Consider the following 115,343-nt stretch of genomic DNA (forward strand, 5'->3'; position numbering starts at 1 on the left):
GAGCAAGCTAAGCAACAGGAGCAAGCTAAGCAACAAGAGCAAGCTAAGCAACAGGAACAAGCTAGGCAACAAGAGCAGCAACAACCGCAACCGCAGCAAGAGCAGCAACAACCGCAACAACCACAACAGCAGCAAGAGCAGCAACAACCACAACCGCAGCAAGAACCAGAGCCTCAACCTGAGAATGCACCACAGCAGGAAGAGCAAAATCCTACAGCAGCAAATATGCCCGGTGGGTTTTCTCAAAATGACATTCAATTAATGTCAAATGCTGTATATGGTGAAGCGAGGGGAGAACCTTACATTGGACAAGTAGCGATTGCGGCAGTCATTATAAACCGAGTAAATAGCCCAACCTTTCCAAACACTGTTTCAGGAGTTATTTATGAACCACGTGCTTTTACAGCAGTTGCAGATGGGCAAATTAACTTAACACCCAATGATACAGCGAAGAAGGCTGTATTAGATGCTATAAATGGTTTAGATCCAAGTGAAGATGCATTGTACTATTTTAATCCAGACACAGCGACTAGCTCTTGGATTTGGGGTCGACCGCAAATTAAAAAAATCGGAAAACATATTTTCTGTGATTGAGGTGATGAATAATGTTTCGTGGAATTGTCATAGCATTATTGACAATCGGCGTAGTAGGTTCGGCATATTGGGGTTATAAAGAGCATCAAGAAAAAGATGCTGTGTTAATTCAGGCCGAAAATAGCTATCAACGGGCCTTTCATGATTTAACATTTCGAGTAGATCAACTAAATGACAAAATTGGTGCCACATTAGCAATGAATTCAAAAAAATCATTATCACCTGCACTAGCTGACGTGTGGAGAATTACATCTCAAGCTCACTCAGATGTTGGGCAGCTACCCTTGTCTTTGCTCCCATTTAATAAGACAGAGGAATTCTTAGCTAATATTGGTGACTTTAGTTATCGAGCAGCCGTCCGTGATCTAGAGAAAGAGCCATTATCAGATGATGAGTACAAAACGCTTAAATCATTGTATAAGCAGTCTTCAGATATTCAAAAAGAACTGAGAAATGTGCAACATCTTGTAATTGAAAATAATTTACGTTGGATGGATGTTGAATTAGCACTTGCTTCAGGTCAGAAACAAGCAGATAACACCATCATCGATGGGTTTAAAACAGTTGAAGAAAATGTAGATGCTTTTTCTGAAACGGACTTTGGTCCTTCATTTACATCCATAAAAAACCGAAGCAAAGGCTTTGAAGATTTAGAAGGCAAAGAAATAACTGAGCAAGAAGCCAAAACGATCGCAAAAAAATTCGTACCTAAAAATGTAAATGAAATTAAAGTAACAAGTAGCGGTGAAGGATCTGACTATGAATTTTATAGCTTATCAATGCATGATAACAAAAGCAAAGCAGATATCAACATGGATATAACGAAAAAAGGTGGTTATCCAATCTTCTTTATTCAAAATCGCGATGTGAAGGAGAAGAAAATTGGTTTGAATGAAGCGTCAAATAATGCTTTGGCATTTTTAGAGCAACACAACTTTAAAGATCTAGAATTGTATGAAAGTGCACAGTATGACAACATAGGAGTATTTTCATATGTATCTGTGGAGCAAGGAGTTAGATTGTACCCAGATGCGATTCGTATCAAAGTCGCACTAGACGATGGAAAAGTAGTTGGATTTTCAGCGAGAGATTATTTAGCTGCTCATAAAAAGAGAGAATTACCTAAACCTAAAATTTCAAAAGAAGAAGCGAGAGGGATGTTAAGCCCAAGCTTAGAGGTTCAAGAAGACAGACTAGCAGTTATTGTCAATGAACTGGGTGAAGAGGTTCTCTGTTATGAATTTTTAGGAACGATAGAAAATGACACATACCGAATCTTTATCGATGCGGATAATGGCCTAGAAGAAAAAGTAGAAAAACTAAAAAATCCAGAACCACTTTATCAAGAAATCTAAAGTACTAGGAGGGAAGGGTCAAAATCCTTTTCTCTTTTTTTTATCTAAAATTAAAGAAGTGTATTTGTATCAGCTTTCGCTTTTGTTCCGCTCTTGCAAAACTCTTATAGATCGTGATTTAATAAATAGGAGAGTCGTTTAAGAGAGAGTGATTATGTGTTAAATATTGGGGATGTTTTATTATTAGAAACAAAAGATCTAACTAACGAAAAGTTAAAGTGTAAACTAGTGGAAAGAAAAGGAAATCAGTTATATATTGATTATCCTATTAATGAAAAAACAGGTCGAACTGCTTATTTAATGATGGGTACTGAGTTATATGTTTCTTTTGTCCGTAAAGATCAAAATGCTTTTAAATTTCAGTCTGAAGTTACAGGAAGATTAAAAGAAAATATACCGATGATTTCTCTGACATTTCCCGGTGATGATCAAGTTATTCGCATTCAACGACGAGAATATGTAAGGGTTGATACAAATATTGACATAGCAATCCATTCTTTAAACGACGAGTTCCAGCCTTTTACTGCGGTTACTTCTGATTTGAGTGCAGGTGGAACTGCCATTATTATTCCAAGGGAATCACCCTTGAATAATGGACAAGAAGTCAATGTTTGGTTTTCACTTCCTTTTCAAAATGGGAATATAGAACATTTGAACGTAAAGTCAAAAGTTATCCGTATATTACCAGGTGAACATCCTGGATATAATAAGTTGCCGCTACAGTTTCTAAATATTGAAGAGAAAGCACAGCAAACTGTTATAAGATTTTGTTTTGATCAACAAATCTTAATGAAGAGAAGAGGAGTCATTTTCGAATAAAGTGCGGTTTTTAAAGGTATAATAGTAAAAAATGCCGGAGTTGAAACTGTGAAAACGTTCGAACGAATATTAATTAAGTTAGTTGTTATTCAATTTATTTTACTTGTATGTTCACAAGTATTAATACAACAACCACAAATTCAGCCTTATATTTCTCGGGTTGTTCAATATGAAGGTGTAAATAAAATTACAATAACTGAATGGATTGAAACATTTAATAATTGAATGCTGGTTTAATCTGCACCCTGTTTATTAAGCTCTGTAAAAGTATTGTGCCTGAACCCATTCTAAAAGAGGGAATAAATAAAAGCCCTTCTTTAGAACAATTAATCATACTAATTTACTAGACTACTATATTCACTAGGAGGAACTATGAAACAACAAATATCCGTAGCGATTGACGGCCCTGCTGCCGCAGGAAAAAGCACAGTCGCTAAAATACTTGCAGAGTATTATTCATATATATATATTGACACCGGTGCAATGTATCGTGCTTTGACCTATGCAGTATTAACTAAGCAGGTTGACATTGAAAATGAGAGTGAAGTGGCAGAAGTTCTTTCTACAGTTGAAATTGACTTAATTCCTGCAGAACAAGGACAAATTGTATTGATGAATGAAGAAAACGTTACTGATGTAATTCGTATGAGTAAAGTTACGAATAATGTATCAATTGTAGCAAGGCACGCCTTGGTTCGCGAAGAAATGGTCAAACGTCAACGTGAGCTAGCTACTAGTGGTGGTGTTGTCATGGATGGAAGAGATATTGGTACACATGTTTTGCCACAGGCGGAATTAAAAGTATTCCTAAGAGCATCAGTAGATGAAAGAGCGAAAAGAAGGCATGATGAAAATTTATCAAAAGGGTATTTATCAGATTTTGAACAACTAAAACTTGAGATTGCAAATCGTGACAAATTAGATTCTGAACGTGAAATTGCCCCTCTTAGAAAAGCAAATGATGCAATTGAAATTGACACAACTTCTCTTTCAATTGAAGATGTTGTTGAAAAAATTAAACAATTGATTGAAGAAAGGCTTGATTAATATGTCATTATACTTTTTTGCAAGATCTCTCGTTTATGTAATCTTCAAACCGTTGTATAGAATCAAAATTACCGGTCTAGAGCACTTTCCTAAGGAAGGTGCGGTTTTACTCTGCTCAAATCACATTGATAATTTTGACCCTCCCGTCGTAGGGATAACTTCTCCCAGAAAAGTTCATTTCATGGCGAAGGCTGAGGCTTTCAAGCTTCCGATTTTAGGAAAGCTTCTTCCTGACTTAGGGGCATTCCCAGTTCGGCGAGGAATGAGCGACAGAGAAGCATTACGTGTTGGTTTAAAGATCTTGAAAGAGGGTAATGTGTTAGGATTATTCCCTGAAGGAACTAGAAGTCGAAATGGTGAATTGGGTCAAGGCTTATCAGGTGCTGGTTTTTTCGCTCTTCGTTCGGATGCGTTAATTGTTCCTTGTGCAATTATCGGACCATATAAAGCCTTTCGATCGCTAAAGGTTGTTTATGGAAAGCCAGTAAATATTGATGAATTAAGAGCTAGAAAAGCATCAGCAGACGAAACGACAGAATTAATTATGAAAGAAATTCAAAATCTTCTTGAAAAAAATCGTTAGTTGAAGACTTACTACTTGACAAAAAGTAGCATTTATTAGAAGTTTAATAAAAGAGATATTTTCATTTTATTCTAAATTGTTAGAGTATAGCTCCGAATAAAATGAAAGCTTACATATTTATCAAAAGTCGCGCAGGTTTTGACCAAGGAGGTAAATGGAATGGTAGAAGAGTTGAATGGAGTTTCTGTTGAATCGCCAGAAGTCGGTGACGTGGTAAAAGGGATCGTAATGAAAGTCGAAGAAAAACAAGTTATTGTTGAAATCGAAAATTGCAAGCAAAATGGAATAATCCCAATAAGTGAGCTTTCTAGTTTACATGTTGAAAAAGCATCTGACGCATTAAATGAAAAAGATTCTTTAAAACTAAAAGTATTAAAGGTTGAAGAAGAAGCAATCATTTTATCCAAAAAAGCAATTGATGCTGATAATGCTTGGGACAGTTTAGAAGAATCTTTTCAATCGAAAAAGGTATTTGAGGCAGAAGTTAAAGATGTTGTCAAAGGCGGTCTTGTTGTGGACTTAGGAGTTAGAGGGTTTATCCCGGCTTCGTTAGTAGAGTCCCACTATGTTGAAGATTTCTCTGATTACAAAGGAAAAATGCTATCACTCATGGTTGTGGAATTGGATCGTGAAAAAAACAGAGTGATTCTCTCACATCGAGCTGTTGTAGAAAAAGAACAAACGAATAAAAAGCAAGAGCTTCTTGAATCTATTAAGGTAGGATCAGTACTAGAAGGAACTGTCCAGCGCTTAACTGATTTTGGAGCATTTGTTGATATCGGTGGTATTGACGGACTTGTTCACATTTCCCAACTTTCTCACTCACACATAGGGAAACCATCAGATGTAGTTGAGGAAGGCCAAAAAGTAACTGTAAAAGTATTAGCTGTTGACCGTGACAATGAAAGAATTTCACTATCAGTTAAAGAAACGTTACCTGGACCATGGTCTAATATTAAAGAACAAGTGAAACCTGGTGATATTCTTGAAGGAACAGTGAAACGATTAGTGTCTTTCGGTGCATTCGTCGAAATTATTTCCGGAGTAGAAGGACTTGTCCATATTTCTCAAATTTCCAATAAGCACATTGGTACGCCACAAGAAGTATTAGACGAAGGTCAAACTGTAAAAGTAAAAGTTCTTGATGTTAATGAAGCTGAGCAACGAATTTCACTAAGTATTCGTGAATTAGAAGAAGCACCAAAAGGAAATGACCAGGATTTCAGGAATTACCAAGCAAAAGAAGAATCATCATCTGGCTTTCAATTAGGTGAAATGATCGGCGATCAATTAAAAAAACTTAGATAAAAACGGTGATAAAGGTGAACAACAGAGCACAACGAAAGATGGAGCATATTAAACATGCCCTTTCAACGGGTCAGCATCGATTAAATGGCTTTGACGATATTACATTTGTTCATCAAAGCCTGCCTAACCAATCTGTTGAAAACATTGAATTGACTACAAAAGTCGGCGAACTTACTTTAAGTTCGCCTCTTTTTATCAATGCAATGACTGGTGGGGGTGGGGAGCAGACACTGCGCATCAATGAGGCACTTTCAAGGGCTGCAGCTGAAACAAAGATAGGTTTAGCTGTTGGTTCACAAATGTCCGCAGTAAAAGACAAAAATGAACGCCCTTCTTATGAAATCGTAAGAAAAGTGAACAAAGATGGTATCCTGTTTGCAAACCTTGGTAGTGAAGCGACCGTGGAACAAGCAAAGCTAGCTGTAAATATGATTGAAGCCAATGCTCTGCAAATTCATTTAAACGTTGTTCAAGAACTAGTAATGCCAGAGGGTGACCGTGACTTTACAGGTGCCTTAAAACGAATTGAATCAATCGTTCAACATGTAGGCGTTCCAGTTATTGTAAAAGAAGTCGGATTTGGAATCAATATGGATACAGCGAAACTGTTACATGACATCGGTGTCTCATCAATAGATGCTGGTGGATTTGGTGGAACAAATTTTTCAAAAATAGAAAATAGTCGAAGACATCGAATGCTAAGCTATTTTGATCACTGGGGAATACCCACGGCTGTTTCTATTACAGAAATGAAGGCTACGTTACCACATGCAACCATCATCGGCTCAGGTGGTATTCAAAATGCCTTGGACATTGCTAAATCAATTTCTTTAGGTGCATCAGCGGTTGGAATGGCAGGCTACTTATTGAAAATATTAGTTGAAAAAGGTGCTGGACCATTAGTCGATGAAATAAATCTAATCCTAGATGACTTAAAAATGATTATGACCGCACTAGGCGCAAAAACGATTACTGATTTAAAGCAAACACCTCTTGTCTTATCAGGAAGTACCCATCACTGGCTTACGGAACGAGGTATTGATACAAAGCAATTTAGTCAAAGAAGAATTATTTCGAATTATAAATAATGTTTATTAAAGTGGCTTACTTTGAAGTTTTCTAAGTAAGCCACTTTTTTGTACCAGAATTTATATAATTCTTAGACACAGTAAGCGTTTCGCAAGTCCAGCTCCGACGCACAGGACGTGCTAGTGCAGGCATGGCGATTGACGTCGCTTTCTTGACTGCCTCGAGGTCATAAGTCAATTCTAAATTGAAGTCAAAGACCACCTTCTATTTAGAATCGCCTTATGCTTGTCGGAGGCCTGCAGGATGCAGGTCAGAAAGGCGTTGCAACAGGATATTGCGAACTTAGCCTTTCTTCCTCTACCAAGGCGCTTGCGCTCTTTTAAAAAGATAAGAAAGTATAAGTTTTTTGTACTTAGTTTTTGTGTCTAGCGCAAGGCGCCATCGGCTCTATGGTCTAAGCCAATCCGTCCAGAAGGTTAAAGAACAACCTTCCAGCCGGCTCGTCTTATGCTTGTCGCCGATAAGCGGGCGCCTTGCGCTTTTCTTAATCTACTTTTCATTTCGATTTCTTGCTGTTTCCGTTCCCTCAAGCGTAGTACCGCCTGGGTAATTAATTGATTGATCGCGATCTGATTCAACGCGTTTACTTTCTCTTAGCTTCTTTTCTTGACGATCTTTTCCCATCTTCTTCAAAACCTCCATCTGACTATTCGATATACGATTCCGATATCACATTGTTTAAGAGTTTCTAAAAAAATTACAACGTGTACTTTCATTTTTTGTTACTTTCCATTAAATATTCGTGCTATTTTTCCTGTTCTTCGATTAAACACGAGTGGAAATAGACATAATGGGAATGGTAGGAGGGTGGATTGTGGAAGGTATTTTATATTATTGGTTAATGTGGGCTGCTTGGATTATCGCGACTTTCTTATTAAAGAAAAGTGTAATGAGGTTTTCCTGTTCGCTTTTTATATTAACAAATATATTAGTAAGCGGACTGTTTGTTGTTGTTGCTCATTTTAATATTTCAATCTCTTATTTTCTCTTTCTAATGTGCGGGTTTTTCCTTGCAGTTTATAAAAATAACTATACGTTTGGTATCTTTATCACATCAATTGCACTTACATTTGCTTATGCTGGTATTCTTCTAATACGATTATATGATCCTGTATGGTTCATTATAGATAGTGTCTGGATAATGAGCTTCGTTATCGGAGCTCTCTCGATATACCTTGGCCAGACAGTGACCGCACAATTTTCTTACTATTTAATTGCGATCTGTCAAGGAGAGTTTCTATATTGGTTCGTTCTTGGACAATTTCATCAGCATTTAATCATAGGATCCACCGAGTTTTTAGATATTACGGTTGTAGGGTGTGCCTTTATTTTTATTTGGAATGCCTATAGTCATGTTGTTGTGATGCTTGAGAACAATCTACAAAAGCCAATAAAGGAGAAACAAGGCTAAAATGAATGAATTCACATATCCGGTATTATTTGGAGTCATTATGGGCGTTATAACGAGGTTGTATATGCTGAGAACAGATTACCGGCAATATCCAACCTATTTGCATGGGAAGATTATCCATATTGCACTTGGCGTAATTGCCGCAGGTCTTGGAACAATTGCTGTCCCTGCAATTATGGAAGAAGAATTTACTGCCATCACATTCCTTACTTTAGCTGCTTCTCAATTTCGTGACGTTCGAAACATGGAGAGAAACACACTGACCGAGTTAGACGGCTATGAATTAGTTCCAAGAGGTAGTACATATATTGAGGGAATTGCGATCGCATTTGAAAGTCGTAATTATCTAGTAATTTTTACTTCGTTATTAACAACCTTTGCCTTTCTAGTTTTTAATTTCTGGGCAGCTTTAATTGTCGGGATTGGTTGTATATTTATATCTAAAATGTTAATGGCAGGTAGCAGATTAAAGAATATTGCGGATATTGAATTTGTAAAACCTCATTTTGAGGGCCCAGGTCTGTATGTAGGCAATATCTACATTATGAATATTGGTCTTCCTGCTAAACAAGAACTAATCTTGAAATACGGAATGGGCTTTATTTTGACACCTAAAAACATTAATGCGAAAGCAACAATCGCGAACTTAGGTCAAAGGCAGGCGATCTTACATGATGTATCAACTGCACTTGGGGTCGTGCGTGACACAGGAGAACCGTCTTTAGTACCACTGGCCAAGCGTGATTTAAATGATGGAAGGCTAGGTGTTTTCGTTCTTCCGCAAGATCATGATATTGATAAGGCAATTCAAGTTGTTGGAGAAGTACCAACACTTGAAAATGCCATCCGCATGCCAAGTGAGGCAAAAGCAAACCGGCGAGGTGGGGGAAAATGAGTGCATTAGAAAAATATATTCTAGCGATCATCACCACGAATCCATCAAAAGCGTCAGGCAGTACAGCTATCTTTAACTGTCAAACAAAGGATGAAATGGACTTCGTGGCGACGAATCTAGAAGCGATCTTAGATGGAATTGCCCACGGAATTGGTGATGATCTTTACATTATTGTCAAACACTGAGTTGAGGTTTTGTGAAATGTTTGCTAATATATAAAAGTTAAGGCCCTTCTCAATTTAAAGAAGGGTTTCTTTTATGAATTATAAATTCTATGCGTTGTCTATAATAAACTTAAACGTCTTTTAATTAAAATATTAGCCAAGAAGTTTACATAGAGAAACAGGAAGGATGTTTTATATGGCAAAACCGGTTGTAGCAATAGTAGGTCGCCCAAATGTTGGGAAATCAACGATATTTAATCGAATTGTTGGGGAGAGAGTTTCCATTGTTGAAGATACCCCAGGTGTGACAAGAGATCGTATTTATAGCTCAGGAGAATGGTTGAATTATCAGTTTAACTTAATTGATACAGGTGGAATTGATATCGGAGACGAGCCTTTTCTTTCACAAATTCGTCAACAAGCTGAAATCGCAATTGATGAAGCTGATGTGATTATTTTTCTTACAAATGGACGTGAAGGTGTAACCTCGGCTGATGAAGAGGTTGCCAAAATATTATATCGTTCGAATAAGCCAATTGTTGTGGCAGTAAATAAAGTTGACAACCCGGATATGCGTCCAAGCATCTATGACTTTTATGCACTTGGATTTGGGGAACCTTTTCCGATTTCAGGAGCTCACGGTTTAGGATTAGGGGATTTACTAGATGAGGTTGCTAAACATTTTAAAAACGTTGGTTCTGATGATTATGATGAAGGAACTGTATTATTCTCATTAATTGGTAGACCTAATGTTGGAAAATCTTCAATGGTAAACGCCATTTTAGGTGAAGACCGAGTAATCGTAAGTGACATAGCTGGAACAACACGTGATGCAATCGATACTGTTTATAAATATGAAGGTCGAGAATTTGTTATTATCGACACAGCAGGAATGCGTAAAAAAGGCAAGGTTTATGAATCAACAGAAAAATACAGTGTATTACGTGCATTAAAAGCGATCGACCGCTCAAATGTCGTTCTTGTCGTGATTGATGGTGAAGAAGGAATCATTGAACAGGACATGAAAATTGCTGGGTATGCACATGATGCAGGTAGAGCAATCGTTATTGTCGTAAATAAATGGGATATGGTTGAAAAAGATGAGCGCACGATGAAGGAATTCGAGCAAAACATCCGTGATCATTTTAAGTTTTTAGACTACGCTCCAATTGTTTTTCTATCAGCAAAAACAAAAAAACGAATTCATACGTTAATGCCTAAAATTTTATTAGCAAGTGAAAATCATACGCGAAGAGTTGAAACAAGTGTATTAAACGACGTCGTTATGGATGCTGTTGCCATGAATCCAACGCCAACACATAAAGGGAAACGTCTGAAAATTTATTACACAACACAAGTGGCAATCAAACCACCAACATTTGTTGTGTTTGTTAACGAACCAGAATTAATGCACTTCTCGTATGAACGATTCTTGGAAAACCGAGTAAGAGCAGCATTTGAATTTGAAGGATCACCAATTAAAATTTTCCCAAGAGCTAGAAAGTAATACTGTTAAGTTGAGTTAATTAGAGGTTAACACCTGCACTAGTTACAGGCGTTTATACTCGTGTATTTTTATAGAAAAGGGTGTGAAGTGATGGAAAAGATCGCTGTGTTAGGAGCAGGAAGTTGGGGAACAGCATTAGCAATTGTACTAGCTGATAATGGTCATCAAGTAAGACTGTGGGGACATCGTCCGGAACAAATCACTGAAATTAACCATTCACATACTAATGAAAAGTATCTACCTGGAATTGAGCTGCCTACAAATATTATCGGTTACTCAAGCATTGAAGAAAGTTTAGAGGGTACTAATACCATTGTACTCGCTGTTCCTACAAAAGCTATTCGAGAGGTTCTTAATCAAGTCTCAGCAAAGCTCAAACATTCTATAACCATTGTACATGTTAGTAAGGGGATTGAGCCTGATTCACTGTTGAGAATTTCAGAAATTATTGAATTAGAGATGCCCGGACATATGCTTGAAGCTGTAGTTGTCCTATCTGGTCCTAGTCATGCTGAAGAAGTAAGCAGGAGGCATATAACGACAGTGACAGCTTCCTCATTAAACATGGAGAAAGCTGAATATATTCAAGATTTGTTTATTAACCAACATTTTCGTGTTTACACAAACCCTGATGTAATTGGCGTTGAAATTGGTGGTGCTTTAAAGAATATCATTGCACTTGCTGCAGGTATTTCTGACGGGCTTGGCTATGGGGATAATGCTAAGGCAGCCCTTATCACTCGAGGGTTAGCGGAAATTGCACGGTTGGGAAGTAAAATAGGTGGAAATCCACTAACATTCTCTGGTTTAACAGGCATTGGTGATTTAATTGTTACCTGTACAAGTATTCATTCTCGAAACTGGAGAGCAGGGAATTTGCTTGGCAAAGGTCACAAACTAGAAGAAGTACTGGAAAACATGGGAATGGTTGTGGAAGGAGTTCGAACAACGAAAGCTGCACAACAGTTGTCAGAAAAGTACGGGGTAAAAATGCCGATTACAGAGGCTTTGTATCAAGTGTTATTTAACGGACAAAGTCCAAAAGATGCTGTGGATTCCTTGATGACTCGTGGAAAGACACATGAAATGGAAGATCTTGTTAATATAATGGATAATCGCTCCTTTTAACTAAGAAGAAATGTGACCAATTTAGAATCAATGCATAGAATATCTTGAGTTTACGAATTAAAAAAGATCCTAAAAAAGGTATGAAGGCTTGTTGCATACCGCGGATGAATTAGATGTCATGAAAATGAGTCCTCCTATACCCATTTCAGCTATACTCACTATTGCGACTTGTAAACTTTATAGCTTATCTTAGGCATTAGAGGATGCAAAACCATTCAAATCCGCATAAAATGCATCGTAGTAAAATAAGAGTTGCTCTTTTCGCATAGGTAGAAAATTAGTCGTTTTCCCCGCTGAAGTAAAGTGTGCCCCCTCTTTACTTCAGTTTTTTTTATCGTTTTTTCAATAAATTATGACAATCTTAAGTCAACTTTGGACAAGCTCTTAGAAGTGTATTATAATCTACCTTGGAATGAGGAGGAGTTAGAATGAATATAGCTCTTATGAAGATGTGGATTGCATTAGCATCAATGGGCTTTATGTTTATTGCCATTATTTTTATTTACTTAAGTCGATTTAAATTAAAGGGTTTCTTAAAAGTGATTTTTAGTGTTCTTGCCTATTTTTTTATGATTCTAGCGGGCATTATTATCCTTTTTGTTGTGTTTAGTGGCCCTGTCAGTGAATAAACTACTATTGCAGATTAAAGGAAGTTTTCAATTGTGAAAATAATTAAGCTTGTACCACTTATGTTATTCTGTATGATACTAACAGGCTGTTTATATCCAGATGAGCGTTTAGGGCAGAATGCAGTCCCCTACGATGATCAAATTGTATCTGTTCAAAATGCTGTAGAACAATTTCAGAAAGAAACAGGTGGGCTGTTACCTATTAAGACAAGAGACATGTCAACCTCACTTTATCAAAAATACCCAATTGATTTTAACAAATTAGCACCAAGGTTTATGGCTGAACCACCAGGTACTTCATATGAAAATGGTGGAATCTATCTCTATGTATTAGTGGATGTAGAAGAAAATCCCACTGTAAAACTCATTGACTTAAGAATTTCAGAAAAAATTAGAGACTTAAATATGCGCTTAAATGTGTATCGTCAATCAAATGGGTATCCACCATTTAAAGATGTATTAACAAATGAACTTTATACACTAGATTATAAAAAGCTTGGCTATAAAGAAGCGCCAAGTGTTGAAAGTCCATATTCAGGTGAGTATCTGCCATTTGTTATTGATAAAAATGGTGAGATTTATGTAGATTATCGAATAGATTTATACAAGGCCTTACAAACAAAGGAGCATTCCTTTAAAACTGGCGATGATATTCGAAATCTATTGATTGAAGATACATATTTTGTCCCTGCGTATTCTGTGCCATATACGATCGATGATAAAAATGAACCTGTATTTCTGAACGAACAATCTTGATTACTTTATATCTAAATCCAACTATTTTTTATATTTATGTCATGAACCCTTCTTTGGAGAATAAACTCTAAAAGAAGGGTTTTCTTTTTTCGCTAATAGAGACCTAAATAACAAAGAAATCAGCGATAATGGAAAAAATTTTATCACCCTAGTCATAAATAATTAGGACAACATCATAAACTTATAATGTCCTATTAAGAAGACGGATAAGATTTATCCCAATATTGTATGATCGGGAGGGGATCACTTGGAAAAAGTAGATATTTTCAAGGATATCGCTGAACGAACGGGTGGCGATATATACCTTGGTGTAGTTGGTGCAGTAAGAACAGGGAAATCTACCTTTATAAAGAAATTTATGGAGTTAGTCGTACTACCTAACATTGACAACGAATCAGACAAAGCTCGCGCCCAGGATGAGCTTCCGCAAAGTGCTGCTGGAAGAACAATCATGACGACTGAGCCGAAGTTTGTTCCGAATCAAGCGGTTTCTATTCACGTTGATGAGGGCCTTGAAGTTAATATTAGATTAGTAGACTGCGTAGGTTACACTGTTCCTGGTGCAAAAGGATATGAGGATGAAAATGGTCCTCGTATGATTAACACTCCTTGGTATGAAGAGCCAATACCGTTCCATGAAGCGGCAGAAATTGGTACACGCAAGGTTATTCAAGAACATTCAACAATCGGATGTGTGATTACAACAGATGGATCAATTGGTGAAATACCAAGAAGAGACTACGTAGAAGCAGAAGAAAGAGTCATCGAAGAATTAAAAGAAGTCGGCAAGCCTTTCATTATGATTATTAACACGGTTCAGCCTCATCACCCTGATACAGAAAAGCTTCGTCAACAGTTAAATAAGAAGTATGATATCCCCGTATTAGCAATGAGTGTTGAAAGTATGAGAGAGTCAGACGTTATGAATGTTCTAAGAGAATCCCTTTATGAATTCCCAGTTTTAGAAGTGAATGTAAACCTACCTAGCTGGGTAATGGTGCTTCGTGAAAACCACTGGCTACGTGAAAGCTATCAAGAGGCAGTAAAAGATACTGTGAAGGATATCAAGAGACTACGTGATGTTGATCGTGTAGTGGGTCAGTTTAGTGAATATGATTTCATTAATCGCGCTAGTCTGGCTGGAATTGAAATGGGGCAAGGAATCGCTGAGATTGATCTCTATGCACCAGATGATCTTTATGATCAAATTCTTAAAGAAGTCGTTGGTGTAGAAATTCGCGGAAAAGACCATTTACTACAACTGATGCAGGATTTTGCTTATGCGAAAGCAGAATATGATCAAGTAGCTGACGCACTAAAAATGGTGAAACAAACAGGATACGGCATTGCAGCACCGGCCCTTGCCGACATGAGTTTAGATGAACCAGAAATTATCCGACAAGGATCAAGATTTGGTGTTCGTCTAAAAGCAGTAGCACCATCTATTCATATGATTAAAGTAGATGTAGAATCAGAATTTGCTCCAATCATTGGAACTGAAAAGCAATCTGAAGAGTTAGTTCGATACTTAATGCAGGACTTTGAAGATAATCCCTTGTCCATTTGGAATTCCGATATTTTTGGTCGCAGCTTAAGCTCGATTGTTCGTGAAGGAATTCAAGCTAAGCTTTCACTAATGCCTGAAAATGCAAGATATAAACTTAAAGAAACCCTAGAAAGAATAATTAACGAAGGCTCTGGTGGCTTAATCGCGATCATCCTGTAGGACTAAGACCTCTTAAAAAGGGGTCTTTTTTTTCGTTTAGGAAATTCAAACTGTGGATAACATTTCTGCATCCAGCTCCAGCGCCTAGCCCCGACGCACAGGACGTGCTAGTGCAGTCATGGCGATTGACGTCGCGTTTTTGACTGCCTCGAGGTCATAAGTCAAGCCGTCCAGAAGGTTAAAGAACAACCTTCAGCCGGCTCGTCTTATGCTTGTCGCCGATAAGCGGGCGCCTTGCGCTTTTCTTAACATATAAGAAAGTATAAAATTTGATACTAAGTCTGCGTTTCTGAATCCAGCTCCAGCGCCTAGCCCCTCGAGGTCATAAGTCAATTCTAAATTGAAGCCAAAGAACGCCTTCTATTTAGAATCGCCTTTTGCTTGTCGGGGCTGACCAAGGCGCTTGCGCTTTTGTTCTTAAAAGGATGGTATGAAGAAAAGAACTGCCATGCTTAATAAAAGGTTGTCGGTTTATTTAGTTTGGTTAATAGGTTATATTGGAAAAATTATTCTTTACAGTGTTTTTCCTTTATATTAAAGTTATGAGGAAAGTAAACTTATTTTAAGATAACATCTCTAAAAAATGATTCACTTCCCTAATTTCAGGTACATACGTTCTTAAAAAGGTCGGAATCACTTGATATTATTGAGTTTATTACAATAATGTCACTTGATTACCTATACTAGTTATGTTAATCTACTAACAGTATTTCTTTTCTTTAGTTGGTCGATTATACCTAAAAAACCAATTTTCATGAGGAAAATCATTGAAAAGTGTAGAAATATCGTTTAAGATAATCGTGTTGATAGGTAGATCCATCATGTATAGAAATGATACAATCTGTGAAGAAATGAAATACGAAGTAAAGGTGATAGTTTCGTGAATTAAGGATATCTTCTTCTTCCCCTAGTGAACTATAACTATCATACTAAAAAAATGCTGATAAGCATCCCATTTTGGGAGGAGGTGAAAGGCATGAATAAAACAGAACTAATTAACGCAGTAGCAGAAGCAAGTGAATTATCAAAAAAAGACGCAACGAAAGCTGTTGATGCTGTTTTCGATACACTTTTAGATGCACTTAAAAACGGTGATAAAGTACAACTGATTGGTTTTGGTAACTTCGAAGTACGTGAGCGTGCGGCTCGTAAAGGTCGTAACCCACAAACTGGAGAAGAAATCGAAATCTCAGCTAGCAAAGTGCCTGCATTCAAACCAGGTAAAGCTCTTAAAGACGCTGTAGCAGGCAAATAATGTGCTTTTAATCGTGTATGAAAATCTGATTACATACACAACTATTTCTTCACAGATAGCCCCTTTTAAAGGGGCTTTTCATTTGACTACTAACTGAATCATTTCCTGAAGGCTGCAATGTTTCATTCCTCTATTCAATAACACCCTTTATTTTGCTTTTTTTCTGTGAAGTTATGCTAGAATCTGAATCAAATGAACGTTCAGATCAGGAGGACACGAAAATGGGTCAAGTGAACTTTAAGCAAATTGAAGAAGCGGTAAGACTTATACTTGAAGCGATTGGCGAAGATCCAAATCGTGAAGGGCTCTTAGATACTCCAAAGCGTGTTGCGAAAATGTATGGAGAAGTTTTCTCAGGTTTAAACGAAGATCCTAGTGAACATTTTAAAACCGTTTTTGGCGAAGATCATGAAGAGCTTGTACTTGTTAAAGATATCCCGTTTTATTCAATGTGTGAGCATCATTTAGTCCCGTTTTATGGAAAAGCACATGTAGCTTATATTCCTAAAGGTGGAAAAGTAACAGGTTTAAGTAAATTAGCTCGCGCAGTTGAAGCAGTTGCAAAAAGACCGCAGCTTCAAGAGAGAATTACTTCAACAATTGCCGACAGTGTAAATGAGTCATTAGATCCACACGGAGTAATGGTCGTTTTAGAGGCTGAACATATGTGTATGACCATGAGAGGTATAAAAAAGCCTGGCTCACAAACGGTCACATCTGCTGTTAGAGGTGTTTTCAGAAGTGACAAGGCCGCACGCTCGGAAGTTTTATCCCTGATAAAATAAGTTACTAACATTTTACTATTATGTATAAAGAGTAGGTGAATTCTATGAATCCAAAAAATGATTTTGTTGTTATTAAAGCAATTGAGGATGGTGTTAATGTAATCGGGCTAACGCGTGGCACGGATACCCGTTTTCATCATTCAGAAAAACTTGATAAAGGCGAAGTTATGATTGCTCAATTTACAGAACATACATCGGCTATTAAAATCCGTGGTAAAGCACTAATACAGTCAAGTTTTGGTGAGGTTGAAAGTGATTCTCGTAAGTAAGCAGGGACCCCTGCTTTTATTTGCGTTTTAAACCATTTTGCATGTATTAACGTATACATAATGATATGATATAATTGTATCTATCGTTTTTTTTTTTATTATTTATCATTTATCATTGCTAGCTTATCGAAAACACATATACATATAGAATATTGTGAAAATGGGGACAAGGGTGATACTTTTGCAGGACATCTATGTTAATTTAGCTAAACTGAGAACAGCATTAGAAAAGAAGCTTACACACCCTTTTTTGGCTAAGCATTTACCAGTGCCAAAAATCGATGAAGATAAGTTATTGCTCTTTTACGCAATTTTTGACGAAGTAAATCTTTCGAATGAAATGAAGGAGAATTACATATTGACGGCTATGCTTGTTCAAGTCGCCCTTGATACCCATGATGAGGTTACAACATCTGCACATCTTAATCAAGATCAATTTGTACAAAGACAGCTAACCGTTTTAGCAGGGGACTATTATAGTGGCCTTTATTATTCATTGTTATCAGAAATGAAAGACATTAAGATGGTTCGAACATTAGCTATGGCAATAAAAGAAATTAATGAACATAAAATTCGTTTGTATAATGATCCCGAATTTCACTCCAAAATATCCCTTGAAAGCATGCTAATTATAGAGACAGCTCTATTTCAGAAAGTCTCGGAGCACATGGAAGTAGATTCTTGGAGAAAGCTAGCTACTAAATTTCTATCGTTTAAACGTTTATCTAATGAAACGGTACGTGATGAAACTAATTTAGCTACTAAGTCTCATAAGGGTTCGATTGTTTTAGCAACTACCTATGTAAAGGACGTTGCAAACAAATACTTTGAAGAAACGGTCTCATTAATAGAAAACAGTTTTTTTAAATCTCCACCGATGAAAAACTTTTTACTAAAGAGGTTGCATTCCATCCGTTTTAACGAAAATATACAGTATAATAAAACAGTGGAAGAGGGTTTATAAAATGCAGCAATCCAAGGAAGAAAGAGTTCATGGAGTTTTTGAGAAGATTTCTAAAAACTATGACAAGATGAATTCAGTTATTAGCTTTCAAAGACATATTGCATGGCGTAAAGAAACAATGCGTCGGATGAATGTGCAACCTGGGCAAGCTGCTTTAGACGTATGTTGCGGAACAGCTGATTGGACGATAGCATTATCAGAAGCTGTTGGTTCTGGGGGCAAGGCAATCGGGCTAGACTTCAGCCAAAACATGTTATCGATTGGACAGGAAAAAGTTAAATCACTTGGCTTAGCTAATATTGAGCTTATTCATGGTAATGCAATGAAGCTTCCTTTTGAAGACAATTCATTTGATTTTGTTACAATTGGATTTGGATTAAGAAATGTGCCAGACTATATACAAGTCTTGAAGGAAATGAACAGAGTTGTTAAACCTGGAGGCAAAGTTGTTTGTCTTGAAACCTCTCAACCAACTCTACCTGTTTTTAAACAGTTTTATTTTATGTATTTTCGTTATGTTATGCCTGTTTTCGGGAAGGTTTTTGCGAAAAGTTATCAAGAATATTCATGGTTACAAGAGTCTGCACGAGACTTCCCGGGAATGAAACAGCTAGCTCAAATGTTTGAAGATGCCGGGTTTGTGAGTGTTGAGGTAAAGCCTTTTACTGGTGGAGTGGCGGCCATGCATTTAGGTGTTAAACCTGAAGGGAATTAACTTAGTTGATGGTGTCTCCCTTGCTGGTGTGTAACTTAAAACGAGGGAGCTTATGTACATAAATTCAAGGTCTTGGATCTTGTAAATTAAACGATAACATAAGTATTAAGGTGAATCGGATGAAATTTAAAACGTTGTATACTTTTTTAAAAAATGATCTTGACTTAATCGAACAAGAACTCGAAAAAACTGTGATGTCCGATTATTCCATGCTTAGTGATGCAGGACTTCATCTTCTCCAGGCGGGCGGAAAGCGTATTCGTCCTGTTTTTGTTTTGTTATCTGCAATGTTTGGAACCTATGATATTCAAAGGATTAAACATGTTGCTGTATCACTTGAAATGATTCATATGGCTTCTCTTGTGCACGATGATGTAATCGATGATGCTGACTTGCGAAGAGGGAAACCTACTATTAAAGCGAAATGGGACAACCGTATTGCAATGTATACAGGTGATTACTTACTCGCTTGTTCTTTAGAGGCAATGACAAAGATTGAGAATCCTTTGGCTCACAGGCTTCTATCGAAAACAATTGTGGATGTTTGTTTAGGAGAAATTGAACAAATTAAAGATAAATATCATGTTGATCAATCTTTACGAACCTATTTGAAAAGAATTAAACGTAAGACGGCTATATTGATTGCTGCCAGTTGTCAATTAGGAGCAATTGCAGCAGGTGCACCAGAACAAATTCATCGAAAGCTCTATTGGTATGGATATTTTGTTGGAATGTCTTTTCAAATCACAGACGACATTCTAGATTTTACAGCAACAGAAGAAGAGCTAGGTAAACCAGTAGGTAGTGATTTGCTACAAGGAAATATCACACTTCCTGTATTATTTGCACTAGAGGACCCTATGTTTAGAATTGAGTTGGAGAAAATTTCAAGTGATACAACCTTTGAAGAAATAAATCCTCTTATTGAGCGAATTCTTCAAAGTGATGTCATTGAAAAATCTATAAAAGTAAGTGATCAATATTTACAAAAAGCATTCAGCATTTTAGAAGAGTTGCCAAGTGGGCGATCAAGATCTACGTTGTACAGTGTGACGAAGTATATTGGTAAAAGAAAATTTTAGAAATAATAATGTTTTTCTCCATCCCAATGATTGCTAAAAAGTCAAAATAATGATAAGATTTCGATGGGAATGAAAACCCATACATAATTCAGTGGGGTGGAGAAATAATATGGAAAAAACGTTTTTAATGGTAAAGCCTGATGGAGTTCAACGTCAATTGATTGGGGAAATTGTTTCTAAATTCGAAAGTAAGGGCTTACAATTGGTTGGTTCAAAATTAATGTCAATTTCAACCGATCTTGCCAAGCAACATTACGGAGAACATAAAGAAAGACCTTTCTTCGGAGAATTAGTAGATTTCATCACATCAGGTCCAGTATTTGCAATGGTATGGCAAGGTGAAAATGTTATTGAAGTAACCCGCCAAATGATGGGTAAAACGAACCCTAAAGAAGCACTTCCAGGAACAATTCGTGGAGACTTTGGTGTAACTGTAGGAAAAAATATTATTCATGGTTCAGATTCACTTGAAAGCGCAGAAAGAGAGATCGGGCTGTTTTTCAAAGAGGAAGAACTAGTTACTTACGAGAAACTTATCAATAATTGGATTTACTAAAAAACTAGCCTAGTGCTAGTTTTTTTGCTTGTGGCAAAAAGTTGGGACTATAGGAGTTTAGTGGGGGTGCTTTTGCTTAGTTTTTCTGGAGTGGTTTTTTGTGTGTCAAGACCGTTGTGCTTTAGAATAGTTGAAAGCTTGTGATCTATTATTTTTTAGTTCAGTGTTCGATTTTGTTCATTCTGTCTAATTCAAAAAAAGCCAAAAAAGTCTTTTTTGGCTTTTTTGAATTAGACTACCTGTCAGCTATGATGAACAGGCGAGTGAAACGGTCGTTTTACTCGGAATGAGCAAAAATCATTTGGGTCTACATAAGAACTAGTTCTGAAAGTCAAGAGTGCTAATTCCGAGTGGTTTTGGACACTTTTTATTTTATAGTGTAGTTAAGAAAACATTTAAATACTTTTCCCAATCTATTTTATAAAAAGTTGAGCAATTCTAACTATTTTTGAGCTATACTAAATAATATTGTTGTTGGAATTGAATTGGGAGAGTTGAGTATGTTGGATGGGGATTATGAACTATTTATAAAGAAAATAAAGAAAAAAACAGGCATTGATTTGTCACAGTATAAGGAAGCCCAAATGAAAAGAAGGCTAACTTCTTTGTATGAGAAACGAGGCTTTGAGAACTTTCAAGAGTTCTTTCAAGGTTTAAACAATCAACCAGAATTGTTTTATGAGTTTTTAGATCGAATGACGATAAACGTTTCTGAATTTTATCGAAACGGGAAAAGGTGGAAAATACTAGAAGAGACTATTCTGCCCAAGTTGCTCGAGAAAAATAAACGCTTGAAAATATGGAGTGCTGCTTGTTCTACTGGTGAAGAACCCTATACATTAGCGATGATTTTGTCTAAATTTGCTCCACTTTCAACGTTTCAAATTCATGCAACGGACATAGACGATAATGTGATTGCTAGAGCTAAACTGGGGATGTATCCAGAGCGCTCTCTTCAAGAAGTACCCAAGGATATAAAGGAGAAGTATTTTACGAAAGAGGGTACATTCTATCATATTAGCCGTGATATTATAAAATCTGTTCAATTTAAAAAACACAATTTATTAGCCGAGCCATTTGAAACTAACTATGACTTAATTGTCTGTCGCAATGTGCTGATTTATTTTACAGAAGATGCAAAAGAAATACTCTATACCAAATTTAGTGATGCTCTAAGAAAAGAAGGCGTATTCTTTGTAGGAAGTACCGAACAAATTTTCAATGCCGTACGCTTTAATTTTTCTTCACTTGACACTTTTTTTATGAAAAGAAGTAAAGCTGCTACTCATTGTTATAATAGTGTGATATATTACATAAAAGCGTTAGTGCGTTGAAGGGGGAGAGTGGAATGAGGTATTTAACAGCAGGAGAGTCTCACGGTCCTCAATTAACTGCAATTATTGAGGGAGTTCCGTCTGGGTTACCGATTACAGCTGAAACGATCAATAACGATTTGGGCAGAAGACAAAAAGGCTATGGCCGTGGCAGAAGAATGCAAATAGAGAAAGATCAGGTTCAAATCCTCGGTGGTGTTAGACACGGGAAATCATTAGGGTCGCCAATCTCCCTTGTTGTTGAAAATAGAGATTGGAAGCACTGGACTAAAATAATGGGCGCAGAAGAAATCTCTCTTGAAGATGAGCAAGAGGTTAAACGACAAATTTCAAGACCTAGACCAGGGCACGCGGACTTAAATGGCGCAATTAAATACGGTCACCGCGACATGAGAAATGTGTTGGAGCGATCTTCTGCTAGGGAAACGACTGTTCGAGTTGCTGTAGGCGCTGTTGCGAAGAGTTTACTCTCTGAGTTAGGTATTAAGGTAGTTGGGCACGTTATTGAAATTGGTGGGATACGTTCAGAGAATACGAACTACAACGACATTGATCATTTACTACAAGTTTCTGAGGCATCACCGGTGCGTTGTTTTGACAAATGTGTAGAAATGAAAATGATCGAAGCAATTGATTCAGCAAAGGAAAACGGTGATTCAATCGGAGGAATTGTTGAAGTTGTTGTTGAGGGTATGCCAGCAGGTGTTGGTAGTTATGTTCATTATGATCGCAAGCTAGATAGCAAAATAGCTGCTGCGATTGTTAGCATTAATGCTTTTAAGGGTGTAGAGTTTGGAATTGGCTTTGAAGCCGGTCGCAAGCTTGGAAGTGAAGTGCATGATGAAATTCTTTGGTCTAAAGAGCAAGGTTATACAAGAAAAACGAATCGACTAGGTGGGTTTGAAGGTGGTATGACGACTGGTATGCCACTGATCATTCGAGGAGTAATGAAGCCGATCCCTACCTTATATAAACCACTTCAAAGTGTTGATATTGAAACAAAGGAACCATTTTCTGCAAGTATTGAACGCTCTGATAGCTGCGCTGTTCCTGCTGCAAGTATTGTTGCAGAAAGTGTGGTAGCTTGGGAAATAGCTAACGCACTTGTTGAGCAGTTTGGTGTAGATAGAATGGACTTAATTAAAGAAAATGTAGAAAAAATGAGAGCTTACACGAGGGAGTTTTAATGGAGCAAGTGTTTATTAAAACAAGCACTGATCCATACACAGTTTTTGTTGGGAAGAATAATTTACACCAATTACAGGTATTACTCAAAGAAATATCACCTTCAAATGTATTGGTTATTACAGATACAAATGTTAATGAACTTTATGGAGATTCGCTTGTGAATTTGCTTGGTGAGAGCTTTGTTACTCATAAATATGTAATACAAAGCGGTGAGGCTGCCAAGTCATTTGAAACGTTTTATGAAGTTCAAACCTTTGCACTCGGGCATCAATTAGATCGTAAATCTGTAATTGTAGCCTTTGGTGGTGGGGTTGTAGGTGATTTAGCCGGCTTTGTTGCTGCAACCTATATGAGAGGGATCGACTATATCCAGGTTCCAACGACTTTGTTAGCACATGACAGTGCAGTCGGAGGGAAGGTTGCAATTAACCATCCTGAAGGAAAGAATATGATTGGAGCCTTTTTTCAACCAAAAGGGGTTGTCTACGATATAAGTCTGTTATCTACTCTTCCTGCGAATGAGTTACGATCCGGTTTTGCTGAAGTGGTTAAGCATGCACTTATTAAAGACGAAGAATTTTTGCACATTTTAATAAATGAAATTCAAGCACTCGAGAACCTAAATGAAGATCAGCTACAACTTATGGTTCTTAAAGGGATAAGAATTAAAGCCGACGTGGTATCGACGGATGAAAAAGAACTTGGAATTCGCGCTATTTTAAATTTTGGACACACATTGGGTCATGCAATTGAAGCAGAGTCTGGGTACGGAAAGCTCTCACATGGAGACAGTGTTGCGATAGGTATGCTTTTTGCTACGTGGCTAAGTCAAAAACATCTGAAGGCTAATGTCCCTTACGAAGTTCTTCAGCAATGGTTTTCAAAATTAGGCTTTCCAACAGACATTCCACCTACACTTTCCACAGATGCTCTTGTGAAAAGAATGCAAAAAGACAAAAAATCTCATGCTAATCAAATCCAGATGATTCTCTTAAAAAACATTGCGAATACTACCTCGGAAGTTTTTACAAAGGAACAAATGTATTCACTTATCGAAAAATGGAGAGGGGGGCCTGCAAAATGATTCGTGGTATTAGAGGAGCTACGACAGTTCATGAGGACGATGGAGCACCCATTCTCCAAGAAACAGAAAAACTTTTGCGTGAAATGATCACAAAAAATCAGGTGAACGCTGAAGCTGTCACGTCAATTCTTATTTCTGTTACACAGGATATTAAGAGCGAGTTCCCTGCAAAAGCCTTACGTAAGATTGATGGATGGAATTATGTACCTATTATGTGTATGCAAGAAATCCCGGTACCAGATAGCTTAGAAAAGTGCATTCGTGTATTAATGACTGTTAATACTGAAAGAGAACAAAAAGAGATTCATCATGTTTATTTAGAAAACGCGGTTCAGCTCCGTCCAGATTTATCTATCAACCAGAAGTGAAAATTGGGTCAAGATGTTCCTTGACAAGAAAAGCCAATCTATATTACGATTGTAGACAAGAATTTAGTTAGAATTAAAGTTAGAGTTTAGTTGAGTCTAGGGTAGCTGAGAATGAGTGAGTTTAGCTGAGGTGTTATATTACTTACGGCATAAGTCTACCCAAAAACGTTATTTCGTTTTTGGGTTTTATTTTTTTAATCCGATTTACCTAAAGTTAGTCTTATTTAGGTGTATGTTCTTAGGATTAGATAGATAAATAAAGAGTTTTATGCTGAAATTCTTCTTGTTTTAACCTCCTAAATGCTCGTTCTCCAATTCAATTGGAGGAGTGAGTTAATGAACATTTCATCGTTTGCCTCGTTTGCTGAAGACAGCAAGCATTATCAAACCATCCCGATTATAAAAAAATACTTTGTTGATACCTTTACACCGATTGAGCTTTTTCAGCTTTTTAAAGAAGAAGCAGTTTATCTACTTGAAAGCAAGGACGAGGAGTCGAATTGGTCTCGATATTCCTTTATCGGTCTTAACCCCTTTTTATTTATTGAAGAAAAAAATGGCGAGTACTTAATTTTAAATGAACAGAGACAGGTAATTGCTAAGTCTACTTCTTTAACTGGAATTTTCGGAAAAATGCAAACTTATTTATCAATTAAACTACCTGATTTGCAAATTCCTTTCGTTGGCGGTGCTGTTGGATTTATCGGGTATGATACTGTTTCAATTTTAGAAAAGGTCGAGAAACATCCAAATACTGATTTAGGTCAGCAAAACTGCTTGTTTTTTGTTTGTGAAACGGTTATTGCTTTTGACCACGAAGATAAACAGCTCTATTTTATTCATTATGAACGAGTTAAAGAAAACGAACATGAATCAAACCTCAAAGCCATTTATCATTATGCAGAAGCAAAGCTAAATAAATATTATACGATGTTAAATCAAAAGGAACAGACTGATTCTTTGTTGCTTCCGATTGTCGGCGTTCATGAAGTTAATTATGAAGCGATTCAATCAAACTACCAAAAAGATAAATTTCTAGAGGATGTTGAAAAGGTTAAAGAGTACATTCGATCGGGTGATGTTTTTCAAACAGTTCTCTCACAACGATTCGAAATCCCAATTACGTCTGATGGTTTTTCATTGTATCGGATCTTAAGAATTGTTAATCCATCACCTTATATGTTCTACATTCGATATCATGAAACAGAACTAGTCGGAAGCTCGCCTGAACGGTTAATTCATATACAAGATAAGTCGCTCGAAATTCACCCAATTGCAGGGACAAGAAGACGTGGTCGATCAGAAGAAGAAGATGAGGCACTCGCTGCCGAGTTACTAAATGATGAAAAAGAGAAAGCCGAACATTATATGCTCGTTGATTTAGCTAGAAATGACTTAGGAAGAGTAGCTGAATATGGCACAGTCAAAACTCCGGTGTTAATGGAACTTGGTAAGTTTTCACATGTGATGCACCTAATTTCAAAGGTAACTGCCAGGTTACAAGAAACGATCCATCCAATAGATGCTCTACTCGCTTCATTTCCAGCTGGGACGGTATCAGGTGCACCAAAAATTCGAGCCATGCAAATTATTAACGAGTTAGAACCGACAGCACGCGGGTGTTATGCAGGCTGTGTAGCGTACGTTGGCTTTGATGGAAATGTCGATTCGTGCATTACAATTCGAACGATCACCGTAAAAAATAATGTAGCCTATGTGCAGGCTGGTGCGGGAATAGTTGCTGACTCTGTCCCAGAGCTTGAGTGGAAGGAAACCTGCAATAAAGCAAGTGCTCTATTAAAATCCATTCAGATAGCTGAAGAGATTTTTGGGAAGGAGGGGACAAATCATGAAAGAACTGCTAGCAAAATGCATTGAAGGAGAAACATTATCTGAATCACAAGCAGAATATGTAATGAATCAAATTATGACCGGTCACTCGACACCTAGCCAAATTGCCAGTCTAGTATCCATCCTGCGCTTAAGAGGTGAAACGGTTGAGGAGTTAGTCGGTTTTGCTAAATCTATGAAGTCTCACATGACATCGATTGACTATGATCATGAGGTTGTTGATACATGTGGAACAGGTGGAGATGCAGCTTCTACATTTAATATATCAACTGCTGCTGCCATAGTTGTTTCATCACTTGGAGTGAAGGTGGCGAAGCATGGTAATCGTGCAATTTCATCAAAAAGTGGAAGTGCAGATGTTCTCGAAAAGCTTGGAATCTCAATTCAAACCACAAGAGAAGACGCTAAAAACAGCTTAACAAATTATCATATGAGTTTTTTGTTTGCACCACTGTTTCATTCTTCTATGAAGCATGCTGTTACACCTAGAAAGGAAATTGGATTTCGCACCGTTTTTAATTTACTAGGTCCCTTATCCAATCCAGCGAATGCGAAGCGACAGGTGATCGGTGTTTTTTCAACGGTTTACGCCGAAAAAATGGCATATGCTTTAGCGCAGTTAGGATCTAAACACGTGATGCTCGTGACTGGAAGAGATGGATTGGATGAATTATCGATAACGGGTGAGACAGATGTTGTCGAGTTGAAAGATGGCAATCTAAAAAAATACGTGGTACGTCCTGAAGATATTGGATTAGAAACAGGGAATTTAGCCGATATCCAAGTAGCAAATGCTACAGAAAGTGCAGACCTAATAAAAGCAATATTTATGAACAAAGCACCACAAAGTGCAAAAGATATTGTGGCTATAAATGCAGGTGCAGCCCTTTATGTGGCAGGACATGCAGAATCATTAAAAGATGGCACACTGCTAGCATTAAAAGCGATTGAAAACGGCACAGTCTATCAGCAATTAATGAATCTAAAAGAATTAAGGGAGGAGAACTATGCTTAAGCGAATTCTGGAAACAAAAAGACAAGAGATACAAACAATGATTCTACCAGAGGACAAAGGATTAGAGCAACGGTCTTTTTACGAAGCTCTAAAGACGCCAAATCGTTCCCTTGGATTAATTGCTGAAGTAAAAAAGGCCTCCCCTTCGAAAGGTGTAATAAAGGAGAATTTCAATCCTAAAAACATTTCAATTGCATACGAAAAGGGTTTAGCCGACTGTTTATCAGTATTAACAGATGAAACGTACTTTCAAGGAAAAAAGGAATACCTGACGTTGATAAAAGAAACGATCAATCTGCCAATTTTGAGAAAAGACTTTATTATCGATAGCATTCAAATTGAAGAATCAAAACGAATTGGTGCAGATGCGATTCTCCTAATTGCTGAAGCAATGGAACCGAGCTTGTTAAGAGAACTTTATGAGCATGCTACAGAACTAGGATTAGATGCTCTCGTGGAAGTACACAGTGTACCTATTTTAGAAAAGGTTTTAAGGGAGTTTACTCCTAAACTCCTAGGTGTGAATAATCGGAATTTGAGTACGTTTGAAACAAATATTCATCAGCTGAAAGATTTTAGGAAAATTGTACCTGAAAACACGTTACTCGTAAGTGAAAGTGGCATTTATACTGTAGAAGATTTACAGATTGTTAGAGAATATGGTGCGCATGCCATTTTAGTTGGTGAGTCTTTAATGAGAAAAGAAAATCAACAACTAGCGATTGAAGAGCTATTTGGGGAGAACATCCATGTCTAGTCCAGAACTGAAGTATTGTGGAATTCATTCTCTAAACGATTTAAAGCTAACGTCATCAGCAAATGCAACCTACCTTGGTTTTATTTTTGCTCCTAGTAGAAGAAAAGTTGATCCATCCGAGGTTAGCAGTTGGTTAAAGGATGTAGCAGATCACTCTAAAAAACTTGTTGGGGTTTTTGTAAATCCTTCGATAAGCGAGAATGAAGAAGTGTTGGGAGCTCTCAAACTAGATGTCATTCAATTACACGGAGAAGAGACGGTTGAAGAGATCAAGTCAGTTCGAGAACACTTTCACATTCCGATCTGGAAGGCGTTGCATCACACCCCTAAAACAACTTTGCTAATGGAAAAATTTCATAATGTTGTAGATGGCTTTGTGATTGATTCACGAGTTGGAGGGCAAAGAGGCGGGACCGGTGTGACGTTTGATTGGAGTCACATACCTGTTTATTTAAAATTGGCGAAGAAATATCAGAAGAAATGCTTCATAGCCGGAGGGATTACCCCTGAAAATGTTCAACACCTATTAAGCTATGAAGTAACGGGGATTGACCTATCGAGTGGAATAGAAGAAAAAAATAGCAAAAGCTTACCCAAAATTCAACAATTAGAGGAAAGGTTGATGAATCATGTACACATATCCAGATGAAAACGGACGCTTTGGCGATTTTGGAGGAAAATTTGTTCCAGAAACACTCATGCAACCGTTAGCTGAGATTGAAGAAGCATTTAAGAGTGCTAAGCAGGATCGTTCTTTTATTGAAGAATACGAGTTTTTATTAAAAGAGTTTTCTGGAAGACCGACAACCCTTACGTTTGCAGGAAACTTATCGAAAAAATTCGGTGCGAAAATCTATCTTAAGCGAGAAGATTTAAATCATACAGGAGCACATAAAATTAACAATGCAATTGGTCAAGCACTGCTTGCAAAAAGAATCGGAAAGTCCAAGATCATTGCAGAAACCGGAGCAGGTCAGCATGGCGTTGCAGCTGCGACGGTAGCAGCGAAGTTTGGTTTGGAATGTAAAGTTTTTATGGGTGAAGAAGACGTAGAAAGACAGCAACTAAACGTGTTTAGAATGCAGCTTCTTGGAGCAGAAGTGATTCCAGTCTCAAGTGGTAATAAAACGTTAAAAGATGCGACAAATGAAGCAATTCGTTATTGGGTCCAACATTGTGAAGACCATTTTTACATGATTGGATCGGTCGTAGGTCCACATCCGTATCCATATATAGTCAGAGAGTTTCAAAGAATGATTGGTGACGAGGCAAAAAAGCAGTTCCAAGAAAGGGAGCAAAGCTTACCTGATAAGATAATTGCATGTGTAGGTGGCGGAAGCAATGCCATTGGAATGTTTTCTGCTTTTATTGATGAAGATGTGCAATTAATTGGCGTGGAAGCAGCTGGAATGGGTGTTGAAACAAACCTTCATGCAGCGACAATTACAAAAGGAAGAAAAGGAGTTATACATGGCTCGTTAACCTATCTATTGCAAGATGAGTTCGGACAAATCACAGAGCCATATTCCATCTCAGCGGGTCTTGATTACCCAGGTGTAGGCCCAGAGCATGCGCATTTAGCGGATAGTGGACGCGTTAAGTATGAAAGTGTTACAGATCAAGAAGCACTAGAGGCATTAGAATTGCTTGCCAAAGAGGAAGGGATATTAGCAGCAATTGAGTCAGCACATGCACTAGCCAGTACATTTAAGCATGCACAACAGATGAATGAAAATGAAAGCATTCTTGTTTGTTTGTCAGGTAGAGGAGATAAAGATGTTCATACGTTAATGAGCCATTATGCAGGAGGTGCAACGAATGAAAACAAATTACCAGAACTTATCAACAAATAAATTATTTGTACCTTTCATTACAGCGGGTGACCCACATCCTGATGTGACAATTGAATTAGCACTAGCACTCCAAGAAGCAGGAGCTACGGCAATTGAATTAGGAATTCCGTACTCAGATCCATTGGCGGATGGGCCTGTCATTCAAGAAGCGTCAAAGCGAGCTCTGCAAAATGGCATGAACATTATCAAGGCAATGGAGCTTGTGCCGTTCATGAGGCAAAAAGGATTAAAGATTCCAATTATTCTATTTACGTATTATAATCCTGTGTTACAATTAGGAGAAGATTCCTTTTTCGCTTTAGTGCGTAAAAATACAATCGATGGACTCCTTATTCCTGACTTGCCATTTGAAGAAAGTGAAGAAATTCGAAAAAAATGTAAGGAGAATGGAGTTACTTATATTTCACTAGTAGCACCAACTTCATCAAAAAGAATCCAAAGAATTGCAGAACAAGCAGAAGGTTTTATTTATTGTGTTTCTTCCCTCGGTGTCACAGGTGTGAGAAAACAATTTGACAAATCCATTGTTTCGTTTATTAATGAAGTGAATACATACAGCAACGTCCCAGTTGTTGTTGGATTTGGAATATCATCAAGAGAACAAGTTGAAGAAATGACAAACATTTGTGACGGCGTCGTCGTTGGCAGTGCCCTTATTAGAGAAATTGAACGATTGCAGAAACCTTTGCTTGAAGAAAGTACCCGTGAGGACGCACTTCGAGAATTTAAGGAATATGCAACTTCATTATTTTCCTACACATAATTAAAAGAGGTGCTTTTCTTTGCAGATTAAAAATCAACTTTTAGACTTAAAACCCTATCAACCAGGAAAACCAATTGAAGAAGTAAAAAAAGAATATAAGCTGACGAAAATCGTCAAGCTAGCTTCAAATGAAAATCCTTATGGCAGTTCACCTTTAGTAAAGCTTGCCATTCAACAAGAGCTAGAACAGCTTGCACTTTATCCCGATGGATACAGCGCTACGCTCCGTGACAAGCTTGCCAAACATTTAAATGTAGCAGAAAATGAATTGATTATTGGAAACGGGTCAGATGAAATTATTCAAATAATTTGTCGCGCTTTACTAAATAATCAAAGTAATACGGTTATGGCTACACCTACCTTCTCACAATATCGTCATAATGCTGTTATTGAAGGTGCTGAAATTCGTGAAGTTCCTTTAATTAATGGAAATCATGATTTAATAGGAATGTTGCATCAAATTGATGAAAACACAAAAATCGTTTGGGTATGTTCACCAAACAATCCTACCGGGACTTATGTTGACAGGAACTCATTGTTAAGATTTTTAGAAAAAGTACCAACTAGTGTATTAGTAGTTGTAGATGAAGCTTATTATGAATACGTAACAGCAGAGGATTTTCCACAAACCATTTCACTTATAAATAACTATCCTAATTTAATGATTTTACGTACCTTCTCAAAAGCATATGGGCTTGCATCATTACGGGTGGGATTTGGAATTGGTAACGCTGAATTCATAAAAAATATTGAGCCTGCTCGAGCACCGTTTAATACAAATCGGTTTGCACAAGCTGCGGCCGTCGCTGCGATTGAAGATCAGGATTTTATTGAAAAGTGCTTACAACTTAACATAAAAGGATTGCAACAGTTTTATCACTTTTGTGAAGAATGTAAACTTTCCTATTATCCTTCAGAAGCCAACTTTATTTTAATAGATTTTAAACGTGACTCCGATGAAGTCTTTCAAGCTTTATTAGAAAAAGGGTATATCGTTCGTTCTGGAAATGCCTTAGGGTTTCCGACACATTTACGAATCACAATCGGTACTGAACAACAAAATCAAGAGATCATTGAACGATTAAAAGAGTTTATCCATTAAATGTAGAGAGGTGATTTACCAAAAAATCACCTCTTTGTTTTAGCCTGTTACATATAGAGCACCTATAAAAGGATGATAGCAATGGTGAAAAAAATCTACATAATAGGACTGGGGTTAATTGGTGGATCCATCGCATTATCAATTAAACAGAATGACCCAACGATAGACATCCTAGGGTTTGACATAAATCATGACCAAGCAGCTATGGCTAAAAAGATTGGTGCGATTGATGATGTATCACAAACACTATTCCCTAATCTAGAAAATATTGATGTTATATTCATTTCAACTCCGGTTGAACAAACACTGAAAATTATTAGTCAATTAAATGAAGTACGCTTAAAAAAAGGAGTTATTGTAACAGATGTCGGAAGTACGAAGGGGAAAATTGTCGAGTACGCCGAAAAACACTTAAACCACTCAATTGTTTTTGTTGGTGGACACCCGATGGCTGGTTCCCATAAATCTGGTATTCTGGCTGCGAAATCTCATTTATTTGAGAATGCATTTTATATTCTAACAGCGTCGAAGCTAGCAACATCAGAGCATGTTCACACAATCATCCAAGTGCTAAAAGGTACAAAAGCAAATTTTATTGAAATGACACCTAGTGAGCATGATCAAATAACAGGAGTTATTAGTCATTTTCCACATATTGTAGCGGCAAGCCTTGTGTTTCAGGCTGAAAAATATGAAGAACAATTTCCGCTCGTTAAGCGACTCGCTGCCGGTGGCTTTCGTGACATTACCCGAATTGCTTCAAGTAGTCCAGCGATGTGGAGAGATATATTGCTTCATAATAAACAGCCACTATTACAACTGTTTGAAGAATGGATTTCAGAAATGAATCGAGTTAAGCAATTTGTGGCCGATGAAGAAGCGGAAGAGTTATTTACCTATTTTAATCATGCAAAATCTTATCGTGATGGATTACCTGAAAAACAAAAGGGAGCAATCCCGGCTTTTTATGATTTGTTCGTAGATGTTCCTGATTACCCAGGGGTTATTTCCGAAGTTACAGGTTATTTGGCAATGGAAGAGATTTCATTAACAAATATCCGGATCATTGAGACAAGAGAAGAAATTTATGGTGTTTTAAGGCTTGGTTTTCAGACGGAGCAGGACCGAGAAAATGCGATTCAATGTATTGGTAAATACTCAAATTATGAAACATTTATCATTTAATTTAAAATCCCAGTTGCAAAGGTGGTAGAATATGAGCGCAAGCAAGCTTTTACATAGAGTAAATCGGTTAAAAGGTGAACTAAATATACCAGGTGACAAGTCCATTTCTCATCGTGCAGTCATGTTTGGATCAATTGCAGAAGGTGTAACTGAAATTGAACATTTCTTAATGGGCGCTGATTGCTTAAGTACGGTGTCTTGCTTTCAAAAAATGGGTGTTAAAATAGAGGTTACTGATGAAAAAGTAATTGTGCATGGGAAGGGCTATCAAGGATTAAAAGAACCACAGGAAATTTTAGATGTGGGGAACTCTGGTACAACTACTAGACTTATGCTTGGAATATTAGCAGGTACACCTTTTCATTCCTGTGTAATAGGTGATGAGTCAATTGCAAAACGACCAATGTCTAGGGTGACCAATCCTCTAAGAAGAATGGGGGCGCACATCGAAGGTAGGGAAGACGGAAATTTCACCCCTCTTGCGATACGCGGTGGTCATTTGAAAGCAATCGAATATACCTCACCTGTAGCGAGTGCCCAGGTGAAATCTGCTATTTTATTAGCAGGATTGCAATCAAATAGTGAACTTACAACTGTAATAGAGCCTCATAAGTCAAGAGATCACACGGAACGAATGTTACGAGCCTTTGGTGTAGAAGTTAACGAGGATGAAACCACTGCGTCTATTCGCGGAGGTCAAACATTGGTTGGAACATCAATCTTTGTGCCTGGTGATATTTCTTCAGCTGCCTTTTTCCTTGTAGCAGGCGCGATTGTCCCTAATAGTCAAATTACTTTGAATAAAGTTGGTGTGAACCCAACGCGAACAGGGATTATTGAAGTTTTAAATAGAATGGGTGCAAACATTTCAATTAACGAACAACCAGGGAATGCATTCGAGCCTATCGCTCAAATCAAAGTTGAAACTTCAAGATTAAAAGGAATAACAATAGAAGGAGATCTTATTCCAAAATTAATTGATGAAATTCCTGTTATCGCCTTATTAGCAACACAAGCTGAAGGGGACACAATCATTAAAGATGCTCATGAATTAAAAGTAAAAGAAACCAATCGGATTGACACAGTTGTTACCGAGCTAAAAAAGCTAGGAGCGATTATTGAACCAACCGATGATGGTATGATCATAAAAGGAAAAACACCATTAAAAGGTGGAGTAGCTGTTTCGAGTCATGGAGATCACCGAATCGGAATGATGCTAGGAGTTGCCTCATGTATAACGGAAGAACCGATCGATCTTCAAGATGCAGAAGCAATTTCAGTTTCGTACCCAAATTTCTTTTCAGATCTTAACTCCTTATCAAAAAACGTCTGATTTTTTCAGACGTTTTTTTAGTAATAGATCATAATACCCCCGTTTCTTTCATAGCTTGTCTTATGCCTAATGTTTTTATGGAGGGGGAGAGCATGTCATATATTATCGATCGTACCAATGTGTTAAAGCAAAGTGGATTCGAAAAAACTTCGTTGTTAATTAAGGAAAATCGTATTGAGTTTATCCAACCTTCGATGGAAAGATTTAAATTTATGAAAATGGATATGAGTTCTTATTTACTATCACCAGGTTTTGTAATGATTGATTTCTCTTTAAACTCTTCATTTAATTTTTCAACATTTAAAGGCTATATGATTGAAAAATTAATGAGCAAAGGCTGCACAACCGTTATAACAGTAGTCCCAGTTGATGATGAGAAAGAGTTAAGCAGTAAACTTAAAAAACGAAGGCAATTGATGATTAATTCTTCAATCGATTATTATTTAGGTGTGAGAATTCCTCTTAAAGCATTAACCCCATCATTGATTAGAGCCTGTAAGCGTCAAAAGATCTCATTAATTTTCGTCGAGTATGATAATGAGTTGGAATTATCAACTCTCGCATGGGGGTGGATTCGAGATGCAATGTTTTCTACACCGGTAACTCTCGCTCCCATTTGGTCAGGCCGGGACGCTAGCCTTTATCGAAAAGGCAAACAAAATGTAATCTGGAAAAAAATAATGAATAGTAATAAAATTTCAGCCATATTAGACACTTTAAAAGAGCATCAGCCCATTCAAAAAGAAAAATTAATGAAAATTGGGATATACCCTGAAAAGGGAGAAATTCGCATTGGAGGACAGGTTGATTATAACGTATACGATTATCAACAAATATGCTCCAAAGTTGAACAAAAGCCATTTGTCGATTATGATAATCATATCCCAATGATTACAGTTCACAAAGGTGAACTAATAAAAGTGCAGTCTACCTTCCATTTTAAACCAGGATTTGGTCATGAATGTCTCGTACCAATATCAGGACGATTTATTTCTGAACCAGACAGTCATTCCAAAGCATTTTAATAGTAAATGAATATAAAAAAACAGAGTTCTAAGTAAGAAAGGGACCAATATGTTGAATGAAGTAATGAATGAAGCGATAACTCTAGTAAATAACGGAGAAACAGAAAAGGGTCTTGATTTACTTGGACAAATTCAGCCAACTTTACATGACGAAGAAAAATACATGCTTGCGGATCACTATTTTGGGTGGGGCATGGTTGATAAAGCTGAAGAAATCATAGAAGAACTCCATTTTCTTTATCCAGAAGAAACACATATTAGCTTATTCTTAGCAGAGATCTATTTAGATCTTGATAAAGAAGAAGAGGCCATTACCCTTTTAAATACAGTAGAGCCTTTTGACGAGGACTACCCACAAGCACTTTTATTATTAGCAGATCTTTACCAAATGCAAGGTTTACCTGAGGTTAGTGAGCAAAAACTCAAAGAAGCCAAAATCTTGTTGCCTGAGGAATCAATTATCGATTTTGCGCTTGGTGAACTCTATTTTCACCAAGCAAAGTATCAAAAAGCCATTACATTCTTCGAATCAGTGATGAAAAATCGCTCTACTGTTTCTGGAATACACATTGGTCAAAGGTTAGCGGAGTGTTTGAGTGTAACAGGATCATTTGAGGAAGCAATGACCTATTACCAGCAAGCAGTTGATGAACAAACAGATCTAAACACATTATTTGGCTATGGCGTCACAGCATATCAAGGTGGCTTTTATGTAACAGCCATAAAACAACTAACTGATTTAAAAGATCTTGATCCACATTTTACCTCACTTTATTTGTATTTGGCAAAATCTTACGAGCAAGAAGGATTGCTTAAAGAAAGTCTTGATACAGTTAGAGAAGGTATTAAGGTAGATGAGTTTAATAAAGAGTTATATCTTTATGGAGGCAAAACAGCCATTAAAAACGGCTTAAAAGATGAAGCAGAGCAGTTTTTAAGAGAGTCTGTCGCACTTGACCCGGGGCATGTAGAGGCAGCTCTTACATTAACAAACTTATTTTTACAAGAGGAAAGATACGATGATGTAATCGATGTTATTTCGGAAATAATGAAGTATGGTGAGGAAGACCCAGGCTTTCATTGGAATTTAGCACGAGCTTATCATCAAAAAGAACAATATACACAGGCATTAAACCATTATCAACTTGCATATAATTTCTTCAAGGATGGGCGAGACTTCTTAGAAGAGTATGGATACTTCCTAATGGAAGACGGTCAAAGAAAAGATGCGAAGGAAGTTTTTGAAAGACTGAACACATTAGACCCATCAAATGTCGAAATCAGTGAGATTTTGCTGCAATTAGAAGATGAGTTTTAAATAGAAAGAGAAGGATTTTAACTTTTTAATGTAGAATTTAAAGAGTATGAATTTACGTACACTTTTTCTTAAAGTTTCTATTTTCTGATACGAATAAAAAGCAGAGGAGGGAAAGGTATGGCGGCGGCCCCTGTTTCTGTCCACGAAAAGAAAGACTTTATTAGGTGGTTTTTAAACCATTATCAGTTAAAGAGAAGAGAATGCGTTTGGATTTTAAATTATTTAATGAGTCATGATTCACTTATGGAAAAAGTGCACTTTGTGGAGCAAGCGCAATATTGTCCAAGGGGAATTATTATGTCCACTCATTGTGTTGAAGAAGTGCCTTTCCGATTTTATAAAGAAAATATCATGACTACAGATGCCGAAAAATCATTTCACGACATTCGTTTAAACAAAGATGAAGAATTATTTATCCAACTCAACTTTAGATCAGCCTATCAATCACCTCAATATGCAGCTGTCTTGGAATCTAATCCCTTCATGCCTAAACATTTAAACGCAAATGAAAAAGATCGGGTCATAGTAGAAAAGATTCTAGAACACTCCATTCAGTCGTACCAAAAAGAAAAAATATTAAAGCTTATCGACGAAGCACTAGACCGCCAAGATAAAGAATCATTTCAACTGTTAACTAACCAATTAAATAGCTTGAAATGCGAACAAAGTACCTAAAGCTTTCATTACAAACAACAAAAACGATTGTGGGTAAATAGCCATAGTCGTTTTTTTGTCGTTTAAATTTCTTAGTGTAGCAATGTACTGCTTCTATTGAAGAAAGATGATGAGGCTTAATAATTATGAGAATTGATAACTCAACATAAGCTACACTCTTTTGTAATCTCTACGCCTAAAAATTTAACAAACAACCAAATTTCTTTTATAATAAAACGAGTCCTAAAAGGTAAAGGGAGTGTTTTTTTTGAAGTGGACAACAAGTGATGTGGATCTTTATACACAGTCTAAGGAATATGTAGATACAGCAGTAGTGCCCCTCGTGCCGATTGTTGTTGATAGTAGTCTAAAACAAGTTGTGTCAAAGGGTGAGTTTGTTACATTGTTAGCAAATGAATTAGAAAGGCAACTAAAAGGTAGAATATATTTACTTCCATCTCTTTCCTACTTGGCCAAGTCAGAGGCGCTTTTTAGTGAATTACAAGAATGGAAACAAGAATTACTAACGCAGTTTAAGCATGTCCTTTTCATTACGAGTGATGAGAAGCTGAGGGAGTTAGATGGAGATCTAAAAGGAAATATTATATGGCTGCCAACAGTTCCACTAGAACATATGGACGATCACCTGAAGAAGAAGCTTTTACAAGATCATGTGGAACAAATATTGAACATTTTATTACAATCTTGGAACAAATCATAAAAACCCTTTCATTTCACTTAAACTAACCCAGGATTTTATTGACCTTGTTTAAAGATTGATATATCATGAATATGTCCTAGTTTTATATATCATTTCCGTCTGTCCAAAAGGACAGAAGTTTAAGATAGAGGGGGGAAAATGATGAGCGAGAAAAAACATCGGGTTTCTAGACGTCAATTCTTAAACTACACGCTTACAGGTGTAGGCGGTTTCATGGCAGCAGGTATGATGATGCCAATGGTTCGCTTCGCACTTGACCCTGTGCTTCGCCCTGCAGAAGAGCAAGATTTAGTGCAGGTTGTTAAAGTTGAAGAGATCACGAATGAACCACAACGTTTTGACTTTAAAATCAAACAAGTTGATGCTTGGTATGAATCCGAAGAAACAAGATCAGCTTGGGTTTACAAAGATGGCGAAAAGATAGTTGCTTTGTCACCTATCTGTAAACATTTAGGTTGTACGGTTAACTGGAACAGTGATCCTGCAAACCCTAATAAATTCTTCTGTCCGTGTCACTATGGTTTATATGAGAAGAATGGGAAAAACGTACCTGGAACACCTCCTTTAGCTCCGCTTGACGTATATGATCATGCAGTTAAAGACAGTTATTTATTCTTAGGTAAAGCAAAACCACGAAAGGAGGCGTAATACGTGTTAAATAAAATTTATGACTGGGTTGACGAACGGTTAGATATTACGCCGATGTGGCGAGATATTGCTGACCATGAAGTTCCTGAACACGTAAACCCTGCACACCACTTTTCTGCCTTTGTTTATTGCTTTGGTGGATTAACATTTTTCGTAACAGTTATTCAAGTTCTATCAGGAATGTTTTTAACAATGTATTATGTTCCTGATATAAAAAATGCTTGGGAGTCTGTGTACTACTTGCAAAACGAAGTAGCATTCGGACAAATTGTTCGAGGAATGCATCATTGGGGAGCAAGCCTAGTTATCGTAATGTTGTTCCTACATACGTTACGCGTTTTCTTCCAGGGTGCGTACAAAAAACCACGTGAGTTAAACTGGATTGTTGGAGTACTTATTTTCTTCGTAATGCTTGGTCTGGGTTTCACTGGTTATTTATTACCTTGGGATATGAAAGCATTATTTGCAACAAAAGTAGGTTTACAAATTGCTGAAGCTACACCATTGATTGGTACTCAAGTGAAAACGTTGCTTGCTGGTCATCCAGAGATCGTCGGTGCACAGACTCTTACTCGTTTCTTTGCAATCCACGTCTTCTTCTTACCTGCTGCATTGTTTGGATTAATGGCAGCTCACTTTATTATGATTCGTAAACAAGGTATTTCAGGACCTCTATAAGAGTCATAAGTAGTATTCTTGCACTACATTTATAGTTAATATGGATATCGGAAACCACCTTACAAAGGAGGGGAAATCATGCATCGCGGAAAAGGTATGAAATTTGTTGGTGACTCTCGTGTTCCTGCAGAGAGAAAGCCAAACATTCCGAAAGATTATTCGGAGTTTCCTGGTAAAACAGAAGCATTCTGGCCAAACTTCTTATTAAAAGAATGGTTAGTAGGGGCAGTATTCCTAATTGGATACTTATGTTTGACTGTCGCTCATCCATCGCCGCTAGAGCGTGTCGCTGACCCTACTGATACTGGATATATTCCACTACCAGACTGGTACTTCTTGTTTTTATACCAATTATTAAAATACACATATGCAGCCGGTCCTTACACGGTGATTGGTGCATTTATTATGCCAGGTCTAGCATTTGGTGCTCTTTTATTAGCTCCATTTTTAGATCGTGGACCAGAACGTCGTCCAGCGAAACGTCCTGTTGCTGTTGGAATGATGTTACTAGGTGTTGCAGCGACAATTTTCCTAACTTGGGAATCCGTTGTTTCTCATGACTGGGAAGCAGCTGCAGAACAAGGGAAAATTCAAGTTGAAGCAGAAATTGATACAGAATCTGATGCTTATAAAGTCTATCAAGAGCAAGGATGTATTTCTTGTCATGGTGATACTTTAGCAGGTGGAGCAGCTGGTCCATCTTTAGTTGATACTGGACTAAAGCCCGAGGATATTGCTAAAATTGCTAAAGAAGGTCAAGGAAACATGCCAGCAGGCGTATTTAAAGGTACAGATGAAGAGCTTAAAGCTCTTTCAGAATTCATTTCAACAACGACTGCAAAATAAAAAGCTGACTGCTGTCAGCTTTTTTTTTCGACCTTTGCTCATACTCTTATTCCAACAATTAGCAAGGCGTCATAATATTGATAATAAATAAATATAGATTCGAGCTGAGATATGATGAAATGGATACTCTACATATTAGGAAATCGTGCTTTGTTAACAATTCTTTTTCTTGCAAATCTTTTCGGAACAATATACGGTTACATATGGTATTTGCCTCAGCTGCGTGATACTCCTCCCCATTTTTTAATTTTTATACCTGATAGTCCTACTGCAAGTCTGTTTTTTACAATTGCAATTGGTGCATTACTTTTCAGAAAAAACCTACCAATTATTGAAGCGCTCGCAATCGTGACATTGTTTAAATATGGGGTGTGGGCGGTTGTCATGAATTTACTTGTTTTAAATGTAAATGGTCATTTACCTTGGCAAGGATATATGCTAATTGCATCCCATTCGGCAATGGCCATTCAAGGCATACTATATGCTCCGTATTTCCGTTTCAAAGCATGGCATTTAATTGTTGCAGCTGTATGGACGCTACATAACGATGTGATTGACTATGTATTTGATATGATGCCGAGATATAGCTCATTAATGAATAGTATTGAACAAATAGGTTATTTTACATTCTGGTTAAGCATGTTGTCTCTATTTCTAGGTTATTATTTTGTTGTTAGAAAAAACGCCACTAAATTATCATACCCTGACGAAAGACTTAGCTGAAATTTACTAAGTCTTTTTTATGTATAAATTGGTCTAACCTTGTCCAACTCTTCATAAATTTTAATAGACGTTTTAGGAGGGACAAGAATAAAAAAAGGAATTCTTGCAGTAATTACAATACTGTTTTTATTTACAGCTATTCCACTAGTTGTTGCAGAAGAAACATATGACTGGAAATCGCTCAACAATATTTCAGATACGGCTTTACAATTAGCAAAACAAGAAAGATTTAGTGAGGCTGCACAGTTACTAAACTATTTCGCGACGGAATTTGAGCAAATACCTCTTGATAGAGAGGCGCTATCACTTGATCATTTAAGGACAATTACCTCAACACATCAACGCGCACTAGAAGTACTCGGTAACGATGGGCTTTCAACTGATGAGAAGGTTCGCACACTTACTCAATTCCGATTAGTGGTTGATGCGATGGTGTCTGAACATCAACCTTTATGGGGCTCATTGGAAACGTCAATCATGGCAACATTTTCACAATTAAAAAGTAATCTTGCAAGTGGAAATCAGCAATCTTTCAACAATGAATGGAATCGTTTTTTGACTCTATATGATATGATTTATCCTAGTATTCAAGTTGATTCAGATTCTACTCATGTGAAGAGAATTGATGCACACATTTCGGTTGTCGAAGACAGTTTTTTTGAGCAAGTATCTGAAACGACAAAGGTTAAGCAATTAACACTAATGGAAGAAGAATTAAGGGATTTGTTTGATCGAGTAAAAGAGGATGATGCAGATCCATCACTATTGTGGGTGATGATTTCAACGGGAAGCGTTATTTTTTTATCACTTAGTTACGCTGGATGGAGATTATATAGAGGTGAAAAAGAAAAAGAAATTCAAAGAGATAGAGAGAAGTGAAAAACGCCTTTTGGGCGTTTTTAACGTTCAATCGGTTTTTTATTTGCATCTAGAGTAAAACCTTCACCTAGTACATCATGAACGTCACTAACAGCTACAAACGCATGTGGATCAACCGCTGTGATGACGTTTTTTAAGCGGACAATTTCATTTTTCGCAACCACACAATACAATACATTTCGTTCTTGCTTTGTGAAGGATCCTTGTCCTTTTAAAATCGTTACTCCACGGTCCATGTCCTGCATAATTTTAGCTGAAATTTGTTCATTATGCTCAGAGATGATGGTTGCACCCTTTGCAGCATAAGCACCTTCTTGCATGAAATCGATCACTTTTGCTCCTACAAAGACGGCAACAAGCGTATACATCGCTTCTCGATAGTCTAAGTAAAAAATAAGTGAAAGAGTAATTACACCTAAGTCAAATAGAAACATTGTTTTTCCCATACTCCAGCCAAATTTGCGCTGTGAGAGACGAGCGATGATATCAACCCCACCCGTTGTCCCACCATAACGAAAGATAATTCCAAGACCAACCCCGATAAATACACCAGCAAAAAGTGCAGCTAATGTTAAATCTTCATAAAGTGGAATATTAATTTGATAGCGCTGAAAAATCCATAAAAATAAGGAAAGACTAAAAGTTCCGATTATGGTATAAAGAAAAGAAGTTCGTCCTAAAATACGCCACCCAATAAAGAACAATGGAATATTTAAAATTAAGTTTGAGATGGCAGGGTCGAAATCAAATAAAAAGTATAATAGCAGTGTAATTCCAGTAAAACCACCCTCGGCTAAATTATTTTGCATATTAAAGTGGACAAGTCCAAACGCAAATATGGCTGAGCCAAGAAGAATAAATAATGTGTTTTTAAGTTTTAAACCACTAAGCAAACAAACACCTCCCAAGAATAGCATAGCGTAAATAGTATAGATGAAGAAAAAAAAGTAAGCAAATTTTGTTTGATTTCATACTGTAATATTTGTCAAACACCAATCAATTAGCTAACATTAATAAGAATAGATAAAGAGGGTGTTAAAATGGAAGGTAAATCAATGAAAGAACTACAAATAGAAGTAGATACGTACATAGGACAATTTAAAGAAGGTTATTTCAGTCCACTTGCAATGCTTGCTAGGTTGACAGAAGAAGTGGGTGAACTTGCAAGAGAAATTAATCACTATCATGGAGAAAAGCAGAAAAAGGCTACGGAAACAGATAAAGAAATAGAAGAGGAGCTAGGCGATGTTCTATTTGTGTTACTCTGTCTAGCTAACTCATTAGAAATAGACTTAGAAAAATCTCATGAAATAGTCATGAGTAAATTTAAAACAAGAGATCGTGATCGTTGGACGAAAATTGAGGAATAGAGGGGAATTCAAATGAATAAAATTAAAATTGTCATATCAGGACCTAGAGGGAGAATGGGGCGCGAAGCTGTAAAGTTAGTTGAAGAAACAGAGGAATACGAGCTTGTCGCAGTTGTTGATCATAAATATGAGGGAATGCTTTTAAACGAGTTAGATGGCTTTAACGCCAGTGTTCCTATTTATACAGATATTGAAAAATGCTTTTTTGAGAAAAGTCCAGATGTGTTAATTGACCTAACTACTCCAGAAATCGGAAAATTACATACAAAATTAGCACTTAAAAATGGAGTAAGACCTGTTGTAGGAACAACTGGCTTTTCACAAGCAGATTTACAAGAGATTGAAAGACTGACTGATGAAAAAGGAATTGGCGCAATTATCGCACCGAATTTTGCATTAGGAGCCATCCTAATGATGAAATTTTCAAAAATGGCAGCTACTTATTTTCAGGACGTGGAAATCATTGAGTTGCATCATGATCAAAAGCTGGATGCGCCATCTGGTACTGGTTTAAAAACAGCAGAATTAATTGCAAGTGTTCGCGATGAGAAACAACAAGGACACCCGGAGGAAAAAGAAACCTTATCTGGGGCCCGTGGAGCAAATTACCAGGGAATTCATGTTCACAGTGTGCGCTTACCAGGATTGATTGCACACCAAGAAGTATTATTTGGCGGTGATGGGCAAACGTTAACCATTCGTCATGATTCATACAACAGAGCTTCGTTTATGTCAGGTGTAAAGCTGGCCGTTGATTCTGTTATGAAATTAAATGTTTTAGTGTACGGCTTAGAAAATATTTTGGAGTAAAGGAGAATGGTTAATGAATATTGCATTAATTGCCCATGATAACAAAAAAAATGATCTGGTTCAATTTGTCACAGCATATAAAAGCACACTCGAAGATCATACTCTTTTTGCTACTGGAACAACAGGGTTACGAATTCAAGAAGCAACAAAATTAAACATTCATCGTTTTCAATCAGGACCGCTTGGTGGGGATCAACAGATTGGGGCAATGATTGCTGAAAATCAAATGGATATGATTATTTTCTTTAGAGATCCATTAACCGCACAACCACATGAACCTGATGTCACAGCCCTTGTACGGCTATGTGATGTTTATGCGATACCGCTCGCAACGAACATGGGAACAGCAGAAATTTTAATTCATGGATTAGAACGTGGTGATTTAAAATGGAGAACGATCATTCATGAAAAACAAGGCAAAGAAAATGGCGAGTAGTCAACTGGATATTTTAGCATTTGGTGCCCACCCAGATGATGTTGAGATCGGCATGGGTGGAACACTTGCTAAATATAGTCAAGAAGGCTACATGGTGGGTATATGTGACCTAACTAAAGCAGAACTGTCCTCAAATGGTACGGTATCCCTACGTCAACAAGAAGCTAAAGCAGCAGGCGAAATATTAGGCATCTCTATTCGTATTCAATTGACTTTACCTGACAGGGGACTTTATTTACTTGATGAATACATTCGTAAGCTGGTAACTGTGATAAGAAAGCAAAAACCTCAGATTGTTTTTGCTCCGTTTAACGAAGATCGTCATCCGGATCATGCTAATTGCGCAAAGCTAGTCGAAGAAGCAGTGTTTTCTGCGGCTGTAAAAAACTATATCGATGAGGAAAATCAACCTGCACATAGAATTAAGTCACTACACTTTTATATGATAAATGGGTTCCATAAACCTGATTTTGTACTAGATATTTCAGAAACCATGTCATTGAAACTAAATAGCTTAAAAGCATATTCAAGTCAATTTGAGACTTTTTTAGATACGGTTGAAACCCCTTTAACAAATGGGTATATTGAAACAATTGTTAGTAGGGAAAGACTTTTTGGTATAGATGCTGGGGTTACATACGCGGAAGGGTTTAGAACGAAAAAACCGATTCTATTAACAAAGGATTTAATAGGTGAACAGAATGAAAAAGCTTAAAATAGGGATAACTTGCTATCCTTCTGTCGGTGGTTCGGGAGTCATTGCGACGGAGCTTGGAAAACTACTTGCTGAAAAGGGACATGAAATTCACTTTATCACATCAAGCTTGCCTTTTCGACTAAATAAAGTGTATTGCAATATTACCTTTCATGAAGTTGAAGTGAATCAGTACTCTGTATTCAAATATCCTCCTTATGATTTGGCACTGGCTAGCAAAATGGCCGAAGTAGCAAAACGAGAAGAACTAGATTTATTACATGTTCATTATGCGATTCCCCATGCAATTTGTGCCTACTTAGCAAAGCAAATGGTAGGAGGGGATTTGAAGATTGTCACTACGCTGCATGGAACTGATATTACTGTCCTCGGCTATGATCAATCCCTGTCTGAAATGATTCGCTTTGGAATAGAGTCCTCAGATAAAGTTACCGCTGTTTCGAATTCTCTCGTCCGGCAAACCTATGATTTACTTAGTCCTAATAAAGAAATCGACACAGTATATAATTTTATTGACGAACGGATCTATTACAAAAAAGAGACTAGCTCCTTAAAAAGAGAATACGGAATACAAGAAGATGAAAAAATCTTAATACATGTATCAAATTTTAGAAAAGTGAAGCGTGTTGAAGATGTAATCTATTCTTTTCACCAAATACAAAAACAAATTCCTGTAAAGCTGTTACTTGTTGGTGACGGACCTGAAATGACGGCAGTTTCAAGACTAGTAAAACAATTAGGGTTAAATAATCATGTTCTTTTTCTCGGAAAGCAGGATAACATCGAGGAATTGTATTCAATTAGCGACCTGAAACTACTACTATCTGAAAAGGAAAGCTTCGGGCTCGTCCTTTTAGAGGCAATGGCATGTGGAGTTCCATGTATTGGAACAAATACTGGCGGAATTCCGGAAGTTATTGAAGATGGGAAAAATGGATATTTATGTGAGGTAGGCGATATTGAATCAATATCTGCAAAGGGAATTGAAATTCTATCAAACCATGAACTGCATAAAACAATGTCGGAAAATGCCATCCTAACAGCGAAACAGACCTTCCATTCGGAGAAAATTGTTTCACAATATGAAGCCTTGTATTACGATTTACTAAAATAAGGAGCCATGCAAATGGAAACTCTTTTCCGAGAAGCAAAGCCCATTCTAGAAAAACTGCATGAAGCTGGATATCAAGCTTATTTTGTTGGAGGTGCTGTAAGAGATCTCCTATTAAATCGAGAAATTGGTGATCTGGACATTGCAACGTCTGCTAAACCTGCAATCATTCAGCAGCTTTTTGAAAAAACGATTGATGTAGGAGCAGAACATGGAACCATTATCGTACTGCATAATAAACGATCATACGAAGTGACAACCTTCCGTACTGAATCCGCTTATGAAGACTTTAGAAGACCTAGCCAAGTAACATTTATTAGCTCATTAAAGGAAGATTTACGCCGCCGTGATTTTACGATCAACTCAATGGCAATGGATATCGACGGAAATCTTTATGACTATTTTGACGGACAGCAACATTTGAACGATAGAATGATCCAAACAGTTGGAAAAGCATCGGAACGATTTTCAGAGGATGCATTACGAATGTTAAGAGCGATTCGATTTGTGAGTCAGCTTCAATTCTCACTGAATGGAGACACTAAAACCGCCATTATTCAAAATGTATCTTTATTAAAGAACATTTCAACCGAAAGAAAGACCGTTGAATTTGAGAAAATGCTTTCTGGTGTCCATCATCAGAAAGCATTGCAAATCATGATTGACACAAGAGTCTACGTTTATCTTCCAGGTCTTGACTCTAAAAGAACTCAATTACTGAGATTTAGTCAATATAATCTTTCTATGTTAAAAAGTAGAGAAGAGCAGTGGACAATGTTTGTTCATCATATGGAGATTGAGTCAATCGATTTATTTTTAAAAGAGTGGAAGCTGCCATCTAAACTTATTCAATCTGTCGTTAAAAATGTGGCTCTCTTACATAACTTGAGACATACTGACTGGACAAGCTTAACACTTTATCAGGCAGGGTTAATTACCGCAATGCAAGTGGAAAGAGTGCGGTTAACACTAAGCTTAAGAACAGATAATAACGATCAGCTGATGGGGTTAGAAACCTTGTACAACAATTTACCTATAAAGGCACGTGATCAGCTCGCTGTATCAGGAAATGATATTGTTAAAGTTATCAATCAAAAACCAGGTCCATGGATTTCAAAGGTTTTAGCAATTCTTGAGAAGAAGGTCATTGATGGTGAGCTCGAAAATGAAAAGCAAGCAATGAAGGAGTGGCTTTTGACGTGCAAACAGGACTTCGATCCAAATTATTAGATGCTTTTTCAAAAGCGGAAGGTGAGTACCTTTCTGGTCAAAAAATAAGCGAATATCTAGGATGTTCCAGGACGGCTGTCTGGAAACACATTGAAGAACTACGTAAAGAAGGCTATGAATTGGACGCAGTTCGAAGAATAGGCTATCGGATTACTAAAAAGCCAGATAAAATTAGCAGCAACGAAATTCAGTTAGGTTTAACTACTTCTTTTATGGGAAGACATATTCATTTTGAAGAAGAAGTCACGTCAACTCAAAAAATTGCTCATAATTTGGCAAGTGAAGGTGCCGAGGAAGGAACAATTGTTGTGAGTGAACAACAATCCAGTGGGAGAGGAAGACTTTCAAGAGTTTGGTACTCCCCAAAGCACACTGGAATTTGGATGAGCTTAATTCTTCGTCCTCAAATTCCGCTTAGTCAGACACCACAGCTTACACTTTTAGCTGCTGTTGCGATCGTTCAAGCGATTGAAGAAGTGACCACACTAAAGCCTGATATTAAATGGCCTAATGACATATTAGTTAATGGGAAAAAGCTAGTCGGTATATTAACAGAACTCCAAGCCGAAGCGGATCGCGTACACTCTGTCATTATTGGTATGGGAATAAATGTGAATCATGATCAAGATCACTTTCCAACAGATCTACAAGATATAGCTACTTCAATTGCAATTGAAGCTGGTGAGAAAGCTGATCGCGCTGAGTTGATTCAGCAAATTCTACTTAAATTTGAAGTGTTATATAACCTATATCTATCAAAAGGGTTTAAGCCGATCAAATTACTCTGGGAGAGCTATGCGATTAGTTTAAATAAAACGGTAGTGGCAAGAACTCTCCATGGATCATTAACAGGTAAAGCAATCGGAATTAATGAAGACGGCGTTTTATTACTAGAAACAGAATCGGGCAACATTGAAAAAATTTATTCTGCAGATATTGAAGTAAAATCGTGACTTTTCCTAAAATTGTTCGCTCTTTAATAAAAAATAGAAGCATAACAGCTGGTTAATTAGCAATAATTTATGGAAATTTTTTATTTTATTTGATATACTTCGATTGGGTAGTATCAAAGTGAACTACACCTTCAGTCAGTTACGTTTACAGTTTTTTAATAGAATAATCATAAAATTAATTCTGCCTTGATCCAAAAAAAGGACTAGGACAGAGGGATGAAAACCGATTAATGATGTCATTTACAATCCTTCTTTCTGTGTCGTAAAGAAGGATTTTTCATGTTCTTTTACGATCATTATCACTGATTTCTTCGGTTATCTCATCTCCTCTACCAATTAGGAGGGGAAAAAATGAAAACAAGATTAGATTTTATGAAAATGAAGAAAAACAATGAGCCTATAGTAATGTTAACCGCTTACGATTACCCGACAGCTAAGCTTGCTGAACGTGCTGATGTTGATATGATCTTAGTTGGAGACTCTTTAGGTATGGTCGTGTTAGGATATGATTCGACAATTCCTGTAACGATCGAAGATATGATTCATCACACGAAAGCCGTGAAGCGTGGTGCGAAAAATACATTTGTTGTCACTGATATGCCATTCATGTCTTATCATATTTCAAAGTCTTTAAGCTTACAAAATGCTGCACGACTGATGCAAGAAGCAGGTGCTGATGCAGTAAAGGTTGAAGGTGCTAATGAAGTAACCGAATTAATTGAAGCGCTTACAAATGGTGGTATCCCAGTTGTTGCTCATTTAGGATTAACTCCACAATCAGTAGGTGTGTTAGGTGGTTATAAAGTACAAGGAAAAGATGTAGAATCAGCAAAAAGGCTACTTGCAGATGCACATGCCTGTCAAAAAGCAGGTGCAATCGCACTAGTATTAGAATGTGTTCCTAGACAACTTTCTGAAGAACTTACGAATCAATTAGATATACCTACGATCGGAATTGGTGCAGGTGTTAGCACAGATGGTCAGGTGTTAGTTTTTCACGATATAGTTGGTTATGGTGTTGACCGTGTACCTAAATTTGTTAAGCAATATGTAAACGTTAGTGAAACAATTGAAGGGGCAATCCAACAATATGTTAGTGAAGTGAAATTTCGTTCTTTTCCTGAAGAAAGACATACTTTTTCAATGAAGGAAGAAGAACTTCATGGCTTATACGGGGGAAATAAAGGATGAAAATTGTCACAACTGTCTTTCAATTAAAACAAGAAATTTCACAGCACCAAGCAGGAGATAAAACGATTGGTTTTGTTCCTACAATGGGATTTCTTCATGAAGGACATCTGAAATTATTAGCTCAAGCTAGAGCAGAAAATGAAATTGTTGTATTAAGTATTTTTGTGAACCCACTTCAATTTGGTCCGAATGAAGACTTTGATTCATATCCACGTAATTTGGAAAAAGACAAAGAACTAGCAAGGTTAGCAAAAGTTGATCTAATCTTTGCACCGAGTGCGGAGGAAATGTATCAAGGAGAACCTTCATACACTGTTAGAGTTCATGATCGTATAAATGTGCTTTGTGGAAAAACAAGAGTAGGTCATTTTGATGGTGTTGCGACTGTACTGACTAAGCTATTCCATCTAGTTCAGCCGACTTCAGCATACTTCGGAATGAAAGACGCTCAACAAGTGGCTGTTGTGCATGGATTAGTAGAGCAGTTTCATTTTCCATTAAAAATTGTACCAGTCGATACAATACGTGAAGAAGATGGACTGGCCAAGAGTTCTAGAAATGTATATTTAACTTCATCCGAACGATCTCAAGCACCAGCTATTTATAAAGGCCTACTCATTGGTAAAGAATTAGTGCTTCAAGGAGAAAGAACAAAACAAAAAATTGTCGATGAAGTGTCTTCCTATATAATGCAGCATACATCAGGAAAAATTGATTATGTTGAGGTACTATCTTATCCAGAATTAATAAATCATGAGGTAATATCTGGTAAACTGATCATTGCAGTTGCATTGAAGTTTACAAAAGTCCGACTTATTGATAATATTACGATTGATATTTAATAGCCACGTAGGAGTTAAATATCGACAAGTTACCACATTATCGACTAATTCTTTTTATTTCTTTATAATAGATTCCATTTTCTTTGGAGGAGAGATTAACATGTTTCGTACAATGTTAAATGCTAAAATTCATCGTGCTCGTGTAACAGAGGCAAATCTAAATTATGTTGGAAGTATTACAATTGATGAAGATATTATTGATGCAGTAGGAATGGTGACTAATGAAAAGGTTCAAATCGTAAACAATAATAATGGCGCTAGATTTGAAACCTACATTATACCTGGCGAACGAGGCACAGGAGTAGTTTGTTTAAATGGTGCAGCAGCCAGACTTGTTCAAGAAGGCGATGTTGTCATTATTTTAACCTATACCTTAATTCCAGAAGAAAAAATCCACATCCACAAGCCAAAAGTAGCAATTATGGATGAAGATAATAAAATAGTTGAAATTCTAGGGCAGGAACCTGCGGCGACAATTATGTAAACTAAACTTTTCGAGTATAAAGGGGTCTAAACTTTAAAAAAGTTGGCCCCTTTTTATTTGTCTTCTTCTTGAAAACCCAATAAAGTGTTAAAATAGTTCTAGCAATGTTTCCAAGTAAGTCGAGGTGTCTTAAATGATGAAGCAACGATTTGTAGTGATTGATATAGAAACGACCGGTAATGCCCCGAAAAGAGGGGATAAAATTATTCAAATAGCAGCAGTTGTAATTCAAGATGGTAATATCGTTGACAGATATATGAGTTTTGTTAATCCGATGCAAAGTATCCCACCATTTATTGAACAATTAACAGGAATTTCAAATGAGATGGTACAAGATGCGCCGGCTTTTGAGGAAATTGCTGAAAATATTGTCTCTTTACTGGAGGATGCTTATTTCGTTGCTCATAACGTCTACTTTGATCTATCCTTTTTACAAGAAGAATTACAACGATGTGGATACTCATCATTTACTGGTCCTATTTTAGACACAGTCGAGCTTTCGAGAATTACTCTTCCAACTGCAAGAAGTTTTAAATTAAGTGAGCTATGTGATGAGCTAGAAATTCAACACTTAAATCCTCATCGAGCCGATAGCGATGCAGAAGTTACCGCGCTATTGTTATTACATATCTTTATTAAGCTATCAAAACTACCCTCAATTACTTTACAATATTTAAGTAAACTTTCACGATCGTTTATCAGTGATATTGGAGATCATTTAGAAGCACTTATCTCTAATAAAGAAGAATCACTTAACGATTCCACCGTAAAGTCAGATATTGAGATCATTAAATCTTTAGCTCTCAAAAAGAAGAAACTCCCTCAAATTGAGAGAGAGCAAGCAGAAGACGTCGGTAGCTTTAAAGACTTCACTAAGTCGCTATTAAGTGAAAACGGATCACTGACCAAAATCTTTCCATCATATGTGGTTAGGTCTCAACAATTACAAATGGCTGATGAAATTATGGATGCTTTTATCACCCATCAACATGCGATAATTGAGGCTGGAACAGGTACAGGGAAAACGTTAGCTTATTTAGTATCAGCCATTCATTATTCGTTGAAAAATAATCAACCTGTTGTAATTAGTACGTATACAACAAATCTACAAACACAAATGATGGATCGGGATCTTCCGTTTTTAGAGAAAGCTATACCACAACGTTTTTACATAGCAATGCTTAAAGGCCAAAAACATTATTTATGCTTGCAAAAATTTGAACACTCTCTATTGGAGAAGGACGACAACTATGATTTTCTATTAACCAAAGCACAAATTCTTATTTGGTTAACCGAGACGGAAACAGGGGATGTTGATGAATTAAATCTACCTTCGGGCGGGAAAATGTTATGGAATCGTCTTAATTATGATTCTTCATCAAATAGTGAAAAAAACCCTTACAATAATCAGTGTTTTTATCGTTACGCGAGAGAAAAGTCCAAATCAGCAAATATTATTGTTACAAATCATGCGATGATTCTCTCACATTTAGCTAGAGGTCAAGAATTTCTTCCGGACTTTGATCAAATCATTGTTGATGAAGCACATCATCTTGAACGTGTAGCAAGTAATCATTTAGGGAAACGTCTTCAATATGTATCGATTCATATTCATCTTAATCGTCTAGGAACCTTACTGACCGATGGATTGTTAACGAAAGTGTTGAATCTAACCAAAAAGGTAAATAGATCATTTCAAGATGATTTTCTAGCGATGGAAGTGATTTTAAATACTTTTCAAGAAGATTGTAATTCTTTTTTTACTTCTCTGCACGGGTATGTACTTAAACGAAAAAAAAAGCCAGCTTCTAACCGTGTTTCCTATCGATTTCAAACAGATCAGGAACAAAACCGTGCTTGGGATGCTTTGCTTGAATTAGTCAGACGCTTAAATTTTTGTTTAATAGATCTGAAAAACTCTTCAAGTGCTCACCTTCGTTTTCTCAATGAAAACAAGGATAAACTCAATCGTTTAGATAAAATTTCCTTCGAAGAGTATTGTGATGTATTAGCTTTTTTTAATGCTTGTCATGATACATTTCAGTCACTATTTCTACAAGTTGATGAAAATATCGTAACTTGGATTGAGATTGAATCGAAGGGTGCAAAAAATGCAGTTTCTCTGTATGCACAACCCGTTTCTGTTGCAGAATATTTAGCTGATTTATTTTTTGCAAATTATAACAGTGTCATTTTAACGTCCGCAACATTAACAGTTAAGGGAGCGTTTCACTATCTTATTGAAAATATTGGACTAACTGATTTTTATCCAAAGCAAACCTTGTTGAAGTCTCCTTATAATTACAAAGAACAAGTTAAACTTTTGATACCAAGTGATATGCCAGCAATCAATGATGTATCAACCGATGAATATATTTATTCAGTTGTAGCGAATATAGGAACAATTGCTCAAATAACAATGGGAAAACTGCTTGTATTGTTTACTTCCTACGAAATGCTTAAAAAAACGTATCAGCTCTTAAAAGAAGATGAAACGTTGGATGATTTTATGATTATGGGGCAAGGGACAAGTAGTGGCAGTCGATCAAAGCTAACAAAAAACTTTCGTCAGTTTGACAAAGCCATTCTTCTTGGAACGAATAGTTTTTGGGAAGGTGTTGATTTTCCTGGAAATGAGTTAACGTCTTTAATAATGGTGAGATTACCTTTTTCTTCACCAGATGATCCAATTCTATCTGCTAAATGTGAGGTAATTGAACAAAAAGGGGAGAATCCATTTTATTATTATTCGCTCCCTGAAGCAATACTACGCTTTAAACAAGGATTTGGGCGGCTCATTCGATCTGAAAGTGACAAAGGCCTGTTGTTTGTTTTTGATAAACGAATTACATCAACAAAATACGGAAAACACTTTTTAACATCAATTCCAGAGATTGAAATACAGGAAAAACCAATGCACCAATTAACACATATAATCGAAGAATGGACACTGAAATAGTAGTGATTAGATTTAAAAAATGCCTGTGTTTTCACACAGGCGAATGGTGTGGAGTAAGAGAAATTTATTTTGTACTTCACAGGTATTAACCGTTATAATGGGTACAAGATACTTACAACAAAAACTTGTTGTAATAATAGTGTGTCCATGGTTTGCTCTCATATAAGTTACAATATTTGTTTTTGGTAGGAGGAAGTTGTTATGGAAAGTAAGATAGAAGTATTATCAACAATTACTGTTGACCACACAGACGACTTATATAAAATTGTTGATATGCTAAATCGAACACTGAAACGAAATGACCTTATGTTTGGACTAGCTCTAGAAGGTAATAATAAAAATAAAGCGATATTTACGATTTATCGAACGTAGGCTTACGATGAGAAAAACTGTTAAAGGGCTAATAGCCTTGAGTATTTTGTTTATCATTGTGATTTGGTTTTTTACAACTACCTATCAAACAGCAAGAAGCCAATACTCAGAAGGTCACAATAAATCTGCTGAACTTGCAAAGAAACGTGGAAATTTAACCCTTGTTGAAAAAGTTGAGACGTTTAACGGAACATTGCAATATCATATCGTGACTGGAACAAATGAAAATAACGAAAAGGTTTATGTGTGGGTTCCACAACAAGACGGGGAAAAGGTACTGATCAAGAAGGAAAAAAATGGGATCAACGAAGCGCAAGCACTTAAAACCGTTCAACAACAATATAGCCCAGAAAAAATCAAAAGTGTTCAATTAGGGATGGATGAAAATATTCCTATTTGGGAAATAAAATATATTGATGAAGCGGGTCGTTTTACATATGACTATGTCAATTTTTATGACGGGGAAATCAACAAACATATGGCTATTCAGAATTAGGGGGAATTGACGTGAAACTAGCACAAAGAGTCGAGGCCTTAACTCCATCAAGTACTCTTGCAATCACAGCAAAAGCAAAAGAACTAAAAGCAGCAGGCCATGATGTAATTGGTTTAGGAGCGGGAGAACCAGACTTTAATACGCCTCAACATATTTTAGATGCTGCGGTTAATGCCATGAACGAAGGACATACAAAATATACACCTTCAGATGGTCTAGCTTCATTAAAAGAAGCGATTATTGGAAAATTTAAACGGGACCAGGGCATTGATTATACTCCAAAGGAAATTATCGTCTGCTCAGGCGCTAAACATGCCCTTTATACACTTTTTCAAGTCCTATTAAATGAAAATGATGAAGTAATTATCCCAACACCTTATTGGGTTAGTTATCCAGAACAAGTTAAACTTGCAGGTGGAGTACCAGTTTATGTCGAGGGCTTCGAAAAAAATGACTATAAGATCACTCCTGAGCAACTAAAACAATCAATTACGGAAAAAACAAAGGCAGTCATTCTAAACTCTCCAAGTAATCCAACGGGAATGATTTATTCAAAAAGCGAACTTTTAGCACTTGGTGAAGTATGTTTAAACCAGGGCATTTTAATTGTATCAGATGAAATTTATGAAAAACTTTTATATGATGGAAATCAACATGTATCAATTGCAGAGCTTTCACCAGCATTAAAAGCTCAAACAATTATTATTAACGGTGTCTCGAAGTCTCATTCGATGACAGGTTGGAGAATTGGTTATGCTGCAGGAGATAAAAGTATTATCTCAGCCATGACAAATCTTGCAAGTCATAGTACATCAAACCCTACATCTATTGCTCAATTTGCTTCAATTGCTGCTTATAATGAAACACAAGAGCCTGTAGAAATGATGAGAGTGGCATTTGAGGAACGCTTGAACATTGTATACGATAAGCTTACCCGAATTCCAGGCTTTACTTGTATTAAGCCACAAGGTGCGTTTTACCTTTTTCCAAATGTGAAAGAGGCAGCGATCCTCACAGGTTACAACAATGTGGATGATTTCTCAACTGCATTACTAGAAAAAGCAAAAGTAGCAGTTGTTCCAGGTTCAGGCTTTGGTACGAATGATAATATTCGTTTATCCTATGCAACGTCATTACCTACCCTTGAAGAAGCAATAGAACGAATTCACCAATTTGTTCTTGAACATAAAAAATAACAGGTAAAAACAAAAGTGGATTTTCTCACTTTTGTTTTTTTTATGATAGATATTGCGCCCCGCGCTTTTGTTCACATATAAGAAAGTATAAAATTTGATACTAAGTCTGCGTTTCTAAATCCAGCTCCAGCGCCTAGCCCCTCGAGGTCATAAGTCAATTCTAAATTGAAGGCAAAGAACGCCTTCTATTTAGAATCGCCTTATGCTTGTCGGGGCTGTTCAAGGCGCTTGCGCTTTTGTCCTTGATACACAAACCTAAAAAACGTATAATAAAATTTATCTACATAATTAGACACAGTGTAAGTTTCTGGAGGGAAATATTAAGTGAAAACAACGATTGCAGAAGTAGGGAAGTTTGTTGGGCATGAAGTAACGATTGGTGCTTGGATTGCTAATAAGCGTTCAAGTGGAAAGATTGCTTTTCTTCAACTAAGAGATGGAACAGGGTTTATCCAAGGAGTTGTCGTAAAAGCAGAAGTTGAAGAAGAAATCTTTCAAAAAGCAAAGTCGATTACGCAAGAATCTTCGTTATATGTTTCAGGAATTGTTCGAGAAGACGAGCGCTCACCATTTGGTTATGAGTTAGGTGTAACAAATATAAACGTGATTCATGAGTCTGTCGATTATCCGATTACGCCAAAAGAGCATGGCACAGAGTTCTTAATGGACCACCGTCATTTATGGTTGCGTTCAAAACGCCAGCATTCTGTAATGAAAATTAGAAATGAAATCATTCGTGCGACATATGAATTTTTTAATAAAGAAGGTTTCGTAAAAGTTGATCCTCCAATCTTAACTGGTAGTGCACCAGAAGGAACATCTGAGCTTTTTCATACAAAGTATTTTGATGAAGATGCGTATCTTTCACAAAGTGGACAGTTGTACATGGAAGCAGCTGCGATGGCACTCGGAAAAGTCTTTTCTTTTGGTCCAACCTTTCGAGCCGAAAAATCGAAGACACGTCGTCATTTAATCGAATTTTGGATGATCGAGCCAGAGATGGCGTTCTATGATTTCGAAGATAACTTAAACGTACAGGAACAATACGTTTCCTACATCGTACAAAGTGTTCTCGAAAATTGCTCATTAGAATTAAAAACATTAGGAAGAGATACATCTGTCCTTGAAAAAATCAAGGCTCCTTTTCCTCGTATATCGTATGATGATGCAATTTCTTTTCTACATGAAAAGGGATTTGATGAAATCAAATGGGGTGATGATTTCGGTTCCCCACACGAGACGGCAATTGCTGAAGCTTACGATAAGCCGGTATTTATTACCCATTATCCAACAAGCTTAAAGCCGTTCTACATGCAACCAGATGCCACACGTGAAGATGTTGTGCTTTGTGCAGACTTGATTGCTCCTGAGGGCTATGGAGAGATTATTGGAGGCTCACAACGTATACATGATGCCGAGCTTTTAAAACAACGTCTGAAAGAGCATGGCTTAGAGATGGATGCATATAAATGGTATGTGCAATTACGTGAATATGGTTCAGTGCCACACTCAGGCTTCGGTTTAGGCCTTGAACGAACTGTTGCATGGATGAGTGGAGTAGAGCATGTTCGCGAATCTATTCCATTTCCACGTTTATTGAACAGACTTTACCCTTAATGAAAAAAGTCTCCTTTGGAGGCTTTTTTTACTATCAGCAGAATTTATATAATTCTAAGACACAGTAAGCGTTTCGCAAGACCAGCTCCAACGCTTTTGAATCAGGAAATAGTATCCTTTTGAATGAATGATTACATCGAAAATGGTGTTCATGTTATACTAGTTTAGAGGTGTGTTCGATGAATATAGAACAATTTGTTTTTTTACAAGAAAGTGGAAATGTATCGATTCCAGGTATACTCCTTAATTATTATTCAAGGCTAGGCATTACTGAAGAAGAGCTAATGGTTTTGATACAAGTGAAGAAATTCAAAGAAAATGGGAACCATTTTCCAACTCCGACTGAACTATCCGAATATATGTCGATTACGACATCAACATGTACATCTGTGTTACGCAGCCTACTTCAAAGAGGTTTTCTCCATATAGAAGAACTAGAGCAGAATGCGATTCTTTATGAAATGTATTCGTTAAAACCACTATGGGAAAAACTGTATTCCTTTCTCATGCAAGATGAAAAAAAGACGAAGAACCTTGAAGAAGAGCAAAGTCTTTATACAGTTTTTGAAAATGAATTTGGTCGGCCATTATCTCCATTTGAATGTGAAACCTTAACGATATGGATTGATCAGGAAGACTATGACCCTGTTATTATTAAAGCTGCATTAAGAGAATCTGTGATGTCAGGCAAATTAAACTTTAGGTACATTGATCGAATTCTTTTTGAGTGGAGAAAGAACGGAATCCGAACAATTGAGCAAGCTCGAAATTATTCGAAAAAATTTCGTCAACAACAAAAGGGTAACGGATCTTCTCAAGAACAAAGCGAAACAGATTATCAAAGAAAAGTCCCGTTTTACAATTGGCTTGAAAGTTAGGGAGAGTAGTTTTTACTCTCTTTTTTTTGATAGAAATAATACTAAATAGGTGATAATATGCTAACAAAAATTCAAATCCGAGAAACTTTAGATAGAATGGGCGAGTTGTTTCCCGATGCACATTGTGAATTAACACATTCAAATCCTTTTGAGTTAGTCATTGCAGTGGCACTTTCAGCACAATGTACGGATGTACTTGTAAATAAAGTAACCAAAACCTTGTTTGAGAAATATAAAACGCCTGAGGACTATTTAGCAGTGTCACAAGAAGAACTACAAACTGACATTAAATCAATTGGATTGTTTCGAAACAAAGCGAAAAACATTCAAAGTTTATGCGTGACATTGCTATCAGACTATGGAGGCAATGTTCCTAGAGAACATTCAGAGCTAACGAAACTAGCTGGCGTAGGTAGGAAAACAGCAAACGTAGTCGTATCTGTGGCATTTGGAGTTCCGGCAATTGCTGTCGATACTCATGTTGAAAGAGTGAGCAAACGATTAGGAATTTGTAAGTGGAAGGATTCTGTTTTAGAGGTAGAAAAAACACTTATGCGAAAAATACCAAAAGACGAGTGGTCACTCACTCATCATCGGCTTATCTTTTTTGGTAGGTATCATTGTAAAGCACAAGCACCAAAATGTGAAGTTTGTCCGCTATTGCATCTATGTAGAGAAGGCCAAAAAAGAATGAAGAAGGGACATATGGTACATGGAAAATAAACAAAAAACAGTTCCATATGAAATTCCCGCAGCATTCAGATTTGAACCTTTTTTTGAAAGAGAGACTCTATGGAAAGAAGAGCCTTCAGAAGATTCAATTTCAGCGATTCTTTTAAATGATCCTTTTTACTTCGACATGAGATTCGAGGCAGGAATTCTAGATAAAGAAAAGCCCTGGGAGAGACCAGAAGTTTATGTACCGATTGTATTTGAAAAGTTTAACAGAGTTAGTGATGGTTTAAAGCACCTATTAAAACGTAAAAAAATGATAAATGACAAAGATAAAATAATTCAAGCCATCTCATTTTTTTTACTTGGTTTATACTGGATAAATAAACAGCACGTCAACAGTTTAAATAGAGAAGACTTAGGATTTAAAAAATTAACACTTAAGCCGGTCAACTGCGAGGAAAGACTATTATTTATCCTTCAAAATCCAGCTCGATACCATTCATTTATTCAACTTCAGCAATTAGGTGAAGAAATAAGTAAGCTATTCTACAAACAAGCAGCCATTGCAAATTTAAAAAAGCACTAAAAACCCGAACATCATATGATGTTCGGGTTTTAAACATTTTACTTGAAAACTATAGCGCTTCTTAAAAATCCCTTTATTCGATATTCTCTGACTCATCGCCACCGTCTGATGGCTCGTTTTGATCGTCTTCTTCATCTTCATCACGATTTCCATTGCCGTTACCGTTACCGTTACCATTCTGATTGCCTTCATCATCGTCAACAGAATCGAGAGGATCGAGTGGATCGAGTGGATCAATTTCTTCCTCATCCTCTACATTATCGTCGTTACCCTTATCCTTACCCTTATCCTTATCTTCCTCATCACCTTCACCAGGTACAGGGAGTTCGGGAGTTTCCTCCTCAATAGCTTCTGGTACTTCTAGTAAAGTGGCAGAAGGGTCACTTTGGTTTTCCCCGTCTTCATCACTAACAGCGATTACTTGGAACTTGTATATAGCTCCTGGTATTACATCTGGTAGCGTAAGAGCCAGGTCTTTTGATTTTGTTATAACCTGATAGGGTCCTTCATCAATCGATTGACTTACCTCAAAAGAAATATTTTCGAGTAGCTCCTTATTATAATTCCACTTAAGTGAAATGGCATTGCTTTCTTGATCATAATTAATTTGTAGATTTCCTGGTTTATCAAGCTTTTGATATTTCTTAGATTCTTTTGAAGGCTCTGTTCCTTTAACGAAATATTCATAAGCGATTTGATCCTTTGGTGTAAACTTGCTTGATCTGAGTGGTTCACTTGACCCTTTTTCTACAGCAACTTGAACAACACTTTTTGGTTGCTTGAAATCAGAATTATCGCCCTTGGCAATTTCAGAAAAAACTTCTTTAAAAATTGCTCGTGAAAGACCTTGTTCTTCTCTTCCTTCTAAGTAAGATTTCTCATCTTTTTTTATGGTTGGATACCCAGTCCAAACTGCAGCCGTATAATTAGGATTATAGCCAACAAACCAGCTATCTTTGGCCGCACCATTTGGGATGTTGTATTTTTGCTGATCTTCTGCAGTGAAATTTGTTGTTCCTGTTTTCCCTGCAACCGTTACGCCAGGTACTTGAGCAGCAGTTCCAGTCCCGGATTGAACGACAGAAATCATCATATCCGTAATCATGAAGGCCGTATAATCACTCATCGCCACATCAGCTTCCGGCGCTAAGTTGACCTCGGTCCCATCACTTAATACAACTTTTTTTACAGCATGTGGCTCAATATAAAGCCCATTATTTCCGAATGCACTAAATGCACCTGCCATCTGAAGAGGGGAGACTCCATAATCAAATCCTCCCAGTGCATATGATTCGTAGATTTTTTCTAATGGAATACCAAGACCTTGAGCAAAGGCCTGAGCTTTATCTAACCCAACTTCTTGTAAAGCTTTAACTGCAGGGACGTTTCTAGAATCTGCAAGTGCTGTTCGAATGGACATTTGCCCTTTATAATTTCGATCATAGTTTCGAATTGGCGTACTATCTGTATCAGAGTAATTATAAGGTTCATCAACAATTGGGTGAAAAGTGGACCATTTCAGATGTTCAATTGCTGGACCATAATCGAGAACAGGCTTAATTGCTGAACCAGGCTGACGTCTACTATCTGTAGCAAAGTTATAACCACCAACTGGCTGGTTAATTCCTCCGCCAATTGCACGAATTTCACCTGATTTTGTATCAATAAGCGCTACACCAGCTTGGAAGTTCTCATCAGGATAGCTAATTAAATCACCGTTTAAGACATTTTCTACATGCTCTTGTGCTGCAGGATCAAGTGTTGTATAAATTTCTAAACCAGCTGATCCAACATCAATATCCGTCTTATCTTTGACTTCTTCAATAACTTCTTCTACAAATGCATGAAATGGGTTTGCTTTTTCTTTTGGTTCCACTAAGGTAGCTGTAACAGACGTTTGCTTAGCTGCTTCCGCTTCCTCTGTTGTGATAAATCCGTTTTTGGCCATTAGATTTAAGACTGTGTTCCGTCGTTTTTCAGCTAATTCAGGATTCGTTCTAGGGTTATAGTTATTAGGACTTTGTGGTAAGCCAGCTAACATTGCCGCCTCATGTAGTTCCAATTCTTTAAGATTTTCTTTTCCATAAAGTGATTCAGCAGCTTTTGCTACTCCATAGGTATTACCAGGGAAGTATATTTTATTTAAATACATTTCTAAGATTTCTTGTTTTGAATACTTTTGTTCTAATTGAAACGCCAACCATAATTCTTGTACTTTACGGGTAATTGTTTTTTCAGTGCTAAGAAGAGAGTTTTTTATAACCTGTTGAGTAATTGTACTACCACCCTCGGCACCAAAGCCTTCTTGTACGTTTGCAATGAAGGCACCACCAATACGGATAAAATCGACGCCATTATGCTCATAAAAACGCGTATCCTCAGTTGCCAATACGGCCTGCTCGAGTACTTCTGGTATTTCATCATAGGGTACATAGATTCGTTTTTCCTGACCTACTTCGGTAATCTCATCACCATTCACATCATAAATCTTTGATGAAAAAGAGTCCTTCAGCTTCTTGTCGTCAAGTGGAGGCGCACCTGAAATTAATACTGCAAATGTTACGCCACCAGCAATCATACCAACGACACCAATTGCTAATACAGCGAGTAAAATTTTCTTCCATAACGGACTTGAATCCGGTTTTTTCTTTCGTTTAGGCTTATTGGCAGCTAGTGCTTTTTTTCGTTCCTCACGACTTTTATATTGATCTGACATGTTTATTCCAACCTTTCATCACTTTAACTGATGGAGAACGCAAGCATCTCCTCAGGGTATAAAGCAAATGTACACTTTTTCAGCTCAGCTGAAAAAAAGCTCTTCAATTATTTTAATATAATCAATCCGAGGCTGATAGCCAAGAGGGATTTTATGTGCAACTAATTCTAACTCTGAATAGGAAATTGATTTTCGGCCACCTGTTTCTTTACGGTCCCAGAACTCCAATAAATGAACAGCTTCAAGGTAATAAAATTCATTTAACATAGATAGTATTACAAAGCTTATTCCACCATGTTTTAAGACACTTTTCATGTGGTGAATTTGATGTTTATGAAAATTTTGTAATGGAAAAGAAGTTTTGTTTTTGGTTTCCTTTGCTTCAAAGTCGATGTATCGACCTTTGTAAATGCCGTTATAATCGGTTGTTGAAGATTGCTTAAAATAGGCTTCTTTAATCACAGCGGCACTTCGCCTCGGGTAATCCACGTTGACAATTTGTACAGGCGTTGGTTTTTTATGAATAACTGCTACTTGATTTTCAAGATAATAGCGATTTGTTTCATTTAAATCATCCTCTAATGTCATACCGCGATTGCTATATGTAATGGATTGTTGCTTTTTTTGTTGTGTCGATGCTATTGGTTGATAAGCCTTTCCGTTGGGATAACGAAAGATCATTTCTTCCCTCCTCAGTGAAACTAATACCTATCATATCAAAAAAATCAACAAAGTAATGATTAAAAAGTTTTGATTTTGTTACAGAGTACTTCAATAGTCTTTGGGAGACTCTAAACAATGAGGTGATTCTGTGCATAATGGTAAGTCCAAAAACTTGTTATGGCAGCCTGAAGCTGAGAGTTTAGATTTGCTCACGTATATAAAGAATACGACACAGTTAGGAAATTACGACAATATCTCTCGAACATATGCTTATAAAAATTATTATGAAAGAAACTTAGAAATCAAATGGTCGTTCCTCGCAAGTATGGTTTCTCGTAATGCAGGCTGGTGTATGACAGACCTCCAAGGTACCTGGTTTCGAAAGGCATTGTCAAACGAAAAGAGGCATTTACTATTCATGACTTATGAAAAAGCCAATTGGAGGATATTTGCTGATGCTTACCCACAATTATTAATCTATGAACAATCAAAGAAGGAAAACAAACCTCTATTTTCCCTATTAATACACTTTCATGTGTCTACATTTATGGTTAAGGAATGGCAATACTTTTGGGAATACCAAGATAAAGAGAGATTAATGATTGCCTTAATTATAAATGAGCAAAACGTTATTCAAAAACCGATAATTGAAAACAAATTTTATATAAAAAAGGTTTTTCATTCCTTCCCTTATTTTTTTCAAGATGAATTTCACTTTAGTACCGTCATCTTTCCTACTATGAGGGGGGAATTGTATGGTTTTTCTGTTTATGATTTTCAAAACGTTACGAAAAGAATCCAACTTGGTAAAAGATTAGCATGGTTACTTTTTCATCCTGAATATTATGATGACTTTCTCTTGTTTTCAAGAATTATTACACATACAGGCTCACGGTATGATTTCGAACAATATATACCCAAAAAGAGTAAAAGAGAAACCCCCTTTTTAAGAACAACCTATCCAATCGTTACACATCTATTAGACGAAGTACAAAGAGATTGGTTTCATGGTCAATCTACAACCAAATGGTTTCGAAAAGAAAAGAAGCCAGATACGTATCACATAACAGAATGGTATAAACAAAAGAAAAAACAATTACATCTATTTACAACGATTGAAGAATATTGGAAAAATAAATAAAAGGGAAGAAAAAAGCAAGGAGCGAAGTCCTTGCAAAAGAATTAGGTTGATGGACGATTTGGTCCGTCAAGCTTTTTATCACCTAACCCACCCTTTTTTTCTTGTTCCGCTTTTGGTTGCTTTTTATTTGATTGTTTTTCCATAATAACACCTCCTAATAATAGTGTTTGCAAAGTAACAGTTTTACATTCGGTTCTGCCTTAGAAGTTGTCGGTTATTGTTTGATTTTAGATAGTTTGTACTTTCTTTGACGAATCAGAACTAGTTTTGTCAAGTGAGAAGGTGAATGACCGAAAAAAAAGAATATCTACAGTATTAGATGGGAGGAGTTTATGTGATCCAACTTATTCAAAAGTCAGTGATTGTTGAAAAATTAGTGGAATTAGAAAAAGAGCTCTCATTTCTCGAAACTACATTTAACAAAAGCCTTCATGCTAGATCAAAGGGTGAAGAGCAAATTGTTGACCAAATTGAGAGTATTGACCAACATCTAAAAGACCTTTCTGTATGCTTGCAAACTGAAAATAAAAGAGATACAGTTACGCTTAAAAAGGGGAATTACACAACTAGTTCTCAAACTCTCTTGGCAATCGGGGAATAAAAATAAGGAAAAGTGTGAAATTTCTCAAAAGCTCTGATATGATGTTCAGCAGAGGTGAAAAAATATGGAAAGTCATATTGTTACATGTTCTGAGGAACTTTTGCGTCATAATGATGAATGCCTAAGGCGTTTTTCAACAGACTTTAATCGAGAAGATGTTTCATTTTTTGATGAGGTCAAGCCAACATTCGAACTAATTATGGATCTTGCTAGTGAGTGGAAGGTACAAGCAGACCGGTGGATTCGCGAGAATAAACCCAAATATATTCATCCTTCACAAATAGATGCAACGATTAAAAATTTCGAACAAGTTGTCTTGCAGTCTTACTATAAAAATACAAATGTTCAGCGATTTAAAAACATGCATCACTCCAATCAGTATGTGATTGAAAGCATTGTGAGTGGAATTAATAAAAAACAGGACCTCACTTAACGTAGTAGGGTCCTATTTATTATCTAAATTATTTTTCAACCTTAATGGTAACAGGGCGATTTCCATCTTTAGCTACAGTTTCAATCGCGTATTCAACATCTGCTGTATGTTTAGCAGGAGCATTGGCAGCGACTTTAGGCTTTGTTGGTTCATGTCCTTTTTGTTTATGATTAAAGTTGTTTCCTCTACCCATTTTACTATGCCTCCTCATGATTCAACTTCAATATCTAATATGAACCATTTAGAGATGTGTTATGTATGTTATGAATGACTACCCGAAGTTACTTGCAGCTGATCTGGGTTTGAAGCGCCATCTTCTTCAAGCTTTTTTACAATTTTACGGAATTCAGAAATAGACAAATCTCCATTCATATACAACAGCTTTGTAAAATCCAGTAGTTCGTTTGCATCTGTCGCTTCATAGTCTTTAAACTGTAAGAATTTTTCCTTTAGAGCCATCATTTCCATTTTTAATCCCCCTTGTAAAAACTTCTCCTTCATATTACCACGGGTTGTATGCGTTTTATTATTTTTAAAAAATTGAGACTTCCGACAATAAATGACAAATTCCCTCTGCTTCTTTATTCACAGGATAGGCGAAACAATCATAAATTAAATGAAAGGTGTACCTAACTAGGGGGAGGATTATAAAAGTGAATTCCAATGGACATACACGTCAAAGTTTAAGAGGAAGGTCTCGACGTAGGAGACCTAGTCAACATCCTTTTACGCATCCCTACCAATCTTATTCACAGTATGGAGTCGATCATGCAATGCCTTTATATCATCAAAATACGAATCAACAGCAACAAAATTATCTTCCATATCAACAAATGTATCAGCAACCAAATTTACAACAGCAGTTTACTGCTCCTGATTCAAATCAATCATATTATCAGAACTATATACCTTATCCAAATCCGTATCCTAAACCGGTGCCCCAACTTAAACAATCAACAACAGGATTCCAAACGGTAGTTGGGCAATTTAAAAAGCAGGATGGACAATTTGATTTTAATAAAATGATGGATACAGCTGGTCAGATGATGAGTGCGGCTAATCAAATGGGATCCCTGTTTAAAGGGGTAACCTCAATATTTAAAGTGTAACGATTGGAGGACTCGTCATGCTTGATCAACTATTCAATCAAGTCAGTGTTAATCCACAACTCATTATTGTCGTGCCGGCATTAATGATTTTAGGTTATGCACTTAAGAAAACACCGAATGTGGAAGATTGGATGATAATTTGGATTATTTTATTTTGCGGAATCATAGCAAGTGTCTTTACACTAGGATTTTCTGTTAATGGCGTTGCGAATGGAGTAATTGCTGCGGGTGCAGCGATAACGACTCACCAAATGGTTAAGCAATCACTCGAGTCACTTAACACATCAAGTAAGAAACAAAATCAATCAAAAAAACACCGAAAAGAAGAGCAAAAATGAACGATCGAGGTCATTTTTGCTCTTTATTTAAATTCTCCAAAGCAAGTAAATTCTTCACTTCATTATAGGATAGACCAGACTTTGCGTTGGCTCTCTTAACATCATCACTGTTTGTATTTGAGTATTTTTTTGTAGAAAAATTGGCCATCACTATCTCCTTTTAGATAAGTAACTCATACACTTCATTTAGTTGATTGCCTCGAACGAAGTCCTGCTCTTCAAAGGCATATTTAATCTCATCAGGTAAAACATCGTTTAAAAATTTCATTTCTTCTTCATCCAATTGATAAACAAAATCACGTTCAGATGAAAAATTCCCACTTTCTAGCTTTTTATAAATAGTTTGGCTCGTTCCATTACGGTCCGTATAGTTTGACAATGCTTCTCTTAGGTAACTTAAAGTAAAATCCATTTCAAATCATTCCTTAAAAAAGTTTTTAAAATCTTTGGATTCCTTATTCTTACTTGCATAAGGATTAAGCTGGCCAGTATCTGTCGTATCAAGATTTGTTTTTATCACAAGCGAAGGAGAAGCAGATGCGTCAGCAATCACTCGGTCACTCATTTCTTTAAAGTCAGGCAAATTATGATTATTTTCCACTTATATAACACCTCCATTGTTTAGTGTGGAGAAAATACAGTTATTTCTTACACGTAAAAAAATGGATGCATAGAAGCAACATATTTTTTTATAGATAAGTGCAGGATAAGAAAAAGTGAAAGGGAGGATGTAAAATGACTAAGAAACCTAATAAACCACAAAAAACAAATATGGAGTTTGGAAAAGAGTTCACCGGAAAACCTTCTAAAACAGATCGAACTAAAAATAATAAGAAGAGCAATGAATAATAATTGCCACAAATCCTTCTTACGTTTAAAATCCCTTAAGTAGGGTAAATTTTGAACAAGATTAAGTTTGGAAGGAGAAAAAAGATGTTAAAAAAATTGTTTGGTAAAAAAGAAGATAAAGTAAGTGAAGAAATCATATACGCCCCTCTAAGTGGAAGGCTTATGAATATAGACGAAGTACCTGATCCCGTATTTTCTCAAAAGATGATGGGGGATGGGATGGCAATTGAGCCTACTAATGGGGAAATCGTTTCGCCAGTTGATGGTGAAATTATCCAAGTTTTCCATACTAAACATGCAGTTGGAATTCGATCAAAATCTGGAATGGAAATTTTACTACATATTGGCTTGGAAACGGTCTCAATGAATGGTGAAGGCTTTGATGCGCATGTAAAGGAAGGAGATAAAGTAAAAGTGGGAGATCCGCTCCTTACCTGTAATCTCGACCTCATCAAAGAAAAAGCAGCCAGCACAATATCCCCAATTGTGATTACAAATGGAGATATTGTCCAAACATTTACGAAGGAAGCACTTGTGGATGTCGAAAAAGGTACTTCTAGGATATTTCAAGTTGTAGTTAAATAACGATTAGCATTAGATCTAAAGCAGAAGCTACTTTTTCTGCTTTTTTTAATTTTTTGCTTTCTTTCCGAACGTATATTCGTTATTATAAAGAAATAAGATCTAGAATTTGAGGTGACCGAGAGTGGAAGTAAGAAAGTCATTGCCAACTCTTATTAATTCACTACGTAAGGATAAAGAATTTCAAAAGCAAGTCGTCCATTGGCACACCATTCAACCTAAGTTAGGGGAAACAGTTGCTTTTCCAAAAGAAATAGATCTCCGATTAAGGAACGTCTTAGATAACAGAGGAATTCCCTCATTATACACTCACCAATATGATGCGTTTCAGGCCGCGACTGGGGAGAAAAGCTTTGTTGCAGTTACACCTACAGCATCTGGAAAAACACTTTGCTATAATTTACCCGTTTTACAACAGATTTTAAAGGATGAAACGTCGAGGGCGTTGTATATATTCCCAACCAAGGCATTAGCACAAGATCAAAAGAGCGAGCTAAATGAAATCATTACAGAGATGGGGGTTCCAGTTAATTCATATACATATGACGGTGATACCTCACCTACTATACGTCAAAAAGTAAGAAAAGTTGGTCATATCGTCATAACGAACCCTGATATGCTTCACTCAGCGATTCTTCCACATCACACAAAATGGGTATCGTTATTCGAAAACTTAAAATATGTTGTCATTGATGAACTTCATATTTACAGAGGAGTTTTTGGAAGCCATGTTGCAAATGTGATAAAACGCTTGAAAAGAATTTGTAAATTTTATGGAAGTAACCCTCAGTTTATTTGCACATCTGCAACAATTGCAAATCCGAAAGAGTTAGCCGAAACCCTAACAGGTACCACTATGGAACTACTATCAAAAAATGGGGCTCCTTCAAGTAAAAAGCACTTTGTTTTTTACAATCCACCTATTGTAAACAAAGCCTTACATATAAGACGTAGTGCAACCTTGGAAGTACGAAAGCTAGCGAGTCAATTTCTGAAAAATAAAATCCAAACGATTGTGTTTGCTAGGAGTAGGGTTAGAGTCGAGATTATCCTAACCTATTTACAAGAGCTCATCAAACGAGATGTAGAAAATCACTCAATAAAAGGATACCGTGGAGGCTACTTGCCTAAACAACGAAGAGAAATAGAAAAAGGGCTCCGGAGCGGTGAAATTTTAGGTGTAGTAAGTACAAATGCTTTAGAGTTAGGCGTTGACATTGGACAACTTCAAGTCTGCATTATGACTGGATACCCTGGGACCATTGCGAGTGCATGGCAGCAAGCAGGTCGGGCTGGGAGAAGACAAGGAGAAGCACTTATTATTATGGTTGCTAGCTCGAGTCCATTGGATCAGTATATTATTAAGAATCCAGACTATTTTTTACACCAAAATCCAGAGACTGCAATGATTAACCCTGAAAACTTAATTATTCTAGTTGATCATGTTAAATGTGCCGCATTTGAACTCCCTTTTAAAGAAGGAGAGACATTCGATGGAATCGAATTAGATGAGATTCTTGAATTTCTAACGGATGAAAAGGTTTTGTACCAAAATCATGGCAAATATCACTGGATGAATTATTCTTTTCCAGCCCACAATATAAGCTTGCGTTCTGCTTCACAAGAAAATGTCATCATCATTGATCAATCAGACGTAGCCCAAGTAAAAGTTATCGGTGAAATGGATCGATTTAGCGCAATGACATTGTTACATGATGAAGCAATATATTTACATCAAGGTATTCAATTTCAAGTAGAAAAGCTCGATTGGGAAGAAAAAAAAGCATTTGTAAGAGAGGTAGATGTAGACTATTTTACGGATGCAAATTTAGCTGTTCAATTAAAAGTATTGGAGATTGACGAATTGCGCGAACAAAAAATTGTCGAATGTGGATTTGGTGATGTAACAGTTCAAGCAATGGCAACAATCTTTAAAAAAATTAAATTCGATACACATGAAAACATTGGGTCAGGACCCATTCATTTACCAGAGGAAGAGTTGCATACCAATGCTGCCTGGATCAGTATAAATGATACAAACTCAAGTGATGTATCTAAACAGCGTTTGGAAGAAGCCTTATTAGGTACAGCCCATGTCCTGCAGCATATTGCACCTTTGAAAGTGATGTGTGATCCTTCCGATTTACATGTTATTTCTCAAATTAAAGCGGTCCACAATGACAAACCTACCATTTTTATTTACGATCGCTACCCAGGTGGAGTTGGATTGTCTAAAAAAATATTTGAAACAATGGATTCGGTGCTAACTGATGCAAATCAAATGATTTCAATGTGTCCATGTCAATCAGGTTGCCCATCGTGTGTTGGAACTGAAAGCATGTCGGAACATGTAAAAACAGACACTCTTAAATTAATTACTAGCTTAAAGGAAGAAAGCGAATGTCTATCAAGTCAAAATTAAACCGATTAAAAAAACATGTTAGCCATGACCAATATTCAAGGCCTTCTGAGCCTGCAAATGTCGAAAAAGAGCCTTTATTGGATTCATGGGCTGCACATCAGACGATAAAATACACGTATGATTCTCAATATTGTTTAGTTAGAGAAGTAGTCTATCCACTCTCGTTTTTGCATGGTCACTATCAATTAGGAGAATTTCATCGAATTGTTGAACTGTGGAATCAAAGTGATAGCAACCACCCATTATCTTGTAAAGGACATAAAGCAAGTGATCTATTTTTCTTTGATACGGAGACTACAGGTTTAGGTGGAGGGGCTGGAAACACGATCTTCTTACTTGGACAGGCACAAGTGTTTTCTGACAAAGTAGTAATCAAACAGCACTTTCTAGCAGAGCCAGGTAATGAGATAGCATTGTATCAAAGCTTTCTAAATGGGATCAACAGCAAAACGCTTGTGACCTATAACGGAAAAGCATTTGATTGGCCTCAAGTAAAAACTAGGCATACATTAATTCGTGACTCAATCCCGAAACTACCTTCTTTCGGACATTTCGACTTATTTCACGCTTCTAGAAGACTATGGAAAAATCAATTGGAGTCAGTAAAGCTAGCTATAGTTGAAAAAGAGATTTTAAATATAAAGCGCGAGAATGATATACCAGGTTATTTAGCGCCTATGTTGTATTTTCATTATCTTGAACATCAAAGCCCTGACTCTATCATCGGTGTGATGAAACATAATGAAATTGATGTACTTTCTCTTATCACACTGTATATTCATCTTTCTTTAAAAATTCTTCATACGAGCGAGCGAGCAACTGATTTGGAACAGTTTGAAGTTGCGAAATGGTTAGATAGCGTAGGAGAAAAGAAGGCTGCATTTTCTACCTATCAAGCGTTAACGGAAAAAGGCTCAAAAAAAGATCACGAGGCAAAATATGCAATGGCACTGCATTTGAAAAAAGAAAAAAATTGGGTGCATGCATTAACGTTGTGGAAAGAGTTATCAGGATCTTCACATGGGGAAATTAAAACGCAAAGTGAAATCGAGTTAGCTAAGTTTTATGAACATAAAGAAAAACGTTTAGATTTAGCATTATTTTATGCAAACGAAGCAAATAGAACATTGAAAAGCCGAGAACAAATGATTAAAGAGGAACTTGCTAGAGAGAGCTTAGAAATTAGTAAGCGAATCAATCGCATTATGCGAAAGATCTCTGGCTAATATTCCCCGGGCAAGCGCAAAAACAGAGGTATTTCTACAAAAATATGTCGATTTTATGAAATAAACGCAAAAGAGTAAGAAATCGTTGTAGAATTTTGTAGAACGATGTAAAATAGGTGATTGTACACACAAGGAAATGGGGAGAAAAATCGATGTACAAAGGAATTCTTTACTTGTTTTTTATCGTCTTGGTATTAACTGTGTTTATTTTTTCAAATTTCAAGGAAAGCTTTTATGCATTTCTTTAAAAAATAGGTTATTGTATTAGTACATGTATACCCTTTTCTTCATAGGCTGTTAAGGTAAGACAGATAAAATGAAGAAAGGAGAAATAACATGCATTGTAAACCTAAAATGATGGCTCCTATCGTCCATCCAACTAAATGTTGTGTTCAAAACAACTATTCAGAAACAATTGTACCTCACATTCACCCGCAACATACAACAATCGTTAATCATGAACATTTCAAACACCAACATTATTTCCCTCAAACACAATCTGTGGTTAATGAAGTGACGAACCAACAATTTAACGCTTACGGTCCAAGACCTGGATTCGGAGGTCCTGGTGGCCCTGGCTTCGCTGGTGGAGCTCCTGGTGGATACCCAGGTCCTGGAGGTCGTCCGGGATTTGGTGGCCCATTCGGTCGTTAATTTTTTGCTGCGGGAGCTGATTTTCAGCTCCTCTTAAATTTTATGTTCATATCTTAAGGGATGAGTATGTATACTTTAAAAGGTTACCAAGGTAACGGTATCACAAACCATAGAGGCAAGGTATTCTACATATAAAAGGTGGTTCAAGTGAAGGTTCTAACAATTTCAGGATATAAGCCTTTTGAACTTGGTATTTTTAAGAATGATGATGAGGGCGTTTTTTTCATTAAAAAGGCAATTGAAAAATCGTTAATTAGCTTACTTAACGATGGATTAGAATGGGTAATCATTAGTGGACAGCTGGGGATTGAACTTTGGGCAGCTGAAGTTGTTCTAAGTTTACAAATAAGTTATCCAGAGGTAAAGTTAGGTATTATCACTCCTTTCTTAAATCAAGAAAGTAATTGGAAGGAAGACAATAAAGAGTTTTATGAGAGCATTCTTTTGCAAGCAAATTTTGTTGACAGCATTACGAGGCGAGAATATGACAGCCCACAGCAATTTAGACTTAAAAATCAGTTTTTTCTCGACAAAAGTGATGCGCTTTTGTTGGTTTATGACAATGAAAAGCCCGGATCACCCAAGTACCTGTTTGAGCTTGCACAAAAAAAACAAGAAGTAGAAGAGTACCCCTTGTTTTTAATTGATTTTTATGACCTTCAGTTGATTGTCGAAGAAGAAAATATAAAAAGAGAAATTGACAATTACCAAGATTTCTGAAAAAATATAATTTGTTGACTTTGCAATAATGAGGTGAAAGATATGCTTTCAGATAAAATTAAATTAACAGCCAAAGAAATATTAGAAAAAGAATTCAAGTCTGGTATGAGAGGTTACAAGCAAGAAGATGTGGATAAGTTTTTAGATTTAGTAATAAAGGATTATGAAGTATTTCAACAAGAAATTGATGAATTATACCAAGAGAATCTTCGTTTAAAGAAGCAATTGGATGACTCATACAAAAAACCACAACCTGTTCAAACAAACACAACAAACTTTGATATTCTTAAACGTTTATCGAATCTTGAGAAACATGTGTTCGGAAGTAAATTATACGATTGATTCTTCCTTTTTTTAACACTTGCAAATCCTGCATATTTTTATTATACTTAATCTCGCTGTTAAATTAATAACGTTCAGGTAATCGCTGCAATCTTTTAAGGTTGTAGAGGAAAGTCCATGCTCGCACGGTGCTGAGATGCCCGTAGTGTTCGTGCCTAGCGAAGTCATAAGCTAGGGCAGCTTTAATGGCTGACGGCAGGGAAACAGCCTAAGTCCTTTTTAGAGGATATGGCTCTAATACCTTGAAAGTGCCACAGTGACGGAGTCTTACAAGAAATTGTAAGAGTGGAACGAGGTAAACCCCACGAGCGAGAAACCCAAATAATGGTAGGGGCACCTTCTTGGAGAAATTGAACGAAGAGAAGGACAGAAGAATTTTCTTCTGTAGATAGATGATTACCGCCTGAGTACGAGGCTTTGCCGCTTGTAGTACGATGGAACAAAACATGGCTTACAGAACGTTATTAAACAGTATAATATGACAGTCACAAGCTCTCCATCTTTTAGGAGAGCTTTTCATTTACATAACGGAAAATTATATTTTGGGAATATTCCCGTTAGAGTCGTGTTAACTTGTACAAACTATGAATTAAGCTGATTAATGAAGTGAAAGAAAGTTAGGTGAAATCGATTGGGAAAAGTAACACTAATAGCGACTGCTGCAATGGGTTTGGAAGCGTTAGTCGGTAAGGAAGTAAAAGATCTTGGATATGATTGCACGATTGAGAACAGCAAAGTCATATTTGAGGCTGATGAACTAGCTATTTGTAGAAGTAATCTATGGTTGCGAACTGCTGATCGTGTAAAAATTTTAGTTGGTGAGTTTCAAGCAAGGACCTTTGATGAGTTGTTTGAAAAAACGAAGGCACTTAACTGGGGGGATTATCTGCCTGAGAATGCAGAATTTCCCGTTATCGGAAAATCGGTCAAGTCAACATTAGCAAGTGTCCCTGATTGCCAAAGAATTGTAAAAAAGGCGATTGTTGAAAACATAAAAAAACACTATAAGAAAACGGCAGATTGGCTTGAAGAAGATGGCCCCTTTTATCGTATTGAAATTGCTTTGTTAAAAGATAAAGCTACACTTACTATTGATACAAGTGGATCTGGTTTACATAAGCGAGGTTTCCGAACTGAGCAAGGTGAAGCCCCTATTAAAGAAACATTGGCTGCAGCAATGGTATTACTGACTAACTGGACTCCCGACCGTCCGTTTGTAGACCCGTTCTGTGGATCAGGAACCATTCCAATGGAAGCAGCTCTTATTGGACAGAACATCGCTCCTGGCTTTAATCGCGAGTTTGCTTCAGAAAATTGGCATTGGATTGGCAAAGAAACTTGGAATTCAGCACGGCAAGAAGTAGAAGATAAAGCCAATTATAATCAACCTCTTGAAATCTATGGTCATGATTTAGATCACCGAATGGTTCGAGTTGCTGAAGGAAATGCCGAAGAAGCTGGGTTAAATGACCTAATTACGTATAAACAAATGCAAGTGAGAGATTTTACGACAAAACTAGATTACGGGGTTATTGTAGGAAATCCACCATACGGAGAAAGACTTGGAGAAAAAAGAGCAGTCGAAAACATGTACAAAGAAATGGGACAAGCCTTTTCTAAATATGATACATGGTCCATATATATGTTAAGCTCTCATCCTGATTTTGAAAAACTCTATGGAAAACCGGCAACGAAGAAGCGCAAGCTGTTTAATGGGTTTATCCGCACAGATTATTATCAATACTGGGGAAAGAGACCACCAAGAAACGAATAGTTTAAAGGGTATTTTTTGGACCAGGTTCATATTTTACCCTTGGCTTCCTCTAAAGAATGAAAATCACCGCATATTTGTTGTCATTTTGGCATAGAATAGAATCTCGGAATCTAAACTATTTAGCCATAGGGAGTGACACTTTTGTTCGGTGATGACCAATTTCAGCTAATTTCCAAAGCGTTGCATACAACCTATCAATCATTACTTGACAATGGGTATGAATCCAATGTTGTAGAGCGTATTGATATGGCAAAAGAAGATCTTATAAAAGCGTTAGCGCATTCATCTTCGGTTGATCATAAATTGCTGATACAGTCATTGTTTGATAATCAGTAAGAAGCTGAGCTTTCTTAATGGAAAGCTCTTTGTTTTGTATTTTTCTAAAAGAAAATTGACTTTCAATCATCAAAATGAAATAATTAAAATTTAGGAGAAATTTAGATTCTGGAGGAAGCGTACATGGTGGCGTCACGTTTGCCTTTTACTGTATCAAAAAGTGAAAGTTTTTATCAAGCTTTAAACAATTGGATTGGTGATGTTTTTTACGACATATTACCTGAAAAAGGCTTTGAATTACGAGATGAGCAAATCTTTATGGCTTTTCAGCTCGAACGAGCGTATCGAGAGAAAAAAGTAATGTTTGCTGAAGCCGGTGTTGGTACGGGTAAGACAATTGTTTATCTTTTGTACGCGTTAAGTTATGCGCGATACTCAGGTAAGCCTGCAATTATAGCCTGTGCTGATGAAACGTTAATTGAGCAACTTGTAAAGCAAGAAGGAGATATTTCTAAACTTACAAAGCTTTTAGACTTATCTATAGATGTTCGCTTAAGTAAATCCCATAGTGAATACCTTTGTTTGAAAAAGTTAGATTCCACGATTCAAAAGGGCGGAGAAGAAAAGTATCTCAACTTATATGAGTCTCTCCCGGACTTTGTCCACGAACAGTCCGGTATGCAACGGTTTACTGCATATGGAGATCGAAAAGAGTATTCACATCTCTCAGACGATGAATGGGTGAAAATTGGCTGGGACTCATTTCAGGACTGTTCGTCATGTGATCAGCGTCATCGATGTGGGTTAACTCTGTCACGAGATCATTATCGTCGCGCTGCAGATTTAATTGTATGCTCTCATGATTTTTTCATGGAACATGTTTGGACATTTGATTCGCGAAAAAGGGAAGGTCAAATGCCCTTATTACCAGAATACAGCAGTGTTGTATTCGATGAAGGTCATTTACTAGAATTTGCTGCACAAAAAGCACTCACCTATCGTGTGAGACAAAGCTCTTTACAAGCTTTTTTAGAGCGTATACTTCAAAATGACATTCGGGAAGAATTTGCGTATCTTGTTGAAGATTCTCTAGCAATTAATGATGAATTTTATTATACACTTGCAGATTGCTCTACAAGTATTGATGGATCGAATCGTCATAAAATTACTGCAACCGAGAAGTTAAAAAAACAAGGAAAAGAGCTTCAACAAAAACTGTCAGAAGTTAGTGAAGCCCTTGTTTTTGAGAGTGAACTTTATACTATTGGTGAATATGAACTTAAAATTGTAGAAGAATATATTGATCAGATGGAGTATTCGTTGTCTCTGTTTAACGGCACCAACAATGCGGTCAATTGGATTGAAGAACAAGAAGGATCCTATACATTGGTCATAATGCCAAGAACGGTTGAAGAAGTTTTAAAGGAAAAAGTTTTCTCCCAAAAAGCACCATTTGTTTTTTCTTCAGCTACCCTCTCAGAAAATGAGTCGTTTGACTATATTTCAAAGAGTTTAGGTATCGAAGAATATCTATCATTATCAGTAACATCGCCTTTTGATTATGAAGAACAAATGAAGCTGAACCTCACGAAAATTCCGAATGATGAACAACAAAATAACAATAAGTATGAAATCGTCCTAAAATCATTAGCGGAGTCAGGTGGACGTGCTTTACTTTTATTCTCTACCGTTAAAGATCTAAAATGGTTTAAAGGAAAAGTTGCAGAAACCAAGCTTTCATTTCCTATGTTGTTTGAAGGAGATAGAGAAATAAGCGTGATTGTTGAGGAATTTCAACGAACTGAGGAATCCGTGTTATGTGCAGTCCATCTATGGGAAGGCTTAGACATTCCAGGTCCTTCTTTATCAAATGTGATAATTTGGTCATTGCCATATCCTCCTGATGATCCAGTCTTTGAAGCAAAACGAAACAATGTCAACGACGCTTTTACAGAAGTAGATTTACCTTATATGATTTTAAGGTTAAAACAAGGAATCGGCCGTTTAATTCGGACAAGTAGTGACAAAGGCTCTGTTACGATTTTTATGTCAGAAGATGAAGAAAACATTCTCGCTAAAATTAACCAAGCATTACCTACTGAACCTAGTCAAGGATAAAATCCTACTAGGTTTTTTTCTTTGACAAGTGGTAAGGAATTCCATTACTCTTAAAATAGTGATAATTTTAAAAAAATCAATTTTGGGAGGGTCAATATGTCTCATGAAACGATAGAAAAAGAATTTATGGACTATATTAAAAAGATGAAAAGTTATAATGAAGCGATAAGTTTAATGTTTTGGGATTTACGCACAGGAGCTCCCAAAAAAGCAGTTGAACAACGATCTCAAACAATTGGAATATTATCTACTGAAGTCTTCCAAATGCTTGTTTCAGACAAAATGAAGGAATACATAACCGTTTTATCTGAAGAAAACACGTACAGCAAGCTTTCGGCTATTACACAAAAATCATTAGAGCTAATGAACAAGGAATACAAAAAAAACAAAGTAATTCCTCCAGAGGAATATAAAGAATACGTTATTCTCCAAACAAAAGCAGAATCTGTATGGGAAGAAGCAAAAAATACCTCTGATTTTCAATTGTTTGCTCCATATCTAAAGAAAATTGTAGAATTTAATAAAAAGTTAATTGGTTATTGGGGTTACGAAGGAAATAAATATAATACATTATTAGAAGAGTATGAACCAGGAATGACGGTTGAGATTCTAGATAAGGTTTTTAAACAAGTTCGTGATCATGTTGTTCCTTTAGTACAAGAAATTAATGCTTCAACTAATAAACCTGAAACAGACTTTTTATTTAAAGCGTTTCCTAAAGAAAAGCAACGTCAATTGAGTGAATTTCTGTTAACTGAAATAGGCTATGATTTTGAAGCTGGTCGTTTAGATGAAACCGTTCACCCATTTGCAATCGGAATAAACCGTGGTGATGTTCGTGTTACGACAAAGTATGATGAAAAAGACTTCCGTACCGCCGTTTTTGGGACGATTCATGAGTGTGGTCATGCTGTATATGAACAAAATATTTCTGAAGACTTAGAAGGCACTTTGCTATGTACAGGAACTTCAATGGGTATTCACGAATCACAATCGTTGTTTTATGAAAACTTCATTGGTCGAAATGTCGGGTTCTGGGAGCGCTACTATGAAAAATTAAATGAATATGCCCCAGAGCAATTCAAAAATATCTCTTTAGAAGATTTTTATCGTGCAATCAATGAATCAAAACCTTCCTTGATCCGTATAGAATCTGACGAATTAACTTATGCTTTACATGTTATGGTTCGATATGAAATTGAGAAAGCATTATTCAATGATGAAATAGAAGTGGAAGATCTACCACAGGTTTGGAATGAAAAGTATCAGGAGTACTTGGGTGTGACTCCACCCAATGATGCACAAGGTGTCCTTCAGGATGTGCACTGGTCTGGCGGCAGCTTTGGATACTTCCCTTCCTATGCTCTAGGGTATATGTATGCTGCACAACTTCATCAAGCGATGTTGAAAGATTTACCTAACTACGACGAGCTAGTCAAAACAGGTGATTTTGAATCGATTAAGTCTTGGTTAACCTCCAATGTACATCAGTATGGGAAAATGAAAAAGCCTTTAGAAATATTAACGGATGTAACAGGTGAAGGCTTGAATGCAAGCTACTTGATTAATTATCTAGAAGAAAAGTACCGACGAATTTATAAATTATAAAGGGAGGAAGCAGATAATATCTGCTTCTTTTCTTTTTTAAAAAAAAGAAAGTTGAAGTAAAAAGCGAACATTTCTTTATTTGGAAATTAAAATAATTCGTGTTAATTTAGATTTCCCCTTTTCAGAGTCAGTTTCTCTTGCTATAATTCTATTAAATTAAATATGCACTCATATAATCGTGGGGATATGGCCTACAAGTTTCTACCGAGTTACCGTAAATGACTTGACTATGAGTGAAGATCTGTTGCTAACCTATTTAGGAGTATTTTAATTTTAAGATTGCCTATTTGGTTTTTAATTTTAATTAAAAGCAGCATTACTTCACTCTTGTTGAAGCAATGCTGCTTTTTTATTTTGTTTTGAAGGGAAGAAAAAAGATGAAACTACTTGAGGAAAAAATACGCACCGAAGGAATTGTTCTTTCTAACAATGTTTTAAAAGTTGATTCGTTTCTAAATCATCAAATTGATCCATTTTTAATGATGGAGATTGGCAAGGAATTTAAGAGGCGGTTTCAAGCTAATGGAATCACAAAAATTGTAACGATTGAATCATCAGGGATAGCGCCATCAGTTATGGCAGGTCTTGAGTTGGAAGTTCCTGTATTGTTTGCACGAAAAAGAAAATCACTTACTTTAACAAATAATCTCTTAACTGCTTCTGTTTATTCCTTTACAAAACATGAGGAAAATACGATCGCGATATCATCTCAGTTTCTTGATTCATCAGATAAAGTTCTTATTATCGATGACTTTTTAGCAAATGGACAGGCTGCCAAAGGTTTAATTGAAATTGTTGAAAAATCAGGAGCTGAAGTCGTCGGAATTGGAATCGTAATTGAAAAGTCGTTTCAAGAAGGGGCAAGACAATTGAGAGAAGAAGGCTATCGAGTGGAGTCGCTTGCTAGAATTTCCTCATTGAACGATGGAGAAGTCGGATTCTTACCAACTATTAACCAGGAGGTTACAGCATGAAAAACTCACTTAAAACATTTTCGTTGGGGATTCAACACGTTCTCGCAATGTATGCAGGGGCTATAATTGTCCCCTTAATCGTTGGTAATGCCTTGGGTTTAACGAGTGAACAATTAACCTACTTAGTTGCCATTGACATTTTTATGTGTGGAATTGCAACCTTTTTACAAGTTTGGCAATCTAAGTATTTTGGAATAGGATTACCAGTCGTTTTAGGGTGTACGTTTACTGCAGTTGGCCCAATGATTGCAATTGGATCAGAATACGGTCTTTCATCCATTTATGGGGCAATATTAGCATCAGGCGTAGTTGTTATATTAATCGCTTCATTCTTTGGGAAGTTAGTTCGGTTTTTCCCTCCGGTTGTAACCGGATCTGTTGTTACAATTATCGGAATTACGTTAATTCCTGTCGCAATGAACAATATGGCGGGTGGGCAAGGTAGTGAGGATTTTGGTTCAATCGTGAATCTTTCGTTAGCTTTTGGTGTTCTGCTTACAATCGTTCTGCTGTACCGCTTTTTTGATGGTTTTGTTCGATCGATTTCAATCTTACTTGGAATAGTAGCTGGTACAATTGTGGCTGCCTTTTTAGGTATGATCAATCTTGAGCCCGTTCGGGAAGCATCTTGGCTTCAAATCGGTCAACCTTTTTATTTTGGTGTACCTACCTTTGAGGTTGCTCCAATCTTAACGATGATCATTGTTGCCATAGTCAGTATGGTCGAATCAACAGGAGTGTATTTTGCATTAGGTGATATTACCAATCGGAAATTATCAAAAGAAGATTTAGCAAAAGGGTACCGAGCAGAAGGACTTGCCTATGTGATTGGAGCAATCTTCAACGCTTTTCCTTATACAACTTACTCACAAAATGTTGGATTAATTCAGCTGTCTGGTGTCAAGTCAAGGAGTGTAATTGTTATAACTGCTGTTATGTTGATCGGTCTAGGCTTAGTTCCAAAAATTGCAGCATTCACGACAATTATCCCTGCTTCAGTTTTAGGCGGTGCAATGATTGCTATGTTCGGAATGGTTGTTGCTTATGGAATTAAGATGCTTAGCCACGTTGAGTTCGCCTCTCAAGAAAACTTATTAATCATTGCTTGCTCTGTAGGTTTAGGACTTGGTGTAACGGTTGTACCGGATATGTTTGCAAACCTTCCGGAATCATTTAAAATCTTAACGAATAACGGAATTGTCGCAGGAAGCCTAACAGCTATTATCTTAAATATTATCTTTAATGTAATCCCAACGCGTCAAAAACGCAGTTCTGAAAAAATTGACGGGGTGTCACAGCAACAAGCATCATAAAGTAAGTTTAGGACCCCATGATTTATCCGACATATTACTAACAAAAAAATGTTAGAACGTTATCTACATTTTCGTGCATTTTGCATGACTTTTGGAGGTGACGTTTTTTTTATGAAAAGAAAAAGAATAACTGTTCGAGTTAGTTCTGCAAAATTAGAGAGAGAAAGTTTCAATTTTACGTTTAAACAAGCATTTGAATATTTCACTTCAGCAAAAAAATCCGAAGGTTTAAGAAATTCAACTTTAGTAGGACATGACGAACATTTTAGATTTTTCGTTAACTGGTTGAATAATTTTCATCCAGAATTAAAAAAAGTAAATGAAATTAATCCTGTTCTTCTGAGAGATTACATCAACTACATGCAAGATGATCACTTTAATTTCAAAACTAAGAAGTGTGGTCTTGGTATTCAGACGATTAATGCAAGGATTAGATTCTTAAAGACGTTTTATGCTCTCCTATACAAAGAAGAAATAGCAAACTCTAACCCTTTGGAACAGATTAAGTTACTCAGAGCAGATGAGACTCCTTTCGAGCCACTTACAGAAGATGAAATGAAAAGGTTGTTAGATGTACCCGATTTAAAAAAATACCCTCAATGGCGTGATTATTGCGTCATGATGTTGCTATACGATACAGGAATGAGAATTTTGCTATTAATCTAACTGTCAATGAGTTTGATTTTAAGGCTAGAAGAATAGTTTTACCTGCTGAGAAGAATAAGACACATAAAGTCAAAATAATTCCTTTGTCTAGTCACTAAGCACTATTATCATTACTCTGAGCAGGACAAGCTAGAATTGGGTTTAGAGTGTCTTAAACAGCTTGTGAGGAATATTAAGCTAGGCAATAATTAGGATTACAAATGTGTTTGGCTACTTTAATCGAATTGTTCATGGAATTTTAGATCAGAGGTATTTTAGTGAGTTGAGTGAAGAGGCAGTTTAAAAGATGGGTACAAGTTGCTTGCTAGGTTGTAGGACATATACAAGGAAATTGGACTTGTGCCCAGTTAAAGTATGTGCAGGTTAGTGATAATTTATGATTATAAATTTCAAATAAAAAAATACCCAACCAATTGGTCAGGTATTAAAGATTATTTCTTATTCTTTGGTCTCCTAGGAATTACTGGTATCCTAGGAGATACCTCTTCTGATGCTTCTGTTTGATATTGTAAAGAATTATTTCCTTTTCTTTCAGTCGGTTCATTTTTATTGAGAACACTTGTAACCATGTATTTATGAAAGAAGTATTCGAACAATGCCACACCAACTGATGCAATTAAGGAAGCCCAAAAAATACTTGCTCCATTGTCTGAAACGTTAGCTAGAATGAACCAGATAACAACAAATGCTAAACCTAAATCAGCGATTGTTGCAATGGTATTGTTAGTTCTTGGCAAAATAAATAAATCTCCCAATACATAAGAAACAGCACCTAAAATGAAAGTAATTAATAATACATTTTGAAATGATAAATCAAATCCAATGCCTAAAATAACAAACAACAATGCAAAGCAGGCAATAAATTTAATTACCATAGCCCATAGATGTTTCATTTTTACTATCACCTCCTAATCTCAGTGATAGTATGCTTAATTATTAGATACTTATTCTATTTAATTTGAAATAAAGGATATATTTAATAAAAAGACTATTTTAAGCAGAAAAAAGGACATAGAAATCTCATTTCTTATCCTCTCACTCCGAGTCTTCTCATGTAGGATAATAAATGCTTTAGCTATTAATTCATAGTTAGGTTCATTTAAATGTCTAATGGTGCATTTAGGTTTATGTATTACTTTCTTGTTTTCTTTTAGTTTATCTGTCATTTCTGTTCACCTCAAAATATTTATCGTAAAATAAAAATGTCCACAAATAATAAAAAACTTGTGGACAAACGCAAAAAACAAATGCTATATTTAAAAGTACCTATCCGTATGTATATAGGTATATCATCTTAACATATCTTATTATTTTATTAAGTCACAGCAACAAGCATCATAAAGTAAGTTTAGGTTAATTTTAACAAAAAAATCCCTCTTGAAGAATTGCACGAACTGCTGTATTATAATACTACAAGCTGCGTTGTACGTAATTGTAATTAAGTTTTACCTTTAATCTGTAATAGGGAGTTTTATATTGAACTGGAATGTCATGCCTCCTTGATAGAGGACGACAGGAAGGTTTCTGCAAACACCCACTTTGAGGAGTGGTGGTTTAAAACTTTCTTATAAATATTACGGCAAATGTGGCTTTTACTTATGAATTATCATGATTGATAAGATAAACCAGTTTCCTAATGGAGACTGGTTTTTTGCATCTTAAGTTTTGTGAAAATCGTTCCTTTTATAAGAAAAATAAAAATTTACCGTTAAATATTTGCATATCCAATCATTACCTGATACTATATAAAAGAATTATTTTTGTTCTAATGGGCAAAGATAATTTTATAATCGCTTTACATAAATAGGAGGCAACAAACATGGCACAAGGAAAAGTTAAATGGTTTAATGCAGAAAAAGGTTTTGGATTTATCGAAGTTGAAGGTGGGGACGATGTATTCGTACATTTCTCAGCTATTCAAGGTGAAGGTTTCAAATCGTTAGACGAAGGTCAAGAAGTTACTTTTGATATCGAAGAAGGCCAACGCGGACCTCAAGCAACTAACGTACACAAAGCTTAATTGCTTTGATGATCAAACAGACTCCTATCGGAGTCTGTTTTTTTTCGTTTTATAGAAAATTGTGATAGTACCTCCTTAGAGATTAGGCATACTAGCAATAAGGAGCTGAACATAAATGGGGAATCAAGAACTTGTTAAAAAAATAATAGCGAAAAACCGGAAAGTAGTTATCCTCAGACCAGTGAAAATTAACGATGCCGAGCAAATAGTTGAGGCGGTTAAAACGGTTATCTACACAGGGGCATACATACAGAAAGAAAAACCTCGGACAGTCGAAGAAGAAAGAGAATTCATTACTACCATGCAAAATCAAGATAATATGTATTTAGCAATTGAAATAGATGGTACTGTTGTCGGTATAGCTAGAGTGGTTCGCGGAGAGCTAGAGATGAAGCGGCATATTGGATTATTTAGAACATGGTTAGCAGAACGCGCTCAAGGGTTGGGTATAGGTAAAGAAATTATGACTTATACGCTAGAATGGTGTCGTTTACATCAGTTGCACAAGCTGTGCTTAACTGTTTTTGCTTCCAATGGTCTTGCTCAAAAGCTATATGAAAGATATGGCTTTGTACAGGAAGGCATTCAGAAAGAACAAGTGAAAATTAACGGCCAATATGATGATGAAATCTTTATGGCTTACTTTTTTTAAAAGACGTTACTTAATAATTCCCAATATTTATTAGTGATGATTCGGACTAATTCGGTTATAATAAACATGCACAGCAACATAGCCAACTTCTTTAAAACGTCTAGCTTTTCCCCATTGTTGGGAAAGGCTTTTTTTCATTCTGTGAAAAGAGAATATTTTTCAATTATTTGGCAATATTAACCTAAATGTGACAGGAAGGTGAATTTGCCTATGGCTTATATAGTATCTGTTGGAAAGTGTTTACCTGAATTTAATAGTACGCAGGAAACAGCAGTTGAATTTGCAAAAGAAATGTTTAAGGAAACGTTTAAGGATATTAACCGTTTATTAACCGTATTTCAAAATGGTGAAATTCAATCTCGTCAATTCGCAAAAGAATTGGATTGGTATAAACAAGAACATTCTTTTAAAGAAAAAAACGATACATATATTACGAATGCGGTCACTTTAGGAGTAAAAGCAATAAAAGCATGTCTTTCAAATTCTAAGCTACTCTCTAGACCTATTGATTATGAAGAAATAGATGCGATTTTTTTTATTTCTAGTACAGGACTATCAACTCCGAGTATTGATGCGAAGATTATCAATCATTTGCCTTTTAAGGAAAGTATTAAGCGAATTCCTATTTGGGGATTAGGTTGTGCTGGTGGGGCAGCTGGTTTGTCTAGAGCTTTTGAGTATTGCAGAGCATTTCCAGATGCAAAGGTGATCGTTCTGTCCGTTGAATTTTGTAGTTTAACATTTCAACGTGATGATCAGTCAAAAAGCAATTTAATTGGTACTTCTCTTTTTGCAGACGGAGTTGCATGCACTTGTATTGTTGGAGAAGCAGTAGATCAAAAAAAGTACTCTAAATTATCGAATATACCTAGAATACTAGGGACTAATTCCACATTTATGAAAAACTCCGAAGAAGTGATGGGTTGGGATATAAAAAACAACGGATTTTATGTTGTTTTTTCACGTGATATTCCTTCACTTATTAATAAGTGGCTTAAACCCAATGTTGAGTCGTTTTTAGACGACTACAAGATGAGTTTGACTGACATTAGCCACTTTGTCGCACATCCAGGTGGAAAAAAAGTCCTTGATGCCTATAAAAAAGGGCTAGAGTTCAGTGAATTTCACCTTCATATTTCTAGAGAGGTTCTCTCGAAACATGGCAACATGTCGTCCGTGACTGTCATGTATGTGTTAGAAGCCTATTTAGAGAGGGAGGTTGCAGCATGTGAAGACTTCGGTTTAATTGGTGCCTTAGGTCCGGGATTTTCTTCAGAGCTATTACTGGTAAAATGGGAGGCAGTGTAAAGGTGTTCGTTTTTTTACTCATTCTCATAATTCTTCAACGATTGACTGAATTAATGCTTGCTAAACGAAATGAAAAGTGGATGAAACAAAGGGGCGGAGTCGAGTATGGCCGGGAACATTATCCATATATCGTTGCTCTTCACGTTTTATTTCTCGTTTCTTTTATTGCAGAAGTACTTTTGTTTGATAAGGGTCTTACAACCTATTGGTATATCATTGCTCCAATTATTGTTTTTACCCAAGTGATACGGTACTGGGCAGTTTTTTCTTTAGGATCTTTTTGGAACACTCGAATCATTATCATTCCGAATGCAGATGTAGTGTCAAAGGGTCCTTATCGGTTTTTAAAACATCCAAATTATCTCGTTGTAGCGCTCGAGATCTTATGCATCCCACTGCTATTTAATGCTTTTCTTACGTCAATTATGTTTACACTTACAAATGTACTGATGATGAAAGTTCGAATCCTAGCTGAGGAGAGAGCTTTAGTTAACAGTACAAATTATGTAAGCGTATTTCAATCCAAGAACCGCTTTCTCCCGATAATGAAAAAAACGGAAGAATGAGTGTTGAAAATGATTATCATTGATGATAGAATAACATCATAGTGAAAAACATTCTCACCTAAACGGAGTGGAGGAAAATGTTTATGACGATGTTATTTGTAGGGTGTTCGGTTCTAACATATAGTTTCTTGATTGGTTACATATTAAAGCGAGTTGAATCGCAAAGTTCATAAATTCTTCTGTTAGAACTGCTCATTTGAAAAAATGAAGCAGTTTTTTTAACTTTATAAGAATTTATATCAAATGGATATAGGAAAAATGTTAAAAATTAAGTAAAATAGACTTTAGAGTTATGGGCAATTAATTGGTCACAAAGGGGATAATTATGGCAACAGTTGTCAGCACACAGAAAATTCTAGAAATGATGATTTCGCTACATCAACTTTTAACTAAAAACAAAGACGAAAATAGTGCGTTGAAAGTAAAAGAACTTATCATAAAAGTTCATAAAGAAAAAAAATATATCGCTTTTGCTGGACACTTTTCAGCAGGGAAATCCACGATGATTAACAAACTTCTAGGTGAACAAATCTTGCCTACTAGTCCGATACCCACTAGCGCTAATATCGTGATGTTAGAAAAGGGCAGTAAAAATGTTCAGCTTCAGACCAGTAGTGGTGAAGTGTTTCAATTAGAAGGTGACTATAGCGTAGATGAAATTAAAGAGTTTTGTAAGCAAGGAGATGATATTGAACGTGTACATATCATCAACACTTATAAAAACTTAAGCGCTGGTATTGTGATTATGGATACTCCTGGTATCGATTCAACGGATGCTGCACACAGGCTGTCAACAGAATCAATGCTTCACATTGCCGATGTTATATTTTATGTAACCGATTATAATCACGTTCAATCCGAAGAAAATTTATCCTTTATCAAAGAGATGAGGCAACGCGGTAAAACAGTTTATCTAATTGTCAATCAAATCGATAAACACCGTTCTGAAGAAATGTCCTTTCAGCAATACAAACAGCAAATCCAATCAACTTTTGAAGAGTATGGCCTAAAAAACACTCATATTTTCTATACTACCTTACTGAATGATTCAGAACCTAATAATGAAATAGAAAAAGTAAAAAGAGTAATGAAGCATGTAATTGAAGTGGATGATACCGAACAGCACACAACAATTAAACATGCACTAACTGATATCGTAAAAAACCATTTACACTATTATGGAGAACAGCTTGATCTTGCAGAAATCAATGAAGAGGAAGTAGTTAGTAGGTTGAGTTCAATTATTGATGAAGAATCAACTATTCACAGATCACTCAAAGAAGAAGAAATGAAAGTCGATCTTATTTTTTCTAGTTTAAAAGAAAAAATCACAACAATCTTAAGGAATGCAAATTTGACTCCATTTGAAACTAGAGAAAAAGCAGCTGCTTTTATTCAATCACATGATCCAAGCTTTAAAAAAGGATTTTTATTTACTAAAGGAAAAACCGAACAGGAAAGAGAAAAAAGAGCAGACATGCTATATGAAGATCTAAATAAAAGGGTTGAAACAGAAATAACATGGCATATTCTCCACTCCATAAAGGAAGCTATAAAAGAAAATAATGTGAATGATGCTCAATTAAACCAAAACATCCAGTCATTTTCAATCGAATTTCAAAAAGAAACCTTGGGTCAAACACTGAAAAAAGGCGCTTCCTTTAACGATCAATATACACTTACCTTTTCAGCAGATCTTAGTGATACTCTAAAAAAGAAAAGTAAAACAAAAGCGATGATCTTGGTAGGGGAAATTGTTGAGACTTTTAAAAGAATGACGGAACAAAAGTCTGCTCAGTTTACTTCGAAACTAAACGATCTGAAACAGAAGATAAGCTTTTACAATGAAGTATCTGATCGAATCCATCAATATGAGCAACACAATGTTGCTGTGCAATTAATTTTAACGAGTACAGAATTTCCTCGAATAAATCTTGAAGAATGGCTAAAAGAACATAAACAACCAATTGTAAAAAAATATGAAAAAGAAGTATTGATCCCGACGAAGCTTGATGAGGTAAAAGAAACAAACACACACAATCAGACAACTCAATCTAAAAAAGAGAATCTTACAACATTTATTCACCAAGTCAAAAAACTATCAAACGATTTTAAACATATCCCTGGATTTGGTCAATTTGGAGAATCGATTATTCAAAAAGCGAACCGCTTTGAAAACAGAACGTTTACTGTTGCGTTGTTCGGTGCCTTTAGTGCAGGGAAATCCTCTTTTGCGAATGCATTGATTGGGGAAAAACTTTTACCGTCATCACCGACACCAACCACAGCAACCATTAATAAAATAGCACCTCCTACTAGTGAGAAAGAGCATGGTCTAGTGGAAGTTATCTTAAAAAAACCAGATGTTTTTTTAAACGAAATGATTGAGGTGCTTCCAAAAGCTGAATTGAAGGGAACCTCAATTCAGGAAGTAGAGGATCAGTTAGTAGAATATGTAAATAAATCTAAAAGTAAGCTTTCAGGTCATGAACGAGCTACGATTACTATGTACGAAAGAGCGATAAAAACGTATAAAAGCTTAACTGAGACTGGATATATCCTACTAAAAGATAGATCTTCATTTACCGAATATGTCGCAAACGAAGAAAAAGCATGCATGGTAGAAGAAGTGATCATTTATTTCGATTGTAAGATCACACAGCTTGGTATAACATTGGTGGACACCCCAGGTGCTGATTCATTTAATACAAGACATACAGATGTAGCCTTTCAATATATAAAAAATGCCGATGCGATTCTATACGTGACCTATTATAATCATCCTTTTTCAAAAGGAGATCGTGAATTTATAAGACAGCTTGGTCGTGTAAAAGACGCATTCACTTTAGATAAGATGTTTTTTATTATTAATGCAGTGGATTTGGCTATAAACGACGAAGAAGTAGCTATAGTGAAAAATTACATTATTAATCAGCTGCTACAGCAGGAAGTCCGAAACGCACGACTTTATGGTATTTCAAGTCTTAAAGTGTTAGAAGGGGAAAACCTTGATACTACTGATTTTTCTCTGTTTGAAGAAAAGTTTCATCACTTTATTGAACATGATTTAAGTGAGACCACTATTCTTTCTATAAAAGAAGAACTTCATAAAACTTTACACCAAATCAAAACAATAAGTGAAACTGCAGCAAAGGATAGTGCCGAAAAAGAACGAGAAATGTTAAAGATAAAAGACGAACAAATACTGGTTGAGAATCAGTTGAATCAATTAGATGTAGAGGGAATTGTGCTACAATTGAGACAAGAGATCGAAGAATTAATTTTTTACATTAAGCAACGACTTACTATGCGCTTTTCCGAGTTCTTTAAAGAAGCATTCCATCCAGGAGCTCTAAAACAAGGAATAAACACTCAAGATGTGTTAAAATCTTGTTTATCAGATTTTGTAAAATCGATACAATTTGAACTTGTACAGGAGCTTCAAGCAACATCTTTAAGAATTGAGAAATTTATGGGTAAACAAATGGATGAGGAATATAATCGTATCGAAAACCTTCTTCAACATCTGTCATCTGCAGTTCATTTATCAAAGCAAGAAAGCTTACCAATTGAGTCACCTACAATCTCAATTGATTTTTCAAATGAACAGGAGAATAGCTTTAGACAATCACTAAAGCTGTACAAAAACCCAAGAGCCTTTTTCGAGAAAAATGAAAAACAGCATATGATTGAAGATTTAATTCAACGATTCGATGAACCGATACAAAATGCTTTAAGTATTCATCAACACCTTTTTTCTGAGTACTATTCCAAAACGTTGATGAATCATCAAGTAGTATATGTAACAAAAATGAAAGAGCAAACGAAACAATCATTTCAATCGATAATCTCTATCTATACAACACCACAGGATTTAACACTGATTACAGAGAAAAAGTCAGAGATTAAGGGAGCGTTATCCCTTTTGTAAAATTGATCGCAAAGGTGAGAAACTCTTGAAAAAAAAGTCCTATCAAGTATGTGCGTCATGCACACATTTTCAAGCATTCCGTTTGAATTCAAAAATGGTTTATCATTGTAGTCGATTAGGTTTTGAAACAAAACCAGCGTATTCATTTACATGCTGGAGCCCTAAAGAGCATATTGTAAATTTAATGAAAAAAAGAGGTGTAGCCGACAATGAGTAACGTACATGAAGCTATTTCAGATCATAGTAAAAAACAGCATCAACATATTCAAACCTTTTTAATGTTAGAAGCAAAGAGAGAAGCTTACATTGAGGAGGCCGTTCAACTTTGCAAAAGTTCACTATCGTTTGATGTAGCACGAATTAATAATGTTACATTAGAAATCAATGACTTAGCCAGTAAAGGAATTACTCCTACTCGAAAGCTTGTCACAAATAAAATGGTCAGAGACTTTGTAATAAAAAAATACCAAATATAGAAAGATTATTTCCAATTAATACAGGACTTACTTTGTACTTAATAAACCCCTATTGTGAAAAACTAAAATTGTAACACAATGAAAAAAGGGGTGTTGGTAATGGGTAAAACAAAATTAGGTAATGCGAACGCACAACGAAATAATAACAAAAAGAAGAAAAATGGATTCAACGAAGAATTTGCTTCATACGCTCAAGCTGAAGCGCAAAAAATGAGTAACAACAAAAAAAGCTAAAAAAACTTATGAAAAGACTTGGAGCTATCCAGGTCTTTTTATAGTTTTATGATCGTGTAACCCCTTAGTACTCACCCCTTATAACCTAGGTTAATTATTACCTTTTAAGTAAGTGCGTGATGTATGATAAAATAAAATAGTTGTATTTAGTTAAGAGGGGAAGATTTTAAATGGAAAAGAAAGAGCACTTATTAATTGTAGACGGAATGGCGTTATTGTTTAGAGCGTTTTATGCGACCTCTGTGTACGGACAATTTATGATTAATAGTAAGGGAATACCTACAAATGCAATTAATGGCTTTTTCAAGCATTTGTTTTCAGCGATTGACCAATTAAAGCCAACACATGTTATCTGTTGTTGGGATATGGGGAGTAAAACCTATCGATCGGATTTATATACAGATTATAAAGGAAACCGACCTGAAGCACCAATCGAATTAGTTCCTCAGTTTGGCTTAGTGAAACAGGCCGTGGAAGCATTAGATATCCCCAATATCGGAATAGAAGGTTTTGAGGCTGATGACTGCATAGGCACAATTGTCAAGAACTATCAATCACAACTACCCATTTCTGTGCTTACAGGTGATAAAGACCTGCTTCAATTACTTGATATTGATGTCCAGATCGTACTTCTTCAAAAAGGAATTGGGAACTACAAAATCTATACAAACGATTTGTTTAGTGAGGAACTAGGAATTGATCCACATATGTTGATTGATGTGAAGGCACTTATGGGAGATTCTAGTGATAATTATCCAGGTGTAAAGGGAATTGGGGAAAAAACTGCGTATAAGCTTATTGGGAAATATCGATCAATTTCCGGTCTGTTAGAAAACTTAACAGAATTAACAAAAGCACAACGATTAAAAATTGAAACTGATTTGGACATGCTTCACTTATCACAACAGCTAGCAGAAATAAACTGCAAAGTACCTGTTCAATGTGTACTTGAAGATGCTCTTCTATCCATACAAGAAGAAAAAGCACTGTTAATGATGCACGATATTGAATTACGAGGTATGCATGTATTATTAAGTAGCTTTACGAGTAGTAGAGAGGCTATCTAGCCTCTCTACTACTTTCTATTCAATTTCTTCGCCGCATTCTCTAGCTTGCTCTTAGGTTCAACAGCAAATTCGACGTCTTTGCCGACTCCTTGTGGATTTACACTGGGTGCTATTTGTCCTCGATTATTACCCCTTTTTTCACTACTCATCTGTTCTCACCTCCACCTTTATTATGACCTACTTGTCTGATTTTCAGTAATAAACAGGAATGGTAGTGAGTAAAAAACATAGTATTAATGGGCGAATTTCGATATAGTAAAAAAGGAATAAGTTTAGTTAGGGCGGGGTTATTTAGTGATTAAAACGGTAAAAACAGTTACAGAATACATACAGTACTTAAATGAAAAGGGGTTTTCTTTTGGTGAAGATGCACTTGGATTTATCCATTTTGGACAGAATTACACAGATGCAAAAGATGCATTAGTTATTGCATCAATTGAATTAACGTTAAAAATCCAAAAAGAATTTGATGGTTCCTTTTTCATATCAATCCTTGAGATGCTAAAAAAAGAGGGAATTGAAACCTCTCAAGGTGCGTATCAACATCTAAAGAAGATAAATTTACTTTAAAAAGCTCGGATAACCGAGCTTTTCTCATTGTTTAGCGTATTAAATTCTTGTACTGTGGATAACGTTTCTGCAGTCAGCTACGACGTACAGGACGTGTTAGTGCATGCAAAGCGATTGACGGTCGCGTTTTTTTGCCTGCTCGAGGTGATAAGGCTGTTCAAGGCACCCTGAGCTATTGTACGTTGGATAAGTAGACTGTAAGACATTATCAGACTGATTTCAGGCTTTTATTCAACCATTTATCTGGTATTTCAGAAACAATCATTGCAGTAAAAATGAATAAGCATCCGATTATCCCAGACGTTGAAAGTTTTTCCTCAATAACGATAAAAGCCGTTAGGGCAGCAAAAACAGGTTCCATTGCAAAAATAAGCGCTACTTTAGCAGAAGTAGTAAATTGCTGAAACTTTGTTTGAATAAGGAATGCCAGAGCAGTAGCAAAAAATGAAGTAATGATAAGTGCTACTATTACGTCTTGGTGAATTAATCGTTTAAAACTGGAAATTTCACTTTTTTCAAATAATAGAAAACTAAAAAAGCTTAATACAGAAACGGTTAATAATTGAACAATAGTTAGGGATAAAGCATCATTTTGTCCAGAATACTTTCCAGTGAATACGATATGTAAAGCAAAGAAAATCGCACAAAGAAAAATTAGCATATCACCACCGTTTAACCCTTGCACATCTCCAATTGTTAAATAGTAAAGCCCGATACATCCTAAAAATGCTCCTGCAAAAACCACGACTTTTGGTTTTTCTTTTATAACCCATAGAGATAGAAACGGAACAATCATAACACTTAACCCTGTGATAAACCCAGCTTTTGAAGATGTGGTATAAAGGAGACCAACCGTTTGAAAGGCATAGCCTAGAAAAAGAAAGGAACCTAAAATAACACCAGCGATCACTAACTTAATTGAGTACATTTTATATAAAACTTTTCTTTTTATAAAAATAGCAATACTAATTAGACAAACTGCAGCAATGAAAAAGCGAACACTGTTGAATAAATGCGGAGGCATATAGGCGATCGCCTTTTGTACAATAACAAAGGTAGCTCCCCAAATAAATGCAACAAATAGTAATGCACTGTCAGCAAACATGCCTTTTTTCACGTTAAATCACACTCTCATTTAGGTAATATTTTTAAAAATTGCTGCTCGTGCTAGTTCATCTGCTCCCTTATTTTCCTTGCTAGGTATCCATTTGACGAAAAACAAATCAAATTGCTTGGATAATTGAATAATACGATGCAACAAATCACTGTATTTCTTATTTTTAACGAATTGTTTTTCTATTGCTCTTTCTACTAACTGTGAATCAGTCCGAAAAGAAGCAACACGGTAGCCTTTTTCAATACAGATTTCCATTCCTTTTATAAATGCATGATATTCTGCCTCGTGATTTGTCATGATACCAAGTGGGAAAGAATATCTTTCAGCAGTACCATGTCCTTTTATAAACACCCCAGCACCTGATAGACCAGGATCTCCTGCACTGGCTCCATCCACATAAACTTCGAGCAAACTTGAATCCCCCTAACGTTTTAAAAAAGTGTTGAACGGTGTTAAAATGATAAAATGAACAGCATATTATGATAGAAATTATAGCATATTGTTTACATGAGTAGGGATGAACAGTGAAACACTAAACCAAGCATAAACAAAAGCGGAAGCGACAGGGGTGAGCTTATTGAAATATATGATTGAGTGGACATATCAAACTAAAAGAAAACATAAAACAATTTTATCAAGTCAATTTCTTTCACTTGCTGAAGTGATTTTGTTTGCGGAGGATTTCGAAAAAACTGGGCGAGTTAACGAATTAAACTTTTCTTCAGAAGATGGTCAATTATGGACGTTAAAAGAATTAAAAAAACTTCAAACAATAATTGTACATGAACCTTATGATGTTGTTGCCTATTTTGATGGAGGATTTCAAAAGGAAACACTTATTTCAGGTTTAGGAGTCGTCATTTACTATACATTGAACAACAAACGAATGAGGGTAAGGCTGAATGAAAAGGTTCAAGAGCTTACATCAAATAATGAAGCGGAGTATGCAGCTTTTTCATTTATGATCTCTCAATTTGAAGAACTAGGTATATCCAGGCAATCTGTTACCTTCAAAGGGGACTCACAGGTAGTTCTTAATCAATTATCAGGTGAATGGCCTTGCTATGAAGAAGTTTTTTTATCGTGGCTAGATAAAATTGAAAAAAAAATCAAGGTTTTAAAAATTACCCCAAAATATCAACCGATATCTAGAAAACTAAATGAAGAGGCAGATAAATTAGCTTCTCAAGCAATTAATGATATAAGGATTCGAAGTCAAATTCAAGTGGATGAGGAAGTTGATTCTGATGAGAAGGGTTAATAAAAAACAAACGCTGTCAGAGATTAGTGAGATTGTCGATACGTATTGTGTTGACTGTTTGTTAAAAAAACATTTTAGAAACGATTATGGAAAAAGATACGCACATTCATTTTGTATTAACAAATGCACGGTGGGTGAAAAATTAAAGACAATGGGTGAAAAGCTCATTTAAAAAAATCCGCTCGGGTAATGGGCGGATTTTTCACTACTTTTGCTGGTTTTTATTATTGCTTTGCTTCATTTAATTGGTGTTCACATTGTGAGAGAAGCTCTTGTTGTGTAGATAAAAATTGTTGATCTACACCGGTTTGAGATTGAAGTGAACTGTTGTATTGTTCTCTTGCATCATCTAAGGCCTTTTCTGCATCCTGTAGCGCTTCTGGATCTAGACTCATTGTAGCAGATCCAACCATCTTTTGTGCCGCTTTTACAGACATCTCTAGTTGTTTTAATTCATTAAAACCACTGATTAATCCTGTATGGTTAATTTGATCCATAACAAAAACACCTCCTGTACTTATCTTTTGATAGGGTAAATAAAAATATTCATCATAAGGTTGCTTTGGAATAAGTATAGTTCTTAAGTTAGTTGTTTTTCTATGAAGTGGGTAAATATATATTCCTAAATTTATTCTATCCGAAATGACATGATCGTGCTAAAATAAAGGAGGATTATTGTAAAAAAATAGAACAATTATGAAACCTTTTGACTACATAAACGTCTATTTTTTGTGGGAAGGGAGAAGTGGTTCTTTTGAAAAATGAGCAATTAGATTCAACAATAAAAGTAGCATTCACAGAAATTTATCAAGACTTAGAAAAACTTATTTTTATTGCAAACAATTCAAATGTGTTTAATCAGCTAGAGGTAGGCAGAATTGAAAAAAGCATAAAACAAAATGTGAAGGCCATTGAATACCTAATCGTTAGTCAACAAAAATAAAAAAGAGAGGCCGAGTAAACTCGAGCCTCTAGATCATTCGTGTACGATCATATAATTATGTTAAATTACAGATTAATCCTGTAATTATAACTTTGTTACGTTAGCAGCTTGAGGTCCGCGGTTACCTTCAACGATTTCGAAAGAAACTTCTTGGCCTTCCTCTAATGCTTTATAGCCTTCACCTTGGATAGCTGAGAAATGAACAAATACATCGTCTCCGCCTTCAATCTCGATGAAACCAAAACCTTTTTCATTGTTAAACCATTTTACTTTACCGTTTTGCATATTACGGAATCCTCCTAATACTGTAGCACGATGGTGCTAAAAAAAATTTATCACATAACAGAATATCGTATGTAAATAGCATGCTTTTTGAGCCTCTATAAACGATAAATATTCAGCTTATGATACCTCAACTATACACTATATTTTCTCAGCTAGTCAAGAAAGAACTAAAACTTCTGAATATTCCTTTTATTAATCTTTTGTCTTCCTTATTCAACATATTAATTCCTATTTCAAGCATATAATGGTTGAAAAAAGAATGGTGGAGAATTCATGTTAAAGACGTGTTTGCATGGACAAGATGTCATAATAACTAGTAAGAAAAGAATGTCTACAGAGAGCTTTAACAGAGCATGTTCTCTTCTTTTAAGAGTGAATAAGGAAATACTGAAAATTGAAAAAGATACTCCGATACTTATTCAAGATACTTCCTTAAATAGCATCATCATTGAAAGATTAAGTACAGAGACATTTACACTACAACTACAATGTGAATTGAAACGAGAGCACGTGTTTATTGTTTGAACTATAGTTGAGGAATACGATCATATAGAGAAGAAAATAGTTTTATTTAATCCGAAAACGTTTATAATAAGATTAGTTTGGTAAATTGAGAGGAGATTCAAAAAATGGTAGAAAAGTCATTCACAATCACAAGCGAGGCTGGTTTACATGCAAGACCAGCAACTTCTTTAGTAAATGCAGTTAATTCATTTACATCTGATGTTAACCTTGAAGCAAACGGGAGAAGTGTTAATTTAAAGTCAATTATGGGTGTTATGTCTTTAGGTATTTCTAAAGGTACAAGTGTAAAAGTTTCTGCAAGTGGTAGCGATGAAAGTGAAGCGTTAGCCGCAGTAGAACGTGTAATGAAAACAGAGAGTTTAGGGGAATAATTGTTCAATTCCATTCTTTGATTACGGTTCAATACAAAAAGGGTCAGTAAAACTCTATCTAGACATGAGCATTAAGATTTCTATGCTTATGACTAATGATTGAGAGATACTGACCCTTTTCTAGTGTTCTTGACTAATCCTAATGACCTTTAATTAGTTTTGTTTTGAGTTATCTCTTTGATCTTTGTTTCGTTTAGTGCCTTTACTATTATCTCCTGCAATATCAGCACCAAATTCCTCTTGAAAATGGCCTCTTTGTGGAGCATTTTGATTTTGACTACCTCTGTTTTCTTTTTTTGTCATTTAAAGTGCCTCCAAATCTTGTGAAAAAATAATGACTCACTATTTACTATCTCCATATGTTTCGGTAAAAAAACAGGTTATTTTACTTATCGTATCGAAAGTGTTGACATACTCTTTAAAAGAGTGGGAGGGAATGCTAGTGAGTAATTTATTTAATTGGCAAAAAGAAGCGGAAAAACAATGGGATAAGCGAGCAGATTTTTGGACTAAAAGCAGTAGGGATATGTGGGACGAGGGTAGCCGAAGTACAATTCTTCCTTTTTTCAAAAAATATGTACAGCCCATCGGTAAGGTGATCGATATAGGGTGTGGAGACGGTTATGGTTCTTATAAATTAACTAGTGAAGGGGGTTATAGAGTCGTCGGAGTTGATTTGTCATCTGAAATGATCCGGCTTGCAAAGGAACGAGAAAGTGAGGAACTAACCTTTTTGCAAGGTGATATTAATCAGCTACCATTCGAAAACGAGGAAGCTGCAGCAATATTAACGATTAATTGCATTGAATGGACATCAGACCCTCTAAGAGCATTAGAAGAGTTAAGACGCATTGTCAAACCAGCAGGATATCTATGCATAGCCATCCTTGGTCCAACTTCTCACCCAAGGGAAAACAGCTTCAATCGTTTGTATCAGAAGGATGTTATTTGCAATACAATGATGCCCTGGGAATTTGAACAGCTAGCAACTGAAAATGGATGGAACCTAGTCGATGACTTAGCCGTATATAAACGGGGGGTTACAGAGCAATTAACGGTACACCTATCGAAGGAATTAAAGCAATCATTGTCATTTATGTGGGTATTCATGCTTAAAAAAAGATAAAGGAGACCTAAAACATGAGTAAATATTCAATTGAACAATTTATTGAACAGACTCGCCAACAAGATAAAGGGGAGGGGTTATTTGAGTTAGAAACACCTCGAATGCTGGAAGTTAATCTTGATGGAGAAGTTTGGGCGAAAATGGGAACGATGATTTCTTATCGCGGAAATATGAAATTTGAGCGAGAAGGAGTCTTTGAGCATGGACTAGGGAAATTATTTAAAAAAGCCTTTACAGGGGAAGGTACTTCTCTAATGAAAGTTAGAGGAAACGGAAAAGTATATGTTGCTGATCAGGGGAAAAAGATATCAATTCTTCAATTAAGCGGTGATTCCATTTATGTGAATGGCAATGATTTGTTAGCGTTTGAACCAACTATTTCTTGGGATATAAAGATGATGAGAAGAATTGCTGGTATGCTTTCAGGGGGATTGTTTAATGTCCATCTAGAAGGAACAGGGATGGTAGCCATTACGTCACACTATGAACCACTAACCTTACTTGTGACAAAAAATAATCCTGTTTATACTGATCCGAATGCAACTGTTGCTTGGTCAGGTACATTAGAACCTGAATTTGTAACTGACATTACCTTAAAAACATTCTTGGGAAGAGGAAGCGGTGAATCTATTCAAATGAAGTTCTCAGGTGAAGGCTTTGTTGTCGTCCAACCTTTTGAAGAAGTATACTACAGTACCCAACAATCGTAAAAAGAAGAGGCTGATCCACGTCAGCCTCTTTCTTTTACGATTGTTAAATTTTAAGTAGAAATTTGCTTTTGCGATGAAAGCTTTTCATTTAATTGTGTTGGCTGATGAATCCACCCTGTATACGAGGAGAGAACTTCATAGTCTGAATTTAATTTAACAACTGCCATAAAAGGATAATGATTTTTGGAACGAAATCTTACATCTGAGAATCGAACCTCATATCCTGTTCGAGATGAAATGACCACAACATGAGTATGAGAAGAAACTGCTAAGAAATGTCTAACATCCTTATCTTTACGGGCAGCGTCAATTACACTTGAGGGTGAATAGTGTTTTCCGAACTTATGAATCCATATAACTTTTTTCTGCTTAACTCTTCCAATTTGGTATGAATTGGCTGTTTCAAAGACAACGTCCCAATTATTCCAAAAAATCGTTGGAATAATTGTTACCTTACCAACTTGATCTATCATATGAAACTTCACAAGCTTAGCAATCTTTCGCGAGGAAATAAGTCTTTCGAATAAATAACAGATAATCACTCCGTACACGATAAGGAAAACAGGACCTGGTTTCCCACTTATAAGCCAACCGCCAAAGCCTACCAAGTGGAGAAGCATGATAAAAGGATCAAATAATGGTATGAAATTTAATGAGAGCCATTTTTTCGTAAATGGTTTTCCAGCCTGTGTCCCGTAGGCATTAAAGACATCAAATAAAACGTGCAAACTGACAGCTAAAAAAGTCCAATACATTAATGGGAGTATAGGAACACTCACGCTGAACAGATACAGTATTCCAGAAAGAAAAATGGTCCATAGAAATAAAGCTGGGATTGAATGAGAAGCACCACGATGATGCTCGATATACAATCCGTTCCCTTTAACAAGCTTAATCACATAATCAAAATCAGGTGCATTTGAGCCAATGACTGTTCCAAGTAAAACAGCATTCGCAAGCTCAGAATTTGATGAAACCGCAGGATCGAGATAAGCGAGACCCGCTAAACCAAAACCCATTGCAACATGTGTGCTTGTGTCCATCTGTTTCCTCCAGGAAGCTTTTATTAACACCCTTCATCCTGAAGACTTAGTAATTTACAGAGCCAACGACCATTCTTCTATCTTTAATAAGTGCGACTTCATTAAAAGCATCTTCTAGGATGATATTTGCAGAATGTGAATGATGTAGTTTTTTAATATTTGCTTTCATCTCTTTTAAACGGTTTTCATCGAGAAGGAGCTTTTGAACTTCTTCAGAAATATCCTCCATTCGATTTACAACTAGTGCAGCACCGTTTTCCTCAAAGTAGAGTGCATTCTCTTTTTCCTGACCTGGAACTGGCTTGAATAAGATAACCGGAATGCCGATAGCAGTTGCTTCACTTAGAGTAATTCCACCTGGTTTCGTAATCATACAAGATGAGATTCTGTATAACTCATCTACTCTTTCTACATAACCCTTTACTTTAAATTGATTTGGATACATTGAGGCCAGTGGATCAAGGCTTTCCTTTAGTAAACTATTATTCCCACAAACAACAACTGTCTGGATTCCTTTGTTTGAGATGAAAGATTGACACAAGTCCTTGACGTTTTTTAAAACACCATGAGCACCAGCCATAATTAATAATGTCTTTTTGTTAGGATCTAAACGATATTTTTTGAATAATGCTAGCTTTTCTTTATTTTCCTCGAATTGAGAACGAATCGGAATTCCTGTTACTTTAACGGTACCAGGGTGGATTCCGAGCCGAATTATTTTTTCCTTAACATGATTTGTTGCAACGTAATATTTATCTATGTTCTCGTGAATCCATATTTTGTGTAAGCAAAAGTCAGTTAAAACATTAAAAGTGGGAATAATTGTCCCAGTTTTTCTCCGATATTCCGGAACAACAATCATCGGAAATGTGTTAATGATTATGTCTGGTTGTTCAGTCGTAATAATTTCATGCAATCGTTTATTTCCCATTTTGTAGTATAAGTTCATCATTCTTTTGTTGTACATTTTGTCAACACCATAATAAAAGAGGCGATAAAACTGCTTGCCGAAAGAATAACTTTTTAAATATAGATACTGGGTTATATCGGAAAAAACAGGATGCGATTCAGAATACAATTCACATACAATGACTTTTTCGACACCAAGTTTTTTGCATTGATTTTCTAACGTTTTTGCAACTTGAATATGACCATTACCATACTTTGCTGTTAAAATTAATACTTTCGAATTGCTTTTCAACATATTCACCTCAGTCTAGTCAAAAACAAAAACTAATAAAGTATACGATCTAAATCTATGAAAAATAAAATAGATTTGTATAAAGATTACCATACAACTTGAGAATTTATTATAAAGATTTTATGAATTTGTTTGTATCATGTAAATTTTATATTAAATATTTGTTTCAGTTTGATATAAAGTAGAAAATTAGTATACTAATCCCATTCATAAGGTGTTTCTTGGTAAACATAATAGTTTAACCAGTTCGCAAATAAAAGAGTTGCGTGTGAGCGCCAGAGATGAAGTGGAGAATGACTTGGATCATCGTTTTGAAAATAATTTTCAGGTACATCTACAGTAAAACCCTTTTCAATATCACGATCATATTCATCCTTTAAAGTCGTTGCATCATATTCTGGATGTCCTGTAAGAAAGACTTGTTTTTCATCTTTTGAAATGACTAAACAAACACCTGCCTTTTCAGAATAAGAAAGAATTTTAAGCTTTGAGTTCGTTTCAATGTCTTCTCTCTTTATATCTGTATGTCGAGAGTGTGGAACATAGTAGTGATCATCGAAACCTCTGACCAACTTCACCGAGGGGTCCATAATCTCATGCGGGAAAATCCCAAAGCACTTTTCCTTTAATGCATATTTATTTACACCGTAATGATAGTAGATTCCTGCTTGTGCACCCCAACATATATGTAAAGTGGAGGTAACGTTTGTTTTTGTCCATTCCATAATCATTTTTAATTCATCCCAATAAATAACTTCTTCAAAGTGAAGTTGTTCAATCGGTGCTCCTGTAATAATCATTCCATCAAATTTCCGATGCGAGATTTTGTCAAAAGTTGTATAAAATTCTTTGAGATGTTTGGCAGCAGTTGTTTTAGAAGTGTGAGTTTTTGGCCTTAAAAACGTGATGTTAATTTGCAAAGGTGAATTGCCTAAAAGTCGCAGCAGTTGTGTTTCCGTTTTTTGTTTTTCAGGCATGATATTTAAGATCACAATATTTAAAGGTCGGATATCTTGAGAATAAGCTCGTTTTTCATCCATAATAAAAATATTTTCCTTTTCAAGAATTTCTTTAGCGGGCAGATGAGTAGGAATGGTTATTGGCAAAAAAACACCTCCGTTTAGTTTTACATCACAATATGGAAAGATTAGTATTTCTTATTATAGAAACTTTAGAAAAATATTTCAATTCAATATTTTCATATTTAAGTAAATGATGTTTTTTCTTCCGCCTGCTTAATATGATAAAATATGATTCATCATCTCTAGGAATTGAGGCAGAAAACATGGGGGTAACAATGAATCCTAAAACAGACATCGAAATTGCTCAGCACACCAAACTGGTTCCAATTCAGAAATTAATTGACGACCTAGATTTATTGGAGGACGACGTTGAGCTTTATGGGAAATACAAAGCAAAACTTTCTCTTAATACATTAGAACGTTTACAAGATAAGAAAGATGGAAAAATTATTTTAGTAACAGCGATTAATCCTACTCCTGCTGGGGAGGGAAAGTCAACGGTTACAGTTGGACTTGGGCAAGCTTTTAATCTTCTAAATAAAAAGGCAATTATCGCAATGCGTGAACCATCTTTAGGTCCTACAATGGGCATGAAAGGTGGAGCTACTGGTGGAGGGTATTCACAAGTACTACCAATGGAAGATATCAACTTACATTTTACAGGCGACATTCATGCCATTACAACGGCTAACAATGCACTAGCCGCTTTCATTGATAACCACATTCATCAAGGAAATGATTTAAGAATTGATCCTCGCCGAATCCTCTGGAAAAGAGTGCTAGATCTGAATGACCGTGCGCTTAGAAATGTAACGATAGGTCTCGGCGGGGTAACAAATGGAATGCCCCGAGAAGATCATTTTGATATTACTGTTGCATCAGAGATCATGGCCATTTTATGCCTAGCTAAAGATATACCTGATTTACGCTTCCGAATTGCCAGGATCGTTGTAGGATATTCTTTTGAAAAAATGCCGATATCAGTTGCTGATCTAGGATATGAAGGCGCACTTACTTTATTATTAAAAGATGCAATTAAACCAAATTTAGTTCAAACGATGGAACATACTCCTGCTATTATACACGGTGGGCCTTTTGCCAACATTGCACATGGCTGTAATAGTTTAATCGCAACAAAGATTGCTGCAAAATTAGGTGATTATGTTGTAACAGAGGCTGGCTTTGGTGCCGACTTAGGTGCGGAAAAATTCTTACATATTAAAGCAAGAGTGGGCCAATTTAAACCTGCGGCTGTAGTTATTGTTGCTACAATTAGAGCGCTTAAAATGCACGGTGGAGTAGCCAAAGATGAGTTGACGAATGAAAATGTGACTGCACTCGGAAAAGGAATTGAAAACCTTCAAAAACATATTGAAACGATCAAAGCATTTGGTTTGCCCTATGTTGTAGCAATAAATAAATTTGTAATTGATACTGAAAATGAAGTCTTAACACTTCTTACTTGGTGTAATGAAAATGACCATCCCGTTAGCTTAACAGAAGTTTGGGAAAAAGGTGGAAAAGGTGGACTACAGTTAGCTGAAATGGTCATAAACATTATTGACAATAGTCAGAACAATTTTACTCCACTTTACAATACAAAAGATTCTATCAAAGAAAAAATTCTTGAGATTGCTCGAACAGTTTACGGAGCGAAAAGTGTAGACTATACAACCAAAGCAGAAAAGCAAATAAAGGAATTTGAGAAATTCGGTTGGTCTACTTTCCCAATTTGTATGGCAAAAACACAATACTCCTTATCAGATTCGTCACAAAAACTGGGTAGGCCTAGAGATTTCACCGTTACAATTAGAGAGTTTAAACCTTCTATTGGAGCTGGTTTTATCGTTGCACTAACAGGTGAAATCATGACGATGCCAGGATTACCGAAAAAACCAGCAGCATTAAACATGAATGTCACAGATAAGGGACAAGCTACAGGCTTGTATTAAGGAGAGACTATGTTTGATCCGACTACATTTGACAACCTAAAAGTTATACTAGAAGGATATGTTTATGATTTAGACTTAGACAATGTCATTGTTGTTACAGATCGGTCTGATCTAGTCAATTTAGCAACAATGTCCAGGTCATTTTCAATATCCTTTAAGCTACCAATCGAAAACCCAACACCTACAGTCAAGATTCAACTTGAAATGATTCATGAACAACTTTCAGGTGAATTGTTAGGTAAATTAGAACATCCCGGGTGTCGAGTGAAAATAAAAATATATGAAGTAAAAGAAAGCAGTAGTATCGATGAGATTTTGGTCGAAAGACTTAAAAGGATCTGGGGTAAAAGCTATGACCTTAAACTCTACGTTACACAGCAGATACCTGAAAATAGGTTCCACCATCAATACTCGTTAGAAACTTTAATGCTTGTTTTGGAGGTAGATGGGGAGATTCTGTTGAATATGGTGGAGTATGCAATGGATTCAATCAAATTATTGTCGCAGGAATAAGTGATCAAAAGCATTAAAAGTTGCTGAATTTGAAAAATATTGCCATTCTCATAGTAAGGAGGGGGATCTTAGTGCCAATTTATCAGTTTGATGTAAAAAAGATTAATGGTGAAGTAGTTTCCTTAGATTCTTATCAAAATAATGTCCTACTAATTGTTAATACAGCAAGTAAATGTGGATTTACTCCACAGTATAAGGAGCTTCAAGAGCTATATGAGCAGTATAAAGATGAAGGTTTGATGATTTTAGGCTTTCCCTGTAACCAATTTATGAGCCAAGAGCCAGGGAATGAAGATGAAATTCAGAGTTTTTGCGAGATTAATTATGGCGTCACATTCCCACTGTTTGCAAAGGTTGATGTAAACGGGGAAGACGCGCATCCACTTTATCAATTTTTGACGGAAAAAGCACCTGGTTTATTAGGTTCTAAAGCTGTCAAATGGAATTTCACGAAATTCCTTGTCAATCGAAAAGGTGAAGTTGTTGAACGTATTTCTCCGAATACAAATCCAAAAGAGCTAAAGCCTCAGATAGAAGAATTGTTAAAAGAAGCCTGATTTTGGGCTTTTTTTAACAATTAGGATTTATATAACTTTAGATCTAGTATGCGTTTCCGAATCCAGCTCCAGCGCCTAGCCCCGAAGCACAAGGACGTGCAAGTGCAGGAAATGCGACAGGACGTCGCGTTCTTGACTGCCTCGAGGTCATAAGTCAATTCTAAATTGAAGGCAAAGAACGCCTTCTACCCTAGAATCGCCTTATGCTATGCCTAAGGCTGAACAAGGCGCTTGCGCTTTTTAACAAGGTGGACTGATATGAAGAAAATAATTGATGCACACATCCATTATTCTAAAATCGCAAGCTTTCAATCAACAGCTGAAAATAATTCGAATGTAGATTATAGTTTTGAAGGATTAACAAAAGAGTTTAGAGAATCAAATGTAGTATTGGGAATTGCTATGGGACTTTCTGAAACGACAGTAAATGGATTTCCCGATCGTCTAGCAGAAACACCAATGGGCATTGATTTAGATATACAATTACCTAATACGATTGCGTTATGTCCAGGAATCAATCCATACCAGCTTTCCAATGATGCTTTGTCTGAATTAGAAAAACAACTCACATCATCAAGAGTAGTAGGAATTAAAATTTATTTAGGATATTATCCTTTTTACGCTTATGACTCTGTGTATGGACCCATCTATGAGTTAGCAAAAGCATACAAACTACCAATAGTATTTCATACAGGTGACACATATTCTAATCGAGGATTGTTAAAATATGCACATCCTCTCACCCTTGATGAAGTGGCTGTAGAACACCGTGACATCACCTTTATGATGGCTCATTTTGGCGATCCGTGGGTACTTGATGGTGCAGAGGTCGTATACAAGAATGAGAATATGTATGCTGACTTGTCAGGCCTTATCGTTGGAACATCTAAAACAATAAAAAAACATCAAAAATCTAGGTTTTTAAATCATCTTTTGCATGCGATCACGTACTGTGACTCCTATGAAAAATTAGTATTTGGGACAGATTGGCCACTAGTTTCTCAGAAAGCGTACATTGAATTAATGAAAGAGATTATCCCCGATGAGCACCATGACTCATTTTTTTACGGAAATGCTTGTCGTGTGTTTCCGAAACTAGAAAAATTATTGAGTTGAATATCCTATTAATACTTGGAATAGCTTTATAAAAAAGGGTGGAGGGTTTTTTTAATGTCTAGAAAAATTGCGTGGGTGACAGATAGTACAATTTATTTAGATGAAGAGTTGAAATCTAATCCCGATGTGTATTGCGTGCCAATGATTGTTTGTGTAGGCGAAGAACAATATGAGGATGGAATTGATATAACCATGGATGACTTGTTTGAGAAAATGAGGAATTCATCACTTACTGTAACCACTTCACAGCCTTCACCAGGACAATTTATAACTCTTTTTAAAAAGCTAGAGGAAGGATACGATGAAATAGTCGGGCTCTTTGTTTCAAGCGATTTAAGCGGAACCTTTTCTTCTGCAAAGCAAGCGGTAGAGCACACAAAGATCCCCGTACACATCATAGACTCTCGAATTCTGTCGTACCCATTAACAAAGCTATTAAAATATGCAATCTCATTGCGCGAAAAAGAGATCGCTACCATTTCTATTTTAGAACAAGTAGAGCAAAGAATTAATCAACACGAAACCTATGTTTTAATAGGTGACTTAAAACAGCTTCATCGTAGTGGTAGGATGTCTGGAACGCAATTTTATTTAGGGAGTTTATTAAAAATAAAACCTGTGATCTCAGTAGCAGATGGCAAACTGTCAGTAATAGAAAAAGCTCGATCTGAAAAAAGAGCACAGGATTTTATTTTGAATAAAATTCGTGATGCTAGGACACAGCATTCTATTAAAGAAGTTGCTATCCTATATAGTTTAAATCAAGAAAAGAGCCTGGAATTTCAGAGCTATATTAAACAACAGGTGGAAGAGATTGAGGTTCATCTTTTGCCACTTTGTACAACGATTGCCGTCCATACTGGTGAAGATGTTGTTGGAATATCGTGGGTCCTTTAATAAACTGTTTACATCACTAGTAAGTACTGGACGATATCTGGTTGAAGTTGGGTAACCGAGGCAACTTGATATCCTATACTTAAAAGCTGTGATAGCGTTTCCGCACAGTTTATTTTGCTAGGCTCTAATAGTGCATGAAGGCTGCTATGCAAAGAAAAAAATGTATTGGTGCTGGATCTACACTGAAGTATGACAACATGTCTTCCTGTCCAGGCATACCCAATAACTGGTTCGGTGATTCGTATTGGTCTCATCGCGCTAACACTCCCTAAAATAAGCTGATATAGTATATGTAAAGGGCCTAATATGGTTCTTTCACAGGTACCAATAACAAAGGAATGTAGTAAGGAGCTAGTAATGAACAAATTAGAGATTATAAAAACAGTTGAAAATTTCGTAAGTCAGCTTCTCGAAAAAGAAGGCAGTGGACATGATTGGTGGCATATTCATCGTGTAAGAAACATGTCTTTAATGATTGCCAAGAAGGAAGGAGCAGATCCTTTTATTGTTGAATTGTCAGCACTATTGCATGATGTTATTGATGATAAGCTTTCTGACAGTATAAAAATGAAACCTGAAGATGTCGAACAGCTTTTAGAGGATCTTCAAGTCGAAAACGTTCACATTAAAGAAATAATACGAATCATAACGTCAATTAGTTTCCGGAAAAGAATGGAAGTTCCTTTAAAAACTCTAGAAGCAAAAGTTGTGCAAGATGCAGACCGTCTTGATGCAATAGGTGCCATTGGAATTGCTCGTACATTTACATATGCTGGCTCAAAGGGTCATCTCATCTATGAGCCAAAAGATTTCAGCTATAAACCGAATGATAAAAAGTCAGGAAGCGCCATAGATCACTTTTATGAAAAATTACTAAATTTGAAAAATCTAATGAACACGAGCACAGCTAAAGAAATGGCCGAAGAACGTCATCGATTGATGGAAGACTATTTAAAGAATTTTTACCACGAGTGGAACGTTTCAGGAACAAAAGCGCAAGCGCCTTGGTCAGCCCCGACTAGCATAAGACGATTTAAATAGCCTTCAATTTAGAATTGACTTATGACCTCGAGGCAGTCAAAAACGCGACATCCTGTCGCATTGACTGCACTAGCACGTCCTGTGCGTCGGGGCTAGGCGCTGGAGCTGGATGCAGAAATGTTATCCACAGTTTGAAAATTTTATAATTTCCTGAACGATAAAATCAAGGGCTGACACAAACAAAAGAGTCAACCCCTTTTGACGTTACCCCTTTGGTAGTCTTTTCGCACCGAGGTACCTACTATTCCAATACGGATTTGACATCTCACCGATAGAAACCCCTTTTGAGGAGCTAGTATGAATAAAACGTCCATTTCCCAAGTAAATTCCAACATGTGAAGGACCAGGTTTGTATGTTTGAAAAAACACAAGATCCCCAATGCCTGCCTTGTTTACTTTTATACCGAAATTCCAGATTTCATTAACAGTTCGAGGCACTAACAGCCCTGAGTTTTTATAAACATAGTTGATAAATCCGCTACAATCAAAACCGGCAGGAGTGGTTCCTCCCCAACGATAACCTGTGCCAACTAATGTTTTTGCGAACGTGATAGCGGAAGATTGATGTTCAAGTGTTTGTGTGTTTTTTGCTTTTACAGACGATAAGGTTTTCCCTTTTTTATTCCGATTGCTTTTTAGGTGCATTTGTGTGGTGATGGTTAACTCACCTGTAGCTTCTAAGTTGTTTTTTTGTTGGTACTCCTTTATTGCTTGCAACGTTTGAGGACCAAATATCCCATCAAGCTGACCTTGGTAATAATTTAACTGACTCAATTGTTCTTGATACGTTTTTACAGCTTCTGTTTTGTCTCCTAGCTTTAAAACAGTTGTCGATAGGGGAAAAGATGTGAGCTTGGCTTGAGTTTGCTTTCCGACAATTCCATCTACTTTTAAATGATGTAAACGCTGAAATTGCTTAACTGCATTTTCCGTTTGTTTTCCGTAGTTTCCATCTACACTTGCAAGATAGAGTGTTAACGTTTTCAACTTTTCTTGAACATTTGAAACAAAAGGACCGGTGTGGCCGTATCGTATCTGTTGAGTTTCGAACGAGGCTTTGAATTCTTCATGTCCTGAGGACTCTCCAGCCTCAACTAGAGATGGAGCCCCGAAAAGTATTCCAGCAGCGATTGAAGAGATGACAAATGCGTCCTTTGCTGTACCAGTTTTAGACATGCGCTTTCTCTCCTAACTTGAAAATGTAATATGAAGGCAAGGTCATTTAAACATACTAAAAATTTAAAAAAATATGACACAGTTCTCCTCGTCCCAACAATATTAGACAAGGTGAAAACCTGATAATAGCAAGTGATTTTCCGCTATGTTACAATATATTTACGAATGAACAACGAACGAATGGAGTGAACGAAAGTGAAAATTAAATCAATTGAGCCTACTCCGAGCCCGAATACGATGAAGGTATTATTATCTGAAGAGCTCCCAGGAGGAAAAAGCAATAATTATAAAAAAGAACAAGCTGAAGATGCACCACCTCTGATTTCTGAGATTTTACGAATTGATGGCGTTAAAGGGGTTTATCATGTTGCGGACTTCCTAGCAGTTGAACGGAATGCGAAGTTTGATTGGAAAGAGATTCTGCCCAAGGTTAGAGAGTCCTTCGGAGAAGATGTTTCTAATCAAGAACAATCAAAAGGACAAGAAGAAGCATTTGGTGAAGTGAAAGTATTTGTCCAAATGTTTAATGGGATTCCAATGCAAGTCAAATTAACAGATGGCACGCAAGAGGAAAGAGTGGGCCTGCCAGATCGTTTTAAAGAAGCAATCTTGAAGGCGCAGGAGTCCAACCAAAATGTTGTTTTAGAAAGAAATTGGAAAGAACACGGAGTCAGATATGGAGACTTGAAAGAGATAGGTAAAGAAATTGTCGACGAACTTAATGCTAGCTATACGGAAGAGCGTATGAAGCGTCTCGTTGTTTCCTCAAAGGACAAGGGAGTTCAGCACGCACCAAGACAAACGTATCCTGTAACTCTTGATATGCTGAATGACCCTGATTGGACCAAACGGTTTGCACATTTAGAGCAAATGAACCCTACTGAAAAGGATTTACCGATTCTTGAAAAGGCGTTGAAGGATGAAAAAGCTTCAATTAGACGTCAAGCAACCATGTATTTAGGGATGATCGAAAATTCAACTGTTCTCCCTCTTTTAGCAATAGCATTAAAGGATAAAACGGTTACTGTACGGCGAACTGCAGGAGATTGCTTATCAGATCTCGGTGATCCGAAAGCCATGCCTGCCATGATTGAGGCCCTAAGCGACAAAAGCAAACTTGTTCGTTGGAGAGCTGCTATGTTTCTGTATGAGGTTGGCGATGAACAAGCACTTCCAGCTTTAAAAAATTCTGAGAATGATTCTGAATTTGAAGTTAGCATGCAAATTAAGATGGCAATTGAACGAATAGCAGGTGGAGAAGAAGCAAAAGGTTCCGTATGGAAGCAAATGACCGAGAGCCGTAAGGAACAATTCTAAAGAATATTTGCAGTCATTTTGATGGCTGCTATTTATTTTTTTTGTTAAAATTATTTGAATATTGTTGCAAAACTAGTAAATTCAACTTATAGTATTTAACAATCATAAAATTGGGAGGAAAAAAGATGACAAACGATATGAGACATATTAGTAAAGTTATTAGTGATGATGAAAAACGCGCCCCAAACCGCGCGATGCTTAGAGCTGTGGGATTTAAGGATGAAGATTTCAAGAAACCGATGATTGGAATTGCAAGTACGTGGAGCGAGGTAACTCCTTGTAATATACATATTGATAAATTAGCACTGTCATCAAAAAAAGGTGTGAACGAAGCAGGTGGAGCGGGCCTTATTTTTAATACGATTACCGTTTCTGATGGAATCTCGATGGGAACAGCAGGAATGAGATACTCCTTACCAAGTCGTGACGTTATCGCTGATTCAATTGAAACGGTTGTTGGTGGCCAAAGCCTTGACGGGTTTGTCGCAATTGGCGGTTGTGATAAAAATATGCCTGGCTGCTTAATTGCGATTTCTCGAATGAATTTACCTGCCGTTTTCTCTTATGGTGGATCTATAAAACCAGGAAAACTAAATGGAAAAGATATTGACATTGTTTCGGTATTTGAAGGCGTTGGACAATATAGTGCAGGTACAATTGACAAAGAAGAATTACACCAGATCGAATGCCACGCTTGTCCTGGAGCTGGATCATGCGGTGGAATGTATACAGCAAATACGATGGCTTCGGCAATTGAAGCATTAGGTATGAGTTTACCTGGTAGTTCATCGAACCCTGCAGAATCTGATCTAAAATATCAGGACTGTTCAGATGCTGGGCAAGCTGTTTATCATTTATTGGAGAAAAATATTAAGCCGAGAGATATTTTAACGAAAAAAGCCTTTGAGAATGCCATCACGGTTGTTATGGCACTCGGTGGATCAACCAACGCAATTCTCCACCTTCTGGCAATTGCCCACGCTGCAGAAGTTGAGCTTAAATTAGAGGATTTTGAAGAGATCCAAAAACGAGTTCCACATATTGCCGACCTTAAGCCAAGCGGTCGATATGTGATGAACGATTTACACGAAGCTGGTGGTGTGCCGGCTGTTATGAAATTACTACTTCGCGAAGGTTTGCTACATGGTGATTGTTTAACGGTTACTGGAAAAACGATTGAAGAAAACTTGCGAGATTTAGATGATTTAAAAGAAGGACAAAAAGTCATCTACCCTATTTCAGAAGCTTTACGTAAAGACGGGCCACTCGTAGTTTTGAAAGGAAATCTTGCACCAGAAGGGGCGGTCGCAAAGGTTTCTGGGCTAAAAGTAAAAAGCTTAACAGGGCCTGCTAAAGTTTTTGATACGGAAGAAGAGGCGACTGAAGCGGTGTTAGACGGAAGTATTGTCGAAGGTGATGTATTAATTATCCGCTATGAGGGGCCTAAAGGTGGACCAGGGATGCCTGAAATGCTTTCTATCTCGGGAATCATTATTGGAAAAGGTTTAGGTGAAAGTGTTGCTTTATTAACAGATGGACGCTTCTCAGGGGGCACACACGGACTTGTAGTAGGCCATATAGCTCCAGAAGCTCAAGTTGGTGGACCAATTGCGTTTGTTCATAATGGTGATCAAGTGACAGTTGACAGTGATTCAAGAGAGTTAACATTACATGTTACTGAAGAAGAATTAACGCAACGAAAGCAAAACTGGACACCACCACAATTAGTAAGTCGTGGAGTGCTTGCAAAATATGCGCGTACAGTCTCTAGTGCATCAAAAGGAGCCGTTACTGATTTATTCGATGAAGTAAAGGTACCCATTGAAGTAAAATAGTCAATAATTGCAATGACATTCTCCCTATAGTATTCTTTATATAAATGTGAAGTTTTTTTGGGAGGGGAAAAATAAATGTCAATGGCATACGAAGAATATATGCGTCAAATGGTCAAACCAATGAGAGCTGAACTGACGACTGCTGGTTTTAGAGAACTAACAACAGCTGAGGAAGTAGAAGAATATATCACGAATGTTGATGGAACTACACTCGTTGTGATTAACTCAGTGTGTGGTTGTGCAGCCGGTTTAGCTAGACCAGCTGCAACACAATCTGTTCTCCAAGCTGATAAAAAGCCAAATCAATTAGTTACTGTTTTTGCAGGACAAGATAAAGAAGCAACTGCAAAAATGCGCGACTACATTGAAGGGTACGAACCTTCATCTCCTTCTATGGCACTATTTAAAGGAAATGAGGTCGTACATTTTATTCCTCGTCATGAGATCGAAGGAAATACGATTGAAAATATTATGAGTGATTTAGCTAAAGCATTTAACAATCACTGCTAAAATAAGCGACAAAACGAGTATGAGCGTTTGTCAACAGTCTAGGGGTGCCAATTCGGCATCCCTTTTTATAAGGAGAAACAATTTTATGATTGTAACTACTGCAGGAAGAACAAATGAGGATATGATCTCTTTTGCACGTGAGGTTGCAAAAGATTTGCAAGTGACATTTATTTTAAGGAAAAAACAATCAGTTCTTTCTATTCAGAAAACCCATCAAGAAGACGTTCTTGTGGTGGGAAAAGATCGCTTAGAACTACACCCTTTTAATTTAAGTGATCCATTATTTTTTCATCCAAACTCCGCGATGTTTCGTGTTAAACGAATTATCAATGGCGAGAGCGAGCATTTTTTAGATGTTGTTAACCTACATGAAGGATCTATCTTCATAGACTGCACCCTTGGATTGGCATCTGATAGCATTGTTGCAAGTTATGTAGTAGGTGAGAGTGGACAAGTCCTTGGAGTAGAAGCCAGTGAAACACTTGCTTATATAGTGAGCAAGGGACTTCAGAAATGGGAAACTGGAATCCCAAAAATGGATCAGGCATTAAGAAGAATCAAAGTTAATGTTTGTCATCATCAACAATATTTAGAGAGCTTACCTGACGACTTTGCGGATGTTGTTTATTTTGATCCGATGTTTACTCAAGAAATACCCGAATCAACTGGTATCTCAGGCATAAGGGAAATGGCAATTTACGAGCCACTAACAATCGAGGCGATTACTCAAGCGAAAAGAGTTGCAAAAAAAAGAATTGTCTTAAAGGATCATTGGAAAAGCGACCATTTCGAGCGGTTAGGATTTACTGTGCGAAAGAGGAAAACAGCAAAATTTTATTATGGAGTCATAGAATTATCATAATCGCAAACGATATAGGTGGAGGTGTGACAAATGACAAAAAGGAAAAGCGATCCATCTAAAACGGGGCTAAGTTCACCTAACGTGGAAGGCCAAGGCACGACAAATCAAGAGACGCTTAATAAGCAAGTAAGTTCAGCACGAAAAAAACAAGATCGAGTATAGGATTAATGAAGGCGTGTCTATACTGACACGCCTTCAATCTGTGGATAGAACGCAAGTATTTCTTTTAAAATTATTACTCCTTTATACCCTCTATCAATCAGTAACTTCTAAAAATATAAAAAATCCTAGAGTGACAATGCATCCGATAAAAAATACTAAATCATAACTCACAATGAAAACCTCCCATATAAAACATCATAGTTCTCTTATATTTTATACGCTTTCAAGACATTTTAAAAGTATTTTAACAAAGAGATCATTTTATTGTGTCACATTTTAAAAAGTCTGTAAATTTTGAATTGATTTATGTTAAAATAAGAACATACTAGATTGCTGGAAGGAAGAAAGCGTATGAATAAATGGTTGAGAAAATCTCTCGTTATTTTATTTACAATCGCAACATTTGGTTTAGTTGCACCGCCAGCAGCTCTGACCATTGAAAAGCATACTTCTGAAGATACCTTAGAAGAATCTAGCTTACAACAATTTGAGCGGCAGAATTTCGATCTTACAAATCACCACATAGATAAGGACACATACATAGATACACTCTTACTTGAGGCTAAACA

General features: G+C 36.4%; 131 protein-coding genes, 2 other RNA genes and 1 riboswitch (2 of these 134 cut by a window edge). Of the genes, 112 read left to right on the forward strand and 21 right to left on the reverse strand.

What is annotated here, in order from left to right; all coding sequences use genetic code 11:
- From sleB to fni, 8 genes are all read left to right on the forward strand, one after another.
- Positions 1–594, forward strand: partial view of a spore cortex-lytic enzyme gene (gene sleB / locus ACFFIX_RS08950; protein ID WP_378932741.1) — the 3' portion only. The gene continues 624 nt to the left of window position 1, outside the view; 594 of the gene's 1,218 nt are visible here — the last part of the coding sequence; its start codon lies off the left edge, out of view; it ends in the stop codon at positions 592–594.
- An 11-nt stretch (positions 595–605) separates the two neighbouring features.
- A complete protein-coding gene (gene ypeB, locus ACFFIX_RS08955; protein WP_378932744.1) occupies positions 606–1,949 on the forward strand; it encodes a germination protein YpeB in 1,344 nt (447 codons plus the stop codon).
- A gap of 156 nt (positions 1,950–2,105) precedes the next feature.
- Positions 2,106–2,768, forward strand: coding sequence for a flagellar brake protein (locus ACFFIX_RS08960; RefSeq protein ID WP_378932746.1), 663 nt, complete (start codon positions 2,106–2,108; stop codon positions 2,766–2,768).
- A gap of 48 nt (positions 2,769–2,816) precedes the next feature.
- The gene (locus tag ACFFIX_RS08965) at positions 2,817–2,993 is read left to right on the forward strand and encodes a YpfB family protein (RefSeq protein ID WP_378932748.1); all 177 of its coding nucleotides are present in this window, start codon (positions 2,817–2,819) and stop codon (positions 2,991–2,993) included.
- A gap of 147 nt (positions 2,994–3,140) precedes the next feature.
- Positions 3,141–3,815 carry a (d)CMP kinase gene (gene cmk / locus ACFFIX_RS08970; protein ID WP_378932750.1) on the forward strand — a complete coding sequence of 225 codons (675 nt, stop codon included), beginning with the start codon at positions 3,141–3,143 and terminating at the stop codon, positions 3,813–3,815.
- A 1-nt stretch (position 3,816) separates the two neighbouring features.
- Positions 3,817–4,398, forward strand: coding sequence for a lysophospholipid acyltransferase family protein (locus ACFFIX_RS08975; protein WP_378932752.1), 582 nt, complete (start codon positions 3,817–3,819; stop codon positions 4,396–4,398).
- A gap of 159 nt (positions 4,399–4,557) precedes the next feature.
- The gene (gene rpsA, locus ACFFIX_RS08980; RefSeq protein ID WP_378932754.1) at positions 4,558–5,706 is read left to right on the forward strand and encodes a 30S ribosomal protein S1; all 1,149 of its coding nucleotides are present in this window, start codon (positions 4,558–4,560) and stop codon (positions 5,704–5,706) included.
- A gap of 38 nt (positions 5,707–5,744) precedes the next feature.
- Positions 5,745–6,794, forward strand: coding sequence for a type 2 isopentenyl-diphosphate Delta-isomerase (gene fni / locus ACFFIX_RS08985; protein WP_378932756.1), 1,050 nt, complete (start codon positions 5,745–5,747; stop codon positions 6,792–6,794).
- Positions 6,795–7,284: 490 nt separating this feature from the next.
- Here the strand turns inward: fni and ACFFIX_RS08990 are convergent, their stop codons facing one another.
- The gene (locus ACFFIX_RS08990; protein WP_378932759.1) at positions 7,285–7,419 is read right to left on the reverse strand and encodes a YpzI family protein; all 135 of its coding nucleotides are present in this window, start codon (positions 7,417–7,419) and stop codon (positions 7,285–7,287) included.
- Positions 7,420–7,609: 190 nt separating this feature from the next.
- Between ACFFIX_RS08990 and ACFFIX_RS08995 the strand changes: the two genes are divergently transcribed.
- From ACFFIX_RS08995 to ypjB, 37 genes are all read left to right on the forward strand, one after another.
- Positions 7,610–8,206: a YphA family membrane protein gene (locus ACFFIX_RS08995; RefSeq protein ID WP_378932761.1), complete on the forward strand. Its 597-nt coding sequence runs from the start codon at positions 7,610–7,612 to the stop codon at positions 8,204–8,206.
- Position 8,207: 1 nt separating this feature from the next.
- Positions 8,208–9,101 (forward strand): YIEGIA family protein, encoded by an 894-nt coding sequence (locus tag ACFFIX_RS09000; RefSeq protein WP_378932763.1) that lies wholly within the window; start codon positions 8,208–8,210, stop codon positions 9,099–9,101.
- A complete protein-coding gene (locus ACFFIX_RS09005; RefSeq protein ID WP_378932766.1) occupies positions 9,098–9,286 on the forward strand; it encodes a capping complex subunit for YIEGIA in 189 nt (62 codons plus the stop codon). Before ACFFIX_RS09000 ends, ACFFIX_RS09005 begins: the two co-directional genes overlap by 4 nt.
- A gap of 175 nt (positions 9,287–9,461) precedes the next feature.
- Positions 9,462–10,772, forward strand: a complete 1,311-nt coding sequence (der, locus tag ACFFIX_RS09010) for a ribosome biogenesis GTPase Der (protein ID WP_378932769.1) — start codon at positions 9,462–9,464, stop codon at positions 10,770–10,772.
- A gap of 90 nt (positions 10,773–10,862) precedes the next feature.
- On the forward strand, positions 10,863–11,900 hold the full coding sequence (locus ACFFIX_RS09015) for an NAD(P)H-dependent glycerol-3-phosphate dehydrogenase (RefSeq protein ID WP_378932771.1): 1,038 nt from the start codon (positions 10,863–10,865) through the stop codon (positions 11,898–11,900).
- A 428-nt stretch (positions 11,901–12,328) separates the two neighbouring features.
- A complete protein-coding gene (locus tag ACFFIX_RS09020; RefSeq protein ID WP_378932773.1) occupies positions 12,329–12,529 on the forward strand; it encodes a DUF2768 domain-containing protein in 201 nt (66 codons plus the stop codon).
- A 39-nt stretch (positions 12,530–12,568) separates the two neighbouring features.
- On the forward strand, positions 12,569–13,285 hold the full coding sequence (locus ACFFIX_RS09025; RefSeq protein ID WP_512700166.1) for a YphF family lipoprotein: 717 nt from the start codon (positions 12,569–12,571) through the stop codon (positions 13,283–13,285).
- Between the two features lie 247 nt (positions 13,286–13,532).
- Complete coding sequence (gene spoIVA / locus ACFFIX_RS09030; RefSeq protein ID WP_378932775.1) at positions 13,533–15,011, forward strand: stage IV sporulation protein A; 1,479 nt, start codon at positions 13,533–13,535, stop codon at positions 15,009–15,011.
- 976 nt (positions 15,012–15,987) lie between these two features.
- Positions 15,988–16,266: a non-specific DNA-binding protein Hbs gene (gene hbs, locus ACFFIX_RS09035; protein WP_378932779.1), complete on the forward strand. Its 279-nt coding sequence runs from the start codon at positions 15,988–15,990 to the stop codon at positions 16,264–16,266.
- Between the two features lie 221 nt (positions 16,267–16,487).
- Entirely contained in the window at positions 16,488–17,051 is a 564-nt protein-coding gene (gene folE / locus ACFFIX_RS09040; protein WP_378932782.1) for a GTP cyclohydrolase I FolE, read from the forward strand.
- A gap of 44 nt (positions 17,052–17,095) precedes the next feature.
- On the forward strand, positions 17,096–17,320 hold the full coding sequence (mtrB, locus tag ACFFIX_RS09045; protein ID WP_378932785.1) for a trp RNA-binding attenuation protein MtrB: 225 nt from the start codon (positions 17,096–17,098) through the stop codon (positions 17,318–17,320).
- 181 nt (positions 17,321–17,501) lie between these two features.
- Positions 17,502–18,284 (forward strand): heptaprenyl diphosphate synthase component 1, encoded by a 783-nt coding sequence (locus ACFFIX_RS09050; protein WP_378932788.1) that lies wholly within the window; start codon positions 17,502–17,504, stop codon positions 18,282–18,284.
- A 1-nt stretch (position 18,285) separates the two neighbouring features.
- Positions 18,286–18,999 carry a demethylmenaquinone methyltransferase gene (locus tag ACFFIX_RS09055; protein WP_378932791.1) on the forward strand — a complete coding sequence of 238 codons (714 nt, stop codon included), beginning with the start codon at positions 18,286–18,288 and terminating at the stop codon, positions 18,997–18,999.
- 119 nt (positions 19,000–19,118) lie between these two features.
- The gene (hepT, locus tag ACFFIX_RS09060) at positions 19,119–20,081 is read left to right on the forward strand and encodes a heptaprenyl diphosphate synthase component II (RefSeq protein WP_378932793.1); all 963 of its coding nucleotides are present in this window, start codon (positions 19,119–19,121) and stop codon (positions 20,079–20,081) included.
- 109 nt (positions 20,082–20,190) lie between these two features.
- Complete coding sequence (ndk, locus tag ACFFIX_RS09065) at positions 20,191–20,637, forward strand: nucleoside-diphosphate kinase (protein WP_378932796.1); 447 nt, start codon at positions 20,191–20,193, stop codon at positions 20,635–20,637.
- 500 nt (positions 20,638–21,137) lie between these two features.
- Positions 21,138–21,971, forward strand: coding sequence for a CheR family methyltransferase (locus ACFFIX_RS09070; RefSeq protein WP_378932799.1), 834 nt, complete (start codon positions 21,138–21,140; stop codon positions 21,969–21,971).
- Positions 21,972–21,985: 14 nt separating this feature from the next.
- Complete coding sequence (gene aroC / locus ACFFIX_RS09075) at positions 21,986–23,158, forward strand: chorismate synthase (RefSeq protein ID WP_378932802.1); 1,173 nt, start codon at positions 21,986–21,988, stop codon at positions 23,156–23,158.
- Positions 23,158–24,243, forward strand: coding sequence for a 3-dehydroquinate synthase (aroB, locus tag ACFFIX_RS09080; protein WP_378932805.1), 1,086 nt, complete (start codon positions 23,158–23,160; stop codon positions 24,241–24,243). Before aroC ends, aroB begins: the two co-directional genes overlap by 1 nt.
- The gene (gene aroH / locus ACFFIX_RS09085) at positions 24,240–24,611 is read left to right on the forward strand and encodes a chorismate mutase (protein ID WP_378932808.1); all 372 of its coding nucleotides are present in this window, start codon (positions 24,240–24,242) and stop codon (positions 24,609–24,611) included. Before aroB ends, aroH begins: the two co-directional genes overlap by 4 nt.
- A gap of 336 nt (positions 24,612–24,947) precedes the next feature.
- Complete coding sequence (gene trpE / locus ACFFIX_RS09090; protein ID WP_378932811.1) at positions 24,948–26,489, forward strand: anthranilate synthase component I; 1,542 nt, start codon at positions 24,948–24,950, stop codon at positions 26,487–26,489.
- Positions 26,458–27,477 (forward strand): anthranilate phosphoribosyltransferase, encoded by a 1,020-nt coding sequence (gene trpD / locus ACFFIX_RS09095; protein ID WP_378933089.1) that lies wholly within the window; start codon positions 26,458–26,460, stop codon positions 27,475–27,477. Before trpE ends, trpD begins: the two co-directional genes overlap by 32 nt.
- Complete coding sequence (gene trpC / locus ACFFIX_RS09100) at positions 27,470–28,234, forward strand: indole-3-glycerol phosphate synthase TrpC (protein ID WP_378932814.1); 765 nt, start codon at positions 27,470–27,472, stop codon at positions 28,232–28,234. Before trpD ends, trpC begins: the two co-directional genes overlap by 8 nt.
- Positions 28,227–28,883, forward strand: coding sequence for a phosphoribosylanthranilate isomerase (locus ACFFIX_RS09105; RefSeq protein WP_378932817.1), 657 nt, complete (start codon positions 28,227–28,229; stop codon positions 28,881–28,883). Before trpC ends, ACFFIX_RS09105 begins: the two co-directional genes overlap by 8 nt.
- A complete protein-coding gene (trpB, locus tag ACFFIX_RS09110; RefSeq protein ID WP_378932820.1) occupies positions 28,864–30,087 on the forward strand; it encodes a tryptophan synthase subunit beta in 1,224 nt (407 codons plus the stop codon). The genes ACFFIX_RS09105 and trpB overlap by 20 nt, the downstream gene beginning before the upstream one ends.
- Positions 30,053–30,850 (forward strand): tryptophan synthase subunit alpha, encoded by a 798-nt coding sequence (trpA, locus tag ACFFIX_RS09115; protein WP_378932822.1) that lies wholly within the window; start codon positions 30,053–30,055, stop codon positions 30,848–30,850. Before trpB ends, trpA begins: the two co-directional genes overlap by 35 nt.
- A gap of 19 nt (positions 30,851–30,869) precedes the next feature.
- Positions 30,870–31,952 (forward strand): histidinol-phosphate transaminase, encoded by a 1,083-nt coding sequence (gene hisC, locus ACFFIX_RS09120; RefSeq protein ID WP_378932825.1) that lies wholly within the window; start codon positions 30,870–30,872, stop codon positions 31,950–31,952.
- 81 nt (positions 31,953–32,033) lie between these two features.
- Positions 32,034–33,137: a prephenate dehydrogenase gene (locus ACFFIX_RS09125; RefSeq protein ID WP_378932828.1), complete on the forward strand. Its 1,104-nt coding sequence runs from the start codon at positions 32,034–32,036 to the stop codon at positions 33,135–33,137.
- Positions 33,138–33,168: 31 nt separating this feature from the next.
- Entirely contained in the window at positions 33,169–34,470 is a 1,302-nt protein-coding gene (gene aroA / locus ACFFIX_RS09130; protein WP_378932832.1) for a 3-phosphoshikimate 1-carboxyvinyltransferase, read from the forward strand.
- Positions 34,471–34,562: 92 nt separating this feature from the next.
- The gene (locus tag ACFFIX_RS09135) at positions 34,563–35,495 is read left to right on the forward strand and encodes a hypothetical protein (RefSeq protein ID WP_378932835.1); all 933 of its coding nucleotides are present in this window, start codon (positions 34,563–34,565) and stop codon (positions 35,493–35,495) included.
- A 52-nt stretch (positions 35,496–35,547) separates the two neighbouring features.
- Positions 35,548–36,813 carry a tetratricopeptide repeat protein gene (locus ACFFIX_RS09140; protein ID WP_378932838.1) on the forward strand — a complete coding sequence of 422 codons (1,266 nt, stop codon included), beginning with the start codon at positions 35,548–35,550 and terminating at the stop codon, positions 36,811–36,813.
- 117 nt (positions 36,814–36,930) lie between these two features.
- Positions 36,931–37,488: a ReoY family proteolytic degradation factor gene (locus ACFFIX_RS09145; protein ID WP_378932841.1), complete on the forward strand. Its 558-nt coding sequence runs from the start codon at positions 36,931–36,933 to the stop codon at positions 37,486–37,488.
- Between the two features lie 247 nt (positions 37,489–37,735).
- A complete protein-coding gene (locus ACFFIX_RS09150; protein WP_378932843.1) occupies positions 37,736–38,188 on the forward strand; it encodes a YpiF family protein in 453 nt (150 codons plus the stop codon).
- A gap of 141 nt (positions 38,189–38,329) precedes the next feature.
- Entirely contained in the window at positions 38,330–38,836 is a 507-nt protein-coding gene (locus ACFFIX_RS09155) for a QcrA and Rieske domain-containing protein (RefSeq protein ID WP_378932845.1), read from the forward strand.
- A gap of 3 nt (positions 38,837–38,839) precedes the next feature.
- Positions 38,840–39,514, forward strand: coding sequence for a menaquinol-cytochrome c reductase cytochrome b subunit (gene qcrB / locus ACFFIX_RS09160; RefSeq protein ID WP_378932848.1), 675 nt, complete (start codon positions 38,840–38,842; stop codon positions 39,512–39,514).
- Positions 39,515–39,592: 78 nt separating this feature from the next.
- A complete protein-coding gene (locus ACFFIX_RS09165) occupies positions 39,593–40,360 on the forward strand; it encodes a menaquinol-cytochrome c reductase cytochrome b/c subunit (protein ID WP_378932851.1) in 768 nt (255 codons plus the stop codon).
- 114 nt (positions 40,361–40,474) lie between these two features.
- Positions 40,475–41,083, forward strand: coding sequence for a lipoprotein heptaprenylglyceryl N-acetyltransferase LhaT (gene lhaT / locus ACFFIX_RS09170; RefSeq protein ID WP_378933091.1), 609 nt, complete (start codon positions 40,475–40,477; stop codon positions 41,081–41,083).
- A gap of 138 nt (positions 41,084–41,221) precedes the next feature.
- On the forward strand, positions 41,222–41,962 hold the full coding sequence (gene ypjB / locus ACFFIX_RS09175; RefSeq protein ID WP_378933094.1) for a sporulation protein YpjB: 741 nt from the start codon (positions 41,222–41,224) through the stop codon (positions 41,960–41,962).
- Positions 41,963–41,982: 20 nt separating this feature from the next.
- On the opposite strand, the gene ACFFIX_RS09180 is transcribed toward ypjB, so the two are convergent.
- The gene (locus ACFFIX_RS09180) at positions 41,983–42,855 is read right to left on the reverse strand and encodes a YitT family protein (RefSeq protein ID WP_378932852.1); all 873 of its coding nucleotides are present in this window, start codon (positions 42,853–42,855) and stop codon (positions 41,983–41,985) included.
- A gap of 147 nt (positions 42,856–43,002) precedes the next feature.
- On the opposite strand from ACFFIX_RS09180, the gene ACFFIX_RS09185 reads away from it, so the two are divergent.
- The 18 genes from ACFFIX_RS09185 (at position 43,003) to ACFFIX_RS09270 (ending at position 59,883) form a co-directional block, all read left to right on the forward strand.
- Positions 43,003–43,332, forward strand: a complete 330-nt coding sequence (locus ACFFIX_RS09185; protein WP_378932854.1) for a nucleotide pyrophosphohydrolase — start codon at positions 43,003–43,005, stop codon at positions 43,330–43,332.
- 6 nt (positions 43,333–43,338) lie between these two features.
- Positions 43,339–44,142, forward strand: a complete 804-nt coding sequence (gene dapB, locus ACFFIX_RS09190) for a 4-hydroxy-tetrahydrodipicolinate reductase (RefSeq protein WP_378933098.1) — start codon at positions 43,339–43,341, stop codon at positions 44,140–44,142.
- A gap of 13 nt (positions 44,143–44,155) precedes the next feature.
- Complete coding sequence (locus tag ACFFIX_RS09195; RefSeq protein ID WP_378932856.1) at positions 44,156–44,578, forward strand: methylglyoxal synthase; 423 nt, start codon at positions 44,156–44,158, stop codon at positions 44,576–44,578.
- On the forward strand, positions 44,568–45,293 hold the full coding sequence (gene bshB1, locus ACFFIX_RS09200; protein ID WP_378933101.1) for a bacillithiol biosynthesis deacetylase BshB1: 726 nt from the start codon (positions 44,568–44,570) through the stop codon (positions 45,291–45,293). Before ACFFIX_RS09195 ends, bshB1 begins: the two co-directional genes overlap by 11 nt.
- Positions 45,280–46,407, forward strand: a complete 1,128-nt coding sequence (gene bshA / locus ACFFIX_RS09205) for an N-acetyl-alpha-D-glucosaminyl L-malate synthase BshA (RefSeq protein WP_378932858.1) — start codon at positions 45,280–45,282, stop codon at positions 46,405–46,407. Before bshB1 ends, bshA begins: the two co-directional genes overlap by 14 nt.
- 12 nt (positions 46,408–46,419) lie before the next feature.
- Positions 46,420–47,634, forward strand: coding sequence for a CCA tRNA nucleotidyltransferase (locus ACFFIX_RS09210; RefSeq protein WP_378932861.1), 1,215 nt, complete (start codon positions 46,420–46,422; stop codon positions 47,632–47,634).
- Entirely contained in the window at positions 47,604–48,587 is a 984-nt protein-coding gene (locus ACFFIX_RS09215) for a biotin--[acetyl-CoA-carboxylase] ligase (protein WP_378932864.1), read from the forward strand. Before ACFFIX_RS09210 ends, ACFFIX_RS09215 begins: the two co-directional genes overlap by 31 nt.
- 351 nt (positions 48,588–48,938) lie before the next feature.
- Positions 48,939–49,778, forward strand: a complete 840-nt coding sequence (gene panB, locus ACFFIX_RS09220) for a 3-methyl-2-oxobutanoate hydroxymethyltransferase (protein ID WP_378932867.1) — start codon at positions 48,939–48,941, stop codon at positions 49,776–49,778.
- Positions 49,775–50,620, forward strand: coding sequence for a pantoate--beta-alanine ligase (gene panC, locus ACFFIX_RS09225; protein ID WP_378932869.1), 846 nt, complete (start codon positions 49,775–49,777; stop codon positions 50,618–50,620). Before panB ends, panC begins: the two co-directional genes overlap by 4 nt.
- A gap of 100 nt (positions 50,621–50,720) precedes the next feature.
- On the forward strand, positions 50,721–51,104 hold the full coding sequence (gene panD, locus ACFFIX_RS09230) for an aspartate 1-decarboxylase (protein WP_378932872.1): 384 nt from the start codon (positions 50,721–50,723) through the stop codon (positions 51,102–51,104).
- 136 nt (positions 51,105–51,240) lie between these two features.
- Positions 51,241–54,063 (forward strand): ATP-dependent DNA helicase DinG, 3'-5' exoribonuclease type, encoded by a 2,823-nt coding sequence (locus ACFFIX_RS09235; RefSeq protein WP_378932875.1) that lies wholly within the window; start codon positions 51,241–51,243, stop codon positions 54,061–54,063.
- Positions 54,064–54,264: 201 nt separating this feature from the next.
- Positions 54,265–54,435, forward strand: coding sequence for a YpmA family protein (locus ACFFIX_RS09240; RefSeq protein WP_378932877.1), 171 nt, complete (start codon positions 54,265–54,267; stop codon positions 54,433–54,435).
- Positions 54,436–54,442: 7 nt separating this feature from the next.
- On the forward strand, positions 54,443–54,931 hold the full coding sequence (locus ACFFIX_RS09245; RefSeq protein ID WP_378932880.1) for a cell wall elongation regulator TseB-like domain-containing protein: 489 nt from the start codon (positions 54,443–54,445) through the stop codon (positions 54,929–54,931).
- An 11-nt stretch (positions 54,932–54,942) separates the two neighbouring features.
- Positions 54,943–56,127, forward strand: coding sequence for a pyridoxal phosphate-dependent aminotransferase (locus tag ACFFIX_RS09250; RefSeq protein WP_378932883.1), 1,185 nt, complete (start codon positions 54,943–54,945; stop codon positions 56,125–56,127).
- Positions 56,128–56,451: 324 nt separating this feature from the next.
- A complete protein-coding gene (asnS, locus tag ACFFIX_RS09255; protein WP_378932885.1) occupies positions 56,452–57,744 on the forward strand; it encodes an asparagine--tRNA ligase in 1,293 nt (430 codons plus the stop codon).
- A 179-nt stretch (positions 57,745–57,923) separates the two neighbouring features.
- Positions 57,924–58,622, forward strand: a complete 699-nt coding sequence (locus tag ACFFIX_RS09260) for a DnaD domain protein (RefSeq protein WP_378932888.1) — start codon at positions 57,924–57,926, stop codon at positions 58,620–58,622.
- A gap of 57 nt (positions 58,623–58,679) precedes the next feature.
- Positions 58,680–59,345 (forward strand): endonuclease III, encoded by a 666-nt coding sequence (gene nth / locus ACFFIX_RS09265; protein ID WP_378932891.1) that lies wholly within the window; start codon positions 58,680–58,682, stop codon positions 59,343–59,345.
- Positions 59,335–59,883 (forward strand): YpoC family protein, encoded by a 549-nt coding sequence (locus ACFFIX_RS09270; RefSeq protein ID WP_378932894.1) that lies wholly within the window; start codon positions 59,335–59,337, stop codon positions 59,881–59,883. Before nth ends, ACFFIX_RS09270 begins: the two co-directional genes overlap by 11 nt.
- Positions 59,884–59,956: 73 nt before the next feature.
- On the opposite strand, the gene ACFFIX_RS09275 is transcribed toward ACFFIX_RS09270, so the two are convergent.
- A complete protein-coding gene (locus tag ACFFIX_RS09275) occupies positions 59,957–62,599 on the reverse strand; it encodes a PBP1A family penicillin-binding protein (RefSeq protein ID WP_378932896.1) in 2,643 nt (880 codons plus the stop codon).
- A gap of 84 nt (positions 62,600–62,683) precedes the next feature.
- Positions 62,684–63,277 carry a Holliday junction resolvase RecU gene (gene recU, locus ACFFIX_RS09280; RefSeq protein ID WP_378933104.1) on the reverse strand — a complete coding sequence of 198 codons (594 nt, stop codon included), beginning with the start codon at positions 63,275–63,277 and terminating at the stop codon, positions 62,684–62,686.
- 133 nt (positions 63,278–63,410) lie between these two features.
- Between recU and ACFFIX_RS09285 the strand changes: the two genes are divergently transcribed.
- From ACFFIX_RS09285 to ACFFIX_RS09295, 3 genes are all read left to right on the forward strand, one after another.
- Positions 63,411–64,403, forward strand: a complete 993-nt coding sequence (locus tag ACFFIX_RS09285) for a DUF2515 family protein (RefSeq protein WP_378932898.1) — start codon at positions 63,411–63,413, stop codon at positions 64,401–64,403.
- A gap of 334 nt (positions 64,404–64,737) precedes the next feature.
- Entirely contained in the window at positions 64,738–65,004 is a 267-nt protein-coding gene (locus ACFFIX_RS09290) for a hypothetical protein (RefSeq protein WP_378932901.1), read from the forward strand.
- A gap of 64 nt (positions 65,005–65,068) precedes the next feature.
- Positions 65,069–65,437 (forward strand): DUF1798 family protein, encoded by a 369-nt coding sequence (locus ACFFIX_RS09295; protein WP_378932904.1) that lies wholly within the window; start codon positions 65,069–65,071, stop codon positions 65,435–65,437.
- Between the two features lie 28 nt (positions 65,438–65,465).
- On the opposite strand, the gene ACFFIX_RS09300 is transcribed toward ACFFIX_RS09295, so the two are convergent.
- On the reverse strand, positions 65,466–65,630 hold the full coding sequence (locus tag ACFFIX_RS09300) for a hypothetical protein (RefSeq protein ID WP_378932906.1): 165 nt from the start codon (positions 65,628–65,630) through the stop codon (positions 65,466–65,468).
- Between the two features lie 68 nt (positions 65,631–65,698).
- Positions 65,699–65,905, reverse strand: coding sequence for a YppF family protein (gene yppF, locus ACFFIX_RS09305; RefSeq protein WP_378932909.1), 207 nt, complete (start codon positions 65,903–65,905; stop codon positions 65,699–65,701).
- Between the two features lie 185 nt (positions 65,906–66,090).
- On the opposite strand from yppF, the gene ACFFIX_RS09310 reads away from it, so the two are divergent.
- Both ACFFIX_RS09310 and ACFFIX_RS09315 read left to right on the forward strand, forming a co-directional pair.
- A complete protein-coding gene (locus ACFFIX_RS09310; RefSeq protein WP_378932911.1) occupies positions 66,091–66,546 on the forward strand; it encodes a YppG family protein in 456 nt (151 codons plus the stop codon).
- Between the two features lie 17 nt (positions 66,547–66,563).
- Entirely contained in the window at positions 66,564–66,884 is a 321-nt protein-coding gene (locus ACFFIX_RS09315; RefSeq protein WP_378932914.1) for a phage holin family protein, read from the forward strand.
- Between the two features lie 10 nt (positions 66,885–66,894).
- Here the strand turns inward: ACFFIX_RS09315 and ACFFIX_RS09320 are convergent, their stop codons facing one another.
- The 3 genes from ACFFIX_RS09320 to ACFFIX_RS09330 are packed head-to-tail and all read right to left on the reverse strand — an operon-like array spanning position 66,895 to position 67,485.
- On the reverse strand, positions 66,895–67,032 hold the full coding sequence (locus tag ACFFIX_RS09320; protein WP_378932916.1) for a hypothetical protein: 138 nt from the start codon (positions 67,030–67,032) through the stop codon (positions 66,895–66,897).
- A gap of 12 nt (positions 67,033–67,044) precedes the next feature.
- Positions 67,045–67,296 carry a sigma-G-dependent sporulation-specific acid-soluble spore protein CsgA gene (locus ACFFIX_RS09325; protein WP_378932918.1) on the reverse strand — a complete coding sequence of 84 codons (252 nt, stop codon included), beginning with the start codon at positions 67,294–67,296 and terminating at the stop codon, positions 67,045–67,047.
- 6 nt (positions 67,297–67,302) lie between these two features.
- Complete coding sequence (locus ACFFIX_RS09330) at positions 67,303–67,485, reverse strand: hypothetical protein (protein WP_378932921.1); 183 nt, start codon at positions 67,483–67,485, stop codon at positions 67,303–67,305.
- A 332-nt stretch (positions 67,486–67,817) separates the two neighbouring features.
- Between ACFFIX_RS09330 and ACFFIX_RS09335 the strand changes: the two genes are divergently transcribed.
- The 14 genes from ACFFIX_RS09335 to ACFFIX_RS09400 all read left to right on the forward strand — a co-directional run bounded on the left by ACFFIX_RS09335 (position 67,818) and on the right by ACFFIX_RS09400 (position 82,408).
- Positions 67,818–68,318: a PTS sugar transporter subunit IIA gene (locus tag ACFFIX_RS09335; protein ID WP_378932924.1), complete on the forward strand. Its 501-nt coding sequence runs from the start codon at positions 67,818–67,820 to the stop codon at positions 68,316–68,318.
- A gap of 121 nt (positions 68,319–68,439) precedes the next feature.
- Positions 68,440–70,737: a DEAD/DEAH box helicase gene (locus ACFFIX_RS09340; RefSeq protein ID WP_378932927.1), complete on the forward strand. Its 2,298-nt coding sequence runs from the start codon at positions 68,440–68,442 to the stop codon at positions 70,735–70,737.
- Positions 70,716–71,963: a ribonuclease H-like domain-containing protein gene (locus tag ACFFIX_RS09345; RefSeq protein WP_378932930.1), complete on the forward strand. Its 1,248-nt coding sequence runs from the start codon at positions 70,716–70,718 to the stop codon at positions 71,961–71,963. The genes ACFFIX_RS09340 and ACFFIX_RS09345 overlap by 22 nt, the downstream gene beginning before the upstream one ends.
- Before the next feature lie 336 nt (positions 71,964–72,299).
- Complete coding sequence (locus ACFFIX_RS09350) at positions 72,300–72,617, forward strand: CotD family spore coat protein (protein WP_378932933.1); 318 nt, start codon at positions 72,300–72,302, stop codon at positions 72,615–72,617.
- 147 nt (positions 72,618–72,764) lie between these two features.
- The gene (locus ACFFIX_RS09355) at positions 72,765–73,337 is read left to right on the forward strand and encodes an SLOG family protein (protein WP_378932936.1); all 573 of its coding nucleotides are present in this window, start codon (positions 72,765–72,767) and stop codon (positions 73,335–73,337) included.
- A gap of 42 nt (positions 73,338–73,379) precedes the next feature.
- Positions 73,380–73,679 (forward strand): cell division regulator GpsB, encoded by a 300-nt coding sequence (gene gpsB / locus ACFFIX_RS09360; RefSeq protein ID WP_378932939.1) that lies wholly within the window; start codon positions 73,380–73,382, stop codon positions 73,677–73,679.
- A 70-nt stretch (positions 73,680–73,749) separates the two neighbouring features.
- An RNA gene (rnpB, locus tag ACFFIX_RS09365) (RNase P RNA component class B) lies at positions 73,750–74,138 on the forward strand.
- A 172-nt stretch (positions 74,139–74,310) separates the two neighbouring features.
- On the forward strand, positions 74,311–75,453 hold the full coding sequence (locus ACFFIX_RS09370) for a THUMP domain-containing class I SAM-dependent RNA methyltransferase (protein ID WP_378932942.1): 1,143 nt from the start codon (positions 74,311–74,313) through the stop codon (positions 75,451–75,453).
- A 141-nt stretch (positions 75,454–75,594) separates the two neighbouring features.
- Positions 75,595–75,789 (forward strand): hypothetical protein, encoded by a 195-nt coding sequence (locus ACFFIX_RS09375; protein ID WP_378932945.1) that lies wholly within the window; start codon positions 75,595–75,597, stop codon positions 75,787–75,789.
- 123 nt (positions 75,790–75,912) lie between these two features.
- A complete protein-coding gene (locus tag ACFFIX_RS09380; RefSeq protein WP_378932948.1) occupies positions 75,913–77,847 on the forward strand; it encodes an ATP-dependent DNA helicase in 1,935 nt (644 codons plus the stop codon).
- A 96-nt stretch (positions 77,848–77,943) separates the two neighbouring features.
- Positions 77,944–79,455, forward strand: coding sequence for a carboxypeptidase M32 (locus tag ACFFIX_RS09385; RefSeq protein ID WP_378932951.1), 1,512 nt, complete (start codon positions 77,944–77,946; stop codon positions 79,453–79,455).
- Between the two features lie 148 nt (positions 79,456–79,603).
- A riboswitch (purine riboswitch) is annotated at positions 79,604–79,705 on the forward strand.
- A 127-nt stretch (positions 79,706–79,832) separates the two neighbouring features.
- Positions 79,833–80,429 (forward strand): xanthine phosphoribosyltransferase, encoded by a 597-nt coding sequence (locus ACFFIX_RS09390; protein ID WP_378932953.1) that lies wholly within the window; start codon positions 79,833–79,835, stop codon positions 80,427–80,429.
- Entirely contained in the window at positions 80,426–81,742 is a 1,317-nt protein-coding gene (locus tag ACFFIX_RS09395) for a nucleobase:cation symporter-2 family protein (protein WP_378932956.1), read from the forward strand. The genes ACFFIX_RS09390 and ACFFIX_RS09395 overlap by 4 nt, the downstream gene beginning before the upstream one ends.
- A 111-nt stretch (positions 81,743–81,853) precedes the next feature.
- Positions 81,854–82,408 carry a tyrosine-type recombinase/integrase gene (locus ACFFIX_RS09400; protein ID WP_378932959.1) on the forward strand — a complete coding sequence of 185 codons (555 nt, stop codon included), beginning with the start codon at positions 81,854–81,856 and terminating at the stop codon, positions 82,406–82,408.
- 431 nt (positions 82,409–82,839) lie between these two features.
- Here ACFFIX_RS09400 and ACFFIX_RS09405 read toward each other — a convergent pair whose 3' ends face one another.
- Positions 82,840–83,301 carry a YndM family protein gene (locus ACFFIX_RS09405; RefSeq protein ID WP_378932962.1) on the reverse strand — a complete coding sequence of 154 codons (462 nt, stop codon included), beginning with the start codon at positions 83,299–83,301 and terminating at the stop codon, positions 82,840–82,842.
- Positions 83,302–83,819: 518 nt separating this feature from the next.
- Between ACFFIX_RS09405 and ssrS the strand changes: the two genes are divergently transcribed.
- From ssrS to ACFFIX_RS09455, 10 genes are all read left to right on the forward strand, one after another.
- Positions 83,820–84,004, forward strand: a non-coding RNA gene (gene ssrS, locus ACFFIX_RS09410) — 6S RNA.
- 223 nt (positions 84,005–84,227) lie between these two features.
- A complete protein-coding gene (locus tag ACFFIX_RS09415; RefSeq protein ID WP_378932965.1) occupies positions 84,228–84,428 on the forward strand; it encodes a cold-shock protein in 201 nt (66 codons plus the stop codon).
- Positions 84,429–84,543: 115 nt separating this feature from the next.
- Complete coding sequence (locus ACFFIX_RS09420) at positions 84,544–85,080, forward strand: GNAT family N-acetyltransferase (protein ID WP_378932968.1); 537 nt, start codon at positions 84,544–84,546, stop codon at positions 85,078–85,080.
- Between the two features lie 210 nt (positions 85,081–85,290).
- The gene (locus tag ACFFIX_RS09425; RefSeq protein ID WP_378932971.1) at positions 85,291–86,388 is read left to right on the forward strand and encodes a type III polyketide synthase; all 1,098 of its coding nucleotides are present in this window, start codon (positions 85,291–85,293) and stop codon (positions 86,386–86,388) included.
- A 2-nt stretch (positions 86,389–86,390) separates the two neighbouring features.
- The gene (locus ACFFIX_RS09430) at positions 86,391–86,954 is read left to right on the forward strand and encodes an isoprenylcysteine carboxyl methyltransferase family protein (protein ID WP_378932973.1); all 564 of its coding nucleotides are present in this window, start codon (positions 86,391–86,393) and stop codon (positions 86,952–86,954) included.
- A gap of 325 nt (positions 86,955–87,279) precedes the next feature.
- The gene (locus ACFFIX_RS09435; RefSeq protein WP_378932976.1) at positions 87,280–90,885 is read left to right on the forward strand and encodes a dynamin family protein; all 3,606 of its coding nucleotides are present in this window, start codon (positions 87,280–87,282) and stop codon (positions 90,883–90,885) included.
- A 25-nt stretch (positions 90,886–90,910) separates the two neighbouring features.
- Entirely contained in the window at positions 90,911–91,102 is a 192-nt protein-coding gene (locus tag ACFFIX_RS09440; RefSeq protein ID WP_378932979.1) for a hypothetical protein, read from the forward strand.
- A complete protein-coding gene (locus tag ACFFIX_RS09445) occupies positions 91,095–91,361 on the forward strand; it encodes a DUF2533 family protein (RefSeq protein ID WP_378932982.1) in 267 nt (88 codons plus the stop codon). Before ACFFIX_RS09440 ends, ACFFIX_RS09445 begins: the two co-directional genes overlap by 8 nt.
- 99 nt (positions 91,362–91,460) lie before the next feature.
- Positions 91,461–91,595, forward strand: coding sequence for a protein YpzF (ypzF, locus tag ACFFIX_RS09450; protein ID WP_378932985.1), 135 nt, complete (start codon positions 91,461–91,463; stop codon positions 91,593–91,595).
- 170 nt (positions 91,596–91,765) lie between these two features.
- Entirely contained in the window at positions 91,766–92,662 is an 897-nt protein-coding gene (locus ACFFIX_RS09455; protein WP_378932989.1) for a 5'-3' exonuclease, read from the forward strand.
- Positions 92,663–92,670: 8 nt separating this feature from the next.
- Here ACFFIX_RS09455 and sspL read toward each other — a convergent pair whose 3' ends face one another.
- A complete protein-coding gene (gene sspL, locus ACFFIX_RS09460) occupies positions 92,671–92,811 on the reverse strand; it encodes a small, acid-soluble spore protein L (protein ID WP_378932992.1) in 141 nt (46 codons plus the stop codon).
- Between the two features lie 145 nt (positions 92,812–92,956).
- On the opposite strand from sspL, the gene ACFFIX_RS09465 reads away from it, so the two are divergent.
- Complete coding sequence (locus tag ACFFIX_RS09465) at positions 92,957–93,232, forward strand: DUF6123 family protein (protein ID WP_378932995.1); 276 nt, start codon at positions 92,957–92,959, stop codon at positions 93,230–93,232.
- A 208-nt stretch (positions 93,233–93,440) separates the two neighbouring features.
- On the opposite strand, the gene ACFFIX_RS09470 is transcribed toward ACFFIX_RS09465, so the two are convergent.
- Both ACFFIX_RS09470 and ACFFIX_RS09475 read right to left on the reverse strand, forming a co-directional pair.
- Positions 93,441–94,349: a DMT family transporter gene (locus ACFFIX_RS09470; protein WP_378932998.1), complete on the reverse strand. Its 909-nt coding sequence runs from the start codon at positions 94,347–94,349 to the stop codon at positions 93,441–93,443.
- Between the two features lie 18 nt (positions 94,350–94,367).
- Positions 94,368–94,760 (reverse strand): reverse transcriptase-like protein, encoded by a 393-nt coding sequence (locus tag ACFFIX_RS09475; RefSeq protein ID WP_378933000.1) that lies wholly within the window; start codon positions 94,758–94,760, stop codon positions 94,368–94,370.
- Positions 94,761–94,935: 175 nt separating this feature from the next.
- Between ACFFIX_RS09475 and ACFFIX_RS09480 the strand changes: the two genes are divergently transcribed.
- Entirely contained in the window at positions 94,936–95,610 is a 675-nt protein-coding gene (locus tag ACFFIX_RS09480; RefSeq protein WP_378933003.1) for a reverse transcriptase-like protein, read from the forward strand.
- A complete protein-coding gene (locus ACFFIX_RS09485; protein WP_378933006.1) occupies positions 95,597–95,782 on the forward strand; it encodes a zinc-finger domain-containing protein in 186 nt (61 codons plus the stop codon). Before ACFFIX_RS09480 ends, ACFFIX_RS09485 begins: the two co-directional genes overlap by 14 nt.
- Before the next feature lie 52 nt (positions 95,783–95,834).
- Here the strand turns inward: ACFFIX_RS09485 and ACFFIX_RS09490 are convergent, their stop codons facing one another.
- The gene (locus ACFFIX_RS09490; protein ID WP_378933008.1) at positions 95,835–96,107 is read right to left on the reverse strand and encodes a DUF2564 family protein; all 273 of its coding nucleotides are present in this window, start codon (positions 96,105–96,107) and stop codon (positions 95,835–95,837) included.
- A gap of 257 nt (positions 96,108–96,364) precedes the next feature.
- Here ACFFIX_RS09490 and ACFFIX_RS09495 point away from each other — a divergent pair, with 257 nt between their 5' ends.
- Positions 96,365–96,553 (forward strand): hypothetical protein, encoded by a 189-nt coding sequence (locus ACFFIX_RS09495; protein WP_378933010.1) that lies wholly within the window; start codon positions 96,365–96,367, stop codon positions 96,551–96,553.
- Positions 96,554–96,637: 84 nt separating this feature from the next.
- Here the strand turns inward: ACFFIX_RS09495 and cspD are convergent, their stop codons facing one another.
- The gene (gene cspD, locus ACFFIX_RS09500; RefSeq protein ID WP_378933012.1) at positions 96,638–96,838 is read right to left on the reverse strand and encodes a cold-shock protein CspD; all 201 of its coding nucleotides are present in this window, start codon (positions 96,836–96,838) and stop codon (positions 96,638–96,640) included.
- Positions 96,839–97,111: 273 nt separating this feature from the next.
- Here cspD and ACFFIX_RS09505 point away from each other — a divergent pair, with 273 nt between their 5' ends.
- Both ACFFIX_RS09505 and ACFFIX_RS09510 read left to right on the forward strand, forming a co-directional pair.
- A complete protein-coding gene (locus ACFFIX_RS09505; protein WP_378933014.1) occupies positions 97,112–97,363 on the forward strand; it encodes a hypothetical protein in 252 nt (83 codons plus the stop codon).
- A gap of 104 nt (positions 97,364–97,467) precedes the next feature.
- Positions 97,468–97,734, forward strand: a complete 267-nt coding sequence (locus ACFFIX_RS09510; protein WP_378933017.1) for a phosphocarrier protein HPr — start codon at positions 97,468–97,470, stop codon at positions 97,732–97,734.
- Between the two features lie 153 nt (positions 97,735–97,887).
- On the opposite strand, the gene ACFFIX_RS09515 is transcribed toward ACFFIX_RS09510, so the two are convergent.
- Positions 97,888–98,037 carry a hypothetical protein gene (locus ACFFIX_RS09515; protein WP_378933020.1) on the reverse strand — a complete coding sequence of 50 codons (150 nt, stop codon included), beginning with the start codon at positions 98,035–98,037 and terminating at the stop codon, positions 97,888–97,890.
- Between the two features lie 139 nt (positions 98,038–98,176).
- On the opposite strand from ACFFIX_RS09515, the gene ACFFIX_RS09520 reads away from it, so the two are divergent.
- Positions 98,177–98,860 (forward strand): class I SAM-dependent methyltransferase, encoded by a 684-nt coding sequence (locus tag ACFFIX_RS09520; RefSeq protein ID WP_378933023.1) that lies wholly within the window; start codon positions 98,177–98,179, stop codon positions 98,858–98,860.
- A 14-nt stretch (positions 98,861–98,874) separates the two neighbouring features.
- Positions 98,875–99,570, forward strand: coding sequence for an AIM24 family protein (locus ACFFIX_RS09525; protein ID WP_378933026.1), 696 nt, complete (start codon positions 98,875–98,877; stop codon positions 99,568–99,570).
- 50 nt (positions 99,571–99,620) lie between these two features.
- Here ACFFIX_RS09525 and ACFFIX_RS09530 read toward each other — a convergent pair whose 3' ends face one another.
- The 3 genes from ACFFIX_RS09530 to metA form a co-directional block, all read right to left on the reverse strand.
- A complete protein-coding gene (locus tag ACFFIX_RS09530; RefSeq protein ID WP_378933029.1) occupies positions 99,621–100,613 on the reverse strand; it encodes a metal-dependent hydrolase in 993 nt (330 codons plus the stop codon).
- Between the two features lie 46 nt (positions 100,614–100,659).
- Positions 100,660–101,814 carry a diglucosyl diacylglycerol synthase gene (locus ACFFIX_RS09535; RefSeq protein ID WP_378933032.1) on the reverse strand — a complete coding sequence of 385 codons (1,155 nt, stop codon included), beginning with the start codon at positions 101,812–101,814 and terminating at the stop codon, positions 100,660–100,662.
- A 197-nt stretch (positions 101,815–102,011) separates the two neighbouring features.
- Positions 102,012–102,920, reverse strand: coding sequence for a homoserine O-acetyltransferase MetA (gene metA, locus ACFFIX_RS09540; protein ID WP_378933035.1), 909 nt, complete (start codon positions 102,918–102,920; stop codon positions 102,012–102,014).
- A gap of 179 nt (positions 102,921–103,099) precedes the next feature.
- On the opposite strand from metA, the gene ACFFIX_RS09545 reads away from it, so the two are divergent.
- The 5 genes from ACFFIX_RS09545 (at position 103,100) to ACFFIX_RS09565 (ending at position 107,871) form a co-directional block, all read left to right on the forward strand.
- The gene (locus tag ACFFIX_RS09545) at positions 103,100–104,788 is read left to right on the forward strand and encodes a formate--tetrahydrofolate ligase (RefSeq protein ID WP_378933107.1); all 1,689 of its coding nucleotides are present in this window, start codon (positions 103,100–103,102) and stop codon (positions 104,786–104,788) included.
- Positions 104,789–104,797: 9 nt separating this feature from the next.
- Entirely contained in the window at positions 104,798–105,301 is a 504-nt protein-coding gene (locus ACFFIX_RS09550) for a hypothetical protein (protein ID WP_378933038.1), read from the forward strand.
- Between the two features lie 71 nt (positions 105,302–105,372).
- Positions 105,373–105,858 (forward strand): glutathione peroxidase, encoded by a 486-nt coding sequence (locus ACFFIX_RS09555; protein WP_378933041.1) that lies wholly within the window; start codon positions 105,373–105,375, stop codon positions 105,856–105,858.
- A 258-nt stretch (positions 105,859–106,116) separates the two neighbouring features.
- Positions 106,117–106,974 carry an amidohydrolase family protein gene (locus ACFFIX_RS09560; RefSeq protein ID WP_378933044.1) on the forward strand — a complete coding sequence of 286 codons (858 nt, stop codon included), beginning with the start codon at positions 106,117–106,119 and terminating at the stop codon, positions 106,972–106,974.
- A gap of 54 nt (positions 106,975–107,028) precedes the next feature.
- Entirely contained in the window at positions 107,029–107,871 is an 843-nt protein-coding gene (locus ACFFIX_RS09565) for a fatty acid kinase binding subunit FakB (RefSeq protein WP_378933047.1), read from the forward strand.
- Between the two features lie 8 nt (positions 107,872–107,879).
- Here the strand turns inward: ACFFIX_RS09565 and ACFFIX_RS09570 are convergent, their stop codons facing one another.
- Entirely contained in the window at positions 107,880–108,125 is a 246-nt protein-coding gene (locus ACFFIX_RS09570; protein WP_378933052.1) for a hypothetical protein, read from the reverse strand.
- A 103-nt stretch (positions 108,126–108,228) separates the two neighbouring features.
- Here ACFFIX_RS09570 and ACFFIX_RS09575 point away from each other — a divergent pair, with 103 nt between their 5' ends.
- Positions 108,229–108,912 carry an HD domain-containing protein gene (locus ACFFIX_RS09575; RefSeq protein ID WP_378933055.1) on the forward strand — a complete coding sequence of 228 codons (684 nt, stop codon included), beginning with the start codon at positions 108,229–108,231 and terminating at the stop codon, positions 108,910–108,912.
- Between the two features lie 204 nt (positions 108,913–109,116).
- Here ACFFIX_RS09575 and ACFFIX_RS09580 read toward each other — a convergent pair whose 3' ends face one another.
- Positions 109,117–110,088, reverse strand: coding sequence for a C40 family peptidase (locus ACFFIX_RS09580; protein ID WP_378933058.1), 972 nt, complete (start codon positions 110,086–110,088; stop codon positions 109,117–109,119).
- A gap of 195 nt (positions 110,089–110,283) precedes the next feature.
- On the opposite strand from ACFFIX_RS09580, the gene ACFFIX_RS09585 reads away from it, so the two are divergent.
- The 6 genes from ACFFIX_RS09585 to ACFFIX_RS09610 form a co-directional block, all read left to right on the forward strand.
- Positions 110,284–111,405 carry a conserved virulence factor C family protein gene (locus tag ACFFIX_RS09585; RefSeq protein ID WP_378933061.1) on the forward strand — a complete coding sequence of 374 codons (1,122 nt, stop codon included), beginning with the start codon at positions 110,284–110,286 and terminating at the stop codon, positions 111,403–111,405.
- A 125-nt stretch (positions 111,406–111,530) separates the two neighbouring features.
- Positions 111,531–113,240, forward strand: a complete 1,710-nt coding sequence (ilvD, locus tag ACFFIX_RS09590; protein WP_378933064.1) for a dihydroxy-acid dehydratase — start codon at positions 111,531–111,533, stop codon at positions 113,238–113,240.
- Positions 113,241–113,315: 75 nt separating this feature from the next.
- Complete coding sequence (locus tag ACFFIX_RS09595) at positions 113,316–113,750, forward strand: BrxA/BrxB family bacilliredoxin (RefSeq protein ID WP_378933067.1); 435 nt, start codon at positions 113,316–113,318, stop codon at positions 113,748–113,750.
- Positions 113,751–113,835: 85 nt separating this feature from the next.
- On the forward strand, positions 113,836–114,612 hold the full coding sequence (locus ACFFIX_RS09600; RefSeq protein ID WP_378933069.1) for a class I SAM-dependent methyltransferase: 777 nt from the start codon (positions 113,836–113,838) through the stop codon (positions 114,610–114,612).
- 30 nt (positions 114,613–114,642) lie between these two features.
- Positions 114,643–114,774, forward strand: coding sequence for a YuzL family protein (locus tag ACFFIX_RS09605; RefSeq protein WP_378933072.1), 132 nt, complete (start codon positions 114,643–114,645; stop codon positions 114,772–114,774).
- Between the two features lie 351 nt (positions 114,775–115,125).
- Positions 115,126–115,343: the 5' end (the start) of a YpjP family protein gene (locus ACFFIX_RS09610; protein WP_378933075.1), read on the forward strand. It continues 370 nt past the right edge of the window; the window shows 218 of its 588 coding nt (coding positions 1–218); the start codon lies at positions 115,126–115,128; the stop codon falls past the right edge of the window.

This window comes from Metabacillus herbersteinensis (assembly GCF_042433335.1).
GTDB classification, from domain to species: domain Bacteria; phylum Bacillota; class Bacilli; order Bacillales; family Bacillaceae; genus Metabacillus; species Metabacillus herbersteinensis.

Coding starts and splice junctions, on each gene's coding strand:
- ypeB (WP_378932744.1), top strand. CDS start 606: ATGTTTCGTGGAATTGTCATAGCATTATTGACAATCGGCGTAGTAGGT.
- cmk (WP_378932750.1), top strand. CDS start 3,141: ATGAAACAACAAATATCCGTAGCGATTGACGGCCCTGCTGCCGCAGGA.
- ACFFIX_RS08975 (WP_378932752.1), top strand. CDS start 3,817: ATGTCATTATACTTTTTTGCAAGATCTCTCGTTTATGTAATCTTCAAA.
- rpsA (WP_378932754.1), top strand. CDS start 4,558: ATGGTAGAAGAGTTGAATGGAGTTTCTGTTGAATCGCCAGAAGTCGGT.
- fni (WP_378932756.1), top strand. CDS start 5,745: ATGGAGCATATTAAACATGCCCTTTCAACGGGTCAGCATCGATTAAAT.
- ACFFIX_RS08990 (WP_378932759.1), bottom strand. CDS start 7,419: ATGGGAAAAGATCGTCAAGAAAAGAAGCTAAGAGAAAGTAAACGCGTT.
- ACFFIX_RS09000 (WP_378932763.1), top strand. CDS start 8,208: ATGAATGAATTCACATATCCGGTATTATTTGGAGTCATTATGGGCGTT.
- ACFFIX_RS09005 (WP_378932766.1), top strand. CDS start 9,098: ATGAGTGCATTAGAAAAATATATTCTAGCGATCATCACCACGAATCCA.
- der (WP_378932769.1), top strand. CDS start 9,462: ATGGCAAAACCGGTTGTAGCAATAGTAGGTCGCCCAAATGTTGGGAAA.
- ACFFIX_RS09015 (WP_378932771.1), top strand. CDS start 10,863: ATGGAAAAGATCGCTGTGTTAGGAGCAGGAAGTTGGGGAACAGCATTA.
- ACFFIX_RS09020 (WP_378932773.1), top strand. CDS start 12,329: ATGAATATAGCTCTTATGAAGATGTGGATTGCATTAGCATCAATGGGC.
- hbs (WP_378932779.1), top strand. CDS start 15,988: ATGAATAAAACAGAACTAATTAACGCAGTAGCAGAAGCAAGTGAATTA.
- folE (WP_378932782.1), top strand. CDS start 16,488: ATGGGTCAAGTGAACTTTAAGCAAATTGAAGAAGCGGTAAGACTTATA.
- mtrB (WP_378932785.1), top strand. CDS start 17,096: ATGAATCCAAAAAATGATTTTGTTGTTATTAAAGCAATTGAGGATGGT.
- ACFFIX_RS09055 (WP_378932791.1), top strand. CDS start 18,286: ATGCAGCAATCCAAGGAAGAAAGAGTTCATGGAGTTTTTGAGAAGATT.
- hepT (WP_378932793.1), top strand. CDS start 19,119: ATGAAATTTAAAACGTTGTATACTTTTTTAAAAAATGATCTTGACTTA.
- ndk (WP_378932796.1), top strand. CDS start 20,191: ATGGAAAAAACGTTTTTAATGGTAAAGCCTGATGGAGTTCAACGTCAA.
- ACFFIX_RS09070 (WP_378932799.1), top strand. CDS start 21,138: ATGTTGGATGGGGATTATGAACTATTTATAAAGAAAATAAAGAAAAAA.
- aroC (WP_378932802.1), top strand. CDS start 21,986: ATGAGGTATTTAACAGCAGGAGAGTCTCACGGTCCTCAATTAACTGCA.
- aroB (WP_378932805.1), top strand. CDS start 23,158: ATGGAGCAAGTGTTTATTAAAACAAGCACTGATCCATACACAGTTTTT.
- aroH (WP_378932808.1), top strand. CDS start 24,240: ATGATTCGTGGTATTAGAGGAGCTACGACAGTTCATGAGGACGATGGA.
- trpE (WP_378932811.1), top strand. CDS start 24,948: ATGAACATTTCATCGTTTGCCTCGTTTGCTGAAGACAGCAAGCATTAT.
- trpC (WP_378932814.1), top strand. CDS start 27,470: ATGCTTAAGCGAATTCTGGAAACAAAAAGACAAGAGATACAAACAATG.
- ACFFIX_RS09105 (WP_378932817.1), top strand. CDS start 28,227: ATGTCTAGTCCAGAACTGAAGTATTGTGGAATTCATTCTCTAAACGAT.
- trpB (WP_378932820.1), top strand. CDS start 28,864: ATGTACACATATCCAGATGAAAACGGACGCTTTGGCGATTTTGGAGGA.
- trpA (WP_378932822.1), top strand. CDS start 30,053: ATGAAAACAAATTACCAGAACTTATCAACAAATAAATTATTTGTACCT.
- ACFFIX_RS09125 (WP_378932828.1), top strand. CDS start 32,034: ATGGTGAAAAAAATCTACATAATAGGACTGGGGTTAATTGGTGGATCC.
- aroA (WP_378932832.1), top strand. CDS start 33,169: ATGAGCGCAAGCAAGCTTTTACATAGAGTAAATCGGTTAAAAGGTGAA.
- ACFFIX_RS09135 (WP_378932835.1), top strand. CDS start 34,563: ATGTCATATATTATCGATCGTACCAATGTGTTAAAGCAAAGTGGATTC.
- ACFFIX_RS09145 (WP_378932841.1), top strand. CDS start 36,931: ATGGCGGCGGCCCCTGTTTCTGTCCACGAAAAGAAAGACTTTATTAGG.
- ACFFIX_RS09155 (WP_378932845.1), top strand. CDS start 38,330: ATGAGCGAGAAAAAACATCGGGTTTCTAGACGTCAATTCTTAAACTAC.
- ACFFIX_RS09165 (WP_378932851.1), top strand. CDS start 39,593: ATGCATCGCGGAAAAGGTATGAAATTTGTTGGTGACTCTCGTGTTCCT.
- lhaT (WP_378933091.1), top strand. CDS start 40,475: ATGAAATGGATACTCTACATATTAGGAAATCGTGCTTTGTTAACAATT.
- ACFFIX_RS09185 (WP_378932854.1), top strand. CDS start 43,003: ATGGAAGGTAAATCAATGAAAGAACTACAAATAGAAGTAGATACGTAC.
- ACFFIX_RS09195 (WP_378932856.1), top strand. CDS start 44,156: ATGAATATTGCATTAATTGCCCATGATAACAAAAAAAATGATCTGGTT.
- bshB1 (WP_378933101.1), top strand. CDS start 44,568: ATGGCGAGTAGTCAACTGGATATTTTAGCATTTGGTGCCCACCCAGAT.
- bshA (WP_378932858.1), top strand. CDS start 45,280: ATGAAAAAGCTTAAAATAGGGATAACTTGCTATCCTTCTGTCGGTGGT.
- ACFFIX_RS09210 (WP_378932861.1), top strand. CDS start 46,420: ATGGAAACTCTTTTCCGAGAAGCAAAGCCCATTCTAGAAAAACTGCAT.
- panB (WP_378932867.1), top strand. CDS start 48,939: ATGAAAACAAGATTAGATTTTATGAAAATGAAGAAAAACAATGAGCCT.
- panC (WP_378932869.1), top strand. CDS start 49,775: ATGAAAATTGTCACAACTGTCTTTCAATTAAAACAAGAAATTTCACAG.
- panD (WP_378932872.1), top strand. CDS start 50,721: ATGTTTCGTACAATGTTAAATGCTAAAATTCATCGTGCTCGTGTAACA.
- ACFFIX_RS09235 (WP_378932875.1), top strand. CDS start 51,241: ATGAAGCAACGATTTGTAGTGATTGATATAGAAACGACCGGTAATGCC.
- ACFFIX_RS09240 (WP_378932877.1), top strand. CDS start 54,265: ATGGAAAGTAAGATAGAAGTATTATCAACAATTACTGTTGACCACACA.
- ACFFIX_RS09245 (WP_378932880.1), top strand. CDS start 54,443: ATGAGAAAAACTGTTAAAGGGCTAATAGCCTTGAGTATTTTGTTTATC.
- ACFFIX_RS09260 (WP_378932888.1), top strand. CDS start 57,924: ATGAATATAGAACAATTTGTTTTTTTACAAGAAAGTGGAAATGTATCG.
- nth (WP_378932891.1), top strand. CDS start 58,680: ATGCTAACAAAAATTCAAATCCGAGAAACTTTAGATAGAATGGGCGAG.
- ACFFIX_RS09270 (WP_378932894.1), top strand. CDS start 59,335: ATGGAAAATAAACAAAAAACAGTTCCATATGAAATTCCCGCAGCATTC.
- ACFFIX_RS09275 (WP_378932896.1), bottom strand. CDS start 62,599: ATGTCAGATCAATATAAAAGTCGTGAGGAACGAAAAAAAGCACTAGCT.
- ACFFIX_RS09295 (WP_378932904.1), top strand. CDS start 65,069: ATGGAAAGTCATATTGTTACATGTTCTGAGGAACTTTTGCGTCATAAT.
- ACFFIX_RS09300 (WP_378932906.1), bottom strand. CDS start 65,630: ATGGGTAGAGGAAACAACTTTAATCATAAACAAAAAGGACATGAACCA.
- yppF (WP_378932909.1), bottom strand. CDS start 65,905: ATGGAAATGATGGCTCTAAAGGAAAAATTCTTACAGTTTAAAGACTAT.
- ACFFIX_RS09315 (WP_378932914.1), top strand. CDS start 66,564: ATGCTTGATCAACTATTCAATCAAGTCAGTGTTAATCCACAACTCATT.
- ACFFIX_RS09320 (WP_378932916.1), bottom strand. CDS start 67,032: ATGGCCAATTTTTCTACAAAAAAATACTCAAATACAAACAGTGATGAT.
- ACFFIX_RS09325 (WP_378932918.1), bottom strand. CDS start 67,296: ATGGATTTTACTTTAAGTTACCTAAGAGAAGCATTGTCAAACTATACG.
- ACFFIX_RS09335 (WP_378932924.1), top strand. CDS start 67,818: ATGTTAAAAAAATTGTTTGGTAAAAAAGAAGATAAAGTAAGTGAAGAA.
- ACFFIX_RS09345 (WP_378932930.1), top strand. CDS start 70,716: ATGTCTATCAAGTCAAAATTAAACCGATTAAAAAAACATGTTAGCCAT.
- ACFFIX_RS09350 (WP_378932933.1), top strand. CDS start 72,300: ATGCATTGTAAACCTAAAATGATGGCTCCTATCGTCCATCCAACTAAA.
- gpsB (WP_378932939.1), top strand. CDS start 73,380: ATGCTTTCAGATAAAATTAAATTAACAGCCAAAGAAATATTAGAAAAA.
- ACFFIX_RS09380 (WP_378932948.1), top strand. CDS start 75,913: ATGGTGGCGTCACGTTTGCCTTTTACTGTATCAAAAAGTGAAAGTTTT.
- ACFFIX_RS09385 (WP_378932951.1), top strand. CDS start 77,944: ATGTCTCATGAAACGATAGAAAAAGAATTTATGGACTATATTAAAAAG.
- ACFFIX_RS09390 (WP_378932953.1), top strand. CDS start 79,833: ATGAAACTACTTGAGGAAAAAATACGCACCGAAGGAATTGTTCTTTCT.
- ACFFIX_RS09395 (WP_378932956.1), top strand. CDS start 80,426: ATGAAAAACTCACTTAAAACATTTTCGTTGGGGATTCAACACGTTCTC.
- ACFFIX_RS09400 (WP_378932959.1), top strand. CDS start 81,854: ATGAAAAGAAAAAGAATAACTGTTCGAGTTAGTTCTGCAAAATTAGAG.
- ACFFIX_RS09405 (WP_378932962.1), bottom strand. CDS start 83,301: ATGAAACATCTATGGGCTATGGTAATTAAATTTATTGCCTGCTTTGCA.
- ACFFIX_RS09415 (WP_378932965.1), top strand. CDS start 84,228: ATGGCACAAGGAAAAGTTAAATGGTTTAATGCAGAAAAAGGTTTTGGA.
- ACFFIX_RS09420 (WP_378932968.1), top strand. CDS start 84,544: ATGGGGAATCAAGAACTTGTTAAAAAAATAATAGCGAAAAACCGGAAA.
- ACFFIX_RS09425 (WP_378932971.1), top strand. CDS start 85,291: ATGGCTTATATAGTATCTGTTGGAAAGTGTTTACCTGAATTTAATAGT.
- ACFFIX_RS09435 (WP_378932976.1), top strand. CDS start 87,280: ATGGCAACAGTTGTCAGCACACAGAAAATTCTAGAAATGATGATTTCG.
- ACFFIX_RS09445 (WP_378932982.1), top strand. CDS start 91,095: ATGAGTAACGTACATGAAGCTATTTCAGATCATAGTAAAAAACAGCAT.
- ypzF (WP_378932985.1), top strand. CDS start 91,461: ATGGGTAAAACAAAATTAGGTAATGCGAACGCACAACGAAATAATAAC.
- ACFFIX_RS09455 (WP_378932989.1), top strand. CDS start 91,766: ATGGAAAAGAAAGAGCACTTATTAATTGTAGACGGAATGGCGTTATTG.
- sspL (WP_378932992.1), bottom strand. CDS start 92,811: ATGAGTAGTGAAAAAAGGGGTAATAATCGAGGACAAATAGCACCCAGT.
- ACFFIX_RS09480 (WP_378933003.1), top strand. CDS start 94,936: ATGATTGAGTGGACATATCAAACTAAAAGAAAACATAAAACAATTTTA.
- ACFFIX_RS09485 (WP_378933006.1), top strand. CDS start 95,597: ATGAGAAGGGTTAATAAAAAACAAACGCTGTCAGAGATTAGTGAGATT.
- ACFFIX_RS09490 (WP_378933008.1), bottom strand. CDS start 96,107: ATGGATCAAATTAACCATACAGGATTAATCAGTGGTTTTAATGAATTA.
- cspD (WP_378933012.1), bottom strand. CDS start 96,838: ATGCAAAACGGTAAAGTAAAATGGTTTAACAATGAAAAAGGTTTTGGT.
- ACFFIX_RS09505 (WP_378933014.1), top strand. CDS start 97,112: ATGTTAAAGACGTGTTTGCATGGACAAGATGTCATAATAACTAGTAAG.
- ACFFIX_RS09510 (WP_378933017.1), top strand. CDS start 97,468: ATGGTAGAAAAGTCATTCACAATCACAAGCGAGGCTGGTTTACATGCA.
- ACFFIX_RS09515 (WP_378933020.1), bottom strand. CDS start 98,037: ATGACAAAAAAAGAAAACAGAGGTAGTCAAAATCAAAATGCTCCACAA.
- ACFFIX_RS09525 (WP_378933026.1), top strand. CDS start 98,875: ATGAGTAAATATTCAATTGAACAATTTATTGAACAGACTCGCCAACAA.
- ACFFIX_RS09530 (WP_378933029.1), bottom strand. CDS start 100,613: ATGGACACAAGCACACATGTTGCAATGGGTTTTGGTTTAGCGGGTCTC.
- ACFFIX_RS09545 (WP_378933107.1), top strand. CDS start 103,100: ATGGGGGTAACAATGAATCCTAAAACAGACATCGAAATTGCTCAGCAC.
- ACFFIX_RS09550 (WP_378933038.1), top strand. CDS start 104,798: ATGTTTGATCCGACTACATTTGACAACCTAAAAGTTATACTAGAAGGA.
- ACFFIX_RS09560 (WP_378933044.1), top strand. CDS start 106,117: ATGAAGAAAATAATTGATGCACACATCCATTATTCTAAAATCGCAAGC.
- ACFFIX_RS09565 (WP_378933047.1), top strand. CDS start 107,029: ATGTCTAGAAAAATTGCGTGGGTGACAGATAGTACAATTTATTTAGAT.
- ACFFIX_RS09570 (WP_378933052.1), bottom strand. CDS start 108,125: ATGAGACCAATACGAATCACCGAACCAGTTATTGGGTATGCCTGGACA.
- ACFFIX_RS09575 (WP_378933055.1), top strand. CDS start 108,229: ATGAACAAATTAGAGATTATAAAAACAGTTGAAAATTTCGTAAGTCAG.
- ACFFIX_RS09580 (WP_378933058.1), bottom strand. CDS start 110,088: ATGTCTAAAACTGGTACAGCAAAGGACGCATTTGTCATCTCTTCAATC.
- ilvD (WP_378933064.1), top strand. CDS start 111,531: ATGACAAACGATATGAGACATATTAGTAAAGTTATTAGTGATGATGAA.
- ACFFIX_RS09595 (WP_378933067.1), top strand. CDS start 113,316: ATGTCAATGGCATACGAAGAATATATGCGTCAAATGGTCAAACCAATG.
- ACFFIX_RS09600 (WP_378933069.1), top strand. CDS start 113,836: ATGATTGTAACTACTGCAGGAAGAACAAATGAGGATATGATCTCTTTT.
- ACFFIX_RS09605 (WP_378933072.1), top strand. CDS start 114,643: ATGACAAAAAGGAAAAGCGATCCATCTAAAACGGGGCTAAGTTCACCT.